Raw genomic sequence first — 113,875 nt, forward strand, 5'->3', positions numbered from 1 at the left:
TTTACCATGGTCAACGTGGCCAATCGTGCCGATGTTGACGTGCGGTTTTGTACGCTCAAACTTTTCCTTTGCCATGATGGCCTCCTTAATTTGCGGGTGCCGGGCTAAAGCCCGGCCTACGGGTATTTGGTATGCCGGGCCTTAGCCCGGCGCACCGTCTTATGCGTATTTCGCCTGAATCTCGTCCGAGATGTTCTGCGGAACCGGATCGTAGTGGTCGAACTGCATGGTGAACTGGGCACGGCCCGACGACATCGAACGCAGGGTGTTGATGTAGCCGAACATGTTCGCCAGCGGAACGAACGCGTCGATCGCGATTGCGTTGCCGCGCGGTTCCTGACCAGACACCTGGCCACGACGCGAGGTCAGGTCGCCGATGATACCGCCGGTGTATTCTTCCGGGGTGATCACTTCGACCTTCATGATCGGTTCCAGCAGTTTCGCGCCAGCTTTGCGCATGCCTTCACGCATACACATACGGGCCGCGATTTCGAACGCCAGAACGCTCGAGTCAACGTCGTGGAACTTACCGTCCAGCAGAGCAACCTTGAAGTCGATCACGGGGAAGCCAGCCAGCGGGCCGCTATCCATGACCGAGTTGATGCCTTTTTCAACGCCCGGAATGTATTCCTTCGGAACGGCACCACCAACAATGCGGGACTCGAACGAATAACCTTCGCCTGGCTCGGTCGGCTGGATCTCCAGCTTGACCTCACCGAACTGACCCGAACCACCCGACTGTTTCTTGTGGGTGTAGGTGTGTTCGACCGGCATCGAGATGGTTTCGCGATAGGCCACCTGAGGTGCACCAATGTTCGCTTCAACCTTGAACTCGCGCTTCAGACGGTCAACCAGGATGTCCAGGTGAAGTTCGCCCATGCCCTTCATGATGGTCTGACCCGATTCCAGATCAGTTTCCACACGGAAGGACGGGTCTTCGGCGGCCAGACGGGCCAGACCCTGAGACATCTTCTCCTGGTCGCCCTTGGTTTTGGGCTCGACCGCGATTTCGATCACCGGATCGGGGAAGGTCATGGTTTCCAGAACCACCGGCTCTTTCGCATCGCACAGGGTGTCACCGGTGGTGGTGTCTTTCAGACCCGCCAGCGCGATGATGTCGCCTGCAAACGCTTCTTCGATCTCTTCCCGGTTGTTCGAGTGCATCATCATCATACGACCGATGCGCTCTTTCTTACCTTTGGTCGAGTTCAGGATCGAGTCACCCTTGTTCATGGTGCCCGAGTAGATCCGGGTGAAGGTCAGCGAGCCAACGAAGGGGTCGTTCATGATTTTGAACGCCAGACCCGAGAACGCCATGTCGTCGTCTGCACGACGCGCGATGTTACGCTCTTCGTTTTCGTCGCCGGGGGCGAAGCCCATGTAATCAACAACGTCCAGCGGGCTGGGCAGATAGTCGATCACAGCGTTCAGCAGCGGCTGAACACCTTTGTTTTTGAACGCCGAACCACCCAGAACCGGAACAAACGCGATGTCCAGGGTCCCTTTACGCAGCAGGGCGCGCAGGGTCTCAACATCGGGCTCATTGCCTTCCAGGTATTCCATCATCGCGTCGTCGTCCATTTCGACGGCCGCTTCGATCATCTTGCCGCGCCATTCGTCAGCCATGTCTTTCAGGCTGTCGCGGATCGGAGCTTTGATCCAGCTTGCGCCCAGATCTTCGCCCTGCCACAGCCACTCTTCCATGGTGACCAGGTCGATCAGGCCTTCCAGCTCGGACTCGGCGCCGATCGGAATACCAACCGGAACAGCGCGTGCGCCGGTGCGGTCTTCGATCATGCGAACGCAGTTGAAGAAGTCTGCGCCGATCTTGTCCATTTTGTTGACGAAAACCATACGCGGAACCTTGTAGCGGTCAGCCTGACGCCACACGGTTTCGGTCTGGGGCTCAACACCGGCGTTTGCGTCCAGAACGCAAACGGCACCGTCGAGAACCGCCAACGAGCGTTCAACTTCGATAGTGAAGTCAACGTGGCCGGGGGTGTCGATGATGTTCAGGCGGTGCTTGGGGGTATCGGCGGTTTTACCGTCTTCGGTGCGCTCCCAGAAAGTGGTAGTCGCAGCCGAAGTGATGGTGATGCCGCGTTCCTGCTCCTGCTCCATCCAGTCCATGGTGGCTGCACCATCGTGCACCTCACCGATGTTGTGGGATTTACCAGTGTAATACAGGATACGCTCCGAGCAGGTGGTCTTACCTGCGTCGATGTGCGCCATGATACCGAAGTTACGGTATAGTTCGAGCGGATATTCGCGTGCCATTTTTGATAAGCCTCTGGATTACCAACGGTAGTGGCTGAAGGCTTTGTTCGCCTCGGCCATCTTGTGGGTGTCTTCGCGCTTCTTCACGGCGGTACCGCGGGACTGTACAGCGTCCAGCAGCTCGCCGGCGAGGCGTTCTTCCATGGTGTTTTCGTTGCGGCCGCGCGCAGCGGTGATCAGCCAACGGATGGCCAGTGCTTCGCGGCGTTCGGGGCGGACTTCGACCGGAACCTGATAGGTTGCACCACCAACCCGGCGCGAGCGAACCTCGACCGACGGTTTGATGTTGTCGAGCGCTTCGTGGAACACTTCGACCGGTGCGCGCTTTACCTTGTTCTCAACGCGGTCAAACGCGTTGTAAACGATGCGCTCTGCGACCGACTTCTTGCCGTCGATCATCAGGTTGTTCATGAATTTGGTCAGAACCTTGTCGCCAAATTTGGCGTCAGGCAGGACTTCGCGTTTTTCGGCGGCGTGACGACGTGACATATCAGCCTCTCCTTCTTACTTGGGACGCTTCGCGCCGTATTTCGAACGACGTTGCTTACGATCTTTGACGCCCTGAGTATCCAGAACACCGCGAAGGATGTGGTAACGCACACCGGGAAGGTCTTTTACACGGCCGCCACGGATCAGAACAACCGAGTGTTCCTGCAGGTTGTGGCTTTCACCGGGGATGTACGAGATGACCTCGAACCCGTTGGTCAGGCGCACCTTGGCAACCTTACGCATAGCCGAGTTCGGCTTTTTCGGTGTGGTGGTATACACACGTGTGCAGACGCCGCGTTTCTGCGGGCACTGCTCCAGGTGCATGGACTTCGAGCGTTTTACTTTGGGCTGCCGCGGTTTGCGGATCAGCTGTTGAATAGTTGGCATTCCGGTTTCTTCCCCGTTTTGCAACACACATGACATGCACGCGCATTGCGTGCGGTTAAATTCGCTGCACTCATGCGTCCACAAGCGCAAAACCCGCGAGCGTTCCCATTCCGAGGTGAACGTCGCGGTTGGTTATCAGAGGGCGCGAACGGCAAAATTGTCCGGGCCTTGACCAGTTCATTACTGAAATCGGTTATGGGGCGGCCCCCGGTACCGAGATGACGCGCGTAATAGGGGGAGTCGGCCCAAGTGTCAACAGCACACCTGATCTGGTGCCCTACCGACGGCTTCGCCTTGGATTATCGTAGTTTGCCCAGCACTTCCAGCACATCAGGCGTTGCGGGTTTCGGGTCGTGTGGGCATAGTCCCCGGCAACGCCCCGCCTCATGGATGAAACATGCAAGTTATCGGTCTGTGCCGCTTTTCTTACCCTGCTTATGGCGGCTTTCAGATCGAACATGATACGATCGAAGAGCGCCGCGCCTATCTCTATAACCCCGCTCGCCTGGAAGAGCGGTTTCGCCTGTTCGAAACAACCACCCTGCCCTGTTTCAAAGAACAGACCGACGAGGATTTTCAACTGCTGGTCGTGATAGGTGATTGCCTGCCCAAGCCCGCCTTTGACCGGCTGCACGATCTGACGGCGGGCATGAAACAAATCAGGATCATCGCCCGAGAGCCCAAGCGACAGCGCCTCGTCATGAAAGAGGTTCTGAACGCCGCACGTGAAAACCCCGATGCGCCTTGTCTGCAATTCCGTCATGACGACGACGATGCAGTATCCGTTGATTTCGTCGAACGGCTGCGAATTGCCCTGCAGGACGGCAAAGGGCTGATCGAAAAAAATAAAACTGTCGCAATCGACTACAACAACGGATTTCTTGCACGGTTCGGTCCCAATGGGATTTTGGCAGCGCCGAAGTTTCAGCCTTTGCTCGGTGTGGGTTTGGGCATGTATGTGCGCGGCAGGTGTGACCTGACGATCATGAATTTCTCTCATTACCGGATGGGGAATTTCATGCCGGTGATCAGCTATCCTGATGCGCCAATGTGGGTACGCACACTGAACCAGTTCAACGACTCTCCCCACGCCCGCAAAAACAGCGCCGAGTTACTGCCCCTTACCCCGGAACAGGAAGGCGAGTTTATCGCGCGTTTCGCGATTGAACAGGACGCTGTCCGGCGCGTTCACGGAACAGCGTGAACAGACCCGCGCCAACGACAAGCACTGCGCCCAGCATTGTAATTGCGTCCGGCCAGTCACCGAACACCACCCAACCCAGCCCCAGTGCCCAGATCAGGCTGGAATAGCGGAAAGGTGCGACAAAACCCACATCCCCTTCGCGCATCACCATAACGCTGAACAGGTATCCCATCAGAACAAACACGGCGGCGGAGGCGACCAATATACCCGCGTCGGTCGGCACGGGCTGCCATCCCGTTACAAACGTGGCGACACTTGCAGCCAACGTAATCGTCACAGTCGTTGCGAGTGTCACAACAAGCGAAGGCACACGGCTGGACATACGTCGTGTGATCAAGTCCCGTGCAGTCACCGAAGCCACCGCAATCAGCGCATAAATTGAGAAAACACTAAAACCCTCGGGGCCGGGCCGCACGATCAACAACATGCCGACAAAGCCCATCCCGATCGCAGCGACCCGTCGCCAACCGATATATTCGCGGAAAAACAGCGCAGCCCCCAGCGTTACGGTCAACGGCAAGGCCTGCAGGACAGCCGTCACATTCGCCAGCGGCATATGCAAAAGCGCTGTCAAAAAGAAGAACGTGGCCGACAACTCGGCCAGACAGCGCGCGGCGACAAGCCATTTGTCTTGGCGCGGAAAATTCAGATGAAGCGCACCAAAATGGCGAACCAGCAGGAAAACAAGAACCGTCGCCAGAACACCCCGCATTGCCACCATCTGAAACAAAGGAATCTCGGCCCCTGCAACCTTTACCAAGGTATCGTTGATGGTAAACGCAGCCATGCTGCCCATCATCAACAGGGCGCCTTTCATGTTTGGGGTCATTGAAACAAAACTCGAGTATCGTCCCGCACATTCGCGCGGACGAAGTATGACAAGTCAATACTTGGCCTCGAACCACAAGATTGACATTTTTTCTAAGGTACTGAAATTAAAAAATTTTTTTTTTGATACTACTATTTTTGCCGAGATTATTTTCGAGAAAGACCCTCAAGGTTTCAGGCAATAACCGCATCGCCACCAATCCATAGCGTATCGGCAAAAGGTGCGTTTAATGTAGTCGCGCTCGACTTTCTGGTCTTAACCCTCAGCGCTTGGCACCCATCATCCGGCGAAGGCGACGGCCTTGCCCAAAAGAAAAGGCCCCGCGTTTTCGCAGGGCCTGTTCTTTGTTCTGAAGGTTCTCTTATTCGCGGCTTTCCGGGGTGTCGACCACCACGTCCAGCTCATCACCAACCATGTCGTCGTCAATGACCGGAGCGGCCAGGGCAGCGGCGGCTTCGGCCTCTTCCCGGCGGGCTTCGATCACCACGTTGTCACGCGATTGCGCAACCTGACGCACGGCCTGTGTCGCACCACCGGTACCGGCGGGGATCAGGCGGCCGACGATGACGTTCTCTTTTAGGCCAACCAGCTTGTCTTTCTTGCCTTGTACCGACGCTTCGGTCAGCACACGGGTGGTTTCCTGGAACGACGCCGCCGAGATGAACGAACGCGTCTGCAACGAGGCTTTGGTAATCCCCAGAAGGATCGGCTCGCCCTGTGCCGGACGACCACCGCGGGCGATGGTCTTTTCGTTGGCTGCGTCGAACTCTTGCTTGTCGACATGCTCGCCTTTCAGCAGGGTGGTGTCGCCTGAATCCAGGATCTCCCACTTCTGCAGCATCTGGCGCACGATGACCTCGATGTGCTTGTCGTTGATCTTCACGCCCTGCAGACGATAGACGTCCTGCACCTCGTCGATCATGTAATCCGCCAGCGCTTCGACACCCATGATGGACAGGATGTCATGCGGAGCCGGATTACCGTCCATCAGGTATTCACCCTTCTGGATGAAGTCCCCTTCGGCGACCGGGATGTGCTTGCCCTTGGGAACCATGTATTCGATGGTCTCCATGGACTCGTCAGCCGGTTCGATGCTGATGCGGCGCTTGTTCTTGTAGTCGCGACCAAAGCGCACGTAACCATCGGCTTCTGCGATGATCGCGTGATCTTTCGGACGGCGGGCTTCGAACAGTTCGGCCACACGCGGCAGACCACCGGTGATGTCCTTGGTCTTGGCACCTTCACGCGGGATACGCGCAACAACGTCACCGGCTTCGATGGTCTGACCATCTTCAACCGACAGGATCGCATCCACCGACATCGGATAGTGAACCGGATTGCCCGCATCGTTGCGGACCGGCTCGCCATCTTCACCGACCAGAATGATCTCAGGCTTCAGGTCGCTGCCTTTGGGGGCGGCGCGCCAGTCGATCACGATCTTCTGGGTCATGCCGGTTGCTTCGTCGGTCTCGTCACGGACAGCAAGGCCCGAAACAAGGTCAACGTATTTCGCAGTACCGGCTTTCTCGGCGATGATCGGCAGGGTGTAGGGATCCCACTCGAACAGCTTGTCGCCACGGGCAACGGTTGCGCCATCTTTGACGAACAGCTTGGAACCGTAGCCCAGCTTGAAGCTGGCACGCTCTTCGCCGTGTTCGTCGTTGATCACCAGCTTCATGTTCCGGCCCATGACCAGGCTTTCGCCTGCGGCATTGACCAGAATCTGCGGGTTCTCGAACGCGACAACGCCTTCCTGGTTGGCTTCCTGGAACGACTGCTGACCACCTTGCGCAACACCACCGATGTGGAAGGTCCGCATGGTCAGCTGTGTACCGGGTTCACCGATTGACTGCGCGGCGATGATGCCGACAGCTTCACCTGTGTTCACCATGGTCCCGCGTGCGAGGTCACGACCGTAGCAGGTTGCACAGACGCCTTCCTCGGACTCACAGGTCAGAGGCGAGCGGATGCGCATTGAGGCAACGCCGGCTTCATCAATGGTGTCAGCCATACGTTCGTCGATCAACTGACCGGCTGCGACGATTACCTCATCGGTGCCCGGACGCAGAACATCGTCAGCCGCCACACGGCCCAGCACACGTTCGGCCAACGAGGCGACAACCTCACCGTCGTTCACGGCGGCTTCGGCAGTGATCGCACGCTCGGTGCCACAGTCGATCTCACGAACGATACAGTCTTGCGCCACGTCCACCAGACGACGGGTCAGGTAACCCGAGTTCGCCGTCTTCAGAGCGGTATCCGACAGACCCTTACGGGCACCGTGGGTCGAGTTGAAGTACTCGAGAACGGTCAGACCTTCTTTAAAGTTCGAGATGATCGGCGTCTCGATGATGTCACCGTTCGGCTTGGCCATCAGGCCGCGCATACCGCCCAGCTGTTTCATCTGAGTGACCGAGCCACGCGCACCCGAGTGAGCCATCATGTAGACCGAGTTCGGTTCCTGTTCAGACCCGTCCTCTGCCCGATCCGAGGATGAGATCGTGCTCATCATCGCGTCGGTCACGCGGTCGTTACACTTCGACCAGGCATCGACGACTTTGTTGTACTTTTCGCCCTGAGTGATCAGGCCGTCCATGTACTGCTGTTCAAAGTCTTTCACCTGATCGCGGGTGTCATCGACAATGCCCCACTTGTCGCCCGGAATGACCATGTCGTCCTTACCGAACGAAATGCCCGCCTTGAAGGCTTCTTTGAAGCCCATCGACATGATCTGGTCACAGAAGATAACCGACTCTTTCTGACCGCAGTATCGGTAGACGGTGTCGATCACCTGCTGCACTTCTTTCTTCCGCAGCAGACGGTTGACCAGCTCGAACGGCGCTTTGTTGTTCATCGGCAGCAAGGCACCCAGACGCAGACGGCCCGGAGTGGTCTCGTAACGCTTCTGAACTTCGTTGCCTTCGTCGTCGATTTGCGTGATCCGCGCGGTGATCTTGGTGTGCAGATGCACCTCACCCGCGTCCAGCGCGTGCTGAACTTCTTCGATCGAACCAAAGACCTTGCCTTCACCCGGCATCCCTTCGCGTTCCAGGGTCACATAGTACAGACCCAGGATCATATCCTGCGACGGAACAATGATCGGTGCGCCGTTTGCAGGCGACAGAACGTTGTTCGTTGACATCATCAGAACACGGGCTTCCAACTGGGCCTCAAGGCTCAGAGGCACGTGAACCGCCATCTGGTCACCGTCAAAGTCGGCGTTAAAGGCCGAACAGACCAGCGGGTGCAGCTGGATGGCTTTGCCTTCGATCAGAACCGGTTCGAACGCCTGAATGCCAAGACGGTGCAGCGTAGGCGCACGGTTCAGCATGACAGGGTGTTCGCGGATCACCTCGTCGAGGATATCCCACACTTCGGGACGCTCTTTCTCGACCAGTTTCTTCGCCTGTTTCACGGTCGAAGACAGACCCTTAGCTTCAAGGCGCGAGTAGATGAACGGCTTGAACAGTTCCAACGCCATCTTCTTGGGCAGACCACATTGGTGCAGCTTGAGTTCCGGACCGGTCACAATGACCGAACGGCCCGAGAAGTCGACGCGCTTACCCAGAAGGTTCTGACGGAAGCGACCCTGTTTACCTTTCAGCATGTCCGACAGCGATTTCAGCGGACGCTTGTTGGCGCCGGTGATCACGCGGCCACGACGGCCGTTGTCGAACAGAGCGTCCACGGATTCCTGCAGCATCCGCTTTTCGTTGCGGACGATGATGTCAGGCGCGCGCAGCTCGATCAGACGCTTCAGACGGTTGTTCCGGTTGATGACGCGGCGATACAGATCGTTCAGATCCGAGGTCGCGAAACGGCCACCATCCAGCGGAACCAGCGGACGCAGTTCCGGTGGAATGACCGGGATCACGGTCATCACCATCCACTCCGGCCGGTTGCCCGACTCGAGGAAGGATTCGACAACTTTCAGACGCTTGATGATCTTCTTGGGCTTCAGTTCACCGGTGGCTTCGGCCAGATCAGCGCGCAGCTGCTCGGCTTCGGCTTCCAGATCGATCTGGGCCAGCATCTCACGGATGGCTTCGGCACCGATATTGGCGGTGAACGCGTCCATGCCATAGGCATCCTGCGCATCCATGTACTCTTCTTCGGTCAGCATCTGGCCGTAGGTCAGGTCGGTCAGACCGGGCTCGATGACGACGTAGTTTTCAAAGTACAGAACGCGTTCCAGATCGCGCAGCGTCATGTCCAGCATCAGACCGATGCGGGACGGCAGCGATTTCAGGAACCAGATATGCGCAACAGGCGCGGCCAGTTCGATGTGACCCATACGCTCGCGGCGGACTTTCTGCAGGGTGACTTCCACACCGCATTTCTCGCAGACAACGCCGCGATACTTCATCCGCTTATATTTGCCGCACAGACATTCGTAATCTTTGATCGGGCCAAAGATACGCGCGCAGAACAGACCGTCACGCTCGGGCTTGAACGTCCGGTAGTTGATGGTTTCGGGTTTCTTGATCTCGCCATAGGACCAAGACAGAATCCGCTCGGGCGACGCCAGCGAGACCTTGATCTCGTCAAAGACCTTCGGGGGCGTCAGCGGGTTGAACGGGTTGTTGGTGATTTCCTGGTTCATTTGTTACCTCAAATCTTGCGGAAGGGGGGACGGGAGAAAGGGCAGCGCCCTCACTCCTCAACCTCCGCATCCAGGAGTTCCATATTCAGGCCGAGGCCACGGACTTCTTTAACCAGAACGTTGAACGATTCCGGTACGCCCGCTTCAAAGTTATCCTCGCCCTTGACGATCGACTCATAGACCTTGGTCCGGCCGGCGACGTCATCCGATTTCACCGTCAGCATCTCCTGCAGGGTGTAGGCGGCGCCGTAAGCTTCCAGAGCCCAGACTTCCATCTCACCAAAGCGCTGACCACCGAACTGCGCCTTACCACCCAGCGGCTGCTGGGTCACCAGGCTGTACGGCCCGGTCGAACGCGCGTGGATTTTGTCGTCCACCAGGTGGTGCAGTTTCAGCAGGTACTTGATGCCCACGGTCACCGGACGTGCGAATTGCTCACCGGTACGACCGTCGAACAGAACCGACTGACCGCTTTCCGAGAAACCTGCACGCACAAGCGCGTCGTTGACGTCCGCCTCTTTGGCACCGTCGAAGACCGGGGTTGCGATCGGAACACCGCGGGTCACGTTGCCCGCAGCCTCGATCAGGCCATCCTCGTCCAGACCGGTGATGCCTTCTTCGTAGACATTCTCGCCATAGGCCAGCTTCATCGCTTCGCGCACCGGGGTCAGGTCGCCGGACCGGCGGTACTCACCCAGTGCGTCGTCGATGTTCAGACCCAGACCGCGTGCGGCCCAACCCATGTGGGTTTCAAGGATCTGACCAACGTTCATACGCGAAGGCACACCCAGCGGGTTCAGACAGAAGTCAACCGGCGTACCATCGGCCAGGAACGGCATGTCTTCCATCGGAACAACCTTGGAGATCACACCTTTGTTCCCGTGACGACCGGCCATCTTGTCGCCCGGCTGCAGCTTGCGCTTCACGGCGATGAAGACTTTGACCATCTTCATCACACCCGGCGGCAGGTCATCGCCACGGCGAACCTTCTCGACTTTGTCCTCGAAACGGGCGTCCAGAGCACGCTTTTGCACTTCGTACTGCTCGTTCAGAGCTTCTACGATCTGTGCGTCCTGCTCGCCCTCCAGCGCCAGCTGCCACCACTGACCACGGGTCAGGGTTTCCAGCAGTTCCTCGGTGATCACCGACCCTGCCTTGACACCTTTCGGGCCTTTCACAGCGGTTTTACCCAGGATCAGACCTTGCAGACGCGCATAGATGTTGCGGTCCAGGATCGCCAGCTCGTCGTCCCGGTCACGGGCCAGACGTTCGACTTCCTCACGCTCGATCTGCAGCGCACGCTCGTCTTTCTCGACGCCGTGACGGTTGAAAACGCGGACCTCAACGACCGTACCGTAATCGCCCGGCTTCACGCGCAGCGAGGTGTCGCGCACGTCAGATGCTTTCTCACCAAAGATGGCGCGCAGCAGCTTTTCTTCCGGGGTCATCGGGCTTTCGCCCTTCGGAGTGATCTTGCCGACCAGAATATCGCCCGGCTCAACATCCGCGCCGATGTAAACGATGCCCGCCTCGTCGAGGTTGCGCAGCGCTTCTTCACCGACGTTCGGGATGTCGCGGGTGATCTCTTCCGGACCCAGCTTGGTGTCACGGGCGGCGACTTCAAATTCCTCGATATGAACCGAGGTAAAGACGTCGTCACGCGCGATACGTTCCGAGATCAGGATCGAGTCTTCGTAGTTGTAACCGTTCCACGGCATGAACGCGACGACCACGTTCTTACCAAGGGCCAGTTCACCCATATCGGTCGACGGACCATCGGCAATGACCTCGCCCTTCTGGACGGTGTCACCCACCTTGATCAGCGGACGCTGGTTGATGCAGGTGTTCTGGTTCGAACGCTGGAATTTGCGCAGACGGTAGATGTCTACGCCAGCGTCGCCCAGTTCCAGATCCTCAGTCGCGCGGATAACGATACGCTGGGCATCGACCTGGTCGATGATACCGGCGCGTTTCGCCTGAATCGCAGCGCCTGAGTCGATCGCAACCTTTTCCTCGATACCGGTACCGACTAGCGGCGCCTCGGCCCGCAGCAGCGGAACCGCCTGACGTTGCATGTTCGAGCCCATCAGAGCGCGGTTGGCGTCGTCATTTTCAAGGAACGGGATCAGCGATGCAGCGACCGAGACCAGCTGTTTCGGGCTAACGTCGATCAGGTCCACATTCTCGCGCGGGGCGAGGGTGTAGTCACCGGCCTGACGGGTCGAAACCAGATCGTTGATGAACTTGCCATCGGCATCCAGCGTCGCGTTCGCCTGCGCCACGGTGTGACGCATTTCTTCGGTCGCGGACATGTAGTGCACCTCATCGGTCACCTCGGCGTCTTTGACGACGCGGTAGGGTGTTTCGATGAAGCCATACTTGTTCACGCGGGCAAAGGTGGCCAGCGAGTTGATCAGACCGATGTTCGGACCTTCGGGCGTTTCAATCGGGCACATCCGGCCATAGTGGGTCGGGTGTACGTCGCGCACCTCAAAGCCCGCACGCTCACGTGTCAGACCACCGGGGCCAAGCGCCGAGAGGCGGCGTTTGTGGGTGACTTCCGACAGCGGGTTGGTCTGGTCCATGAACTGCGACAGCTGCGACGAGCCGAAGAATTCGCGGACGGCAGCCGCAGCCGGTTTCGCGTTGATCAAGTCTTGCGGCATGACGGTGTCAATCTCGACCGACGACATACGCTCTTTGATCGCGCGCTCCATGCGCAGCAGGCCAACGCGGTACTGGTTTTCCATCAGTTCGCCGACCGAACGCACACGACGGTTGCCGAGGTGGTCGATATCGTCCACGTCGCCCTTGCCGTCACGCAGTTCCACCAGAGCCTTGATGCAGGCCACGATGTCTTCGCGGCGCAGGGTGCGCAGGGTGTCCGGCGCGTCCAAAGCCAGGCGCATGTTCATCTTCACGCGACCAACAGCCGACAGGTCATAACGCTCGCTGTCGAAGAACAGGGTGTCGAACAGGGCCGAGGCCGCTTCGACGGTGGGCGGCTCACCCGGACGCATGACGCGGTAGATATCCATCAGCGCGCTTTCACGGTTCAGGTTCTTGTCCTGAGCCATGGTGTTGCGCATGTAGGGGCCGACGTTGACGTTGTCGATGTCCAGAACCGGAATATCGGTGATGCCCGCGTCGATCAGTTCTTTGACAGAACCACCAATCAGATCGCCGTCCTTGTCATATTCAAGGGTCAGCTCATCACCGGCCTCGACATAAATCGCGCCGTTTTCTTCGTTGATGATGTCCTTGGCGACAAACTTGCCGACGATGTGGTCAAACGGAACCAACAGGTTGGTGACAGTGCCTTCGTCGATCAGTTTCTTGACCGCACGCGGGGTGACTTTCTTGCCCGCTTCGGCAATCACTTCACCGGATTTCGCGTCGATCAGATCATATGTCGGACGGGTGCCGCGCACGCGCTCGGGGAAGAACGGTGTGACCCATCCCTTCTTCTTGTCCAGCTTGTAGGACACGGTCTCGTAATACGCGTCCATGATGGCTTCCTGATCCAAACCCAGCGCATAAAGCAGGGTGGTCACAGGCAGTTTGCGGCGGCGGTCGATGCGGGCGAACACGATGTCTTTGGCGTCGAACTCAAAGTCCAGCCAGCTGCCGCGATACGGGATGATGCGGCAGGCAAACAACAGTTTACCGGACGAGTGGGTCTTGCCCTTATCGTGGTCAAAGAACACACCGGGCGAACGGTGCATCTGGCTGACGATCACACGCTCGGTGCCGTTCACGATGAACGTGCCGTTCGGCGTCATCAGGGGCATGTCGCCCATGAACACGTCCTGTTCCTTGATGTCTTTGACCGATTTCGCGCCGGTGTCCTCATCGACATCAAACACGATCAGACGCAGAGTCACCTTCAGCGGTGCGCTGTAGGTCATGTCGCGCTGCATGCACTCTTCGACGTCATATTTGGGTTTTTCCAGATCGTATTTCACGAACTCCAGAACGGAGGTTTCGTTGAAATCCTTGATCGGGAAAACCGACTGGAACACGCCTTTGATGCCTTCGCCGTCAGTAGGCTGTTCTGCATCGCCGGAGCGCAGGAAAAGATCATAAGAAGATTTCTGGACCTCAATGAGGTTCGGCATTTCCAAAACTTCACGGATTTTGCCGTAATATTTACGAAGACGTTTCTGGCCAAGGAACGTTTGAGCCATGTCAGATGTCACCTTTCGATGTTCTCAGCGGGCAAAGACACCGTCGGGCCCCGGCATCTTGCACATTCGAGACGACACGTCCGGATCAATTCATGGCCACCGTCCCGAAGGCAGCCTCCCGATCCAAGAACCGCGTCTTAGAAAACGCCCCAAAGTTGAGGCCCTTTCTAAGACAGGTTCGGCTGGACCCGGATTTCTCCGGACCCAGCCAAATTTCCGACGCATCAGCGATGCGCCATTGGACTGACTTAGGCCAGTTCGACCTCGGCGCCAGCTGCTTCCAGCTTGCCTTTGATCTCTTCGGCTTCTGCTTTGTCCACGCCTTCTTTGATCTTGCCGCCAGCTTCGACCAGCTCTTTGGCTTCTTTCAGGCCCAGACCGGTGATGCCGCGAACTTCTTTGATCACGTTGATTTTCGAAGCGCCGGCGTTCTTCAGAACGACGTCGAATTCGGTTTTTTCCTCAGCAGCTGCACCGCCGGCGTCGCCAGCTGCACCTGCGACCATTACGGCGCCGCCAGCTGCGGGCTCGATGCCGTACTCGTCTTTGAGGATGGTTTTCAGTTCTTGTGCTTCCAGCAGGGTCAGACCCACGATGCTTTCTGCCAGTGCTTTCAGATCAGCCATTGTATTAGCTCTTTCCGTTTTACAGTGTGTGTTCCAACGTCAGGGTATTCACCCCACGCAGATCATTCAGTGCCAACCGCTTACGCAGCTTCCGCCTTCTCTTCGATGGTGGAAAGGATGCTTGCGATGTTGCTTGCAGGTGCGCCAATTGCACCGGCGATGTTCGAAGCAGGCGCGCCAAGCATACCAGCGATCGTAGCAATAAGCTCTTCACGCGACGGCATTTTCGACACGGCTGTAACACCAGCCCGGTCCAGAGCGTTCTCGCCCATTGCACCGCCAAGAATTTCGAACTTTTGGTTCTCTTTGGCGAAGTCCTCGGCCACCTTGGCTGCTGCCACGGGGTCTTCGGAATAGGTCAGAACGGTCATACCCGTCAGCAGGTCACCAATGCTTTCACATGGCTTTCCGTCGAGGGCGATTTTGGCAAGCCTGTTCTTGGCAACACGCACGGCACCACCCGCGTCACGAGCACGTGCGCGAAGGTCCTGCATCTCGGCAACTGTCAGACCGGCGTAATGGGCTACCACTACGACGCCAGAGCTTTCGAAGATTTGGCCGAGTTCCTCGACCACTTTCTCTTTCTGGGCTCTATCCACAGTTCTCTCCAAGTTTGGGGCGATCACTCACCCCGGCTCATATTTGCCGCGGCATACGCCCCGGCGTTCAGGTCCGTTGTTACGGGATTGGCCAAAACTCGCCCGAGGATCGCGACCCTCAGAATTCTTTGGTCTTACCCGTCTCAGGCAGGAGATTAAGGGGCCGAATGGCACCACCCACCGTCTTGGACGAAACGAAATAAAGCGCACGACGAATCGCACGCTTTACTCCGCAAGTCTTATTAGGGCAGTTGGTTGGGGTTTCCAAGGGGTAAATTGCGAATTTGGCCACGCCATTTTGCACCCCAGTTCGAACCCACCAGAACCTACCCAACTGTGCGGATTTCATAGGGTTTTCCGCCAACCGGCCTCAAAACGGAATTCTTGCCGTTGACACGCAAATCCCGCTGCGTTCCAGTCCGATGAAAGGTACATCACCAAGGACATGGCCCGTTGGCTACTTCTCTTCCGCTCTCGGATCAAGAACATGACCGGGTCACCGCATTTATTTACGAGTTTTCCAATACGGTCCTGCACACTCCAGTGACACAGTATGACTGTATCTACCGGTCGCACGCCTTCGCAGAGTCTCGGGCCGTTCTGGTTCTGCGCTCGACAGCGGGATCCTTCGCCCTCAAGGTCGACACCGAGTCTCCGGCGACCGGTCGGCTGAAAGACGAATTCGAGTTATTGGTTGACCTGTCCCGATACTTTGAACGCACAGATACGTCCCGTGTCGTGCAGCCTGTCTACCTATCGCCCGGAGGGGCCTTTCTGGTCACCGAATTCATCGACCGGCCCACAGCCGTTGATCTGATTTATAACAGCAAGGACGATAACCAAGTGGCGCAGGTCTATCGTCGCGCGGGGTCCTGGCTCAGTGATTTTCACAGCCGCCTGGCGCCCGTCAACTATGGGTTCCGCCCGAAATGGATGATTGACAGCATTTGCGAACTTGCGGCAACGGTCCCGGATGACATCGCGCAGAAAAGCCGGAAAATGATTGATACCATGGTGACCGAAGGCGAACGCCTTAAGGGGATCGAAGACCTGAGGGTCTTTTCACATGGTGATTTTCACGGGCAGAACCTGATTATCGGACAAGGCAAAACTTACGGTCTGGACTTTACTGAGGTATGCGAAAAACTGGCCGTCTACGATATCGTCGACTTTCTCAAGGCTGATATCTTTCGGGATGGTCCAGCCAGCGAGGTGGACCAAAGCGGTATTCTGCGGCGAAACAAGCAAATGTTCCTGCGCCGCTACCGCCTGCCGATTGACACCGATATCCTCGATTTCTGCATTCGTGGCCGATTACTCAAAGACTGGCTGGACTATTGGCGCACTGATTTTGCCTGTAGCGCGTTCGAGGAGTTTAGGCGCACGCGTCTGGAAATGCGATTGGATATCGCCTTTGACACCGCAAACTAGACTGTGGAACGCAAAAGCCCGAACAGTTTGCACTGCCCGGGCTCAATACTTTTTTGCTTCGCGTTAAGGCTTATTCGCCCGCAGCAGCCGCCACATCCAGAGTCACACCCGGGCCCATGGTCGAGCTCAGCGCGATTTTCTTCATGTAGGTTCCTTTGGCGCCCGACGGCTTGGCCTTGGCAACAGCCGAGACAAAGGCACGGACGTTTTCAACCAGCTTGGCTTCGTCGAACGACGCTTTGCCAACGCCGGCGTGCACAACGCCGCCTTTTTCCGCCTTGAACTGAACTTCACCACCCTTGGCTGCTTCGACGGCCGCTTTCACGTCCATGGTCACAGTGCCAACCTTGGGGTTCGGCATCAGGTTGCGGGGGCCCAGAACTTTACCCAGACGGCCAACGATCGGCATCATGTCCGGGGTGGCAATGCAGCGATCGAATTCGATGGTGCCGCCCTGAATGGTTTCCATCAGGTCTTCTGCGCCAACGATATCCGCGCCTGCTTCTTTCGCTTCGTCCGCCTTGGGGCCACGAGCGAAAACAGCAACGCGCATCGCTTTGCCGGTGCCGTTGGGCAGGCCGACAACGCCACGAACCATCTGGTCTGCGTGACGGGTGTCAACGCCGAGGTTCAGAGCGATTTCGATGGTCTCGTCGAATTTCGAGGTCGCGTTGCCTTTTACCAGAGCAACAGCTTCTTCGATCGACAGGTTTTCCTTGCCAGCGACAGCTTCGCGCGCAGCGCGGGTACGTTTACCAAGTTTTGCCATCTTACTTCACCTCGATGCCCATAGAGCGGGCCGAGCCCAGGATGATCTGCATTGCGCCTTCGACGTCGTTGGCGTTCAGATCTTTCATTTTGGCTTCGGCGATTTCGCGAACCTGCTTGGTGGTCACGGTTGCCACGGTCTCACGACCTGGGTTTTCCGCGCCACGGGGGCGGTTACGCTTGCCAACCGGCTTCAGGCCAGCTGCTTTTTTCAGGTAATAAGACGCGGGCGGCGTCTTGATGTCCATGGTGAAGGACTTGTCCTGATAATAGGTGATCACGGTCGGGCAAGGGGCACCTTGCTCCATGTCTGCGGTCTTGGCGTTGAACGCCTTGCAGAATTCCATGATGTTGATGCCGCGCTGACCCAGCGCCGGACCAACTGGCGGCGACGGGTTCGCCTGACCTGCAGGAACCTGCAGTTTCATTGTACCAGCAAGCTTCTTGGCCATTTGGTTTCCTTTCAACTAAGGCAAGACGCGTCCTGCCCGGATTATGTTGCGTGGTCCGATCCGGGATCGCGATCCCAGCAACCTCCCACGAGAGAATCTCGCCCGAAGACGATAGAGGCGGCGTTTACAGCGGAATGTGGGGGTTGGCAAGGGGTGACAACCCAACGCGAAAAGAGCTTTCGCCCTAGATAAGCTAAACCCGATCACAGCTCGTGCGACTGCTCCGATCTGCCAAAGATTATGCAACCTTGCCAGACGCATTCAAAAATTGCGAACCTTGTATGGGGCGAATCTTTGCGTTGTTTCGGCGAAATCGTTGAGGGAGGACTTTTTATGACGCTTTCCAGACTTATTGCACCCGCAATTGTGCTGGGCGCTGGGCTTGTTGCAGCCACTGCGATGACTGCCGTTGCGCAGAACACAGAACCTTCGGAATGGTCCAGAACTGAACCTTACCCGAACCAGACCGTCTATTATCCCGGAACGGAAACTTTGGGCCCTGACGAAATGCGCGTTATCGCGTGTGGAACCGGAATGCCCCAGCCACGCCTCAAGCAGGCTGCGGCGTGTTTTCTCGTTGAGCTGGGCAACGGTGAAAAGTTCATCTTTGACATGGGCGAAGGCTCGTATGAGCGTATCATGGCGCTTGGGATACCGTTGGATCAACTAGACAAAGTGTTTCTGGGCCATTTGCACCTGGATCACGCAGGTGATTTTCCAGCCTTCTACTTTACCGGCCCTGTAAACAACCGCCTGACGCCAGTTCGCCTTTGGGGACCTGAGGGGATCAAACCCGAATGGGGAACGAAATCTTGGGCCGACCACATGATGAAGATGTGGGCTTGGGAAGAAGCAACCAGGGGCGCGGCGGTTGATCCCCGTGGATTGCAATTAGAGGTAAATGAATTCGACTGGAAAGCTGTAAACAACGTCATCTTTGACGAAAACGGCGTTCAAGTACGGACACTGCCCGCGATTCATGGTGAACAATCGGTTAGCTTCCTTTTGGAATGGAATGGCCTCAGATTTGCGTTTTCGTCCGACACGCTGCCAACACGCTGGTGGAGAGAACATGCCGCCGGTGTCGATCTTGCCATCCACGAGTGTTTCACCCCACCAGAATTCATGATCGAAAAATACGGCTTTGAACCATCGGAAGCCATTTTTGTCGGCTCTCAGGGGCACACCGCCGCGCAAGCGTTCGGTAAGATCATGTCGGAAACCGAACCTCGGCTGGCCGTTTGCTATCACTTCCAAAACGATCACGACATTGCCTTGGCCGTCTATTCGGCAATTCGGGAAACCTATGATGGCCCCTTGGATTTGGCTGCCGACTTTATGACGTGGAATGTGACAAAGGATAGCATTCGAACACGCCAAGGTGTGCCCAACGAAGAGTCTTTCCCTGCCCCCGTCCAGATGGCAAAGCAACCACCTGACTCTGCGGCAGAGTTCCCGTTCTCTGAATTTGATCTGGAAAGCATCGACCTCGGCGCCGCCGAGGCGACAAATGACATGATCAAAGCTTTCAACGAACGCACAGGAAACGACGAAGTCGGCGCGTATACCAGCCTTCCCTTCGAAAACTAATCGGATGAGCGGGCCTGTTTGGGGCCCGCCTTAGCTTTGCTTGCATTTCGACACCAAGACCTAAGAGAATACGAAAACACCGCACCGTCTGAGACGGCGCGGTGTTAATATACTCGCAAAGCGCTAATTTAGGCCTGCTTGGTCACCTGCGTGAAGTCCAGCTCGACCGGGGTCTCGCGACCAAAGATCGAAACCGAAACTTTCAGCTTCTGGTTCTCGTCGTCCACGCCTTCGACCATGCCATCGAAATCCTCGAACGGGCCGTCGTTGACTTTGACCTTTTCGCCGACCTCGAAGCTGATCATCAGTTTCGGCGCTTCCTCGCCTTCCTGAACGCGGTTGAGGATCTGGTTCACTTCGGCGTCGCGCATCGGCATCGGGCGGCCTTGCGGGCCCAGAAAGCCGGTAACGCGGTTGATCGAGTTCACAAGGTGATAGCCCTGATCCGACATCTCCATATGCACCAGTACATAACCGGGCATAAAGCGGCGTTCAGTCGTGACTTTCTTGCCCCGGCGCACTTCGATCACCTCTTCGGTGGGCACCAGTACTTCGTCGATGTCGTCCTCAAGGCCCTGTTCAGCCACCGACGTGCGGATCTGCTCTGCGATCTTCTTTTCGAAATTCGAAAGAACGCTGACCGAGTACCACCGTTTCGCCATGAACCTGTCGTCCTTGTTTACTTTCGGCGCATCCAGTCAATCAGACGCAGCCGTCATTGAATTTCCATCACGTGACCCGGAATAAAAAGCGGCGCGCAGCCCGAATCGCCGCACGCCCATTCCGAATAGTCCCGCGTCACTACTCTGACATCGCGCGCGGTGCAAGGGGCAAGCCGCGTTTCCGCGCGCCTGAACCGGTTTACCCGAAGGCGCCCAAGATCAGTTGCAGACCGCCGCGAATACCCAGATCGACCAGCGCAAAGAACACGGCGGTCAGGGCCGCCATGATAAACACCATGACCGTGGTCAGCAGAACCTCACGGCGCGTCGGCCAGACGACCTTTGCAACCTCGGCGCGGACTTGCTGAATAAACTGGATCGGGTTTGTGGTGGCCATTTGGCTTGGATCTCTCTGCTAGCGGATGGGCCGGACATAACCGGGCATTGCGGCAATTTCAAGGGCTGTCAGGGCTTGGGCTTGTCGTCCCATTCATCGTTGAGGATACGGCGGGCGTCGCCTTCGGGATCGTCATACTGGTTTGATCGCACCGTGTAGACAAATGCCACCAGCCCAACCCCCCCCAGAAACAGGGAAATCGGTATCAGATAGGCCAGAACTTCCATCGCTTTATCTTACCCGTAGCGCATTCAAAGATACAGTGATCGACGAGGTCGACATCGCCAGCGCCGCAATAAGGGGCGTGGCCAGGCCGGCCACTGCCAGCGGCACCGCGATAATATTATAGACGGTGGCAATGCGAAAGTTTTCGCGAATCCGTTTCGTCGCCTTGACCGCCGTATCACATGCGTCAGAGATCGGCGACAGGTCATTGCCCAGCAGCACGATGTCCGAGGCCACCCGCGCCGCATCCAAAGCCGAGGCCGGGGAAATCGACACATGCGCCGCCGCGAGTGCTGCCGTGTCGTTCAGCCCGTCACCCACCATCAGCACGTGGTGACCCTGATCGCGCAGCGCCTCGACATGCTTGGCCTTGTCCTGCGGCAGAGCCTGCGCGATCCAGTTCTGGATGCCCAGCTTATCCGCCAGCGCCTGAACCGCGCCCTGCGTATCGCCCGAAATCAGGATGACCTCTTTACCCGCGTCGCGGAACGCTTGCACCGCCTCGGCCGCGCCGGTTCGCAGGCTGTCCGAGAACAGGAAGGCCTCAGGTGCCTGCCCTTCAACAGAGAGCCACGCGGCGGTCTGGTCGCCCTCTTCCGCGCCGGTCCACGCAGCCCGCCCAAGGCGGACACGCTGGCCTTGGTAAGTGCCTTCGGTGCCGAATCCCGGAACCTCGGTGATGTCGTCCAGCGTGGCGGGTTTGATCCCGGCCTCGCGCGCGGCCTGTGTCAAAGCAACTGACAAAGGGTGCGAGGATGCCTCGGCCAGCGCCAGCGCAATCTCAAGATCAGCGCGGGAATGATCGCCCAGATTGATCAGCTCGGGCGTACCTGAAGTCAGCGTACCAGTCTTGTCGAAAACGACCGTATCGACCTCGGCCAAACGTTCCAGCGCGGTGGCGTGTTTGATCAGCATCCCCTTGCGGAATAATCTCCCCGAGGCCGCAGTGGTCACCGCTGGCACGGCCAGACCCAGCGCGCAAGGGCAGGTGATGATCAGCACGGCGGCGGCGATATTCAGCGCTGTTCGCACGTCGCCGGAATAGATATACCACCCCAGAAAGCTGAGCGCCGACAGGATATGCACCCCCGGCGCATAAAGCTTGGCGGCCTTGTCGGCCAGCGAGGTATAGCGCGAGCGCCCCGATTCCGCGATGGCCACCAGATCGGCCATACGATGCAACGAGGTGTCCTCACCCACCGCCGTCGCGCGGATGGTCAGGGGGCCGGTCAGGTTCACCTCACCGGCGCTGACTGTCACGCCCGCCTCGGCGAACACTGGCAGGGTTTCTCCGGTCAGCAAGGACCGATCGAGTTCGGACTGGCCCGAGACAATCTCTCCGTCCACCGGCATCCGTCCACCGGGGCGGACAAGGATCAGATCGCCGACGTTCAGCGTGGCAACAGCAACCTCTTCCTCGGCCCCATCCACCAAGCGGATAGCCCGGGGGACTTCGAGCGCGGTCAGCTCTTCTGCCGCAGATCGGGCAGCAGCACGCGTGCGATAGTCCAGATATCGACCAGCCAGCAGAAAGAAGGTCAGCGTAAGGGCGGCGTCGAAATAGGCATGCTTGCCGCTGAGCGCGGTTTCCCAAAGCGACGTAACCAGCGCTAACAGGATAGCCAGCACGATCGGCACATCCATGTTCAGGCGGCGAACCCGCAATGCCGACCACGCGTTCGAAAAGAAGGGCTGCGCCGCGAAGCCAATCGCAGGCAGCGCGATCGCAGCCGAAATCCAATGGAACATGTCCCGCGTCGCGTCTGTGGCACCAGCCCAGACCGAAACCGACAAGAGCATTACGTTCATCGAGGCAAATCCGGCCACCGCTAGACGCATCAACAGGTCGCGCCCCGCCTTGTCGGACTGCGTGGCGGATAGGGCACCGGGATCAAGCTCATGCGCCTCATAGCCCACGCGTTCCAATACCGAAATCAGGTCAGCAGCGCGCAATTCTGGCGCGGCTTTGATCATGGCTCGTTTCAGGGTCAGGTTGACCCGCGCGTCTTCCACGCCGGGATGGGCGTTAAGCTCGCGCTCGACCGTGGCGATACAGGCCGAGCAATGGATGCCCGGCAGTGACAGCGCAATCTGCACATCTTCTGGGATTGGGCGCGCGGGCTCCGCCGGGCTTGCAATGCACCCCGGGCAGGCTGCCGTACCAGATGTAAGCTGCGCCGTCATTCCCTATCCCTTTACATACAGCGGCACGCGCTGAGCGAACTCTGCCCCGCTGTGATCCTTTGCGATCAAACGGATATTCCAGTTTCCCTTGCCCAGTGACGCGGGCGTGGCGTAAGCGGTACCATCAAAAGTGAAATCCGGCGTGAAATCTTCTTTGACATGCGTGGCTCGTCCAACGACAGCCTGCAACTCGGCCACTTCGACAGGGGTGCCAGTCTGGTCTGTAATATGCAGAATCAACAGCCCCCCGGATAATTCAGCACGGATATCCCATCCCAGAGCTTGATGTTCCTGCAGGCGATCGTTGAACTCTTGGCTGGCGACGTAAGAGTTCTTGACCTCGAGCCCCGGAAAAGTTTTCACCGCGCTGTAGGCCAGCACAAGGTTTGCCGCGATGATCACACCAAATGCGGCCACGAATACAGCCAGTGCATGTTTGCCAGTGAATTTGCGTTCGGCCATGTTCACTTCCCTTGCCCGTTAAAGGTGGTGTCCTTGTAGGCACGCTCTCCGCTTTGCAGGTCTTCGACCCAGATGCGCACCGGGGTAACGTCAGTTGACGCTGGGCCGGTGCCACCGGAGGCCACGATATAGACGCGCGTCAATTGTGCCGTATCCGCAGCGACAATGACAGTGTCGCCGTCATTGCCTTCGATCTGAACCTCCAGGGCCTGATCCCCCGCAAGCGACAGCTTGAACGGCCGCTCCTCGCCATGTTTGTTGCGCAGGCGCACGTCATAGGTGTTGCGGATCGTGCCATCGGACAGGGTCACGAAGGTCGGGTTCCGAACGGGCGCTACCGTCAGATCAATATCGGGCCGGATAAACAGCGCAAACAACAACGCAAGGCCAACCGCCGCCCACATCCCTGTATACATGATCGTCCGGGGACGCAGAATGTGCTTCCAGACGTTCCGAGGTGGCTCACCCGCACGCTCGCGCGTTTCATCGCTCAGCGCCATATAGTCGATCAGACCGCGCGGTTTGCCGATCTTGGCCATCATGTCGTCGCAGGCGTCGATGCACAGCGCGCAGGTGATGCATTCAAGTTGTTGCCCGTCGCGGATGTCGATCCCGACGGGGCAGACATTCACGCAGGCCATACAGTCGATGCAATCCCCCAACTCGGAATCCGCAGTACGCTTGCCTTTGCCGCGCGGCTCACCCCGCCATTCGCGGTAGCCAACAACCAGAGTATCCTCGTCCATCATCGCCGCCTGAATACGTGGCCAGGGGCAGGCATAGATACAAATCTGTTCGCGCGCGAACCCACCGAACAGGAAAGTCGTGCCGGTCAGGATCAACATCGTGGTATAGGCCACGGGGTGGGCATTGCCCGTCACCAGATCACGCAAAAGCGTCGGCGCGTCGGCAAAATAGAACACCCACGCCCCACCGGTGGCCAGACCGATCAGCAACCAGACGGTCCACTTCGTCACGCGCAACCGCGCCTTGCGGAAGTCCAGCTTTTCCTGCCGATGCAGGCGCAAGCGCGCGTTTCGGTCGCCCTCAATCCAGCGTTCAACCAGAATATACAGGTCCGTCCACACGGTCTGAGGGCAGGCGTAACCACACCAGACACGACCCAACGCCGAGGTGAACAGGAACAACCCCAACCCGGCCATGATCAATAGACCTGCGACAAAGTAAAACTCGTGCGGCCAAATCTCGATCCAGAAGAAATAGAAACGACGATTCGCCAAGTCCAGCAGCACCGCCTGATCCGGCAGGCTGGGCCCGCGGTCCCATCTGATCCAAGGCGTCACGTAATAAATGCCCAGCGTGACAGCCATAATGATCCATTTCAGGTTACGAAATGGCCCGGATACGCGCCGGGGAAAGATAGGCTCCCTTGCGGCGTAAAGGCTGGGGGCGGGGTCGGAATCGCTCACGGGATGGCTCCAGATGTAGCTATGTTTTTCGCGTCTTGTTCCAGATCACAAAGGTAGTCTCTTTGACATGGGTCAAAAGAGCATCGTACAGACACCTTTTGTCACAGCGCCCCGGACTGCGACCGAAGCCAACGGACAAAGATCTTGGTAGCAGGGCGAAGTGGAAAATCACCCGTTACAATATGATACCCGCTATTCTCCGGCTCGCAAAACAGTTCGACGAGCTGCCCCGACGCAATGTCGGCTTCGACAAAATGCCGCGCCGTGACGGTTACGCCCTGCCCAGCGCGCAACGCGTCCAGCAAGAGGTTTCCAGGCAAGGCGATCCGACCCGCGCGTGGACCGTGTTCAACGCCATGCCGCGCCAGCCATGTTGTGGCTTCGGTCGTCCCCAGCTCTTCCAGCCACGGGAGCTGGCTCAATTCCTGCGGCGTCCAATCAGAACGACCGCCCAAAAGGGACCGCGCCGCGACGATCACGATGGGGCTGCTCAACAACAGGTCCGAGGCAATACCAGACCAATCACCGCCGCCGTAGCGGATCGCAACATCCACACCTCCGGGGCTTGGGGTGACCAGTTTCGGGGTCGGGTCCAAAGCCAAGGGAATATCTGGGAATTCTGCTTGAAAGGCAGGCAAGCGCGGCATCAGCCAGGACGCTGCGAACGAGGGGGTCAGAGAGACGTGGACGGGGCGGTCCTGATCCGATTGCATCAGGGCTGCGACCGCGGCCCCGATTGTGCCAAATCCCAAATGAGTTGCGCGCGCCAGCTTTTCCCCCTCGGGTGTCAGGATCATGGATTTCCCCGACCGGTCCAGCAGCGAGACACCGAGGTGCTTTTCCAAAACCCGCAATTGCTGACTGATGGCTGCGTGACTGACGTTCAGCGCCGCGCCTGCCTGAACAATATTTTCAGCCTCGGCAAAAGCGGAAAATGCCCGAAGCGAGGCCAGAGGTGGCATTTTCATCCAATCCATTTGTAAGCCTTACTTACACAAGAGAATTGGAATTGAGTCGCATTTTTCAGTCAGAAGTTCAATCTTTTCTGCATTCTCAGTTTAAAAAAAAGAGAGGCAAAATGCTCTCAATCCTTGCAAAAAGCTTCATGATCGCCACTCACACCAGAGATCGCGATGAACGTACCGACAAGCCCCGCCTGGGGTCACGGCCAAAACACTGGCCAGCACATGATCATTGGAAAAGAAAAGGCCCAGCGCACAAAAAGGTGCATCTGGACCTCATCATTCGGGATTAGTAATCTGTGAAATTAGCACCGGCTGTTCAGGAAACGCGCGAACAGATGGAACAGCCGGTGCCTCAACCTTCGGGCGGCGAACCGTCCGAAGGTATTCTTCAAACCTTACTGACCACCACCCAACTGGTGGACATAGGCAGTCACAGCGCGGATTTGCGCCTCGGTCAGGCGGTTTTCCCAAGCGGGCATCACGCCGAAGCGGCTGTAAGTGACTGTCTGGGTCAGAGCTTCTTCGCTGCCACCATAGAGCCAGATCGCATCGGTCAGGTTCGGCGCGCCCTGGAACACGTCGCCCGTGCCGTCTTCGCCGTGACAAGCAGCACAGTTGTCTTCGAAAACAACCTTGCCCGCTTGCGCTGCGGCGTCATCGGTCTGCGCGTTGGTCAGGGACATGACGTACTGAACCACCTGCGTGATCTCTTCTTTCTCAAGAAGCTCTCCAAAGGCAGGCATCTCGGAATAGCGCGCGTCGTCGCTTTCTTCGTTCCGAATACCGTGGGCAATGGTGAACTCGATATCTTCGAGCGTTCCGCCCCACAGCCACGCATCATCGAGCAGGTTCGGGAAGCCGGGTGCACCCTGCGCGCCCGAGCCGTGACACTGCGCACACCAAGTACGGAACACCGCGCCGCCCGAGTTTACCGCGAATTGCTGAAGCTCCGGGTCTTTCGAGATGTCCTCAAGCGAGGTTTCCACCAGCTTGGCGTTCCAAGGTGCGTTGGCCTCCTGGAAGGCAACCATCTCTTCCTGCACCAGTTCACGAGACGACCAGCCAAGAACACCAGCGGTCGCTGATTGAACCAAGGGCCACGCCGGATACATGATCGTGTAGATCACGCCCCAGATAATCGTGACGTAGAAGGTCCACAGCCACCAGCGGGGCATCGGGTTGTCAAACTCTTCGATACCGTCCCAGCTGTGACCTGTGGTGTTCGGATCACCCGGCAGTTTTTCAGATGTCTTGCTCATGGCCGCGCCTCCTTGGGTGTGGCGGGTTTATCGTCGCCCTGCAGGGGCGCTGGTGCGTCTGCATGCCGGAAGGGGATATTAGCGGTGTCCTTGTATTCCTTGCTGGCACCGGGGCGGAAAACCCAGATCACGATGCCAACGAAGAATGCGAACAACAGCAACAACATCCAGCTATCCGCGAACTGCCTGAGGAGTGTATATTCTTCCATCACACCCTCCTTTAGCGGCTTGGGTCCGGGGTGAAGGTCGAGAAGTCGACCAGCGTTCCCAGCATCTGAAGATAAGCCACCATCGCGTCCGCTTCGGTCAGCTCGGGCTGACCGTCGAAGTTGCGCACGCTGACCTTGTCGCCATAGCGCTCCAGCAGCCCGTCATAGTCGCTGTCGGGATCAGCCTGCGCACGGAAGTCGGCCTCGGCATTGGCCAGCATTTCTTCGGTGTAGGGCGTGCCGACAAGGGCGTTCGCCTTCATGATGTCACCGATATACTTGCCGTCCAGTTTGCGATGCTCGAGGAAACCGTATTTCGGCATCACCGATTCCGGCACAACCGACTGCGGATCACGCAGGTGGTCCACATGCCACTGGTCCGAGTAACGGCCACCCACACGGGCCAGATCAGGCCCGGTGCGTTTCGACCCCCACTGGAACGGGTGGTCATACATCGACTCGGCCGCCAGCGAATAGTGCCCGTACCGTTCGACCTCGTCCCGCATGGGGCGGATCATCTGGCTGTGGCAGACATAGCATCCTTCGCGGATGTAAATTTCACGCCCTGCCATTTCGAGCGGGGTGTAGGGGCGCATCCCCTCCACCTTCTCGATGGTGTTCTCCAGATAGAACAGCGGGGTGATCTGCACGATGCCACCGATGGTCACGACCAGAAAGCTGAACACCAGCAGGAGGGTCGCGTTGGTCTCGAGGATCTTATGTTTGTCGAGAATTGCCATTGCTCCGGCCCTCCTTATTCAGCCGGGACCGCGACGGACAGGCTGGCCTCTTTGGCCGGCGCTTTCCGCACAGTCATCCACAGGTTGTAGCACATGATCACGGCACCAGCGACGAACATCACGCCACCCAAGGCACGCACCACATACATCGGGAACTTGGCAGCCACGGTGTCAGCGAACGAGTTCACAAGGAAGCCGTTGGCATCCACTTCGCGCCACATCAGGCCCTCCATGATACCGGTGACCCACATCGACGCGGCATAGAGAACGATGCCGATCGTAGCGAGCCAGAAGTGCCAGCTAACCATCTGCAGCGAGTACAAACGTTCACGCTTCCACAGGACAGGCACCAGGTAATACAGGGCGCCAAAGGTGATCATACCGTTCCAACCTAGCGCACCCGAGTGCACGTGGCCAATGGTCCAGTCGGTGTAGTGGCTGAGCGAGTTCACCGCACGGATCGACATCATCGGGCCTTCAAAGGTGGACATGCCATAGAAACCAACCGAGATGACCATCATGCGAATGATCGGGTCAGTGCGCAGTTTGTCCCATGCGCCCGACAGGGTCATCAGACCGTTGATCATACCACCCCACGAAGGCATCCACAGCACGACCGAGAACACCATACCCAGCGTCGAAGCCCAGTCAGGCAGCGCGGTATAGTGCAGGTGGTGCGGACCGGCCCAGATATACAGGAAGATCAGGGCCCAGAAGTGGATGATCGACAGCTTGTACGAGAATACCGGACGTTCCGCCTGTTTCGGGATGAAGTAATACATCATGCCCAGGAAACCCGCAGTCAGGAAGAAGCCCACGGCGTTGTGGCCGTACCACCACTGGATCATGGCGTCTTGCACGCCCGACCAGACGATGACGGATTTAGATCCCCAGATGCTGACTGGGATGGTCAGGTTGTTGACCACATGCAGCATCGCAACGGTGACGATAAAGGCCAGATAGAACCAGTTGGCCACATAGATATGCGGCTCTTTCCGTTTGATGACCGTGCCCAGGAAAACGGCCAGATACGCGACCCAGACGATGGTCAACCACAGGTCGACATACCATTCGGGTTCGGCGTATTCCTTGGATTGCGTGCCACCCAGAACATAGCCGGTCGCCGCCAGCACGATGAACAGCTGATAACCCCAGAACACGAACCACGCCAGATTGCCGCCCCATAGACGCGCGGCGCTGGTGCGCTGCACCACGTAGAACGAGGTTGCGATCAAAGCGTTGCCGCCAAAGGCAAAAATCACTGCAGATGTATGCAGTGGACGCAACCGGCCAAAATTCAGATAGCCCTGCGCCCATTCAAAGTTCAGCGCGGGAAAGGCCAATTGAAAGGCGATGAATGTTCCGGCGATGAAACCGATCACGCCCCAGAAGGCGGTCGCGATAACGCCATAGCGGATCACGCCGTCCATATATTCGGCCGAGTGGTCCACGAGGATATCTGGCTCATCGGTGTTTCTAAGCGTCCAGATGAACAATCCGCCGGCGATCAGCATCACCAGAATTGCATGCACCTGATACGCCAAATCGCGTGCATAATTGGTCCCGATCGCGGCAAAAACCACGATCAGACCAAGCACGATCAGCTTGATGTAATTTGACATATTGCGTCCCTTTGCCATGCTCTGCGCGATTCTCTTATATCGCAGAACCTTTTTGACTGGCTGTTCTTTTGTCGGACAGCCGCTTTAACTGCTTTGATCTGTGTCAAGACAGGACACTGAATACTATGACAATCCTAAAGAAACGACTGGGCTGGAAAGTCGCAGCTTACATCGGTTCGAAGGTCAGAGGTCAAAAATGGCTTACAAATCTCTTCTCACTGTGATGACAGATTCCACGCAATCGGATGCGGCCCTTGCGCAGATGGCAGCACTTGCATTGGCGCAGGATGCCCATGCCGAAGCGCTGTGTCTGGGCGTGGATCGTAGTCAGACAGGGTATTACTATGCAGGCGCAAATGCGTTGATCCTGCAAGAAACACTAAGCCGTGCCAACGCCGAAGCAGAAGAAGTGCTGGAATATGCCAACGCGTTTCTAGGGAAATCCGGTGTTCGGTGGTCTGCTGAAAGTGGCGTGGCCCAGATTGCCGATATTGGACGTCATGTCGCCCATCGCGCGCGGTTTTCGGATCTGGTTGTTCTGCCCCAGCCCTACGGCGAAGATCGGGGCGCAGAATGCGAACCCATAGTCGAAGCCGCGATGTTCGAGGGACACGCGCCCGTGCTTATCACCCCGGAGAACGCAAAACCGTTCGAACGACCGGGGACGATTCTGATCGGTTGGAACGAAAGCGTTGAGGCCATGCGCGCCATACGCCGCGCCCTGCCCTTCCTGCAACAGGCCGAACTTGTGCGGATCGTCGTGATCGACCCGCCCCGCCACGGGCCGGACCGGTCCGATCCGGGGGGGATGCTGTCGCAAATGCTGGCGCGGCACGGCGTAAAGTGCGAAATCGACGTTCTCAGCAAAACGATGACACGCGTGTCAGACATCCTGAATCGCCACGCCTCGGACACCGAAGCCGACATGATTGTCATGGGCGCTTACGGGCATTCGAGATTCCGCGAGGCCATTCTGGGCGGCGCCACTCGGAACATGCTGGAACAATCCCCGGTTCCCGTATTTCTGGCGCATTAAAGCCGGTAAGTTAATAAAACCGCCCCTAAGAAAAGGCGGTTTATTACCCTCGTCTGACAAGGCCGATCAGGAACAGCAGAATGACTGCGCCGATCGTGGCAAAGAATATCGACGAGACCAGGCCGCCCCCGACCGAAAAGCCAAGCGCCGGAAAAACCGTTCCCGCCAGAAATGCGCCAACGACTCCGACAATAATGTTTCCAAACAGACCGAAGCCCCGGCCTTCCATGATCTTGCCGGAAAGCCAACCGGCAATGGCACCAATGAAGATCATGGCGAGAAGGCTACTGAATTCCATGGTTTGCTCCTGAACTGACTGCACTCAGGCCACTAAACCACGACTACTGCGTCAGGTCACGTCAGACCAGAAAACCACCGTCTGAATCGTCGCCAGCTTCTTCCATCAGACGCCCCATGTCGGGGATGGTCACGTGACGCTTGCCCTCAAGGGTAATGACGCCGTCCCGTTTCAGCGCCGAAATCTGGCGGCTGACCGTCTCCAAAGTCAAACCAAGGTAGTCTGCCATCGCCTCGCGGGTCAGAGGCAAATCAAAGACGATAGGTCCGGCGTTCCCCTCGTGGCTGATCGAAGCATCCCGACGGGCGATGATAGACAACAGACTGGCAATCTTTTCACGGGCGGTTTTACGCCCCAGCACCAACATCCATTCACGTGCCGCATCCAGCTCATCCAGCGTCATCTGCAAGAGGCGATGGGCGATATGCGGGGTTTCGTTCATCATCTCTTCAAAGGGCTTCTTGCGAAAGCAGCACATCACCAGATCAGTCGTGGCCTGCACATCGTAAGGCGCCGATTCGCGACCGGGACGCCCCACAAAATCGCTGGGCAGCAATAGACCGACCATCTGAGTACGACCGTCTTCCATCGTTTGGGTCAAAGACGCGATGCCCGACACGACCGAACCCACGAAATTCATCTGATCCCCGGACCACAGGATTGTCTGACCGGCCTCAAAACTGCGGTAATACTTAATGCCTTCAAGCTTTTCCAACTCATTGGCATCGCAATGCGCGCACACTGCCCGATGTCGAATGGGGCAGTCGGCACAATTGGTATGGTCGATCTTGAACATCGGTGTCATGCGGGTTTCCACTTGATCTCTATCAAGGTTTATTTGCGAGCCGTCCTCTAACGGTATCGCCATGATTGTTAAACCACAACTGGCACAGCTTGGACTATTTGACGCGAAAGTACCGCGTTACACAAGCTATCCAACCGCCCCCCACTTCAACAATGACGTCGGGGAAAATCGTTATGGCGACTGGATTTCCAAGATTAAACCCGGCAGCGCCATCTCTTTGTACATCCATGTTCCGTTCTGTCGCAGGCTTTGCTGGTTCTGTGCCTGCCGCACGCAAGGAACCCAGACCGACAATCCCGTCATTGCCTATGTGGACGTGCTGAAGGCCGAGCTGGATCTACTGGCCGCACGCCTGCCCCAAGGGGTGACACTGTCGCGCCTGCATTGGGGCGGCGGTACGCCCACCTTGCTCAACCCGGAACTGATGAGAAGTCTCGCGGCTCATATTCTGGATGTGGTTCCCTTGGGCGCTGACGCTGAATTCTCGGTCGAGATCGACCCTAACGAAATTGACGAAGATCGGCTGGATGCATTGGCCGAGGCGGGTATGAACCGGGCTTCGATCGGTGTTCAGGACTTCGACGATGAAATCCAGAAAACCATTGGCCGGATTCAAAGCTATGACACCACGCGCAACGCGGTCGAAATGATCCGCGCCCGTGGGATTTCCAGCTTGAATGCAGACATCCTGTATGGCTTGCCGCATCAGACGAAAACACGAATGACCGAAAGCGTGCAGAAGCTTCTGTCTCTTAACCCGGACCGGGTGGCGCTCTATGGATACGCCCATGTGCCGTGGATGGCCAAACGACAGCAGTTGATCCCGTCGGATGCTCTGCCCACACCGGAACAGCGGCTGGATCTTTTCGACACGGCTCGCCGCCTTTTCATGTGGGACAACTACGTCGAGATTGGGATAGACCACTTCGCCACGCAGGATGACGGCCTGACCCATGCCTTGAAAGCAGGGCGGCTCAAGCGAAATTTCCAGGGATATACCGACGATCAGGCCGAAGTGTTGATCGGAGTCGGGGCCAGTTCGATCTCACGCTTTCCACAAGGCTATGCCCAGAACGCACCCGCGACGTCGGCCCACACAAAAGCAATCCGCGAAGGGCGTTTCTCGACGTCCCGCGGGCATATGTTCAAGGGGCAGGATGTTCTGCGCGCACGTTTGATCGAGGCATTGATGTGCGACTTTCAGATCAATTCGGCGGAGATCCTGCGCGATCACGAAATCACGGCCACTGAACTGAATCAGATGTTCCAAACGGCCAATGCCGCGTTCGACAACCTGTTGCGCGTCACCGACGAAGGGCTGTTTATTCCGCCCGAGGCCCGCGCCCTGACCCGGATGATAGCCCGCAGTTTCGACGCCTATGACCTGAGCAAAGCAGGGCACAGCTCGGCGATCTGATGTCTTGCATTTGGGCAGGCTCTGCGGCCTGTCACCGTGACATTCGTGCAGGGGCTTGACGCAGGTATCCGATTTTCTCCACACTTGGGGTGTGCGATCCGCACCCTGAGGCAGGTGAATTCGCAGACAGTTCTTGCCGACGCATCCGCGTGGGACGTTTCTTTTCGTGCAGGTATTACTGCAACCTGAAAGAGGGACAGCACTCATGCGCGTTTTCACCGTCCTCGGCCCCAGTCAATCGGGCAAGACAACCCTGGTCGAGGCCATCAGCCGCCTCGACGGTCGACCCACCACATTCGACGTATCCGGAACCGTGCATCTGCACGGTTTTTCTTATTTGGGCGAACAATGGTGCGCCGTTGACGTGGATGGCGGCGGGGATAACCTGGGCTATGTAGGCCCGGCCATGGCCATTTCCGACGCGGCAGTTGTGGTTGTGCCTCCGGACCCGGACGCCGCCGTTCTGTGCGCCCCTTATCTGAGGTTGGTGGAAGAGGCCGGGATTCCCTGCTTCCTATTCATCAACCGGATGGACAGCCCAAACGGGCGCATTCGGGACATCATCGCGGCACTACAGACCTATTGCGTTCATCACATCGCGTTGCGGCAGGTCCCCATCCGTGACGGAGAAACCATCGTCGGTGCGGTCGACCTGATATCGGAACGGGCCTGGAAATACCAGGAAGGGAAACCTTCCAATCTGATTGAACTTCCGCAATCTGTGGAAGACCGTGAACAAGAGGCCCGAACCGAGCTTTTGGAAACTCTGTCCGACTTTGATGACAAACTGCTCGAACAACTTATCGAAGACAAACAGCCCCCCAGCGCCGAGATTTATGACCTTGCCGCGCAGGTGTTGCAGAACCATCAACTTATCCCCGCCTGCCTGGGGTCCGCCAGCCATGGAAACGGCCTGACACGCCTGATGAAAGCCCTGCGGCACGAAGCGCCCGAGTTTGACATCGCAGCCGGACGCGACGAAGCCGCCGAAAACGCGCGTGCGATCGCCGGGTTTGCCGATGTGAAAAAACATATCGGCAAGATCATTGTCCTGCGCGGACTGGGCGACGGCGTAAAGGCCCATGAGTCATTGGGAGGTGAGACCGTTGGCAATCTGACGGGACTGGATGCCAAAACCCAGATCGACAAGCTGGGCGCCGGTCAAATCGGATTGGCGGTCAAATCTGACCACCTGAACCCCGGCAATCTTTATGACAGCAAAGAGGCCACGCCTCTGCCCGAGTGGGCCTTATCCCATCCAGCGGCTCACCGTCAGGTGGTCTCACCCGCGCATGAACGCGACGATGTGCGATTGTCCAATGCCCTGACCCGGCTGGTCGAGATTGACCCGGGCCTACACATGGAACAGGACGAACTTAGCGGTCATTCAGTTCTGGGATCTCAGGGTCCGCAGCATATGCGCCGCGTCAGCGCGAAACTGGCCGAAGATTTCGGGATCGAGATCGTCGGCGATCCGGTTGAAACCGCGTATCGGGAAACCATTCGCACACCGATTGAACATCGCCATCGCCATCGCAAACAGTCCGGCGGGGCCGGGCAATTCGCCGATGTCGTGATCTCGGTTGCGCCCATGCCACGCGGATCGGGGTTCCAGTTCGAAGAGGTGGTCAAAGGCGGCGCAGTGCCGCGCAACTATATCCCCTCGGTCGAACATGGGGCCAAAGACGCGCTTGAACAGGGCCCCGAGGGGTTCCCGGTTGTCGATGTGAAAATCACGCTGAGCGACGGCAAGCATCACAACGTAGACAGCTCGGATTATGCCTTCCGCACCGCTGGAAAAAACGCTGTGCGGGAAGCGCTCCCACAAGCCAAGCCCGTGGTGCTGCAGCCGATCCTGAATGCCGAGATTCACCTGCCTTCGGATTTCGTGGGCGATCTTGTTCCCACGATCAGCTCGCTTCAGGGTCAGGTTCTGGGCTTTGAGGGCAATCCCAACGCCTCAGGATGGGAGATTTTCAACGCACAGCTTCCGGCAGTTGCCGAGGATGAACTACATCGCAGTCTGGCCAGCGCCACACGCGGCACCGGCTGGGTTAAGCTGAGCTTTGATCACTATGAAGAATTGCGCGGCCCGGTGCCAAAACCGGTGGCTAAGGAAAAAGCCAGCGCCTGAGCAAATTGTAGGGCGGGCTTCAGCCCGCCGCTGCGATCAATTCACGGGTGTAATCTGTCTGGGCGTTCTCGAACAAATCCTCGGCCGTGCCCATTTCAACCACATCACCGTTTCGCATGACGATGACGTTATGGGACATGGCGCGCACGACCTTCAGATCGTGGCTGATGAACAGGTATGCCAAACCGTACTTCTTCTGCAGGTCACGCAGCAGATCGACGATTTGAACTTGCACTGTCATGTCCAGCGCACTGGTCGGTTCATCCAGAACCAGCAGCTTGGGCCGCAACACCATCGCACGCGCGATGGCTATTCGCTGACGCTGACCGCCTGAAAACTCGTGTGGGTACCGGTCCATCGCAGCCGGATCCAGCCCAACTTCGGTCATCACCTCAGTCACCAGTTCACGCGGGGCGCGGTGCGGGTCGACTTTGTGAATCGCCAGACCTTCGGCGATGATCTGCTGGCACGTCATACGCGGGCTCAGGCTGCCGAACGGGTCCTGAAACACGATCTGCATGTCCTTGCGCAGGCGACGCAGTTCTCGCGTGGACCAACGCCGGACATCCTGATCGCGGAAGGTGATGCCACCCTCGGACGCAATCAAGCGCATGATCGCCAAAGCCAACGTTGTCTTGCCCGAACCACTTTCGCCCACAATTCCCAACGTCTCACCCGCACGCACGCTAAGCGTGGCGTCATTGACCGCTTTGACGTGTCCCACCGTCCGCTTCAGGAACCCACGCTGGATTGGAAACCAGACCTTAAGGTGATCTGTCCGCGCGACTTCTTCTGCGTCTGCAGCCACCGCTTGCGGGTGACCGGACGGCTCGGCCGCCAGCAGCTTGCGGGTATAAGGGTGTTGTGGGTTGTCGAATATCGCGAATGTCGGGCCGGTTTCGACAATCTCACCATCCTTCATAACGCATACCCGGTCCGCAATCCGGCGTACAATGCCAAGGTCATGGGTAATGAACAACATTCCCATGTTTTCGGATTTCTGCAGCTCGGCCAGCAGTTCTAGGATCTGCGCCTGAATGGTGACGTCCAGCGCCGTTGTCGGTTCATCCGCGATCAGAATGTCGGGTTTGTTGGCCAGCGCCATCGCGATCATCACGCGCTGCCGCTGTCCGCCCGACAACTGGTGTGGATAGCTGTCCAGCCGATCCTGCGGGTCGCGAATACCAACCTTTGTCAGCAGCTCGACAATTCGGTCCCGCGCCGCATCACCGGTCAAACCCTGATGCAAGGCCAGAGACTCAGCCATCTGCTTCTGGATCGTATGCAGCGGGTTGAGCGAGGTCATCGGCTCTTGGAAGATGAAGCTGATGTCGTTGCCGCGCACATCCATCAGCCTGTCCTCGGAAGCGCCGATCATCTCATTCCCGTCATACCGAACCGAGCCTTCGACGATCGCACTATCGCCCAGCAGAGACACTGTCGACAAGGCCGTAACAGATTTACCCGAGCCAGACTCACCCACCAGAGCCACCGTTTCACCACGGTCCACGGTGAACGATACCCCTTTCACCGCCGCGCTGACCTGCCCGTCCTGTTTGAACGAGACCTTGAGGTTGTTCACATCCAAAAGGCTCATGAGAAGGTCTTTCTGGGATCAAACGCATCGCGCACGCCTTCGAAAATGAAGACCAGCAGCGACAGCATGATGGCAAAGGTGAAAAAGGCGGTGAAGGCCAGCCACGGTGCCTGCAGGTTCTGTTTCGCCTGCAAGGTCAGTTCACCCAGCGAGGGGGCCGATGATGGCAGGCCAAAGCCAAGGAAATCCAATGAGGCCAGGCCGCCAATGGTTCCCGTGACGATAAACGGCATGAAGGTCAGGGTCGCAACCATCGCATTTGGCAGCATGTGCCGGAACATGATGGTCATGTTGCCCACACCCAGCGCCCGCGCCGCACGCACATATTCAAGGTTGCGCGCCCGCAGGAATTCGGCCCGAACAACCCCAACCAGCCCTGTCCAGCTAAACAGGATCATCAACGCGACCAGCAACCAGAAACTTCGGCCCAGAATGGCAAACATGATGATGATCACATAAAGCGAGGGGGTCGCGGACCATATCTCGATGATCCGCTGGAAGATCAGGTCCAGCCAACCGCCAAAGAAACCCTGAATTGCTCCGGCAAATATCCCGATCAGGCTGGCAACGCCGGTCACCATCAAAGTGAACAGGATTGACAGCCGGAACCCGTAAATCACGCGGGCCAGAACATCACGCTTGGTGTCGTCCGTCCCTAACAGGTTCTGGCCATTTGGCGGTAGCGGTGCGGCACCCGGCCGATCAACGCTGGTGTTGAAGGAATACGGGATCAGGGGCCAGATGGCCCAGCCACGCTCGAACCCTTCGGCTTGGAACGTACCGGCGTCGATCTGCTCGATAATGCCCTCGGGGTCGTCAAAACACTGCTCTAACCCGCCACTGTCGATCAGGCAGCGCACCTCGGGATCGCGATAGATCGCTTCGGTCTGGAAATCGCCCCCAAATTCGGTTTCGGCATAGAAGTTGAAAACGGGCGTGTAAAACTCGCCCCGGTATTTCACGAGGATCGGTTTGTCATTGGCGATGAATTCGGCAAACAGCGACAGGCCGAACAGGATCGAAAAAATGATCAGCGACCAGAATGCGCGGCCATTACGCCGAAAATTGCGCCAGCGACGTTGGTTCAGCGGAGAAAGCGCCATCTACCCCTCCCGCTTTTCAAAGTCGATGCGCGGGTCGACCAGCACGTACATCAAATCACTGATGATGCCGACAACCAGGCCCATCAGGCCAAAGATAAACAGCGTGCCAAAGATCACCGGATAATCGCGTGCAACAGCAGCCTCAAACCCCAAACGACCCAGCCCGTCCAGCGAGAAGATCGTTTCGATAATGATCGACCCGCCAAAGAACACGCCGATGAACACAGCAGGGAACCCGGCGATCACGATCAGCATGGCGTTGCGAAACACGTGACCGTATAGCACCTTGCCCTCGCTCAAACCTTTGGCGCGGGCTGTCATCACATACTGTTTCTTGATCTCGTCCAGGAACGAGTTCTTGGTCAGCAGCGTCAGGGTGGCAAAAGCCGAAATGGTCAGCGCGATAATCGGCAAGGCGATGTGCCAGAAATAGTCCGCAATTTTTCCCATCAGGCTAAGGCTGTCCCAATTGTCCGATGTCAGCCCCCGCAGCGGGAAAATCTGCCAGTATGATCCACCGGCAAACAGCACCAGCAACAGGATTGCGAACAGGAAGCCGGGAATAGCATAAGCCACGATGATCGTGCCGCTTGTCCAGGTGTCAAAGGTCGAACCATCCTTGATCGCTTTGCGAATGCCCAGCGGGATCGACACCAGATAGGCAATCAGCGTCGACCACAGACCCAGCGAGATCGAGACAGGCATTTTTTCGAGGACCAGATCAATAACGCTGATCGACCGGAAATAGCTCTCGCCAAAGTCCAGTGTCAGGTAGTTGCCCATCATGGACAGGAACCGTTCCAGCGGGGGCTTGTCGAACCCGAACTCTTTTTCCAGCTCAGCAATGAATTCCGGCGGCAATCCCCGGGCGCCGACGTATTTGTCGTCAAACGAACCTCCGGCGGGTTCGGCAGCGGCACCGGCATCTCCGGCACCGGCGAAGCCTGCAAAGACGTCGCCTTGGCCTTCGATCTGCGCGATGATTTGTTCGATCGGTCCACCCGGTACAAACTGAACCAGTGTGAAGTTGACGATCATAATGCCCAGAAGCGTGGGAATAACCAGCAACAGGCGTCTTAGTATATAGGCGCCCATGTTACCGCAGCGCGCCCTTCGCCTTTAATGCAGCCTCTTTCTCGGGGTTGACCCACCAAAGATCGAGATAGCCAAGCGTAAATGGTGGCAGGTTTTCGGGGTATTCATACATGTCGTAATAGGCCGTCCAGTAGTCCGCCACATATCCATCGGGGATGATGAAGAACTCATACCGCAACACACGATCCAGCGCCATAAGCGCGGCGTCCTGTTCCGCCTGATTTGTGGTGTCAAAAGAGGCTTCGATCACAGCATCTACCAGCGGGCTGGCAAGTCCGGCGGGGTTGAACAGGCTGAACGCTGCCTCTTCCGAACCATACATCTGACTCAGACCACCACCGGTCGACAGGAATGATCCATAACGGTTGGAATACACCATATCGTAATCCCGCTCGCGCCTGCGCAAGGTGAACTGCGACGGGTCCACCTTTTCCGCCGAAGCGTCCACGCCGATCGATTGCAGGTTCTGCACAAAGGTTTCGATCATTGTCGCGGTCGACGTTGGAATACTGGACGCGTAGGGGATGTTTACCTTCAGGGTTTCACCTGCCGCGTTGCGGCGCAGATTGCCCTCGCCCACAGGCCAGCCCGCCTCATCCAGCAATTTCGACGCCTTGCGCAGGTTGCGACGGTCGTTCAACCGCGCCGGGTTGGATTCATGCGTCAACAGGGCCGGCTCGCTCAGAACATCTGCGGGGACCACATCACCCAGCGTCTGCAGAAACGCCAGTTCAGCGCCTTCCGGCGCGCCGGTTGCTTCTAGGTGCGTGCCCTGAACAAATGAGTTCCGAGGAGTATTCAACCCGAACATCAGCGATTCATTGGCCCATTCGAAATTGAACGCCAGTGCCAGAGCCTTGCGCACGTTCTTATCTGCGAATTGGGGCTTGCCGAGGTTGAAGACAAAGCCCGATGGTGTCGGTGGGCTGCCATCGGTGATCTCATCCCGCACGACCGAGCCTGCGCTCAGTTTTGGAAAGTCGTAGCTGGAGGCCCAGAGTTTTGGGTCACTTTCGATACGCATCGTATACTCACCCGCCTTGAACCCTTCGAAGGCGGCGGTCTGGTCGGCGAAATACTCGACCCGTATGGTGCCATAATTGTTGCGGCCCACATTGATCGGCAGATCTTTCGCCCAATAATCGTCCCGAAGCTTGTAAACGATGCGGCGATTGATGTCGTAGCTGTCAAGTTTGTACGGCCCCGAGCCCACCGCAACCTCAAGCCGGGGTTCATCCAGACGCCTGCTCTCATCCGCTTCGAACCACGCTTTCGAGAAAACTGGCGTTGATCCGACGGTTTCAATCAACCCCCGTCTTGTCACGTCGGGGCTGAAGGTGAACTTGACTGTGTGGTCATCCAGCGCCTCGGCACCGGTAACCATCCGCCCAACCGCCTGCGCGTAGGATGGCAGACCCTGTTCGATAAACAGGCGATGGCTATAGACCACGTCTTCGGCCGTGACCGGGGTTCCGTCCCAAAACGTCGCCTCGGGGCGCATGTGGAAAATCACATAGTTGCGACCTTCGTCATATTCCATGCTTTCCGCAAGCAATCCGTAATACTGCCCGACGCTGTCCGAAGTGCTGTCGATCAGCGAGTCGTATTGCAGCGTCGTCAGCGCCCCGGCCCGGCCTTTGCGCGAATACGGGTTCAGGGAATCGAATGTACCTGATCCAGCCAGCGACAACTCTCCACCCTTTGGGGCATCGGGGTTCACATAGTTCAGGTGTGGATAGTCAGCGGGATAGTCGAGGTTTCCAAAGTAGGAATAGCCGTGGCTGCGGGTGACGTTTTCCTCAGCGGCAACAGCTTTGTCAGCAACCCCAAGCATGAGCGCCGCGGCAATTCCCATAAAGGCTGCCCAAGGCCGAACAGTCGTTACGCGCGGTGCGGGCAGCAGGGGTTTCATATGCTCATCCTCTGGTTCGTTGACTTATTTAACCTTGTAAGCGCCAGCTAAAAGACCAGCACTGTCATATGCAAGTTTAGAATGCGTGAACGCTTTGTGAAGTTCTTCTTAAACAAAAATAAAGCCGCTGCGGGAAGCAGCGGCTTTGAAAATCGGGAAAACCGAGTGTCGGATCAGTTGCCGATTGTCTGCAGATAAGCAATCAGATCGGCGCGCTCTTGCGGCTTTTTCAGGCCGGCAAAGCTCATGGAAGTGCCCGAGATATAGGCGCTTGGGCGTTCCAGGAAGGCATCCAGCGCTTCGGGTGTCCAGTTTCCGCCATGCGCCTGCATCGCAGCCGAATAGCCTGTGAACCCATTGGCCGAGGCAACCGGGCGGTCAACTACACCGTACAGATAAGGGCCAGTGCCGTTCGCGCCGTCTTCCAGCTTGTGACATGCGGTGCACTTGCGGAATACTCTGGCGCCTTTTTCGGGGTCAGCGGCGGCCAGCATATCTTCGAAAACCACCTCTTCGCCGTCAGCGCTTTCACCCGCGCTTTCGGTTTCGATGATATATGCGGCTGTCTCGCCATGCCCATCGGCGTGGTAAAGAGCTTCGGCACCCCATTTGGCCAGAAGCAGCACCAGAAAGGTGCCAAACAGGCCTGCGGCGGCCTTGGTAACTGTCATCGTGTCGAACATTGATCGCGAGTCCATTTCAGCTGTCTGCGGGGTGTCTAAGGCTTCCCCTAGCAAGAGGCAAGGTATAGACACCGCGACTAAACGCCCAATTCAAGAACTTGTTGCACGGAATCGACCAAATGACCAAACGTATCGCATTTCAGGGAGAACCCGGCGCCTATAGTCACGAGGCCTGCCGCAATGCCCGCCCCGACATGGAGGCCCTGCCCTGCCGCACATTCGAGGATGTGATCGAATCGGTCCGATCGGGCGATGCTGATCTGGCGATGCTGCCGGTGGAAAACACGACCTATGGCCGCGTCGCCGATATTCACCGTCTGTTGCCCCATAGCGGCCTGAACATCATCGACGAAGCATTTGTCCGGGTCCACATCAATCTACTGACCGTTCCGGGCGCCAAGCTTGAGGATATTACCGAGGCACACTCTCATCTGGTTTTGCTGCCGCAATGTGCAGAGTTCCTGAAAAAGCACGGAATCAAAGGCCGTGTAAGCCCGGACAATGCCCGCGCCGCCCGCGAAGTTTCAGAGCAGGGCGATCTGCATTCGGCGGCGCTGGCCAGTGAGCTGGCTGGAGAAATTTACGGCCTGAACGTCATGGCCCGCCACATTGAAGATCGCGACAACAACACCACCCGGTTTCTAGTCATGTCGCGTCAGGCGGATATGTCCCGGCGCGGCAAACACGGCATGATCACCAGCTTTGTCTTTCAGGTGCGCAATATTCCTGCGGCGCTGTACAAAGCGATGGGCGGATTCGCGACCAATGGCATCAACATGACCAAGCTGGAAAGTTACATGGTGGATGGATCATTCACCGCCACGCAATTCTACGCGGACATCGTCGGGCACCCGGAAGACCGGAATGTCAAACTGGCGATGGAAGAGTTGGAACACTTTACCACCAATGTCGAGATTTTGGGCGTCTACCCGGCTGCCCAGCCGCGCGGCTAACAACATTTTCCAGCGGCGCCTGCCAAATTCGGTCAGAGGCCATGCTGATGTCGTTCTTCCATCTCTCTGGCGAATTCACTTAGCCGCGACTGGAACCGACGCCGGAACCGGTTTTGACCCAGCCGGAGGGATTGCAGGAAAAGTCGGGCAGGCAGCGACTTGGCCGCGAGAGACATATCCACTTCCAGCCGCGTGCGACGCTGCGACAAGGCCATGAACTCGATGGTCGTCGTACCGTTCAGTCCTTTTCCGGTCGCTTCGAACCGCATCTGTGATGGCGGATCGCATTCGGCCATCACGATCTCGACCTGCCGTGGTTTACCACGCAGCCTGAATTCCGTTGCCCAGGTTGTTCCGGGGATCACGCCCATATGGCCGGTCAGACGCCGCACTTCGATTCCCCGGCGCATCGCCATTCGTTCAAAACGCTCAAAATCAGTGACCATCTCGAACACGGCATTGATCGGGGCTTGTATATCTTCACGCGCAGTGAATTGCATTTCAGTTCGCGGCTCTCTTTGCTTGTCAGCCCAGTATTTTGTCAGTCCAGCGTGTCCGCAAGCCAGTTTTGCAAAAGGAAATGTGCAATGGCACCTTTGCGCGCAGGCAGAAGGTTTGGGTGTTCGCCCGCGAAGGCCTGCATCATCTCTGACTTGCTGACCCAAATCGCGTCTTCAATCTCAACCGGATCAATTTTGATCTCTTTGGACAGCGCCTCACCCGCGCAGCCAAACATCAGCGACGCGGGAAAGGGCCAAGGCTGGCTGGACAGGTAAGAGACCCGGCCAACAGGCACGCCCGCCTCTTCCATGACCTCGCGCCTGACGGCGGCTTCCAGTGTCTCACCCGGTTCGACAAACCCGGCAAGCAGCGAATACATCCCCTCGGGCCAGCCCGGCGATCGACCGACCAGAACCGATTCGCCGTGGGTGATCAGCATGATGACAACCGGATCTGTGCGTGGAAAGTGGTGCCCACCGCAACTGGGACAGCTACGCTGCCATCCGGCCTCCGTCATTTCGCTTGCCGCACCGCACCGGGCACAGAACCGATGCGTTTCGTGCCAGCCGATCACAGCCTTGGCCGAGGCCGCCAATTCTGCGTCGCGCGGCGACAGACGGGTCATAATGCGGCGCAGTTCGGCAAAGACGAACCCAATGGGCAGACCGGGATGCTGCTGCTCGGACCTGTCAAAGAAACCGCCGACCTGCGAGATATCCAAATCATCGGCGGCCCAGTTCGAAATATCGACGGCAAACACGGGCGCACCGTCGGGCAAGCCCAAAAATATCGGCTCATCCGTGATACCGCCGGGTCCGTTGTTCACCAGTTGATGCGTCATTGGGATGAAACCCAGCCGGTCCAGCGCCTCCCCCTGAACCAACAGCTTGCCACGCCACAGCAAAATGCACCGTGCCTCGGGGTTCGCGCGCGCCAGCGCGATCTCATCCGCGTCTGCGCGAATATGCGCCGCACGATCCAGGCCAGAGCCACCAAACGTCACATGTTCCGCGTTTTTCATTGCAGTTCCTTCGGATTTTCCGCACAGGGCTGCCATGGCAGCCACGACGTTGCAATGGCTTTTCAGTTTCTTACGAAAAAGTTCCTGTGCCGCTGAAATGCCTTAGCCTGACCTTGAAATTTCCACCTGATACGCTTTTTGTTGAAATTGATTAATAAAAAACTGCCAAAAGTAGAGTAGTGAAACCTCCCTCTTCCTTAACGACAGCGCAGATCCGGATATTGGCGACAACCGATCTGCACATGAATTTGACCGGATTCGATTATTATGCGGACACTCCTGACCCTTCGATCGGCCTGAGCAGAACCGCAAGTCTGATCAAAGCGGCCCGTACACAGGCCCAGTCTCAAAAACACCTTGTCTTGCTGTTCGACAATGGCGACGCCCTTCAAGGCGCGCCCATTGGTGAATGGGCTGTGGCGCAGACCGACAGCCCCCACATCCTGATGCAAGCCTTTGGTAACCTTGGTTATGACGCCGTTGGATTGGGAAACCATGACTTTGGGTTCGGGCTTGAGGTACTTGACCGCATAGTCGCCCAAGCCACCTGCCCGGTCATTTGCAGCAATGCCACCAGAGCCGACCGCCCGGCAAGCTGGCAGGCGCATACGATTCTTGACCGTAACATCAAAGTGCAGGGGCAAGATCTGGCTTTGAAAATTGGTGTGTTCTCTGTCCTCCCACCGCAGACAGCCAAATGGGAAGCGCATCGCCTAAAAGGTGCCGTTTCGGTTGAGGACATCCTGACATGCGCCCATCGAAAAACGCGGGAATTGCGATCCGGGGGATGCGATCTGATTGTGGCACTTGCCCATACAGGGCTTGGCGCCGCTGAACCCGCACCCAACCTTGAGAATGCGGTTATCCCTTTGTCAGCGGTGCCCGGAATTGATGCGATCATTGCCGGGCATTCCCACCTGACCCTGCCCGGCTCTGCTCATAAGAATCTGAAGCATGTCGACCCACAACGCGGTCTTGTTCACGGAAAACCGGTTGTGATGCCGGGCGCGGCCGGTTCACATCTGGGCATCATTGACCTGACGCTGCACCAAAAAGACACAGGCGGGTGGTCGATTGGGAGCCAGCATGTGGAACTGCAATCTGTTTCACCAGAAACGCCCGCGGCCCCGACGGAAGAGGACGCCGACCTGAAGCGTCTGTTCGCACAGGGACATAAAGAGACGCGGTTGCACTCGGCTAAGCCTGTTGGCGAAACGCGTCAACATTTGCACAGTTATTTCAGCTTCTGTGCGCCGGACAGGGGGCTTGCGCTGGTCGCGGCAGCGCAAGCCGCCGCATTGCGCCCCTTCCTTAAAGGAACAGCACACGAGGGCCTACCGGTTCTGTCAGCCGTATCGCCCTCGAAATTCGGAGGTCGCGCAGGCCCACGATCCTTTACGGACGTTCCGGCGGGTCAAATCCAGCTTCGCCACGTTAATGACCTGAACATCTTTCCAAACGAAATGCAGGCCGTCGTGGTTTCGGGCGCGCAGATTAGAGACTGGCTAGAGATGTCGGCTGGCGTGCTCAATCAAATGCACGCAGCTCAACAAATCGACCTGCGGAATTCCGCGCGCGCAGGTTACAATTTTGATATCCTGCACGGTCTCAGCTACCAGATCGACCTTGGCATGCCCGCGCGGTTCGACGCGGGCGGTAATTTGACGAATTCATTGCATCACCGCGTCAAGAATATTCGCCTTACCGGGCACCTTATCGACGATCAGCAATCCTTTGTGGTTGCCCTCAACAATTACCGGGCCAGCGGAGGCGGGTATTTCCCCTTCGTAGACACCGCAACGCAGATTCCGCTACCAGTTTTGTCGATCCAATGCATTGTTCGGGATTATGTCGCGGGCCGTCTTCCTGCGGATCCGTTGGCGGATGCGCCGTGTCCATTCACACTCAGACCCCTGTCCGGGGCATTTGCGATTCTCAGAACCAGCCCCAATGCGCAGCACCATTTAGCTGAATTGCACGCGTATAATCCGTCAGTCATTGGGCGCGATGACGATGGTTTTTTACTAATCCGGCTTACGCTGTGACGGGTTGTCATCCGCAAACGAAATGCATATATCCACCCCTGAGAGGTTGGCGCGGGCGAGCGCCTCGCCAACCTGGTCAGGTCCGGAAGGAAGCAGCCACAACGAGCCCCGCTTGGGTCGATGTCCAACCTCTCACTTCCCCCCACATTCTTAAGGCTACTCCGCGATCCGGCATGAACAAGCCCGCGGCCAGATCGGAAAGACAACCCTGCGTCCAAAGCGGTGACAAAGCCCGCTTGACTCGGACCGATTTCACCGGATAGCGATGACTTGATGGTTCTCGACCCGGCTTACCGGGAAGGGATGAAAAGGGAACACGGTGCGGTCCTGCCCCGGCGATGCCGAAACGGACCAATGCCGCGACTGCCCCCGCAACTGTAAGCGGTGAGCGATGCCGAGACACCACTGGCCCAACGGCTGGGAAGGTTGGCAAAGCGATGACCCGCAAGTCAGGAGACCTGCCATCTGACTGAAACCGAAACTCGGGCGGGGTGTCCGGGCAGGTCAAAGCCGCACAAAGCGACCTGACCCACGCCCCCCGTCCATCGCGCGGAGGGCGCACAATGATCTGGAAGACAAAAACGCACGAGTTTTCTGCAACGATTTGTCAGAAAACCGGCAAACCCTGTCCGGCCTTGGCAAGAATGGCCCGCGCTATGGCGGACGCGATGGCGACAGCGCAACCTGTGACAACCAAAGAGTTCGAGGTCGAAGGCAGTGGAGAGCTTTCGCATTGCGCGGAAGGGTGCACAGCGCGGTTTCGTGCCCATTCAGATCTGATCAGGGTTTATTGTGGAACGCCCCCGGATATTCCGACGACAAAGCTGGACGAGTACGCCGACATGATGTTCGGGACCAGCCTGTCGGCCATGCCAACCGGAACGCTGTCCGATATGCCCTGCGCAATGCTCGAGGTTACAACCTTGGGATTGCGCCCTGCGGTCGGCGACCCACAGCCAGCCATGGCGTGACGTCAAAGCCCGGTTGATGCCGGTGCCATGGCCCAAGCCATTTGCGCGTCAGTTTCAACGGCGCACGGCCGGACCGCGCGCAACCGGCGCAGCGCCTTATCCGGGGCTTCACCGCCTTCGACCAGCAAGCGCAACACAATCATGCCAGACCGCCCGCACCCACCCCGGCAATGAACCAAGACCCGGCCACCCGCGGACAGGACGCGGTGTGCATCGGTGCTGGCATTTGGCCAATCAGACCTTACGTTCGATGACGGAGCACCAAAATCCTGCACCGGAAGATGAACCCAAGTGACGGCGCGGTTCTGCAGGTCCCGTCCGAGATGGCGTGCTCCCACGGCCTCCAACTCATTGGAAGTGGTCATCGAAATGACCATTGCTGGCCGCCATTGCATGATCCGCTCAAGATCCCCGGCATAGTCGCCGTGCCGACCTGGAATTTGCGCCAAGCCCAACAGACCGGACCGAACCGGCATGGAGTAAACTTCAAACCTGTCCAAGGTGCGTACTCTGCCCGAAGGAAATGGCTGGGCAAGCCGTTACACGCCCACCCGAACCTGTATCCAATGCGCCGCAGTAATCCAAATCGAATTTCGTCACTCCCTGCGGTGGACGTGAGCGGCAGGGGTCATTACGCTGCGAAACTGATACGAATCCGACAGAGCAGACATGACCGAAACACCAAGCCCCGCCTATCAGGTGCTCGCCCGCAAATACCGTCCTGAAACTTTTGCCGACCTCGTGGGCCAGGACGCCATGGTGCGCACCCTGAAAAACGCATTCGAGGCCGACCGAATAGCGCAGGCCTTTGTCATGACCGGCATTCGCGGCACGGGCAAAACCACCACCGCACGGATCATTGCCAAGGGCATGAACTGTATCGGACCAGACGGTGAAGGCAAAGCGACAATCGAACCCTGCGGCCAGTGCGAACACTGCGTGGCCATCATGGAAGGCCGCCATGTCGACGTGATGGAGATGGACGCCGCGAGCCGCACCGGTGTGAACGACATTCGCGAGATCATCGAAAGTGTCCGCTATCGCGCCGCCAGTGCGCGCTACAAGATTTATATTATCGACGAAGTTCACATGCTGTCGAACAGCGCGTTCAACGCGTTGCTCAAAACCCTTGAAGAACCCCCTGAGCATGTGAAGTTCATCTTTGCCACAACCGAAATCCGCAAGGTTCCGGTGACGGTCCTGTCGCGGTGTCAACGCTTCGACCTGCGCCGGATCGAACCCGAGGACATGATCGGCTTGTTGAAAAAGATCGCCTCTGCTGAGAACGCTCAGATTGCCGAGGACGCTCTGGCACTAATAACCCGCGCGGCGGAAGGCTCGGCCCGGGATGCGACCTCGCTGCTGGATCAGGCCATTTCCCACGGTGCCGGGGAAACCAGCGCGGATCAGGTACGGGCCATGCTGGGATTGGCTGATCACGGGCGTGTGCTCGACCTGATGGACATGATCTTGCGCGGCGATACCGCCGGAGCGTTGACGGAACTGGGCGGTCAATATGCCGAAGGTGCCGACCCGCTGGCCGTACTGCGCGATCTGGCCGAGATCACGCATTGGGTCTCGGTGGTCAAGATTACACCTGACGCAGCCGAAGATCCGACAGTCTCACCTGACGAACGCGCCCGGGGCGTCCAGATGGCCGAGGCCCTTCCGATGCGCATTCTGACCCGGATGTGGCAGATGCTGCTGAAAGCACTCGAAGAGGTTTCGGCCGCGCCCAATGCCATGATGTCCGCAGAAATGGCTATCATCCGGCTGACCCATGTCGCTGATCTGCCCACCCCTGAAGAGCTGCTCAGACGTCTTCAAGATGCCCCGCCTCCTGCCCCGAACGGTGGGCCCGGCGGTGGAGTGCCCGCGCCGACACAGGGCACCGTTCAGGCACATGCGCCAGTTGCACAGTCTTACGCGGCACCAGCGGGTAGTGGCGCGGGCGCATCCAGCGCGGCCTTGGCGCGGGACACACAGACCGCCCTGGCCCGGTATCCGACATTCGAACACGTGGTTGAACTGATCCGCACAAACCGGGACGTGAAACTGCTGGTCGAGGTTGAAAACGGCGTGCGTCTGGTTTCGTACCAGCCGGGACGGATCGAGTTCACTCCGGCCGACAACGCTCCGACGGATTTGGCGCAACGACTGGGGTCAGCGTTGCAACGCTGGACTGGAAATCGTTGGGCGGTATCGGTCGTATCGGACGGCGACACAGCGACAATCGCCGAAGTCAGGGACGCGGCAGACCTCGCCCTGCGCGCTGAGGCCGAGCAGCATCCGCTGGTTCAGGCGGTGTTGGAATACTTTCCCAAGGCCCGGATCAAAAGGATCGAAACGCCCGAGGAACGCGCCGCAAAAGTCGAAACCGAAGCCTTGCCCGAAGTCGAAGACGAATGGGACCCGTTCGAAGAGGACTGAACCCTTCGCGAATAACACCCGGAATACTCCCGCGCCCGCCACGGGCCATCGGCTGACGCCGACAACCCTGAGCGGATTTGGGCCCGGCAGCGCGGGCAAGGCCCGCGCTGCCGGGCCCAACGGGAGGAAAGGTCTTGCCAAAGACCTTGACGACAGGCGGGAGCCCCACGGCCCTTGTGCCGCGCGGGTGCCGCCCGTATTTAGGCTTCAAACGAACTTACAGGAGAAACACGATGCTCAAAGGACTCGGCGGTCTGGGCGACATGGCCAAGATGATGAAATCCGCACAGGATTTGCAGACCAAGATGACCGACATGCAGGAAGAACTGAACACCATCATGGTTGTCGGCGAATCTGGAGCCGGGCTGGTCAAGGCCACCGCCACTGCAAAAGGAGAGCTGAAAGGTCTGGACATCGACCCGTCGATCTTTAACGGCGACGATAAGGAAGTGGTCGAGGACCTGATCCTTGCCGCCATCAAGGACGCGCAGACCAAAGCCGCAGAGCGGTCGCAGGAAGAAATGGCAAAGCTCACCGAAAGCATGGGCCTGCCCGCAGACATCAAGCTGCCCTTCTGATAGACACTCCTGACGAAACACAGGCTGGGCGCGCATGCCCAGCCCATTTGCAGGAGCGCGCGCAGTGAGTTCGAACAGCGACATCGACAACCTGATCGACCTGTTGGCCAAGCTGCCGGGTCTGGGTCCGCGCTCGGCCCGCCGCGCGGTGCTGCACCTGATCCGCAAACGCGCCCTGCTGCTGACGCCCCTGTCAGACGCCATGCAGCAAGTCGCCATCACCGCCCGCGAGTGCCTGAACTGTGGCAACGTCGGCACCACCGATATCTGCGATATCTGCGACAGCGAAGCCCGCGCGACTGGTGAGCTTTGCGTGGTCGAAGACGTCGCCGACCTTTGGGCGATGGAGCGCGCGGGCGTATTCAAAGGCCGCTATCACGTGCTGGGCGGCACATTGTCGGCGCTGGATGGCGTCGGCCCGGACGAGCTGCGTATTCCGCGCCTCAAGGACCGGGTGGTCGCCGAAGGAGTTACCGAGGTCATCCTCGCCCTGAACGCCACCGTCGATGGCCAGACCACAGCGCATTACATCGCCGATCAGCTAGAGGGGCAGGTCCGCCTGACCTCGCTGGCGCAGGGCGTGCCGATTGGCGGAGAACTGGATTATCTGGATGACGGGACGATTACAGCGGCGCTGCGGGCGCGGAAGGAAATTTAGTCCTTTTTTGTGTGCCTGGATTATGTTGCGTGCACAGAGATTGGAGCGTTAATGAAGGCAATCTATGGGGCAGTTGCCACACTATTTTTTGCAGCTCAATGCGTAACCGGGACGGCAAATGCCGAAGACGGTGTTAAACGGAAACTAATTGTTGTCTCTGACTGGGAAGAAGACCAGCGAGATGAATTCTACAAAATAGTTTCGCGAAAAAACCCGCGTATTGATCCTAACGCGAGGCCTGATCGGTTCGTTGAGGCGGACGTAGCCGTTGTTTTCTTGGACGAATGGAAAGACGTGGATCAACTTGTTGAAGGGCCTCTCGGACCTATCTGGCAAAAAGTCCGTAACTCCCCTCCAAATACCACGCACTTTAGGCTGATTTTTGAAAAAAGGACTGGCGGAACAACAGAGTTCATACTGTTTTCTCGCGAGGGTCCCGATGACAAGACACTTATCTGCTATGCCGATACTGTTGTTGGCATACTCGACGACAACTCCGGCGAGTCGTTTCCGTATAGCTGCAAGTAAGGCAAATAGACACAAATGAGCCTTGCTGTTTAAAAAAACTGCCAAAAAACGAGTCTGTTCCTTGCCCAAACTGGATATCTAGGGCTTTCTTCCAAATTAGATCTATCAGGATGAAATCAGTGACCCGCCTTCTCGCCCTCACCCTCGCCGCCTTCACCGCAACCGCCGCTTGGTCGCAAGACCTCGTCGACAAGGGCTTTGCCGAGGGATGGAACATCATGATGGACCCTGCGCTTGGCAACGGGTGCTTAATCCAGACGGTGTATGAGGACCTCTCGGTGGTTCGGATCGGTTACGACGCGCTGAACAATCGAGGGTATTTTACGGTTTTCAACAAGGCGTGGGGCGACATCGAACAGGGCCAAAGCTATCCCATCCGGTTCGAACTGGATGGCAAAAGTTTTGATGCCATGGCCACGGGGTTCAAATTGGACCGCGTGCCGGGTGCGACCGTGTTTTTCACCGACCGGAACTTTGTGAATGCGATCGCTCAGAACCGCACGATGACCGTTTACAATCCGGCAGGGGAAACTGTCATGGCCATAGACCTGAAGGGCACGGCCAAGGCGCTGGAATACGCGCGCGACTGTCAGAACAAGAAACTCTAGCGAATCGGATCGAACAGGGCGTCCTTGGCTGCACAATCGCGGATCACGTCCTGACCGCAGGGAACGGGTTCAAGATCGCGCGACAGGCACAAACGGACTTCTTCGATGTAGCCTTGTTTGCAGGTGATGGTGATCATGTCTGGTTTTAGCCCCGGATTAGCTTTCAAAAACGCTTCCTCAACCACCGAGGCCGGCAGTTTGACGGCCTCATCCAGCTTGCGAAAGACCTCGGGCCGCGCGACTTTTTGGTAAGCTTGGCGCGACAGGGCGAAATAGTCAGGCGCGGACAGGCTCGAACAGGTTCCGTGTTTCTTCCACTGGTGCCACGCCAAACTGGACGTGCCCTGAATATCCGCCATTTCCCACGTCATGCGGCGCGAGGGTGGAGCCTTTGGGCTTTGGCAATAGGACGGCCAGCCCTGATGAAATTGTGGCCACAACCCGTGCAGGATCCAACCATGATCGTGGCGCGCGTCGCACTGATCCGAGCCACGTGCGTCCCCTTCGCGCGCGCACCAATTGGGCGACCAACTGAGGGACAGAACATAATAGTCGAAATCCCCTGCCTTTTCGCCCTCGGCCAGCGCCGCTGCCGCACTCAGAACCCATATTATCAGCCCCAGAATCCCTTGGCGCATTCGCCTCTTCCCTTCTTGACCTTGCGCGACTATATACGGGCCAAGTTCCCCGACAACGGAAACCTGCCCCAAGACCACGGGGCCGCCGAATTCCGGCGACGGGACAGATGTATTTAAAGGAGACGGGCTGATGGCAAAACCGCTTATGGCCAAGGCAACAGCCGTATGGCTGGTGGACAACACCACGATCAGCTTCAAGCAGATCGCGGATTTCGTAGGTATGCACGAGCTTGAAGTGCAGGGCATCGCCGACGGCGACGTGGCTGCTGGCGTCAAAGGGTTCGACCCCATTGCCAACAACCAACTGACCCAGGACGAGATCGACGCCGCGCAGAACAATCCGCTGCACAAACTGAAGCTCAAGTTCAACGCTGCTGCGGCAGGCGAGGAAAAGCGTCGTGGCCCGCGTTACACCCCGCTGTCCAAGCGTCAGGACCGTCCGAACTCGATCCTGTGGCTGGTCAAGTTCCACCCCGAACTGAGCGACGGCCAGATCGCCAAGCTGGTCGGCACCACCAAGCCAACCATCCAGTCGATCCGCGAGCGCACCCACTGGAACATCGCCAACATGCAGCCGATCGACCCGGTTGCCCTGGGCCTGTGCAAACAGTCCGAGCTGGATGCGATTGTTCAGAAGGCAGCCGCCAAAAAAGCGGCTGAGGGTGGCGTCATGAGCGATGATGAGCGCCGCAAGCTGGTTTCGACCGAGCAGTCGCTGGAAATGGACGCCGCACCAAAAATCCCGACCGCCATCGAGGGCCTCGAGACATTCTCGCTGTCTGACGAGCCGGTCGAAGAAAAAGACGACGAACCGGTCATCGACGCGGATAGCTTCTTCAACCTGCCCAAAGGCGGGGCCGAGGATGAAGACGAAGAAGATCTGCGCCCCTAATCTACAGACAGCCCCTGCGTGAACAGGCCGGGGCTTTTTTGACGGTACCCCCATGCTGAATGTCTTGTCTGCCGTATTTGGTCCACACCGTGCCGTGTCGATCTATGCTTTTATGAAGACCAAGGGTCTGGCTGTGCTCGGAGGTGTCGGAGTCGTTGCCGTTGCAGCGGCCCTCTTGCTTCTCAACGATGACGGGCGCCACGAACACGAAGCATTCATGACGGTTCCAGTCCTGTCTGCCACACCGATCAACGGAGATCTCAAGAATGGGGTCATCGCCTCGGTACGGTTGCCGGACGGATCTGCAACGTCGATCTCATCGACAGAATCACCGATTTCCCAGACCGTTGGCGACAGCGCCTGCATAGAAAAACGCGTGTATGTCGAAAGTGGTGAACCGCGATACCGCTTCAAGCTGCCACACTACTGCGAAGCAAGCTGATCACGCTAAACCGCCCGGTGAAAACACCGGGCGGTTTTTTCTTTTACGCGTCTGGGGTTCAGCTTGGGACCCAAATCGCACTAGACCATCTGAAAGATGATCCCTGCGATAATGGCGCCGGTTATGCCCAGCCCCAGATAGGTCGCAAACACCTTCGGTTTGACCAGCGACCAGACGGCTGCCATGGCCGGGATCGAACTGACTGCGCCTGCGACCATGAAGGACATAGCTGCACCGACGCTCATCCCTTGTTCAGTCAGACCGGCCAAAAGCGGCGGTGCTACGTAGGAGTTCAGGTAGGCCGGCATTCCAACCAGGGCTGCGATGACGATGGGTACTACGCCCTCACCACCAACCACGCGGGCAATTAGATCGGCAGGCACATAGCTGACCAGCAACGCCTCGAGCACATATGCGAGGGCCAACCATTTCAGCAGGAACAGACCGTTGTGAACAAACTCGGTGCGAAAGCGCTGACGACGCTCGGGCTGTTGCCAGAACCGCCAGACGGGTTTGTCGTCCTGCTTTGGGCTGCTTCCACAGCATCCGGCCGGTTTGTATTCTCGTAGCGGCTGCGCGAATGCGCCGCTGCGCATCAGACCACGCACGACAAAACCACCGAACAAACCCAAGGCAACGGCAGCTACGGCTTTGCCGATCGCGAAAGGCCAGCCCAAAGCACCTGCGGTGATCAGCAATGTGGGCGGGTCGATCAAAGGTGAACTGAGCCAGAACGCCATCACCGCCGACAAGGGCGCGCCCAGCGCCAGCAGACCGGCGATGAAGGGGATCACCTCGCAGGAACAAAACGGTGCCAACCCGCCAAACAGAGCGGCGAGGAAAATCATCCGTGTCTCGCGCCCTTCAAAGGCGCGCGCAACCATGACCTCGGCCCCTGTCGCCTTGAGGTAAGACAGAAGCAGGACGGCAAACAGGATATATTGCCCAGTATGGGCAAGGGCCTTGCCTGCGAAAGTGACAACCTCTGCCCAGTTTCCGGGGTCTAGAACCGCCACGGCAATCAAGATCGCAACGATCACAGCCCAAGGCGTTTTAATCACGTCCAGCGCGGCTTTTCCCGAAATCTTCGGGTTCTGTGTCAGTTCAGCCATCGTTCGCGGCCTTTCCTATTTCATCCGCGCAGCACTCAGACAGGATGAACTGCGCGAGGTTTCTCAACTCGTCATAGCTGGCGCGGTTGATCGTGGTGCGCCCGATCTTTTCCTGTTGCACCACGCCTCCGGCTGCCAGAAACCGCAGGTGATGGGCCAGCGTAGACGGCGCGATACCCGTGCGTTCCTGTATTTCCCCAACGGTCAGCCCAGCTTCACCTGCACGGACCAGAGTTTTCAGAACCTTCAACCGGGCCTCGGACCCCATGGCCGAAAATCCTGCAGCAGCGGTTTCCCACATTTTGCGCACTCCATTAAACTAGATTTCTAGTTATTTAGGTGAGTTGATTTCTGGTGTCAATGAAAATGGTCAAAAACCGGTAAGTCCAGATTGCTCATCCCATAAGTCCACCCTATAAAACCCTATGAGTATTTCGGTCGACACTTTCTTTCTGGAACTCAACGGTCAGGGCACGCTGCAGGCACAGATCCAGCAGATGATTGCCGAGGGTATCCTGTCGGGCCGTTTCCACGTAGGTGAGAAGCTTCCCTCATCCCGCAAACTGGCCGCACATCTGGGGGTCAGCCGGATCACGGTAACGCTGGCCTATACGGAATTGCTGGCCAATGACTACCTCACTTCCAAAGGACGGTCAGGGTATTATGTGTCGGAAAATGCGCCGGTGCCGCCGAAATACACGCCCACCCCGCGCGGGAATGAAACGGTCGATTGGAATACGGCGCTGGCCAGGCGTTTTTCAGACGGGGATACCCTGACCAAGCCCGCAGATTGGCGCGATTACCGCTATCCGTTCATCTATGGTCAGGCCGACCGGTCGCTGTTTGACCATGCCAACTGGCGACTTTGCGCGGTTAGGGCGCTGGGGCACAAAGACTTCGATTCCCTGACCGGGGATTACGTGGATCAGGACGACCCCCTGCTTGTCGAATTCATCGCCCGCCACACCCTGCCCCGCCGCGGCATCGCGGCCCGACCCGAAGAGATTCTGATTACCATGGGCGCGCAGAACGCGCTTTGGCTGGCCTCGCGCATTCTGTTGAACCGCAACCGGACGGCAGTGATCGAAGACCCGTGCTACTATGCCCTTCGCGACCTGCTGAACCATTCCGATTGCAAAGTGGCCCCGGTCGCCGTGGACCGCGACGGCTTGCCACCCGAGGCCTTACCCGACCAGACCGATGTGATTTTTACCACCCCCAGCCACCAAAGCCCGACCACCGCGACCATGCCGGTGGACCGGCGCACCGCTCTGCTGGCCCGTGCCCGCGAATTGGATGCGATGGTGGTCGAGGATGACTATGAATTCGAAATGGCCTTTCTGGGTGCGCCCTCGCCCGCGCTCAAGTCGATGGACCGGGACGGGCGGGTGATCTATGTGGGCAGCTTCTCTAAATCGCTCTTTCCCGGTTTGCGCCTTGGCTACATGGTCGGGTCCGAGCCTTTTATCCGCGAGGCCCGCGCCCTGCGGTCACTGGTTTTGCGCCACCCGCCAGGACATATCCAGCGCACGGCCGCCTATTTCCTGTCGCTTGGCCACTATGACGCGCAGATCAGGCGGATGTCCAAGGCGCTAGCCCAACGGCGCGCGGCGCTGGATCAGGCCGTCGAACAGCATGGTCTGACTGTCGCCGGGCGCGGCGTTCTGGGCGGGTCATCAATCTGGATGTCGGCATCGGATCATGTGGACACGACCCGGCTGGCTAAGGCGCTGCAAGGCCAAAGCGTCCACATCGAACCCGGCGCGCCCTTCTTTTCCGAACCCAACCGGCCCCGAAATTTCTACCGTCTGGGATATTCCTCAATCGCGCCGGATCGCATCGCGCCGGGCATAAAACGCATCGCCGAGGCAATCCGCGACTACTAGCGGAATACTGGACCTATTCCGCTGGGCATTCTGGCCCTAACGTCGCCCTGCCCCATCCGTCAAAACCATATCTAAAGGCAGGGCGAAAGACCCGGCCATTCCACATATGCGCGGAGATCATTCAGATGAAAATGACCACGGAAGAGGCCTTTGTTAAGGTTCTGCAAATGCACGGAATCGAACATGCGTTCGGGATTATCGGCTCGGCCATGATGCCGATCTCGGACCTGTTCCCCAAGGCAGGGATCATGTTCTGGGACTGCGCGCATGAGGGCAGCGCCGGCATGATGGCCGACGGCTATACCCGCGCCACCGGCAAGATGTCGATGATGATCGCGCAGAACGGCCCCGGCATCACCAACTTTGTCACTGCCGTCAAAACCGCCTATTGGAACCACACCCCGCTGCTGCTGATCACTCCGCAAGCTGCCAATAAAACCATCGGTCAGGGTGGTTTTCAGGAAGTCGAGCAGATGAAACTGTTTGAGGACATGGTCGCCTATCAGGAAGAGGTCCGCGACCCGTCCCGTGTGTGCGAGGTTCTGAACCGAGTGATCATGCAGGCCAAACGCGCCAGCGCGCCCGCACAGCTGAACATCCCGCGCGATATGTGGACTCAGGTCATCGACGTCGACCTGCCCGCGATTGTGGAATTCGAGCGCCCCTCGGGCGGTGAAAGCGCCGTGGCCCAGGCGGCTGATTTGCTGTCGAATGCCCAAAACCCGGTGATCCTGAATGGCGCAGGCGTGGTCCTGTCCGAAGGCGGGATCGAGGCGTCTAAAGATCTGGCCGAGCGTCTGGATGCGCCGGTATGTGTCGGCTATCAACACAACGATGCCTTCCCCGGTTCGCACCCGCTTTTTGCCGGGCCGCTGGGCTATAACGGTTCAAAAGCAGGGATGGAGCTGATCAGCGAGGCTGATGTGGTTTTGTGCCTCGGCACCCGCCTGAACCCGTTCTCGACCCTGCCCGGCTATGGCATGGAATACTGGCCGACGAACGCCAAGATCATTCAGGTCGACATCAACCCCGACCGGATCGGCCTGACCAAGACGGTTTCGGTGGGCATCATCGGTGACGCGGCCAAGGTGGCCAAGGGCATTCTAGCACAGCTAAGCGATACCGCAGGCGATGCAGGGCGGATTGAGCGCAAGTCGCGCATCGCCCAGAAAAAATCCGCATGGGCGCAGCAACTCTCCAGCATGGATCACGAAGATGACGATCCGGGCACCACATGGAACCAGCGCGCCCGCGCCGCCAAGCCTGACTGGATGAGCCCCCGCATGGCGTGGCGCGCGATCCAGTCCGCCCTACCGAAAGAGGCGATCATCTCGTCCGATATCGGCAACAACTGCGCCATCGGCAACGCCTACCCGTCCTTCGAGGATGGTCGCAAATATCTGGCGCCTGGCCTGTTCGGCCCGTGCGGCTATGGCCTGCCGTCGGTTGTGGGGGCCAAGATCGGCAACCCAGACGTGCCCGTTGTCGGGTTCTCGGGCGACGGTGCCTTTGGTATCGCGGTCAACGAACTGACCGCCATCGGCCGCGAGGAATGGCCCGCCATCACCCAGATCGTCTTCCGCAACTATCAGTGGGGGGCCGAAAAGCGAAACTCGACCCTGTGGTTTGACGACAATTTCGTTGGCACCGAGCTGGACACCAAAGTGTCTTACGCCGGAATTGCACAAGCTTGCGGCCTGAAAGGCGTCGTGGCGCGCACGATGGACGAGCTGACAGCCGCCCTGAGTCAAGCCGTCGAAGACCAGAAAAACGGCATCACCACCCTGATCGAAGCCATGATCAATCAGGAACTAGGCGAACCCTTCCGCCGCGACGCGATGAAAAAGCCGGTGGCAGTTGCGGGCGTCAGCGCCGATGACATGACCCCACAGGCCGGGGCGTAACCCGCGTGAAGCCTCTGCGCGCCATTCTCGGGACGGCAAGCGCGTCGGACAAAATCATCGCCCTGTCCGAAGGCGACGATCCCCGCGTTGTCGAAGGCGCGGTGAAAGCCGTGAAAGAGAATGTCGCGCGGATTATCCTGATCGGAGACAAGGCCGAGGTTTCGGCCTTGCTCGATGCCCATGATGGGTTTGATCCAGACCGGATCGACATCCACGATCCGGCCGCGTCCGACCTGACGCCAGGGCTTGCGCAGGCGCTTTACGAACGGCGCAAGCACAAGGGCATGACGTTGGAAGACGCACGCCAGCAAATCACCAACCGTCTGACCTATGCCGCAATGCTGGTGCAACAGGACATCGCCGACGGCACGGTCGGCGGCGCGGTCGAGACAACGTCTGACACTGTACGCGCCGCGTTACAGATCATCGGCACCGCACCCGAGGCCGCGATGGTCTCCAGCTTTTTCCTGATGCTGTTCTGTCAGGACCATCACGAGGTCAAAGGCGCCCGAATCTTTGCCGATTGCGGGCTGATCGTGGACCCCGACGCAGAAGAAATGGCCGAGATCGCCCGCGCATCGGCTGACTCCTACACGACCCTGACCGGCGAAGTCGCGCGGGTGGCTATGCTGTCCTTTTCCACCTCGGGCAGCGCAGAACACCCTAAGGTTTCGAAAGTGGTCGAAGCGACGCAGATAGCCCGCGCCAAAGACCCAACCCTGCTGATCGACGGAGAGCTACAGTTCGACGCCGCCTTCGTGCCTGAAATCGCCGCCGCCAAGGCCACGGATTCACCGCTCAAGGGTGAAGCAAATGTCTTTGTCTTCCCCAGCCTGAACGCGGGCAATCTGGGTTATAAAATTGCGCAGCGAATCGGCGGGGTCGAGGCGATCGGCCCCGTGTTGCAAGGATTGGCGAAACCCGCCAACGACCTGTCACGCGGCTGTTCATCCGAAGACATCCTGCACATGATCGCCGTCACCGCCGTTCAGGCGCAACACAACGATTCCGGGACGTAAGTCGTCCTCACAAGAAAAAACGAAAACATTATTCCGATTTACCTCATTTTATGAGAAAGGTCGGATCGCAGTCTTTAAGGGGGGCGCTTTTGAACCAGCCAGTGATCGACACTTCGCCCAAGGTCTCAGACGAGGTCCGCAAGACCACCTGCTACATGTGCGCCTGCCGCTGCGGCATCAACGTCCACATGAAGGACGGCAAGGTTGCCTATATCGAGGGCAACCGCGACCACCCCGTGAACAAGGGCGTTCTTTGCGCAAAAGGCAGCGCCGGGATCATGCAGGTCAACGCGCCCTCGCGCCTTCGTAAACCGCTGCGCCGGGTCGGCCCGCGTGGCTCGGGCGAGTTCCGCGAAATAGAGTGGGACGAGGCGATCAGCACCGCTGTCGGCTGGTTGAACGAACTGCACGAAACCGCCCCACAGAAACTGGCCTTCTTCACGGGTCGCGACCAAAGCCAGAGCTTTACCAGCTTCTGGGCGCAGCATTTCGGCACGCCAAACTATGCGGCGCATGGCGGGTTCTGCTCGGTCAACATGGCGGCGGGTGGGATCTACACCATGGGCGGCGCGTTCTGGGAATTCGGCCAGCCCGACTGGGAGCATACCAAGCTATTTTTGCTTTTCGGTGTGGCAGAAGATCACGACAGCAACCCAATCAAGATGGGGATCGGCAAGATCAAGGTGCGCGGTGCGCGGGTGATCGGGGTGAACCCGATCCGCTCGGGTTATAACGCCGTGGCCGATGACTGGGTCGGGATCACGCCCGGCACCGACGGTCTGTTCATCCTGTCCCTGATCCATGTGCTGATGAAGGCGGGTAAGATCGACCTCGACTACCTTGCCCGCTACACCAACGCGCCGGTTCTGGTGAATGCCGCCGAGGGGCCCGAAAAGGGCCTGTTCCTGCGCGACGCCGACGGTAAACCGCTGGTGGTCGACCGCGTGACAGGCGAACCAACCGCCTTTGACAAACCCGGCGTCCGCCCGGACCTGTCGGCCACCTACGACAAGGACGGCGTCACCCACCGCCCGGTCTTTCACCTGATGGCCGAGAAATACCTCTCGGACGATCACGCCCCGGAAAACGTGGCCGAGCGCTGCGGCATCCCCGCCAAACGCATCCGTGCCATCGCGGCTGAGATCGCGCGTGTCGCCTTTGACGAAGCGATCGAATTGGACCAAGAATGGACCGACTTCCGCGGTGAGACACACTCCAAAATGACAGGCCGACCGGTTAGCTTCCACGCAATGCGCGGGATCTCAGCCCATGCCAACGGTTTCCAGACCTGCCGCGCGCTGCATGTGCTGCAAATTCTGCTCGGCACGATCGAGGTCCCCGGCGGTTTCCGCTTCAAACCGCCCTATCCCAAACCGGTCGAGGCGCACCCCACCCCACACGGCGACCGCCGCCCGGGTCGCCCGCTGGAAGGCCCTCACCTTGGCTTCCCGCGCGGCCCCGAAGACCTGCTGCTGGATGAAAACGGAAATGCCCAGCGGATCGACAAGGCGTTCACATGGGAAAACCCAATGTCGGCGCATGGGCTGATGCATATGGTGATCTCGAACGCCGCCGCCGGTGATCCATACAAGATCGACACGCTGTTCATGTATATGGCGAACATGTCGTGGAACTCCTCCATGAACACCAAAGGTGTGATGGAGATGCTGTCGGCCAAGACCGAAGACGGCAAATACGTCATCCCAAAGATCATCTACTCGGACGCCTATTCCTCGGAGATGGTCGCCTATGCCGACCTGATCCTGCCCGACACCACCTATCTGGAGCGACACGACTGCATCTCGCTGCTGGACCGCCCGATTTGCGAGGCTGATGCTGCCGCCGACGCGATCCGCTGGCCCGTGGTCGCACCTGACCGCGACGTACGCGGGTTCCAGTCGGTGCTCATAGAACTGGCCAACCGCATGAGCCTGCCGGGCTTCACCAACGAAGACGGGACGCCCAAATGGAAGGACTATGCCGATTACATCGTCACCCACCAACGCAAACCGGGCATCGGTCCTTTGGCCGGTTTCCGGGGTGAGAATGGTGACAAGGAAGGCCGCGGCGCGGTCAACCCTGACCAGCTAAACCGTTATATAGAAAACGGCGGTTTCTACGTGGCCCACATCCCCGAAGGCGCGGACTACTACAAACCGTGGAACACCGCCTATCAGGATTGGGCCGTTGGCATGGGCCTCTATGACAGCCCGCAACCCTACTTGTTCCAGCTCTATTCCGAGCCGATGCGCAAGTTCCAACTGGCGGCCGAAGGTCACGGAGACAAGCAACCCCCAGACCACCTGCGCCAGCGCCTCAAAGACACGATGGACCCGCTGCCCATCTGGTACGAAACCGACCAGCAGGGCAACGAAGGCTTCACCGTCAACGCCCTAACCCAACGCCCCATGGCGATGTATCACAGCTGGGGCACCCAAAACGCATGGCTCCGCCAATTGCACGGCCGCAACCCGCTTTACGTGCCCACAAAGCTGATGCGCGAACACGGGCTTCAAGACGGTGACTGGGCCAAAGTCAGTTCACCGCATGGCGAAATCACAGTTCCGGTCATGGAAATGGCTGCACTGAACGAAAATACCGTGTGGACATGGAACGCCATTGGTAAGCGCAAAGGCGCGTGGGCTCTGCAACAGGACGCCCCCGAAGCCACCAAAGGCTTCCTGCTGAACCACCTGATCCACGAACTCCTCCCACCCAAAGGCGATGGAATGCGCTGGGCCAATTCCGACCCGGTTACCGGACAGGCCGCGTGGTTCGACCTGAAGGTCAAAATCGAAAAGGCCGCGCCGCCTGAGGATGCGGAAAGCCAACCGGAATTTAGCCCGATCAAGTCGCCTGTGGGGACCGGGCCCAAAGACCTCGCTTGGAAGGTTGGCAAATGACCCGATCCGCTCTTCATCTGGCACAAAATATCCCGGGGTCTGGGGCAGAGCCCCAGCTCGCCGTCACCCCAAACGCAGAGGCAAGGCAATCATGACCCAGCTCCCGCAATCCACCGAGCGCAAAATGGGGCTGGTGATCGATCTCGACACCTGTGTCGGGTGCCATGCCTGCGTAATATCGTGCAAAGGTTGGAACACGGAAAACTATGGCGCTCCCCTTTCGGATCAGGATGCCTATGGCAGCAATCCCTCAGGCACGTTCCTGAACCGAGTTCATTCCTACGAAGTGCAACCCGATCAAGGCCCGGCCCAACTGATCCACTTTCCAAAGTCCTGCCTGCATTGCGAGGACGCCCCATGCGTCACCGTTTGCCCAACCGGGGCCAGTTACAAACGGGTCGAGGATGGCATCGTGCTGGTCAATGAAAGCGACTGCATCGGATGCGGGCTCTGCGCATGGTCCTGCCCTTACGGCGCGCGTGAGATGGATATGGCGGAAGGTGTAATGAAGAAATGCACATTGTGCGTTGACCGTATCTACAATGAAAACCTGCCCGAAGTGGACAGAGTCCCATCCTGCGTTCGCACCTGCCCCGCAGGGGCACGGCATTTCGGTGATCTGGGAGACCCCGAAAGCGATGTCAGTAAATTGGTGGCCGAGCGTGAAGGAATGGACCTGATGCCCGAGATGGGCACAAAGCCCGTGAACAAATACCTGCCACCGCGCCCCAAGGACCAGGTGGAAGACCAGATTGATATTCTCGCGCCCCTGCTGGCCCCTGTGGCCGAAGAACCCAAGGGCTTCATAGGTTGGCTCGACAAAGCTCTGGAGAAGCTCTGATGCATCCAGCGCCTTCCGTCATTATCTTCACTACCCTATCCGGCCTGGGTTTCGGTCTTCTCTTCTTTTTGGGTCTGGGGATGCCGGACGTCACTGGCTGGGTTGCGTTCGTCTTCTTTGTTATCGCCTATGGCCTGTCTGTTGGCGGGCTTATGGCGTCGACTTTTCACCTTGGGCACCCTGAACGCGCCTGGAAGGCCTTCACACAATGGAGGTCCAGTTGGCTTAGTCGTGAAGGTTGGTGCGCTGTCATCGCGCTGACCGTCATGGGCCTTTACGCGATTGGAGCGGTCTTTCTGGGACAAAAGTGGAGCGTGCTTGGGGTCATCGGGTCAGTGTTTTCGCTGGCAACTGTTTTCACGACGTCCATGATCTATACACAGCTCAAGACTATCCCTCGCTGGAACATGAAGCTGACGCCGGCTCTGTTTCTGAGTTTCGGTCTGGCTGGCGGGGCTCTGCTTGCAGGTCAAACCCGGCTTGCTGTACCTTTGTTGCTTATCGCCGCGACCATTCAAGCCCTTTATTGGTGGCAGGGCGACAAAGCGTTCGCCAAATCTGGAACCAACTTGGGCACCGCAACGGGTCTGGGCTCGCGTGGGGAGGTCCGGGCGTTTGAACCTCCGCATACCGGGACGAACTATCTGCTGCGCGAGTTCGTGCATGTCGTGGGACGCAAACATGCCGAGAAGCTGCGGATCATTTCGTTTCTGTTGGCTTTCTTCGTACCAGTCGTTCTGCTGTTTCTGCCGTTCAACCACTTTTTTGCGCTAATCGCGGTGGTCTCGCATCTGGCGGGTGTCGCCGTGTCACGCTGGTTGTTTTTCGCGCAGGCCGAGCACGTGGTCGGATTGTATTACGGAAAGAGATAAGGAAGGGGGCCAGCCCCCTTCTTGGTCTTACAGACCAATTCATCCCCCGGGATATTTTTAGCCAGATGAAGGACGGATCCCGCCAAGGGTCAGCCGGGCTATAGGAGACCGGCGTGGACCATTGCCGCAACAATCGCGGATTTGGTACCGTCTTCCAGTTCAGTCAGAGGCGAACGGACTTCGGTGCTGCAAAGGCCGAGTTTACTGAGGGCGTATTTTGCGCCCACAAGACCCGGTTCAATAAAGATCGCCTCGTGCAAAGGCATCAGCCGGTCCTGATATTCAAGCGCCTTGGCGTAGTCACCCTGAAGCGTCGCTTGCTGGAACTCGGCGCAGAGTTTCGGCGCCACGTTTGCGGTTACCGAGATACAGCCCACGCCCCCTTGCGCATTGAAGCCCAGTGCAGTTGCGTCTTCGCCCGACAATTGACAGAAATCTGCGCCGCAGGTGGCGCGCTGCTGGCTGACACGCGCCAGATCGCCGGTGGCGTCCTTAACGCCCACAATGCGCGGCAGTTCCGCCAACTCTCCCATCGTTTCAGGCGTCATGTCGACGACCGAGCGGCCCGGGATATTGTAGATGATGATCGGAATATCTGCGCAATCGTGCAGCGCCCGGAAATGTGCGATCAGTCCTTTTTGCGTCGGCTTGTTGTAATATGGGGTTACGACCAGCGCGGCGTCAGCGCCAACCTTCTGAGCGAATCGCACAAAACGGATAGCTTCGACCGTATTGTTCGATCCCGCACCCGCGATCACTGGTACGCGCCCGGCCGACGCCTTCACAACCTCTGCGACGACGGTTTCGTGTTCATCATGGCTGAGTGTTGGGCTTTCGCCGGTGGTGCCAACGGGAACCAGACCGGTTGACCCTTCCTGAATCTGCCATTCGACCAACCGTTTGAGCATAACCAGGTCCAACTCGCCGTTTGTGAACGGGGTGACCAGGGCTGGCATCGAGCCTTTGAACATGACACGCTCCTCAGAGTGCAGTTGGCAATTATTGTGCTGCCGGCGATCACAATCTGAGTGATGTGAGTTGATCCCGGCGGCGCAAGGTTTATCCTGAATGGCTCTATCCTTGGTTGGTTAGGAAATGCAAGGCATGACACGCGTTCTGACGCTATTGATGGCAATGATTCTGGGATCATTCGGGCAGGCGTATGCCGACGCAGCAAGCGATCTGCGCGCCGCGCTGGATGAAATGCGCAAAGGTGACTGGAATGCCGCTTTGCGTGAGGCAGGCGCGCGGGGATCGGTATCACGCGACATAATCGTCTGGCATTGGCTGCGCGAAGGTTTTGGCAGCTCAGGTGACGTACTGGTCTTTTTGGACCGTCGCCCGGATTGGCCTGGCCTGACATGGCTGCGCCGCAAAAGCGAACCGGCGTTTACCGGGGCAGATCCTGACCGTGTTTTGAAGTTCTATACCGATGTACCGCCGCAAACGGCAGAGGGCGCATTGAACTATGCGGTGGCGCTCAAGGCCAAGGGGCGCCCGGGCGACGCCGAGGCTGATATTGTTGCGGCGTGGCGGACCATGCCGATGGGTAAAGGCCTGCAGAAGGATTACCTTGAAAACTTCGGGAAGCTCCTCAAGCCCCACCATGAGGCCCGGCTGGATCGGATGCTATGGGACAACCACCTTGTCAGCGCTGGGCAGATGCTGCCTTTGGTCGGGTCTGATCATCGTAAGCTGGCCGAAGCCCGGATCGCGCTGCAAAAGCGCCTGCCCGGTGTGGATGGTAAAGTTGCCGCCGTGCCCAAATCGTTGGCAGAGGCGCCGGGGCTGGCGTTTGACCGGTTTGTCTGGCGGGACAAAAAGGAACTGGACGACAGCGCCATTGACCTGATGCTGGCGCGGTCCACCGGCCCCGAGGCTTTGGGCGAGCCGGACAAATGGGCAGAAGGCCGACGTCGTCTGGCGCGGCTGGAGATGCGCGGCGGCGATATCAATCGCGCCTATGACATCGCAGCCAACCACCATATGACGCCAGAAATGGGCTATGGGTATGCCGATCTTGAATGGCTGTCGGGGTTCCTCGCCCTGCGCAAACTGAACGACCCGGCAACAGCCGTGCGTCATTTCCAGAATTTCTCGGACGCCGTTCAGTCGCCTATCTCGAAAGGTCGGGCCGGATACTGGCTTGGGCGGGCTTATGCGGCACAAGGCAATGCGGACAAGGCCTACGAAGCCTATGCGATGGGAGCGGACCATCAGACTTCGTTCTACGGATTACTGGCGGCTGAGCAGATTGGTCGCCCGTTCGATGGTGAATTGGCAAACCCCAGACGCGCGCCGCATTGGAAACAGGCCGAATTCGCCGAGTCCAGCGTGCTGGAGGCGGGATTGTTGCTGCTGCAGGCTGGCGAAGCAAACCTGTCGGAACGGTTCCTGACACATCTGGTGGAAGACCTGGATTCGGTTGAGGCAACCCAGTTGGGTGATCTGGTTATCGAATTGAAAGAGCCTCATCTGGCCGTAATGATTGCCAAGCGCGCTGCCAAAACCGGTGTTGTCCTGCCTGCTGCCTATTATCCGGTGCATCCGGTGGCCGATCTGGGCCTGCCGATGGCCAAGGAGATGACGTTGGCCATTGCCCGCCGCGAAAGTGAGTTCGACCCCATTGTCGTCAGCGGCGCAGGTGCCCGAGGTTTGATGCAAGTTATGCCTGCGACCGCGCAACTGGTCGCCAAGAACATGGGCATTCTCAGCGGTCATAAAACGGGCAAGCTGACCTCTGACTGGAAATACAATGCCAAGCTGGGGGCGAATTACCTGTCTGGGCTGGCCGCGGATTTCAACGGCAATGTCGTGATGATGGCCGCCGGATATAATGCCGGGCCGCGCAGGCCGATCTCTTGGATGGGTCGGTATGGTGACCCGCGCGCCGGTGATATTGACGTTGTCGACTGGATTGAGACGATCCCGTTCAGCGAGACCCGCAACTATGTGATGCGCGTCGCCGAAAGCCTTCCGGTCTATCGCGCCCGTCTGGGTCAACCGGCCCTGCCGATTCCGTTTTCGCAAGAGCTGATTGGTTCAACTTTGGCGGCGTTCGCGCCATAGGGTGAACAGGCCAGCGGCGATGACCAGCCCGGCGCCGATGACAACCGCGGGCCGCAGGGTTTCGCCAAAAACCGAGATTCCCAGAATCGCGCTCCACATCAGGTGGAAATAGGCAAAGGGCTGAACGGCGCTGGCTTCGGCCATTTCATAGCATTTGATCAGCAGCCAATGTCCCAGCACCCCACTGAGACACAGCAACCCCATCCAAAACCAATCGCGGCTTTCCATCGGTTCCCAGAACCACATGCCGACCGCAGTCATGGCGACCGCTCCGGCGATACCGGTCCAGAAAAAGCTGGTTGCGGTGCTGTCCTGCCTGGCGACGTAGCGGGTCAGCAACCCATAGACCGCAAACATCAAAGCCGAGATCAGAGGGATCACAGCCAGCGGATTGAACACGCCCATACCGGGTTGGAGGATAATCAGCACGCCCATGCAGCCGACGCCAATTGCCGTCCATCGCCGCCAGCCCACCTTTTCCCCTAATATCGGACCGCTAAGCGCCGCTATCAGAAGCGGATAGCAGATGAACACGGCCTGACTTTCGATCAGGCCCAGAACGGTAAAAGCATAAACGGCCACGCAAATCTCGCCGGCAAGCAGGACACCGCGCAATATCTGCCATCCCAGTTGACTGGTCCGCGCCGTCACTCCGATGCCACCCGGGGCGCGAAGGGCCAGTGCCAGAACAAACGCAGCAAAGAACCAATACCGGATCATAACGACCATGTAGGTGTTGTAGGTTCCGGCAAGGTGACGGGACATGCCGTCCTGCAACGCGAACACAACGGTCGCCGCGATCATCAAGGCGATCCCTGCGCGTGTGTTGTTCTGTTGCGTCATGATTTGACCGCTCGCGTCATATGGCGTTTGCGGCCATATCCGGGGACGCGGGTGACTGAAAAACCCGCCTCCTCCAATCCGCGGCGAACAAAACCAGCAGCTGTGTACGTCGCGGCAGTACCGCCGGGGGCCGTATGGTCGGCCACATGCTGCATCAACTCAGCCCCCCACAGCTCTGGGTTCTTGGCCGGAGAGAACCCATCCAGAAACCACGCATCCGCGGACGTGTTCCATTTGGGCAGCGTCTCGCGCGCGTCCCCTTCGATAACCTCAAGCTGCAGCGTACCCAGATCACACGACCCTCCGCGCCAATGCTGCAGAAAACGCGTGCTCCAGGGGGTGATTTCCGGAAAAGCCGCCAATGCGCGGGACATATCCGCAGGGTCCATTGGGTAGGCTTCGAAACTGGTAAAGCTCAATGGTGTCGTTTTCCCGGACTTCTCCCACTCTGACCACGCGGTCAGCATGTTCAGGCCGGTGCCAAACCCAAGTTCAGCAATACGAAATCCCGGCGCGAAGCGCGCGGGCAGGTCGTTGCCGTCAAGAAAGACATGACGCGTCTCAGCCAGCCCGTTTTGCAACGAGTAATACGGGTCGTCGAACCGGTCTGAAACGGGTATTTGATCATCGGTCCAAGTCAGTTCGGCACGCTGGTCTGCCATCGGGGAATCCTGTAGCTAAGCGGCGCGACACTGAACAAGGAAAAGGGGTTTGGCAATGGTCGATGTGACGGTACGCGGCGCGGGTATCTTTGGCCTGTCCATCGCCTGGACCTGTGCCCGAAGCGGTGCAAAAGTTCAAGTCGTTGATCCTTTTGGCGCGGGCGCGGGATCAAGTGGCGGATTGGTCGGTGCCCTTGCCCCCCATGTCCCCGAGAACTGGAACGCGAAGAAAGCCTTTCAGTTCGACAGCCTAATCATGGCCGAACCATTTTGGAAAGGCGTTGAGGAAATCGGCGGGGTTTCAGCGGGTTACGCAAGGCTGGGGCGGCTTCAACCTGTACCTGACGCCAGAACCTTGGAACTGGCTCACGCCCGCGCGGACACGGCGGCTGAACTATGGCAGGGCAAGGCCGAATGGCGTGTCGTTGAAACCGAACAACTGGGATCGTGGTGCCCGCCCAGTCCAACTGGATATGTAATCCACGACACGCTCAGCGCCCGGATGCACCCACGGCGCGCATGTGCCGCGCTTGTATCAGCGCTGGCCGTCATGGGTGTTGATGTCGTGGCTGAGGCACCGGACAGGGGGCAAGTCGTTCACGCCACCGGGTTGGCTGGACTTCAGGAACTCAACGACGCATTCGGGAAAGTTGTCGGCAATGGCGTCAAAGGACAGGCCGCATTGTTGCGGTTCGACGCCGGAGAGGTTCCCCAGCTATTTGCCGATACAGTCCATATTGTCCCGCATGCGGATGGCACGCTGGCCATCGGCTCAACCTCCGAGCGGGAGTATGACGATCCGGCCAGCACAGATGCCGCGCTTGAGGACGTGCTGGAGCGTGCCACGCGCGCAGTCCCTGTTCTGCACGGGGCCGAGGTGATCGAACGCTGGGCCGGGGTTCGTCCCCGCAGCAAAAGCCGGGCCCCTATGCTGGGCGCGCATCCTTTGCATCAGGGGCAGTTCATCGCCAATGGCGGGTTCAAGATCGGCTTTGGAATGGCCCCGAAGGTGGCCGCAGTCATGGCCGATCTGATACTGGACGACCGCGATACGATCCCAGACGATTTCCGGCCCCAAGCGTCACTGTGACCGCGCGGCGGCATCGGCAATCATGCATTGCCGCCCGTCGGGGCCGCGCACCCACATGCTCTGACCGTCCCGGCACAGGGTCGCAGTTTCGGTATGCATCAACGGCGAAGTCGCGCGGAACGAAAACTGTGCAAGCGGACCCATCACATCCTCGGCAAACAACATCAGCAACTGGGCCAGTAGCGGCCCATGCACGACCAGACCATCATACCCTTCGACCTGACGCGCATAGTCCAGGTCATAATGGATGCGGTGACCGTTGAATGTCAGCGCCGAGTATCGAAACAACAACGTAGAATCGAAAGACACCTCACGCCGAGCGGTCTCGTCGGTCCGGGCCACCGGCGGCATGGGGCGCGGTTCATTGTCAGATGGATCGTTGCGGTAAACGAGGTCCTGCCACTCGGTCAGGCAATGCGTTTCATCCTGCCATATCTCGTGGCGCAGCGTGACAAAGGCCAGCGGCCCGGTTCGCCCCGTTTTAGGCAGAAGACTTTCCCGAACCGAGCGACGTTCGGCTGCCTGACCCGCAACAAGGGGCGCATGAAACTCCAGCCGACCGCCTGCCCACATCCGTCGGGGCAAACCCAAATCGGGGATCAGGCCACCCCCAACCTTTGGATGACCGTCCCGGCCAAGGCCGTCCGGTGGCTGCGGTGTCCAGAAATAAAGATGGTGGAAAAAGGCAGGCAAGGGTGTGCCTGCCCTAATGGTCCCGCCCTGCCCCAACGCGATCTGAAGCGCGGCGGCGCGGGCCGGGTCCAGAACATCCGTCTGTGTTTCTACCGTCATGGCAAAACACTAGATAGCGGAACAGGCACCGACAAGCGACCTGTGGTTATTGGAAACCAGCCTCGGCGCGCAGCTTCTGCATCAAAGTTTGCAGAGCGCTTTCGTATCTTTCGCTGGTCAGTTTTCCCTGCTCATCGAATTCACTGGAACTGCTGGCCAGATGAATTTCCGGTCCCTGCAAAATACGTGGCTGGAACGGCACCATATAGCCGCGCAGCACCATTTGGGCCCGCTCTCCGCCTGCGCGACCCGCGGCGGCGGACATCACCGCAACGGGTTTGTCGGCCCATGGCTTGCCCTTGGTTCGGCTTACCCAATCCAACGCGTTCTTCAACACTCCGGATGGACCCTTGTTGTATTCAGGGGTCGAGATGATCACGGCATGCGCCTGTGCGATCTGGTCCGCCAGCAATTGAACCGGCTCGGGGATACCCTCGCCGTCCTCCAGATCACCGTCATAAAGCGGCAGGTTCAGGTCTGCCTCGACATATGTCCCGGGGTCAAACAGCCGCGCGGCTTCGCGCAGCAGCTTACGGTTGGTTGCGCTCTGGCGCAGCGACCCGGACAGGCCAAGCAGGATTGGTTCAGACATGGTAGGGCTCCGTGATGGTGTCTTTCACTAATTAGCGCGACACCTCTGCGCGCCATAGCCCCCATGACGCGCAGTCAATGTGCAAAAAAGCCAGAGCACCTAATGATGCCCTGTCAAATTCAGGTGCGCCCGTTTGGAATGATCTCGATATCGACCCGTCGATTAAGGGCCTTACCTTCAGGCGTCAGGTTCGAGGCCGCCGGGCGGTTCTCACCCAGTCCAATCGTGCTGATCCTTGCACTGTTGACACCATTGGCCTGCAAAATATCGGCGACAGAGCGCGCCCGACGTTCTGACAGGGCCTGATTGTACGACGCCTCACCGTCACTGTCCGTATGGCCAATAACCTGCACGGTCGAGTTGGGGTAATTCACCAGGTTTTGCCCCACCCGGACCAAATCGGACCGCAGCGCCGGGCGCACGGTCGAGCTGTCGGTGTCAAAGGTGATGTCGTTCGGCACGGTGACAATCAGCCGGTCCCCGGCATTGGTTACGGTAATCCCCTGATTGGCCAATTGCTGGCGCAGTTCTGCGGCCTGCTGGTCCAGTTGGTTACCGATCAGGCCGCCGCCTGCCGCACCAATCGCACCACCAGCCAACGCACCAAGAAGCGGATCAGAGCCGTTCGCGATCGCTCCAACACCCGCACCGACCAATCCACCCAGAATCGCACCCTGTTTTGTGTTTTGGTTTGGGTCGGCCGGCAAATTCAGCGTGCCGGGGTCCGTACACGCGCCCAATAACATTGCCGAGCACAGCCCGGCGGAAACAACAAACTTGGAAATGGTCATGAAATCACCTTCTGCTCTGGTACCCGTTTGCCGGGACCATCTTGTTCAGCGCAGTATATCGCGCCGACGCCGAGCAGGCTCAAGCAACAATCCGGTGATATCGGCAGTTACCCGCCAGTCATTGTTGTGTGACAGCGTCCCAGCGATTTTGCTCTTGCCATATCGCGCGAAGCGGCGCCCCCTGACCGCAAAAGTGATCATCGATCAGATCACAGGACCAGATGCGGTCGGTCCGAAAATGTCGAAACCCGTTTCTTAACTCGCACCATGCAGCAAGCATCGTGCACTCGATATGATAGATCAGCGCAACCGGGCGCACGGTCCGTTCCGTCCGGGTGCCGGCAGAATTGACATAGGTAATACGAATCTTGCGCTCGGACCGTATCGCCTCACGGTAGTTCACGACCTGAACGCATCCCTTTTCGGGGTCATCTGCGGGCGCGCCCCACGGGGCCACTTGCAGCCAATCCGCAGGCGCGCGCAGGGCGTCGATTTTGCGACACACCCGATCGGCGGCCTGTTGCAGCGTGCTGTCGCCAGTGCGCGCCAGCATGGACAGACCAACCCACAATGCTTCGACCTCTTCCGCGTCAAAGTTCAGGGGCGGCAGATCATAACCACGGCGCATCAGATACCCGATGCCCGCCTCACCTTCGATCGGGGTGCGCTGCGCCTGCAACGCGGCAATATCACGATACACAGTCCGAACCGAAACCTCGAGCTTTTCGGCAAGCATCTCGGCGGTGACGGGCGCGTTTGAGGCGCGCAGAATTTGGATGATCTCAAACAAACGGGTCGAACGGCGCATGGAAATCTCCGGCTGAACTGCTGACACTCTAACACAGCCCCCTGACAAGGGGGTGTCAGCAGTCCTCGGCAAGGCTGGACCAACACGAAAAAGGATGCCTTCCATGCCAAGCCGAGACAATCATGTTCTAATGACCCTCAAACTGGGTCAATGGGCCGAGAAGCACAACCTGCGCGCCTTTGAAATCGAACGCGAAATCGCAGCTAACCGTCAGCGCTGTACCCCCAGACGCCGCGCAAGGCGGTTTTCTCTGGGCAATCTCAAGCTGCTCTGGACCAACGCAGTCTGACGTCAGAATTCGGGTGCGGCGCGGAATTTCATAGAAACGCCGCCCTCGGGGTTTTTCAGGCGCAATTCTTCGGAATGCAGCATAAGGCGCGGATAGTCGCGCGCTGCACCGTCCGCATAAAACGGGTCACCCAAAATCGGGTGACCCAAAGCCTGCATGTGGACCCGCAACTGATGGGACCGCCCGGTTTTCGGAAACAGGCGCACACGGGACGTGTCGCCTTCGTGTTTGACGACCCGCCAATCCGTGACAGCAGGTTTACCAGTCTCATGACACACCATCTGACGCGGTCGATTGGGCCAATCCACAATCAGCGGCAGATCAATGGTGCCGGTTTTGGGTTCAACCTGACCAATAACACGCGCGACATAGGTTTTTCGCGTCTGGCGCTTCTCGAATTGCATGCTCAGATGCCGTTGGGCATGCTGGGTCTGCGCAAACACCATCACCCCTGATGTATCCCGATCCAGCCGATGCACCAGCAAGGCTTGCGCAAAGGCTGCCTGCACCCGTGTCAGCAGGCAATCGGCAAGATGCTCTCCGCGCCCCGGAACCGACAACAGGCCCGATGGTTTATTCACCACGATCAGTTGTGCATCTTCATGCAGCACGTCCAGAGGTGTTTGAGGTGGATCGTAGGGTTCGCTCATGCGCGTCTGCCTACCGCAGCCTGCTGCCTCCCGCAACGTCGTCCTTGCTTGCGCCGCATAGTTCCGCAACTCTGCCCCTAAAAGCGGAGGAAAATTCATGCATCCCACAATCGAGCGCATGCAAGAGGTTGTTGCCAAAGGTGACGAATCCCAGATTCTCGAACTGCTGGCCGAGGATGTGCGGTTTTCACCCCCAACCTATTTCAGCACATGGACAGGGCGCGCCCCGGTCGCGGCGGTACTGGGCCATGTGGGGCAGGTGTTCACTGATTTTCACTATCGGCGGGTGATGGGCGACGGCAAGGATTGGGCGTTGGAATTTCAGTGCAAGGTTGGCGATCTGGATGCGGTCGGCGTCGATCTGATCACGTTGGATGACGATGGTCTGATACAGGAGTTCGAAGTCGTCATGCGCCCCTACAAAACAATCGGTGCCCTGCGCGAGGCGATGATGGCCCGCGTCATGACCGATCCGCGTTTTCTGGAATACAAAAACGCACTTAGCTGATGATGCCAGTAGCCCCAGACCAGTTGTTGCGGGTGCCGCTGCTGCCAGTTCTGGCCGCACAGGGCCTGTCTGTCCGACGGAACGCGCAACTTTTGCCCGAACCCATAGGCCCCCGCAGCGGTCGAAATGGTCGAGGCCCCCGCCTGCGCCTTTTAATCGCCGGGGACAGCTCAGCCGCTGGTGTCGGCGCTGGCACGCAGACACAGGCACTTTCAGGGCATCTGGCAAAGGAACTGTCCCGGCACTACACAGTCGAATGGCAGCTTGAAGCCATGACCGGCCACACCACGCAAGATACACTTAACCGCCTGCAGGTTTTGGACGGTCAATTTGATATGGCAGTCACAGCGCTCGGAGTGAATGATGTCACGCGTGGCGTCACACGAAAGAAGTTCGCTGACCGACAAACGCTTTTGATGAACCTTCTTGTCCAGCAGTTTGGCGTTCGTCGAATTGTCGCGACGGGCGTTCCCCAAATGGCCCGGTTTCCGGCGCTGCCGCAGCCATTGGCTTGGGTTCTGGGCCAGCAGGCCGCCCGGTTGGATCAGGCTTTGCAAGAGGTCACCGCCGGGTTTTCTCAGGCGCGCCATCTGACACTGAACTTGCCTGACGATCCCGCCTTGGCCGCGCCGGATGGCTATCATCCCAGCCCAAAAACTTATGCAATCTGGGCGTCCGAAGCCGCAGCACTCCTGCGTCAGGCCTGAGCGCGCATCTGCCGGATCATCGGAATCGAATACACAACCAACGCAGCCCAGATCAGCGGAAACGCAATCATGCGCCCCCTGTCGATCTGCTCGCCAAAGAAAGTGATCGCGGTGATGAAGATCATGGTCGGTGCTATGTACTGCAATATGCCCATCGTCGACAGGCGCACCAGCTTTGCCCCGTTTGCGTAAACCAGCAGTGGGACGGCCGTCACTACACCGGCAGCGGCCAACAACAGAGTATCCGAACCCGTTGCCCCAAAATGCCCAGCCCCTTCGGCACCAAGCCACGTCACGTAAACCAAAGCTGGAAACAAGAGGATCAGAACCTCAAGCAAGAACCCCTGATTTGGGCCGATAGGCCAAGATCGCTTGAAGAATGCGTAGAACCCCCAACTGACCATCAGGCCCAAGGCCGCCCAAGGCAACCTGCCAGCCTGAAGAACTAAGACCAGTACGCCGATCGCAGCAAGCCCAACGGCAATCAATTGCGTTTTGTTAAGTGGTTCCCGCAGCAGAACCGCGCCCAAAGTTATGCTGAACAGCGGATTGATATAATACCCAAGCGCGGCATCCAGCGCGTTTCCGCTGGCAATGGCCCAGATGTAAATCGCCCAGTTCAAGGAAATCAGCGCAGCGGTCAAACAGGCCATGCCCAACATTTTGGGGTTTTGCAACGCTGCTTTCAGGTCCCCGGTCCGCCCAAGCGCGATCAGCAACGCGCCGGCCACAGGCACGGACCAAATGACCCGATGCGCCACGATCTCAACAGGGCCAATATGCGCCAATGCCTTCATGTAGAGCGGCAGAAACCCCCACAAAACATAGGCCGTAACCGCCAGAGCCAACCCCTTGGGCGTGTCTGCATTATTCGGCGGTACAGCGGCGTCTGCCATAATGAGTCTCCGATTGAGCTTGAAACTCTGTAAGGCAAATGCAGATCCGAAGAAAACCGCGAAATCTGTGACGACCCTCATCAGGAAAACTGATACGTCGCGCCCGATGCAACGGCTCAAGATGCGAGGCTCTGCCTCGCGCTCCGGGATATTTTTTGCCAGATGAAGAGTGGATACCCTGCTTCATCTGGCCCCAAATATCCCGGGGGAGTCGCGGCTTGCCGCGGCGGGGGCAGAGCCCCCTTTTACCGCGCATCAGACTTTCACGCGTTCCGATTTTGGGTCATACATCGGTTTCAGCGATGCTTCTGCTGTGACTTTCACCCCGCAGACGTCGATCTCATAGCTTGAGGCCAACACATCGGCAGCCTTTTCACCTTCGCAGGGCACATAGCCCAGACCGATGGCACCACCCAGCGTGTGTCCATAGTTGCCCGAACTCAGATAACCCACATATTCGCCGTCCCGCAGGATGGGTTCGTTGTGGAACAGCAGCGGTTCGGGGTCAGTGAGTTTGAACTGAACCAATCGGCTTTGTGGTCCGGTTTCCTTTCGTGCGATCACTGCCTCGCGCCCGATGAAGTCGCAGCCCTTGTCGGTTTTCACGGCAAAACCCAGCCCGGCATCGACTACGTGATCTTCACATGTGATGTCATGGCCGAAATGGCGAAAGCCTTTCTCGATCCGGCACGAGTCCATCATATGCATCCCACATAGTTTCAGACCCATTTCCTGCCCGGCCGCGTGCAGGGTTTCGAACACATGGCCCGCCATATCGGACGAGACGTAAATCTCCCACCCCAGTTCACCCACATAGGTGACGCGATGCGCGCGGGCGAGGCCCATGCCGATCTCGATCTCTTGCGCGGCGCCGAATGGGTTTGTCGCGTTCGAGAAGTCGGCGGGCGAAACCTTTTGCAGCAGCGCGCGCGCGTTGGGACCCATGACGGCCAGCACACCTTCGCCTGCGGTGACATCCGTGATGACCACGTTGAACGCACCCGCGTGGCGCTGCATCCAGGTTTGATCGGCCAGACGGGTGGCGGCAGGTGTGACGACCAGATAGGCGGTCTCGGACAGGCGGGTGACGGTCACGTCTGCCTCGATCCCGCCTGTGCGGTTCAGGAACTGAGTGTAGACGATCTTGCCATTGGGCACCGCGTAGTCGCCGCCGCCGACATAGTTCATGAACGCCTCGGCATCGGGACCTTCAACGCGGATTTTGCCGAAGGAGGACATGTCATACATCCCCACATTCTCGCGCACCGCGCGGTGTTCGGCGGCGGAATTCTCGAACCAGTTCTGGCGTTTCCAACTGTATTGGTATTCGCGTTCCTGACCTGCGTTCGCGAACCAGTTGGCACGCTCCCACCCAGCCAGTTCACCCATCACAGCACCCTGTTCCAACAGGTGATGGTGGAAGGGCGTGCGCCGCACGCCGCGCGCGGTGGCCTTTTGGCGATAGGGGTAGTGGTCGGCATAAAGCAGGCCCAGCGTTTCCTTGGAGCGTTCAAACAGATATTGTTTGTTGCCCTGAAACGGCTGCATCCGGCCAATATCCACGTCGCCCAGATCGAACGGTTTCTCACCGCTATCCATCCACTCGGCCAGCGCCATACCCGCGCCCCCGGCGGATTGGATACCGATCGAGTTGAACCCGGCGGCGACCCAAAAATTATCCATCTCGGGCGCAAGTCCCAGATGATAGGCATCATCGGGCGTGAAAGATTCCGGCCCGTTGAAGAAGGTATGAATCCCAGCATCCGCCAGCATCGGCATCCGGTTTACTGCCGCCTCTAAGATCGGTTCAAAGTGGTCGAAATCCTCGGGCAGTTGGTCAAACTCGAAACTGTCGGGGATGCCCTCCATCGCCCATGGTTTCGCGTTGGGTTCAAACGCGCCCAGCAGAATTTTGCCCGCGTCTTCCTTGTAATAGGCGCATTCATCCGGCACGCGCAGAACCGGCAGTTGGGTCAGGCCGTCGATGCCTTCGGTGACGATGTAGAAATGCTCACACGCGTGAAGCGGTACGTTCACGCCCGCCATGCGGCCGACCTGATGCCCCCACATGCCTGCGCAGTTCACCACCATATCGCATTCGATATGGCCTTGCGTCATGCCATCATCGCTGACCCATTCCACAGAATTGACCCGCCGGCCCTGCCGGGAAATGCCGGCAACTCTTACCCGTTCCTGAACAATCGCCCCGCGTTGACGCGCACCCTTGGCCAGTGCCAACGCAATATTGGCGGGATCGGCCTGGCCATCGGTTGGCAACCAAACACCCCCGGTCACACCATCAAGATTGATATGCCCGTAGCGCTGTTTCACCTCGGTCGGAGACAGCTCTTCGACCGGGACGCCAAAGGCACGCGCCATTGCGGCGTTCCTGTAAAGCTCTTCCAGACGTTCGTCGGTGAGCGCGACCGAGACCGATCCGACTTGACGCATCCCCGTGGCTACGCCGGTTTCTTCTTCGAGCCCCAGATACAGCTCGGCCGAATAGCGCGCCAGTTTTGTCATGTTCGACGTTGCGCGCAACTGGCCGATCAGGCCTGCCGCGTGCCATGTTGTGCCGCTGGTCAGTTGCTTGCGTTCCAGTAGGACAACATCACTCCAGCCCTTCTTGGTCAGGTGATACGCGACCGAACATCCGATGACGCCGCCGCCTATGATGACCACACGGGCCTTGTTGGGAAGATCAACCATCCTAAAATCTCCGCACTGTCAGATTTGGGCCAAGTTGGCATGGAAGATCGACAATAAATGCGCCAAAAGCGTCACAATATCGGTAATTTTCACCGATGTGCCACACGCTTTTCGCGACGCAGGACAAAAGGCGTTACGCCGAAAAAGCTCTTGTAGACAGAAGAAAATCCGTTCGGAAACCCACAAGCCAGGCCGATTTCACGCACGCTCATGGTGGTGTTGAGCAGCAGGTTATTGGCCTTGGCCAGCCGCATTTCGCGGTAGAACCCGTTCGGGGTGGTGCCGAAGAAAGTCTTGAACTTGCGCTCCAGAGAACGGTTGGACAGGTGCAGTTCTTCGACGATCTGATGGATCGGCAACGGGTCTTCGATGTTTGCCTGCATCAGCTTGATGCACTGGTCCAGCTTGGCATCTCCGGTTGCTGTCAAACGCGTGCCGGAAAACGGCTGCATCGAGGAAAAATCGCGGATGTTCTCGTGCAACATGATATCGGCCACGGTCATCTTGGCGGGCCCCGAGATATGGCGGCCAATCACCGACAGCGCCACATCCGTCGTCGCCTCCATTCCCGCACACGTCACTACAGCGCCTTGCTGGGTGGCGATGGACAGCTTGGCCTCGAACCGGGCACCGCGTTCGCGCAGGAACGAAGCGTTCTCCCAATGGGTCGCCATATCCTCAGTGCCATGTTCGTCGATGTAACGACTGGCAGCTTCGGCCAGCAAAAACACCTGCGCACCGCGATAGGTATAGTCGGACACCACGCGGCCCAACGACAGATCAGGGTGATCGGGATCGGTATTGCCAATGACAAACAGGTAATCCGCCTTGGGCTGGGCACTGACGGCCTCGGTCTGAATCATCGCATCGCTGCTGGAATGGATCGGGCCGCCCTTCAGGGACTTATACGCATAGGTAAAAGGCGGATGTGGGCAGACGCGGTTGGCCAGACGCAGCACCTCGACCAGCGACGCCAGTTCCAGCAGCACATAGCCGGGGGCGACGAGGATATCGAAATGCTGCTGTGCCGCCATCGCCCTAGACGATCCTATGTCGGGCGGCGTGCAGCGCGTGGGCCAATGCCTCGATATGATCGGGGCCGACCTCGCAGCAGCCGCCGACAATGGTTGCCCCGTGCTCGACCCAGGACATTGCGAAATCGGCATAGGCTTCGGGGGTCAGGTCATGACGTTCTTCCAGCGCATCAACGGTGGGGGCGTCCTCCAGAAATTCTTGCGTGATGCCGGTGAAGCCATTGGCATAGGCCCCATAAGGGCGGCCCATCGTTTCAAGGATCGTCAGCGCGGGCATCACCGATTCCGGGCGGGTGCAGTTGATCAGCACCGCTTGCGGCTTAAAGCGATCCACCAGCGGCGCGACCTGCGCCAGATGCTCGCCCGAGCGCAGGCGGGTGCCGTCAGTGTCCATCACTGACAGCGCCAGCCAGACGGGTTTAGTCGCACTTTCCGTGCCGCGCAGCGCGCCTTCGGCCTCTTGCAGCGAGGACACGGTTTCGTGCAGGAACAGGTCCACCCGATCGTTCATCAGACCGACCAACTCGGTATATTTCAGCGCGGCCTCTTCCACATCGGGTTTCAGATCGGGCCGGTATGAGGCCAGCAGAGGCCCCAGCGCCCCGGCGATCCGCCCACGCGACGCATGCCGCGCGCATTCAGCCTGCGTCAGCGCCGTGTCGATCAGGGCGGACAGTTGATCTTCGATCCCTTCGCGTACCAGACGCGAGCGGTGGATGGCGTAAGTGTTCGTCGTCGCCACGGTCGCGCCACGTCGGAAGTAGTCCGCATGGACCTGCCCCACCAATTCGGGCTGATCCATCATCACCCGTGTCGACCACAAAGGTGTGGGCTTTTCGCCGCCACGCTTGACCAGCTCCTGCCCGATCGAGCCGTCCAACAGAGTGATATCCGCCATGTCCTTACCTTTCCTCAGGGAATGAGAACCAGTTTTCCCGCAAACGCCTTGGACTGAAAGTCCGCTTGCGCTTTGGCAATGTCTCTTAGCGGATAGGTTTTCGAGATCAATGGTTTTACCCGACCGGCGTTCATCAGTTCGACCAATCGGCCGAAAACCTCGAAGGCCTGATGGGTGCAGCCGTGGATAGTGATGTCGCGCAGGTAGATATCGCGAAGATCGGCTTGAACAATGGGTCCGGCGATCGCGCCTGAGACGGCATACTGCCCGCCGGGCTTCAGCGACAAGATCAGGTCGGGCCATGCGGGGCCGCCGACCACGTCGATTGCCACGTCGAACATGTCTTTTGGCAAAGGCGCGCCCCGGTCAAACGTATCAATCGCGCCCTGATCCTTGACCACCTCAGCCTTGGAAGGGCTGGTAACACCCCACACGGTCGCTCCACGCAGTTGGGCCAGTTGTACGGCGGCCAAGCCGACCCCGCCCGAGGCCCCTGTGATCAGCACCTTATGCCCGGCGGTTACGTCTGCGCGGGTCAGCAGGTTTTCCGCCGTGCCAAAAGCACAGGGAATGGCCGCGATCTCGGCATCTGACAGGGGAGAGGCCGAGACGTCGTACAGATCAGACGCCTCGACCAGACAATATTGCGCGAAGGCCCCGTCAATCTCGGACCCCAAAGCGATGAAGCCAGTCGGGTTGCCGGGGCGTGGGCGCGGTAGGTTGATCGGGCAGGTTACACGCTGGCCGAGTTGAAACCCCGTGCCCGGCGCGGCCTGTTCAACTATGCCGCAAAGATCACCGCCTTGAATGCGTGGGAAGTGCAGAGCGCCGCCCCAGCCGCCTGCGTCGACCTCCTGATCGACCGCATCTGTCGCACCGGTCACATCCGAGGAATACCAACCGACGCGCGTGTTGATATCTGTGTTGTTCACTCCGGCAGCAGCAACCCGGACCAGCACCTGACCGGGTCCGGGTTGTGGCACCGGTATATCCGCGCGCCATTCCAGCGCCTCTGGCCCACCGTGGCGGGTCAGATAGACGCCTTGCATAACGTTTGGCACAGCCATCAGGCCCGCAGCCGTTCGTTGGCCGGATCCCAGAGCGGTTGGTCCGCTTGTACCACCGCGGGGTATTTCCGGCCGTAGATTTCAACCTCCAGCGCGGTGCCCGGATTTGCCAGTTCCGACTTGATCATGCCCAGCGCGATGGATTTGCCCACGCGATAGCCCCAAGCGCCCGAGGTCGTCTCACCCACGATCTGATCGCCTTGCCAGATGCAGGACATGTAAGGCGCGTCGCAATCTCCGGCCTCGACCGTCAGGGTCACGAACGACTTTTTCACGCCCTGCTGCTTTTCGTTCAGAATCGCCGCCTTGCCGGGGAAGTCCTGCGGTTTGTCCAACTTGACGAAGCGCTCCAACCCGCCTTCCAGCAGCGAATAATCGGTCGACAGATCGCCCTTCCATGCGCGATAGCCTTTCTCGATCCGCAGCGAGTTCAGGGCGTACATGCCGAACGGCTTGGCCCCGGCTTCAAGGACAGCTTCATAAATCGCTGGCATATCCGCGTTTTCGGCGTGGATTTCCCATCCCAGCTCTCCGGCGAAGGACACTCGCAGAAGGGCAACCCAGCCGCCTTTGATCTCGCTTTCCTGAAAGCTGAGCCACGGCAGGGTCAGGTCGGCATCGCATAATTTGCCCAGAACCTCGCGCGATTTGGGGCCGGTGACGATCAGCGTGTCCATACGCGTGGTCCAGTCTTCCAGCGTGAATGCGGCATTTGCGGGCATGTGGCGTTCCAGCCATTCGCGGTCATGCCATTGCGCGGTGGCGGCTGTGACCAGCACAAACAAGTCCTCCGCTTCGCGGGTTACGGACATTTCAGTCAGAATGCGGCCGCGATCGTCCGAGAAATAGACCAGCCCAACGCGGCCGATCTTGGGCAGTGATCCGGTCACAAGCCCGCGCAACCATTCGTCTGCCCCCGGCCCCTGAATTTTGAACCGCGAGAAGCCCGGCAGGTCCAGCACGCCGCAATGGTCACGCACAGCCTCGCATTCTTCCTTGATACGGCTCTCCCACGGACCCGAGCGCCCCCATGTATGCGTCGCTTCTAGCGAGGTGTCGTCGCCCGGTTTGGCGAACCAGTTGGCGCGTTCCCAGCCGTTATAGGCGCCCATCACGCCGCCCAACTCCTTGATCTTGGCATGGACCGGAGACAGTTTCTTATCGCGCGCCGCAGGCCATTCGTGATGGGGGAAGTGCATGGCGTATTCGTTGCCGTAGACCTCCATACCTTTCTGGTTGCAGTAGTCCTGATCGGTGTAGTCGGTGTAGCGGCGCGGATCGACGGCCCACATATCCCATTCGGTCGCGCCATCGACGATCCATTCGGCCAGCACTTTGCCAGCCCCACCGCCCTGCGCGATGCCAAAGGTAAAGCTGTGTGCCTCAAACGCGTTTGTCACGCCCGGCATCGGGCCGATAAGCGGCAGACCATCGGGCGCATAAGGGATCGGGCCGTTGATCACGCGCCCAACACCCGAGGTCGCCATCAGCGGCACCCGCTCCATCGCGTCGGTAACGATGTCCTCGATCCGGTCCAGGTCGTCGTTCCAAAGCTGAAAACTGAAATCCTCGGGCATCGGATCGTCTTCGGTCATCCAATGGCCCTTGCAGTTCGGCTCATAGGGGCCAAGGTTGAAGCCGTTCTTTTCCTGCCGCAGGTAGTACGAGATATCCACGTCGCGCAGCAGCGGCAGCTTGCCGCCGTTTTCCTTGGTCCATGCCTCGATCTCAGGGACTTCGTCGGTCAGCAGGTACTGGTGGCTCATGACCATGGCAGGCACCATTCGGCCGCCATAGGGTTTGAACATCTCACCCACACGCTGCGCGTAGTATCCGGCTGCGTTGACCACATAGTCACAGGCAATATCGCCCTTGTCGGTGTGAACGGTCCACGTGCCGTCATCGTGCTGTGTTACATCGGTGGCCGGACAGAAGCGCACGATCTTTGCCCCCAGATCCCGCGCCCCCTTGGCCAGCGCCTGCGTCAGCTGCGCCGGGTCGATGTCGCCATCGGTCGGGTCATACAGCACGCCCTCAAGGTCATGGGTTTCAAGGAACGGATAGCGCTCTTTCGCCTGCTCCGGGGTCCACATCTCCATCGGGATGCCCTGATAGAGGCCCATCGACATGGCGCGCTCAAACTCCTGCATGCGCTCTTTGCTATGCGCCAGACGGATCGACCCCGAGACGTGGTAGTTCATTGGATAGTCGACCTCATCGGCCAGACGCGCATACAGCTCGGTCGAATAGCGCTGCATGTTCATGATCGCCCACGAGGTCGAAAAGGTCGGCACATTGCCCGCCGCGTGCCATGTAGACCCGGCCGTCAGCTCGTTCTTTTCCAGCAGAACGCAGTCGGTCCAGCCCTTCTTGGCCAGATGATACAGGGACGAGCAGCCCACGACGCCACCACCGATGATGACCACACGGGCCTTGGTTGGAAAATCACTCATGTATCTTGATCCTCTGTTAGTGTGCCCGCTGGGGCAGGTCGTCTGAGATGTCGTAATAGTCGCCCTTGTCCGCGACAAAGATGTGCTGAGCGAGCCTCAAGCCGGTCGGTTCATCCAATGACCCCGCCGAAACCGCAATCGTGTCCTCGTCATTGTGCTGCCAGAACAGGAACGAGCCACAGGCGCTGCAAAAGCCGCGCCTGGCAATGTCCGAGGCGCGATACCAATTCAGGGTCTCGCTGGAGGTAAAGGTTAGGTTGTCCTGATGCGTCTCGCACGAGGCCCACAAATGCCCCGATTGCCTGCGGCATTGGCCGCAATGGCAGGCATTGGGTGCGGCGAGGTCTCCGTCAATGGTGAAGGCAACCTTGCCGCAAAGGCAGGATCCTTTGTGCATGTCTTTACCCCTTTGTTGTGGGCGCCGTGCTGGTGCCCAGCAACACGCCGTAGATGATGAAACAGGTCGCCATCACGCGGCGCACCCAGATGTTGAACACAGCGCCCAGCGCTGCTTTGCCCATCAGCGCGCCCAGCAAGGTGAACCCGGTATAGCTGAGCGTTGTAATGATCAGAGCGGTCGGTATGATCACCCCCATCTGCTGCCAGACCGGCACGTCGGGTTGCACGAATTGCGAAAACGCCGCCAGATATCCGGCCACGCTTTTGGGGTTGATCGTGGCCACCGCCAGCGCGTGCAGATAGATATGGCGCGCGGGTCGCTCGGACGCGGGCGCGGGTTTGCTGGCGTTGCTCCAGCCGCGAACACCCATCCAGATCAGGAACCCGGCACCGATCAGCTTGGCGATGAAGAACCCGGTGGGCGAGGCCGCGATCAGCGCAGTGATGCCCAGCGCCGACAGGATCAGGAAGGCGCTGGCCTGTGTCAGGATCGCCAGCACGCCCAACATCGCCTTGGGGAAGGGCAAGCTCATCCCGTTCGAGATACAGTTCACCGCATTCGGTCCCGGAGTGGTGACGAACACCACCCAGAACAGGGCGAATATGGTCCAAGCCTCGAAGCTCATCAGTAAACCGGAGGCGCAATGACCCAGATGGCCACGGCGGGCTCATCATAAGGGTTGGCCCATTGATAGGGCTCATGTTTGATGCGGAAACTATCGCCCGGCCCGACCGAGAACTGCCGTCCTCCGATCGTCAGGTCCAAACGGCCGGACACCATATAGCCGACCTCTTGCGTGGGACGATCAGCGGGGGTCTGCATTTGTGATCGGGGTTCGAACGTGGAATGCACCATTTCGAAATCATCGGTCAGATCAGGTGACAGCAATTCCTCGATCAAACCCTCCTCGCCCGATCCCATAGGACGGCGTGAACCAGCGCGCACAATATACCCCTGTTCGTCCGCTGGTGCGGCTGAATGTGCGAACAACATCGACATCGGCACACCAAGACACTCGGCGATCTGGCGCAAGTCTGAGATTGACGGCTCGGACTTGTCCCTTTCGACCTGGCTGAGCCATCCAACCGAACGCTCCAGACGCGCCGCGATCTCGGTCAGGGTCAGACCCCGCGCTTTGCGCAATGCCCGGATATCCGCGCCAAGAGTCGACCTGTTAGGGGCTTGGCTGTTCACGTGGTGCTCCGGTTGTTCGTGAAAATTTTAGTGGCTTTTTCACGATGACCTGAGTCGGTGAAATTTCCAAGCATTTTTTCACTTGGGTGTCTGACGGGGATTGTTTATTCGTCGGATATGTGGATTGCAGTTGCGTATTTTTGGGTCATTAACCTGCTGACCCTGCTGGCATTTGGATGGGACAAACTGCGCGCCAAACGTCGCAAAACCCGCGTGCCCGAGGCCAAACTGCTATGGCTCGCCGTGATCGGCGGGGCACCGGGCGCGGTTTTGGGACGCTGGATTTTCCAACACAAGACCCGCAAGCGACGGTTTTCAATGTACCTCTATCTGGTGCTCGGTCTGCAAGGTGTTGTTCTGTACCTTCTGGCCACCCGCTTCCCGCCCTGACAGACGCGGACTTCCAATCAAAAATTATCCGCAGCCAAAGAGGAAACTGTCTGCTACAGTGACGTAGTTACTGAATTCCTGAAAAAATCTTATATTGGCAAAGGGTTGGAAGAGACATGGAAAATGGCATCGGGTTTTTCGACATAGTGTGGTCGATCTTCTGGCTATTCCTGATGGTAGCCTGGTTCTGGGTAATGATTTCGGTGGTGGCCGATGTGTTCCGCTCAAAAGACCTGAGCGGTTTCGGCAAGGCCGCATGGATCGCGTTTGTTATCCTTGTTCCCTGGCTTGGGGTTCTGTCCTATCTGATCGCACGAGGCGAAAAGATGCATGAACACAATGTCGAGGCGATGAACAAGATCGAAGAAGCACAGAAGGATTACATCCGATCCGTCGCGACGGTATCCACCGCGGACGAGTTGGAGCGTCTTGCCGCCTTAAAGGAAAAGGGCGTTCTGACAGACGAAGAATTCGCAGCCCAAAAAGCCAAGATCCTCAGCGCGTGACGCATAAAGCTCCGGCCAGTGCCGCACTTGCCGGAGTTAACTCGCGAAAACGGCAGTCAGAATTGCATCAAGCGCGTCTGCGTCCTGCTGCGTGAATGCGTCCGGTTGATCGCTGTCGATGTCAAACACGGCAATGATGTCGCCTGACGCGTTTCGCACCGGCAAGACCAGTTCCGACCGCGTGGTCGATGCACAGGCGATATGGCCGGGAAAAGCATCCACGTCGGGCACAAGCTGCACCTCGCCCATTCGCGCAGCAGCGCCACAGACACCCCGCTCGAACGGGATAACCAGGCATCCGTGACCGCCCTGATACGGGCCGATCTTCAACACATCCGGTTCTGTCACGCGGTAAAACCCGGTCCAGTCGAACCGATCGTCGGAATGATGCACCTCGCACGCGACGGTTGCCATAAGTGCGACCGCGTCAGTTTCCCCTTCGGTCAGGGCTGAGATGGTTTTCGCTAGCAGGTCGTAATCAACAGTCATCTTGAATGGCCCGGCATAGGTCGTCTTGCCTCGCCACCTATGCCGAAACCGCCCATGGGTCAAACACGTTCGATCGCGATCGCGGTGCCTTCTCCGCCACCGATGCAGATCGCCGCGACACCCCGTTTCAGGTTACGCTTTTCCAACGCATTCAAAAGCGTCACCATAATGCGCGCGCCCGAAGCGCCGATCGGGTGCCCCAATGCGCAGGCCCCGCCATTTACGTTTACCTTGTCACGTGGCAAGCCCATTTCATGCATGAATGCCATCGGCACAACAGCAAAGGCTTCGTTCACCTCCCACAGGTCGACATCATCCTTGGACCATCCGATCCTGGACAGCAATCTCTGGGCGGCGGGGACAGGTGCAGTTGTGAACAACCCTGGCGCCTGAGCATGGCTGGCATGGCCCAGAATTCGCGCACGTACGGTAAGCCCCTGATCATTGGCCGCATCCTCGGACGCAAGCACAAGCGCAGCCGCCCCATCCGAGATCGAGGATGAGTTGGCTGCCGTCACGGTCCCATCTTTGCGGAATGCAGGTTTCAGTGTGGGTATCTTCTCGGGTCGGGCAGATTGCGGCTGTTCGTCTGCGGCGTGCTGCACCTCACCCTTGCGGGTCGGGACAACGACCGGAGTGATCTCGTCCGAAAACGCCCCGCTTTCCTGTGCGGCCAGAGCATTGGACAGGGACTGCAGCGCATATTCATCCTGCGCCTCGCGGGTGAACTGGTAGGCTTCCGCACAATCCTCGGCAAAGGTGCCCATCAGCCGACCCTTGTCGTAGGCATCCTCCAATCCATCAAGGAACATGTGGTCCACGACCTGACCATGCCCGATCCGGGCCCCGCCGCGCATCTTCGGCAGCAGATAAGGGGCGTTGGTCATACTCTCCATCCCCCCCGCGACCATTGTGTCCGCGTGCCCCAGCGCGATCTGGTCGAACGCCATCATCGCGGCCTTCATGCCAGAGCCGCACATCTTGTTCAGCGTTGTGGCGGGGACGTCTTCATCCAGACCCGCCGCAAACCCGGCCTGCCGCGCCGGTGCCTGCCCCTGACCAGCGGGCAGAACGCAACCCATCAGAACTTCGTCTACCGTTTCGGTTCCGGCCCCTTGCAACGCCGCGCGAATTGCAGCCCCGCCCAGATCGGCCGCTGGCACACCGTCAAACACACCTTGAAATCCGCCCATAGGTGTCCGGGCCGCGCCAGCAATAACAACATGTTTCATCGGGGTGCTCCTCTTGTTTTCCGGATTGATGGATACCGAATGGTAAGAATTGCCGTCTAGCGTATTTCTACGATTGAATTTCAGTTTAAAGGATCATCGCGCATGAGCCTGACCAGCGAAACAACAGGCGGCACACAGGTCATCACGGTTCACTCAGACCGGATAGATGCAGCTATGGCCATCCAGTTCAAGGAAGACATGAGAAACGAAGCCCAAAGTGGCAACGCACGGGTCATTCTGAATCTGACTCACGTAGAGTTCATTGATTCCAGCGGTCTTGGCGCTATCGTCGCTGCGATGAAACAGCTCGGCAATGGTCGCAGGCTGGACTTGGCCGGCCTGCATCCCTTTGTCGAAAAGGTATTTCGGCTGACGCGCATGGATACGGTATTCAAGCTGTTTGCGTCGCTGGACGACGCGCTGTCCGCCCCCACAGACTAACCAGCCGCTCAACGGAATTGGCACAACACTAATGAGTAACTGTAACTGCCTGGATTTGAGCTTTGCCGCGACTGAAGCAGAAGCCAGCCTTGGCATCGCCAGGCTGAGCTTGTGCCTCGAAGAAAAAGGCCTGCCCGGTCACAGGGCCGGTGACGTGAAAATCGCGCTGGCAGAGGCCATCAACAACGTGGTCGAACATGCGTATGCCGGGATAACCCCAGCCAGAGTGCAAGTGCATTGCCGCTTTCACCAGAACTGGCTCGATATCCTGATTTCCGACACCGGCATGCCTCTGCCCGGGTTTTGTATTCCCGAAGGCATACCCGCAGCATTGGGCGAAACGATTGATGAATTGCCCGAGGGTGGGTTTGGCTGGTTTCTGATCCATGAACTGACCAGCGACATTCGGTATGAGCGCAAAGAGGGCTGCAACAGGCTGTCGCTTCGGTTCGATTTTCCAGACTCCGGCTGACCCAAAATCGCCACAATCAAACCATGGTCACGCCGCAAACAAAGGGCATAGTGATTCCCGTAGCTCAGATAGCTTCCCTCGGCGTCCAGTGTCACAGCCCCCACCCAGTGAACGGCGCCGAGGAACTTCCCATTGATTTGACTGGACAATACGTGCCTGCGCGATACCTTCGGCGCGTTCAATCAGGGAAACAAAGCTATGCGGGATTTTCACACTCCGGGCAGATCCGAAGTTCTGGCGACAGAAGGCATGTGTGCCACATCGCACCCTTTGGCAGCCCAAGTCGCGGTGAACATTCTGCAAAAAGGCGGCAACGCAATGGATGCGGCGATCGCCGGAGCCGTCCTTCTGGGCATTTGCGAACCGCAGATGACCGGGCTGGGCGGCGATTGCTTTGTGCTTTTCAACCGAGCCGGAGAAAATGAAATCCGCGCGCTGAATGGTTCGGGGCGGGCACCTTCGGCGGCGGACCCCCAGAAACTGCGCGATGCCGGTCTGACGACTGTGCCGCTGAATACAACGGACTCAGTCACCATACCCGGCGCGGTGGACGCGATGTGCCATCTCTCCGAAACGGAAGGTAAACTGGGCCTCGACGCGATCCTTCAGCCAGCGATTCACTACGCCGACATCGGTGTGCCGGTGGCACCAAGGGTCGCGTTCGACTGGCAAACTGGCGAGGCAACGCTGCAGGGTCCCGCGCGCGGTCATTACCTGATCGACGGTAAGGTGCCGAAGGTCGGGCAGGTCTTCCGCTCACCCGGTCAAGCCGAAGTTCTGCGTCAGATCGCCAAGCGGGGGCGCGACGCCTTCTATTCTGGCGACATCGCACATGATATGGTCGATGCACTGACGCAAATGGGCGGCGCGCACTCGATTGCTGATTTTCAGACAACCCAATGCACCGAATCCAAGCCCGTAGTTGGCAATTATCAGGGTGTTGACATTGTCGAACACCCACCAAACGGACAGGGCGCGACCGCGATCCTGCTTTTGAACATTCTGAAAAGCTTCGATCTGACCAACATGGATCCCTTCGGGACCGAGCGCATACATATCGAGGCCGAAGCCTCGAAACTGGCCTATGACGCGCGCAACCGGTTCATTGCAGACCCTGATCACACTGCGCGGGCCGAGTTATTCTGCGATCAGGCCTTGGCCGACAGACTGGCAGCCCTGATTGACCCCAAACGCGCGATGCAAGCGGCACCCCCCCTGACAGAGGCAATCCACAAAGACACCGTTTACATTACGGTCGTTGACCGCGACCGGATGGCCGTTTCCTTGATCTATTCGATCTTCCACAGCTTTGGCTCGGGCATCGCGTCCGAGAAATACGGGATACTGCTACAAAATCGAGGGGCAGGATTCACGCTTGAACCCGGACATCCCAATGAAATGGGCCCCGGCAAACGCCCGATGCACACGATCATTCCCGGAATGCTCTGCGAAAATGGGCGCGTCACCATGCCATTCGGCGTTATGGGCGGTGCTTTTCAACCAACCGGGCACGCCCGGCTTTTGTCCAACCTCACGGATCACGGGCTAGGACTGCAGCAGAGTATTGACGCCCCGCGCGCCTTTGCAGATGCAGGCGTTCTTAAGCTAGAGCGCGGAATTCCGCCCAAGGTCGCTCAACAGTTGGTCGACATGGGTCACAATGTCCAAACACCAGAAACACCACTTGGCGGAGCCCAGGCAATCAGGATCCGTAAAGACGGCGTTTTGGAAGGCGGAAGCGATCCCAGGAAAGACGGTTGTGCACTGGGGTATTGACCCAAACGCAGGACGCAGACCCGATCAGTTCAAATGAAAGTGCAGCGGGTACGCCCCGTTTTCGAACGGGCCGAACATGTCGGGGATATCAGGATGTTCCACAGGTTCGCCCGACTGGTCGGCAATCAGGTTTTGTTCAGAAACATAAGCAACATAGAAGGATTGATCATTCTCTGCCAACAAATGATAGAACGGCTGATCCTTGATCGGACGGCTGTCTTCCGGAATGGCCTGATACCATTCTTCGGTATTGGAAAACTCTGGATCCACGTCGAAAATCACCCCCCGAAAGGGATGTTTTTTGTGGCGGACCACCTGGCCCAAACGGTACTTGGCGTTTGTCTTAAGCATTTTCACAGCCCCCAAGGGTCTTACTACCTCTTTCCGCGCGAGAATGCCAATCATTGATCTGAAATTTAGGGAAACAGTCTGTGAACCTCTTACTGACAGTCTTTGAAATCGTAGCCCCTGTCTTTCTTTTGGCGGGTATCGGCTTTGTCTGGGTCAAACTGGGGTTTGAATACAGGCTGCAGTTTGTAACCCGCCTTGCGGTTACCCTTGCGGTGCCCAGCCTTATCTTTGTTGCGCTGATGCAGACAGAGATCCCGGCCGGTGAACTGACGCGCTTTACCGTGGCGGCCATTGCGGGTCACATTGTGCTGGCTGTTGCCTTCGAGGTATTCGTGCGGCTTGGCGGGTTGGATCGCCGGACATATCTGGCACCGCTGATCTTTGGGAACACCGGAAATCTTGGATTGCCCTTGTGCCTGTTTGCCTTCGGTCAGGCGGGCTTGGGGTTTGCGGTCGTGTTTCTGGCCGTTACCGCGTTGTTTTCGTTCACTTACGGCATCTATCTGGTCGCGGGCAAAGGCGCGTTTGGCAAAGTTGCCCGTGAGCCGATGGTATGGGCCACATTGCTCGGTGCGCTGTTCCTGTGGCGCGGATGGGAGACCCCGGTCTTTCTGACCAATACACTGGACTTGCTGGGGCAAATGGCGATTCCCATGATGTTGATCACCGTGGGTGTCGCCATCGCGCGCCTGACCACCCGCAAGTTGGGTCAGGCTGTCTGGCTATCACTGCTCAAACTCGCTGTTTGCTTTGTTTTAGGGTGGGGGATCGCGGTGGCGTTTGACCTTGATGCCGTCGCATTTGGGGTGCTGCTTGTGCAAATGTGCACGCCGGTTGCGGTGACTTCATACCTGCTGGCCGAACGGTTTGACGCAGATTCAGACGCCGTCGCCGGGCTGGTCATGGTCTCAACCGTTCTGTCTGTTGCCGCTTTGCCTATAATTCTAGCTATTGTTCTATAGCGATTGTGATTTCCTCGGAGCGCAATCTGCGCTAGAATAAAGAAAAAAGGCACGAGGCACATGAGCAGAATTCTTATCGTACTCTTCGGGGTGCTGCTTTTGGCATCCTGTGGGGGCGGGTCAAAGCAACCGCCCAGCAAGCTAAATGACGCGTGCAGCATTGCGCGCGAACGGCCGGATTATATCAAAGCGTTCAAAAGCACCGAACGCAAATGGGGCGTCCCGGTTCACGTCCAGATGGCGACTATCTATCAGGAAAGCCGCTATCGCCATGACGCAAGAACACCACATCAATACGTGTTGGGCGTCATTCCCATGGGCCGCCAAAGCAGCGCCTATGGGTTCAGTCAGGCATTGGACGGAACCTGGGATGAATACCAGAAAGAGACCGGCAAACGCCGCGCCAAGCGCGACCGCATCCGGGACGCTTCGGATTTCATCGGCTGGTACATGAACAAAAGCTATGAACGGAACGGCATTCACCCCAGCGACACGCGAAACCAGTATCTCGCCTATCACGAAGGTCACACTGGATACGCGCGCGGCAGCCATTACAGCAAGACTTGGCTGTTGAACGTCGCAAATGATGTGGACGCACGCGCCAAGCTGTATCAGGCACAGTTGGCCGGCTGCCGGTACTAACAGAATTTAGCGGGTCAGCGATTGCCTGACCCGCTTCGCGCGCGGTTGGAAAACAGGCTTTGATCCAACCTGTTATCCGTATCCAATTGGCCCAGCAGAACAGTAGTCTGGCTACCGGCATTGTCGTGGATGACCCATTTGCGCAGCTCGATCGGATCGCCAGTGAACATCAGCTCAATCCGGCCCGACTCGGGGTTTTTCGGGTCCTGAGCGGTAACAACCGTGGCTGTTCCGTCAAACTCATGCCCGACGACCATATTGGCCTGCCCCAGATTGACGTTACGCGCCAGTACCAGCGACAACGGCGTGCGCTTCAGCGGGTATTGCTCGGGCGGTTGGTTGGATTTCGGGTCGAATATCTGAACCGTTCCTGCACGCGCCAGAACAACCGCGCTGTTTGGTGGATCATATTCGAACCGCATCTTGCCCGGCCGTTCCATCCACAGCTTACCAGTGCTCAATGAGCCATCATCATTGACCTGAGTGAACGTGGTCTCAACGGTTTTCAGACCGTTGAGATAGTTGGATATCTGCGACAAAGGCAGTTTTTCAGCGGCCCACGCAGCCGGCGCAACCAGCGTCAGGGCCAGGGCAAAAGCAATCTGTTTCATGATCTACCAGATATGCGTTTCGCCACTGTTATTAAATATCCAAATCCAATTTCAGGGGTGCCTAAGACAGCAGACGCGCTGAAACCCATAATTTCAGCGCGTCACTCGATTTCGATACGGCGGTATTCCGCAAAGGCTCTTATTGCTCGGGCACAAGGATTTCGCGTTTTCCGACATGGTTTGCCGAGGAAACAACGCCTTCATCCTCCATTTGCTCAACCAGTCGCGCGGCTTTGTTGTATCCGATGGCGAGTTTTCGCTGGATGTACGAGGTCGAGCATTTGCGATCCTTGATCACGATCGCCACGGCCTGATCGTACAAAGCGTTCTCACCGTTCGTATTGCCACCAGTGTTCAGGCCCAGCACGGCGTCAATATTGTCGGCTTTTTCCTCAGCCGGGCCATCCACGACGCCGCTCATGTAATCTGGCGGGCCGAACTGTTTCAGGTGGCTGACGATTTCTTCGACCTCTTCATCCGAGACAAACGGACCATGGCAGCGCGTGATCTTGGCGCCGCCCGCCATATAGAGCATGTCGCCCTGCCCCAGCAGTTGTTCGGCGCCCATCTCGCCCAGAATGGTGCGGCTGTCGACCTTGGACGTCACCTGGAACGAAATCCGGGTGGGGAAGTTCGCCTTGATCGTACCGGTAATCACATCGACCGAAGGACGCTGCGTGGCCATGATCAGGTGAATGCCCGAAGCCCGCGCCATCTGAGCCAGACGTTGAATGCAGGCTTCGATCTCTTTACCTGCAACCATCATCAGGTCGGCCATCTCGTCGACAATTACGACGATATAGGGCATCGCTTCGGGCGCGAATTCTTCGGTCTCAAACACCGGTTCGCCCGTCTCATCATCGAATCCGGTCTGGACCGTGCGGCTGAACATTTCACCCTTGGCCAGCGCGTCTTTCACACGGCCGTTGTAGCCTGCGATGTTGCGCACGCCCATTTTGGACATTTTGCGATAACGATCCTCCATCTCACCCACGACCCATTTCAGGGCGACCACCGCCTTTTTAGGGTCGGTCACAACAGGGGACAGCAGATGCGGGATGCCGTCATAAACAGACAGTTCCAGCATCTTGGGGTCGATCATGATCAGGCGGCATTCATCCGGCGTCAGCTTATAAAGCAGCGACAGGATCATCGTGTTGATCGCCACCGACTTACCGGACCCTGTGGTGCCCGCGATCAGCAGGTGAGGCATTTTCGCAAGGTTCGCCACAACGGATTCACCGCCGATATCCTTACCCAAAGCCAAAGGCAGCGCGTGGTTGCCATCGCCAAAGTCACGGCTGGCGAGGATTTCGCGCAGCACCACCATTTCGCGATTTTCGTTGGGCAGTTCGATCCCGATGACCGAGCGGCCCGGCAACGTCGACACCCGTGCCGACAGCGCCGACATCGACCGCGCGATATCGTCCGCCAACCCAATCACCCGGCTGGCTTTCAGGCCCGGGGCGGGCTCAAGCTCGTACATGGTGACAACGGGGCCGGGGCGGACGCTGACGATCTCACCCTTCACACCGTAGTCGTCCAGCACGTTTTCCAGCATCCTCGCGTTTTCTTCCAGCGCCTCATCGCTCAGGTGGTGGCGCTGAATGCTGGAGGGGTTCGACAGCAGCCCCAAAGGCGGCAGTTCGAAATCCGAATGCCTTTCTTCAAAGGACAGCGTTGGCTGTGCCTCGGCCTGCGCACGGCGCGACGGTTGCGGTGCGCGGCGCACGGGCTGTGCAACCACCGGTTTGCGGGGTTCGGCAACCGGGATTTTTACAGCCGGGCGCTGTTGCGGAGCGTGTTCTGCCACATCTTCAAACACGGCCCCCTCTTCGTAATCCGCGCCGAGCGTCTCCTCTTGCAAGACAGACTCTTGCCAATCGTCTGTCAAAGGTGCCGACATCATCGGTTCCACCGGCAGACCCGCCGACGTCATCGGCGGTTCAGGCGGCAAGTCACCCGCGCCACCCGCATTCAGGATAAGCGGATCGGGGCCCCGGCCTCGCCCTTTGGTCAGCGGCAGGTTCGGATCCGGCTCAGGCGTCATCTCGCCGGTTGCGACTTTGCGGTTGCGCACGGCGGCGGAAATTTTTGACCGAATGCGGTCTTCACCCGGCATCTCATCAAACCCAGCAACAGGCTCACGATCCAGCAGTTCAGGCTCGGGCATCGGTTCTGGACGGCGGATCAAGGAAGGCATCCGCGCAAGAAGGCCTGTTTTCACAGGCTCGGGCGACTCTAGCGGGGGTTCGTCGAATACGGGGTCGGCATAGGCCAGTTCATCTTCAAAAACAGCTTCGGCGGCTTCTGCCCTTGCCGATTTACGGTCGTCCCATTGCGCGCGGCGATCACGGGCGGCCTGCGCTGTCGCTGCGGCGCCCCGGCCCAGCAGGTTCATCAACCCATCGTATGACATGACCAGACCCAACAGGAATGCACGGAAGCCTTTGCGCACATCATCCTTGGTGAACCCCAGAACAAACACGCCAAGCGACAACATTCCGACCGCCATAGCCAAAGACATAACCTTGACCATGAAATGCGACGAGATCGGCAACAGCGTCAGCAAAGCGCCCATAACCGTGTCGCCAAACAGACCACCCAGCCCAAAGCTGTGCGTGGTACGCCACGCCTCGCCCGGGACAAGCGTTGCCGCGTAAACGGACACAATCGCTATCCAGATCGGAGCAAAGATCAGCCGGGCAATCGCACGTTCTTCGCCAAAATGACCTGCAAATCGTACGCCCCATCCGATCAGAACCAGCGCAATGCTCCAACTGCCCCAGCCGACAATCATGAACAGGGGCGCGGCAATCGACGCACCGATCCGGCCCATCCAGTTCTGCACCGGCGCATCGGTCGACACCATCCAGTTGGGATCGTCCGGTGTGTAAGACCAGATCATCGCGGCTGCGGCCAGGCCCAGCAGGATCAAGGCAATGCCGATCAACTCTTTACTGCGCCGCTCAATGGCGGCTTGCGTCGTACTGTCCAGCAAAGGATCGCGATTGCGCGCGTTATATGATGCCATTTTGCCCTCGTACCTCACGAATAGATGCAGTCGCGGAGCTTGATCAGCCCTTGCTGCAACTCTGTTTTTGGGGCCACCAAAGCAGCCCGGATAAATTGTTCGCCCGGGTTTTGCCCCGGATCGCCTTGAGAAAGATATGCGCCCGGCAATACCCGGACCCCGGTTTCCAGCCACAGCTTCAATGCGGTTTCTTCGCCATTATTGACCGGCAACCAAAGGAAAAACCCGGCCTGCGGCGCCATATACCCCTGAATGCCCGCGAAAACCTGATCCGCAATGTCGTATTTTTCCTGATAGAGCGCGCGGTTTTCGGCCACATGCGCTTCATCCGCCCACAGCTGTGCCGCAGCCGCCTGCAAAGGCAGCGGCAGGGGTGCGCCCGCATAGTTGCGCAGCTGTTTGACCCGTTTGATCGTTTCTGGGCCACCTGCGATCAGACCGGAACGCAGCCCGGCGACGTTTGACCGTTTGGACAGCGAATTGAACAGGGTGATCCGCTCAGGATCAGCGCCCAGTTCCTGCGCGACGGTCAAAACACCGGTCGGGGCCTCATCGCGGTAGATCTCGGAATAGCATTCATCCGCGAAGATGCGGAAATCATATTTTTCGGCCAGCCGGATCAGTTCGGCCCAGTAGTCGCGCGACGCCACCGCGCCCTGCGGGTTGGCCGGGGAACAGATATAGGCCGCAACCGTACGGTTGAGAACATCCTCGGGCAGACCTGCATAGTCTGGCAGATGGTCGGTTGCAGCGGTGGCAGGCACAAATACCGGCTCGGCCCCGATCGAGATCGAGGCGACCATATAGACCTGATAAAAGGGGTTGGGGCACAGGATGGCCGGTTTCTGCCCGTTCTTTTCCTCGGGGCACAATGCCATTGCCGCGTTGTACAGCCCTTCGCGCGTGCCGTTCAGGGCCATGACATTGGCTTCTGGGTCCATCGTCACACCATAGCGGCGTTTGATCCAATCGGTGATTGCGCCACGCAGCTCGGCAGAGCCCTCATTTGGGGGGTAGCCCTGAAATCCGGCCGCGTTTTCCATGATTACATCTGTCACCCATGCGGGAAAATCATGCATGGGCGCGCCGATGGTCATGTGAATGACATCACCGCCCGGCTGGTGATGATCCAACAGGGTGCGCAGACGCGGGAAAGCATATTCCGGTAGGTTCGAGAACCGCTCGGGAAAATTCATAACTACTGCCTCAATACCGGGATCGTTTTCGCCCCGTTTTTTGGCAGATTACAGGTCGGATTCCGCTTCGTCCAGACAAAGCGGCGCCGAATCAGGGGATTGTGGCATTCACGCCAGAGCGGTTTCGACCGCCGCACCCACCCGCAAAAGCGCTTCTTCCGATCCCGGATACCCCATCATCATCAACCCGCACCCCGCCGTTCCCGTCGGAACGGTCAGCGCGGCCAATCCCATCAGATTGCCGATCCGGGTGTTGCGCAATGCCAGCAGGTTCTCGGTGACATAGTAGTCATGATCCGTCATCAGCCGCTCAAGATTTGGGGGAAAGATCGGCGCGGTTGGGGCCAGAACTGCGTCAAAACCGGCCGTCGCCGCATCCCATGCGGTCCGGCAGGCTTTCAACCGGGACCAGGCCGCAATGTAATCCGGCCCTGACACGTTCTTGCCCGCGCGGAACCGCTCCAGAATCTCTGGGTACATTGCATCGGGGTTGGCCTCGATCACGTCGCGCCACAGACCATATGCTTCGGTCGTATAGAGGACACCGGACAGGCTCATGGCGTCGTTCAGTTCGGGCACCTCCAGCGGGACAATCTCGGCTCCGGCCTCTCGCAAACGGTCCAGTGCAGATTCGTAAGCCGCGCCCGGGCCATCCCGCAGATCATCCTTGGCCACGTTCTGCAAATCGGCGAAACGGCGGCCCTGCAGCGTTGCACCCCGCAGGTCAGCGGGCGTGCCGCCTTCCAGCAGCGCCAGCAGATGGGCGGCGTCCTCGACAGAACGCGCCAATGGGCCAATCGTATCAAACCGCAAACACAAGGGCACAGTCCCCTCAAGCGTCACGCGCCCTGCAGTGGTCTTCAACCCGACAAGATTGTTCCAAGCCGAAGGAATACGGACCGACCCACCAGTGTCCGACCCAATACCGCCCGCAGCCAGCCCCCACGCGACAGATGCCGCAGCACCCGAGGATGACCCGCCCGGCACCGCGTCCACATCGTCGATACAGGGCGGCGTCCCGGTGATCGGGTTCAGACCCAGCCCGGAAAAGGCCAGTTCGCTCATATGGGTCTTTCCCAGACAAACCGCCCCCATTGCCGTTGCATTTCTGACAACAACCGCATCCCGGTCAGGGACGCGCCCTTTCAAAAGGGCTGATCCGGCCTCGGTCTCTGTACCAGCGGTATCAAACAAGTCTTTCCAACTGATTGGCACACCATCTAGCAGGGACCGGCGCAAGCCCAGTTTGACCCGCACGCGCGCAGCTTCGGCCTCGGCGCGGGCGCGTGTTTCGGTAACGCGGGCATAAATGCGGTCCCGGTGGGGGTGCGCGGTGATGGCGGACAGGTAGGTTTCGGTCAATTCAACAGGGTCGATCTGGCCCATTCCAATGCCTCGGCCCAGATCACACGCGGTCATGGTCAACCAATCCTGCATTCCTACCCCCTTGGAAAAAGTCGCTTTGGGCGACGGTAGCGACAGGACCGCATATGGACAATCCCGAAAGGGCGCGCATATTGCACGGCATGGAACACAAGCCCGATATCCTGATCGTTGGTGGCGGTCTGAACGGCCCCGCATTGGCACTAGCATTGGCTCAGACGGGGCATACCGTCACGATCATCGACGCCTTGGCCGAGAAAGTTCGGAAAAACGCCGCCTTCGACGGGCGTGCCTATGCGCTTGCGCTGGCCTCTCAGCGCTTGCTGCAAACGATTGGTGTGTGGGACCGGGTCGCCGACCACGCCCAGCCGATGCTTGAGATCAAGGTCACGGACGGGCACGCAGGGACCGGGCCATCACCCTTCTTCATGCATTTCGATCACGCCGAGATCGAAGAAGGCCCAATGGGATACATGGTCGAGGATCGCCATCTGCGCCGCGCCTTTTTGGATGCGATGGACGCGGACAGCAACATCACGCAGATCAGTGGCCGAACAGTCATTGCACAGGATCACGACGCAACGGACGTCACCCTAACTCTGGATGACGGCTCGACCCTGACAGGCGGCCTGCTTGTAGGGTGCGATGGTCGCCGCAGCGGTACGGCTGCACGTGCAGGCATCAAGCGCAGCGGATGGGATTACGGCCAGACTGCTCTGGTCTGCGCCATCGAACATGACCTGCCCCATCACGGTGTCGCGCATCAGTTCTTCATGCCGCCCGGTCCGCTTGCGATCCTGCCATTGACCGGCAACCGCAGTTCAATTGTCTGGAGCGAACGGACCGACGCCGCAAAACGCATCAATGCCCTGCCCGAAGCGGATTATATGCAGATCCTGCGGCCCCGCTTTGGTGATTTCCTTGGTGATATCAAACTGGCTGGGGACCGGTTCACTTATCCTTTGAACCTCACGATCGCGAACGCCTTCATTGGTGAACGAATGGCCCTTGTCGGAGATGCAGCACACGGTATGCACCCGATTGCCGGTCAGGGGCTTAATGCCGGGTTACGTGACGTGGGTGCGCTGGCCGAGGTGCTGACCCTGGCCGGACGGCGCGGCGAGGATATCGGATCGGTTCTGGTGCTGGAGCGCTATCAGGAATGGCGGCGCTTTGACACGGCGTCGCTGGCCATGGCGACGGATGTGTTCAACAAGCTGTTTTCAAATGACAACCCCCTGTTGCGCGTTGGGCGCGACATCGGGATGGGGATTGTCGGGTCGCTTCCGGCCCTGCGGCGGGGCTTCGTGCGCGAGGCCGCCGGACTGACCGGGGACCTGCCAAAACTGCTTCAAGGGCGCGCGATTTAATCCAGTTGCCGCGCCTCGTCGACCAGCATCACCGGAATGCCGTTGCGGATCGGAAATGCCAGCCCCGCAGCCTTTGAAACCAGTTCCTGCTTTTCCGCATCATAGTGCAGGGTTGTCTGCGTCTGCGGGCAAATCATCGCCTCAAGCATACGACGGTCAAAGGCGTGTTCAGGCGTGGTCATTGCAGCTTTTCCTCGCTCGATCCGCCGCGCATGGCGAATTCGATCAGTGTTACCAAAGTTTCGCGACGGGTACGCAGACAGGGCGCTTCTAGCAAGGCCTGTTTTTCCTCGGGCTCAAAGTCCAGCAGCATGGAAAGCGAGTTGACCAGCAGTTCATCATCCGCGTCCTTCAACGAATCCCAGTCGGTCGATAGCTGCCGGGACGAAAAAAACCGCTCCAGCAACGTCAGAAAGTTTGTGCGGTTGAACCCGTCATCCTGTTCGGCCCGGCCAAGGTCGCGGTCAAACCCATCCCAGGACACCTGACAGCGGCGGTAAGGGGTAAAGGCGTCCAGCTCGGACTTGACGCGAAAGCGCGAAATCCCGGTCAGCGTAATCAGGTAACGGCCATCTTCGGTTTCCGAAAACTGTGTCACCCTCCCCGCGCAGCCGATCTGATGCAGCTTGTCATCGTCGCTTTGGCAGGGATTTGGCTGCACCATTCCGATCAAACGCTCGGGCGTTTTCAGGGCGTCGTCCAACATCTGCAGATAGCGCGGCTCGAAAATGTGCAGCGGCAGGCGCGAGCGGGGCAACAGCAGCGCCCCAGGCAAAGGAAAGACGGAAACCGTTTCCGGCAGATCAGCGGGATGCATCATGTACCCCAGTGTAGCTCTGATCAGAGATTAGGCAAATATCATCGAGCTGAGTTTGCGCCGCCCGTTCAGAACAATCGGGTCGTTTGGCTTGAGCGCATCGAAGATCGTGAACAACTGCGCCTTGGCTGCGCCGTCGTTCCATTCGCGATCCCGTCGGAACAGTTCAAGCAACTGGCTTACGGCCTCTTCCACGTCACCATTGGCGTGCAAGGCCTGCGCCAAGTCGAACCGGGCCTGGTGGTTGTCCGCGTCAGCCTGAACTGCCGCAGTCAGTTCGGCCACGGGACCCGCATCTGCGGCTTGTTTGGCCAATTCCAGTTGCGCATGCGCGGCCTCCACTTCGGCAGAGGTGGAAATTTCGGCAGGGGCACCGTTCAAAATGGCCTCGGCCTGTTCCAGATCGCCGGCTGCGATATGGGCGCGCACCAGACCACCATACGCCGCCGCATGGTTCGGATCTTCGCCCAGAATGGCGGCAAAGGTCTGCGCCGCGTCCGCAGCTGCGCCTTCGGACAGCATTTCTTCGGCCGCTTGAACAGCGTCATCCAATTGCCCGCCCGGGCTTTCGCCCCCTGCCGCTTCGATAACACGATCGACAAATGCCTTGATCTCCGACCCCGGCAATGCGCCTTGAAACCCGTCAACCGGCTGACCCTTGAAAAAGGCATAGACGGTCGGAATAGACTGGATACGCATTTGCGAGGCGATCATCTGCGCCTCGTCCACGTTGATCTTGACCATTTTCACCGCGCCCTTGGCGGTGGTCACAGCGTCTTCCAGCAGAGGTCCCAGAGTTTTGCACGGCCCGCACCATGGCGCCCAGAAATCCACGATGATCGGAATTTCCTGCGAAGCCTCTACGACGTCGGCCATAAACGTGGCCTCGGACCCGTCCTTGATCAGATCCGCTGTATCGGGGCTGGCTGCGCTGTTCAGAAGGTCCATGACACTCACTCTTTCGTTCGAACTTGCGCCCTATATGCAACCGCATAGGGCAGAAACCAAGGGTTGAATTGCAGAATTAAAGGTCGAAAGTGGCAAAGACCGGAGCGTGGTCGCTGGGCTTTTCCCATCCGCGTGCATCGCGCAGGACGCGGCTAGAATGCCCCGCGTTCGAGATATCGGGCGTAGCCCAGACGTGATCCAGCCGCCGCCCCTTATCGGCCGCATCCCAATCGCGCGCACGGTAAGACCACCAGCTGTAAAGCTGCCCCTCGGGGATATCCTGGCGTGTGACATCGACCCATCCGCCTGCATCCTGCGTCTCGGCCAGCGCTTCGACCTCGATCGGGGTGTGCGAAACGACCTTAAGCAGTTGCTTGTGCGACCACACATCGTCTTCGCGCGGGGCGATGTTCAGGTCGCCAACCAGAATCGATTTCTCGGGCTTTTCTGCGCGGAACCAGTCGCGCATGTCGGCGAGATAATCGAGCTTCTGTCCGAATTTCTCGTTCACCTCGCGGTCGGGCACATCGCCACCTGCAGGGACATAGAAGTTCTGGATGGTCACGCCGTTTTCCAGCCGTGCCGCGATGTGGCGGGCATGGCCAAGACCAGCGAAATCCTTGTCGCCCACTTCCTCCATTGGGATACGCGACAGGATCGCAACGCCATTATAGCCCTTCTGCCCACGCGCAACCATGTGGGTATAGCCCAGTTCAGCAAAACCTTCAGTCGGAATTTTCTCGACCGGCGATTTACACTCCTGCAGGCACAGCACATCGGGGGCTTCGTCGCGCAGCAATTTCAGCACGATAGGCTCGCGCAGACGGACCGAGTTGATGTTCCAGGTGGCAAGGGTAAAGGGCATAGGGGAATCCTCTGTCGCGGGTTGGGCGGAGGTTAGCGTGCGTTGGGATTGGGCGCCATGGGGAAAGAGACTGCAAGTCTATTCTGCGGACAATACAGTCGCTCATAGATGGCGCAATACTTGGGCTTTCAGCACGATCGGTATCCATTTGTTCAAATCTTTTGGTTGTTCCGCAGCTCTCTAATGTCGCTTTGGTCGATAGGAAGTCTCGGTTAAGAATTTAAATCGCAAGCAACATAGCGCGGAGGTACATTGAATGCCCAAAGGCATCTCGAAGCGGTTTATCTTAGGCGGTTTGGGTGCCGTGGTTGCGCTTATTGCCGTAGCTTTCACGTGGTTTTTTCTTTACGGACCAGGTGTTTGGACCGATAACATATCCAATCGCGACCTCTCTGACACGACCGTAGATGCTGGCCTGCCAAGAGAGGCGAACGGTCAATCCGCTGAACTCCTTTCGGCCTTTCACGGGCTCGATGCATTGCCTCGCGTCTCGAATGTGATTTGCAGAGGTTCAGAGGGTAATACCGGAATGCCTGTGATCTTCTCGACTGAGATAGACATTTCGACGATGCAGGCGGGGGATTTTCGGGTCACGACCCAATCAGGAGCAATTGGGACAATGCACTGCGCGTCAGTCCTGCCAGCCACAGACCCTGGTGAGTTGCGCACGGTTCTTTTGATAGGACAATTGGGACCCGCAGACAGCGACCCGCCTGTCAGAGTTGACATCATCGGCCATTTGCATTCGATCGATGGGACCATAGACTTTCGGGGAGCCAGTGCGCCGGTGATACCCCTCGAAGACGGTCCATCAATAACCCTGGCTGAAGTCGTGGACGACTGGACACAAGTTGGTACGCTGGGGCCTCGCCGTGTCAGAGGCAGTCTTTGTCCGACAAAAGGAATCGTGCAGGCAGTCCGTGTCACGTGGGAGGGCGGCGTGACATTGGAAGACGGCACCGAACCGGGCGAGGCAGAGCGCGACCTTTACACGATCACCGTCACCGCAGCCGACGGTACCCGGCGCGACATAAATCCAGCTGCGCTGGCCAACTTAGGTGACGGAGACAACAATCACGTGCTCTGCATGGACACGAGCGACATGCCAGTCTCGGTGTCTTTTCCCGCAAGCGTTCTGACTGACCCGAATGGCGATCTGAACCCGGCGACAAGGGCTGACGTTTCAACGCTGCGATGACCACTAGTAGACCGCGATTTGGGCTTTGTGGCCTGCAGCTTTGGGGTTCATAAAAGCGAATACTGGATATGACTCGTATGATCATTTCTGCCGGCAGGAGGAAGAAACCGCTTTGGGCTCAAGGCAGACACCCATCCCCAACACTCCACGAAAAAAGCCGGGCCAAAGGCCCGGCAGTCCAACAGGGAGGTACATGTCATTACCCGGACATGCACGGGTTGGGAGTAACCTAAATATATCTCCAGAGTATCACTTTGATCTGCATCATTCCATCAAAGTTACGACACAAGACGATATCCGCCCGACTCTGTGACCAAAAGGCGCGCGTTTGAGGGGTCGGGCTCGATCTTCTGGCGCAGGCGGTAGATGTGGGTTTCCAGCGTATGCGTTGTGACACCGGCATTGTATCCCCAGACCTCGTGCAGCAGCACATCACGCGCGACCACACCGTCGGCCGAGCGGTAGAGGAACTTGAGAATATTCGTCTCTTTCTCGGTCAGCCTGATTTTCCGGTCTTCTTCAGTGATCAGCATCTTCATCGCAGGCTTGAAGGTATAGGGCCCCAGAACAAAGACCGCGTCTTCGGACTGTTCGTGCTGGCGCAGTTGGGCACGGATACGGGCCAGAAGGACCGGGAATTTGAACGGCTTAGGGACATAGTCGTTGGCACCGGCATCAAGGCCCAGAATGGTGTCTGCGTCGCTATCGTGCCCCGTCAGCATCAGGATCGGGCTTTTGACACCCTGCTTGCGCATCAGGCGGCACAGTTCACGACCATCGGTATCCGGAAGGCCGACATCCAGAATAACCAGATCGTAGATCGCTTCGCGGGCGCGCTCCATGGCGGACTGCCCGTCGGACGCTTCGAACACGTCAAAGTCTTCGGTCATCACAAGTTGCTCACTCAGAGCTTCGCGAAGATCTTCGTCGTCGTCCACCAGCAGGATTTTCTTAAGCTGTGCCATATCTGGTCCTCCTAAGCCTTTTCCACCACTTGCGCGTCAAAGATGCAATCAACAAGGTTTGCTGCAATCGTCTCACGCCCTCGTGTCTGATGATGAGGAAATGTTTCACATTTCCGTCCGATCAGGCTACAGGAAGAGCAAATCGTTACAGGGTAACATAAATGAGTCTCATCCCGGATATCTCGGAACTGCTGGCACGCGCGCGTGCGGACCTGCGTATGGGTGTGCCTGTCATCCTGACAGATGACAGCGGCTTCAGCGTTCTTGCAATCGCGTCTGAAACACTAAGCGCCCAACGGCTTGCGGATTTGCGCGGGCTGGGCGGTGAACCGGTCGTCGCCATTACCGTGCGCCGGGCAGAAACGCTCAGGGCGCGAGCCTATGATGGGGACTTGGCACGGGTGATTATTCCAGCCGATGCGGATATCGGTTGGGTTCAAGCGGTCGCCGACCCGTCCGATGATCTGAACGCTCCGATGAAAGGCCCCCTGATGACACAACGTCAGGGCAGCTCCAGCCTGCATCGTATCGCCATTGCCCTGACCAAATCCGCGCGGTTGCTTCCCGCAGCCGTAGTTGTTCCCATTGATGACGGGCGCGCCTTTGCCAGCGCACATGGCCTCACCTGCATTGATCACACCCGGGCAGCACCGCATCTGGCAGACCGCAGCATCCTAAACGAAGTGGTAGCCGCGCGCCTGCCCATGGAGGTGTCCGAGGCCGGGCGGCTTCATGTCTTTCGCCCCGAAGATGGCGGCGAGGAACATTATGCTATCGAAATCGGACGCCCCGACCGCAGCAAACCCGTTTTGGCCCGTTTACACTCGGCCTGTTTTACGGGCGATCTCATGGGGAGCCTGAAATGCGATTGCGGCCCGCAGCTTCGCGGTGCCCTGGCCCAGATGGGAACGGAAGGGGCCGGGGTGCTGTTGTATCTGAACCAAGAAGGGCGCGGTATCGGGCTAGCCAACAAGATGCGTGCCTATTTCCTTCAAGATCAGGGCTTCGACACGGTCGAGGCCAACCATCGGCTGGGATTCGAGGATGACGAACGGGATTTTCGTTTGGGTTCCGATATCCTGAAATCTCTGGGGTTCAGTGCTGTCCGATTGCTGACCAACAATCCGGCCAAGATCGCAATGATGGAAAAAACGGGAATCGCCGTCACGGAACGCGTTCCGTTGAAGGTCGGGGAAACGGCCCATAATCGCGGGTATCTGGCGACCAAGGCGGAAAAATCGGGTCATCTGCTTTGACCCCTTCTGATCTTGTGCTCACACCGCGCGGCGTCCGGTTTGCCGGGCGTATGTTTCCCTGTTCGATCGGCAAGGGTGGGCTGAGCAACACCAAGTGTGAGGGCGACGGCGCAACCCCGACCGGAGTTCACCGTATCGTGGGTATGCTTTTCCGGCCCGACCGGATCACGGCGCCGACCCCTTGGGCCATCCCGATTGGGCCGTGGGACCTGTGGTCGGATGACAGCGGGGATGAGCGCTATAACCAGTTTGTCAACGCGCCCTACCCGTTCAGCCATGAAAAGCTGCGTCGGGCGGATCCCTTATACGATCTGGTTCTGCTTACCGATTGGAATTGGCCAAATGCTGTTCCGGGAAAAGGTTCGGCAATTTTTCTGCATCAGTGGAGAAGACCGGGCTATCCCACCGAAGGCTGCGTTGCGTTTCGAAGGAAACACCTTCATTGGATCGCCGGAAGGATAACACCCGATACGCGGCTGATTATTCCTGCGGTTTGACACGCTCGCCAAAGATCGCTGATCCGACACGCACATGGGTTGCGCCCAATGCGATGGCCTTTTCAAAATCACCACTCATTCCCATGGACAGCCCCGTTAGCCCGTTCCGGTCTGCGATTTTGGCAAGCAGCGCAAAATGCAGCGCGGGTTCTTCCTCGACCGGAGGGATACACATCAACCCGGCCAATGGCAGGTCCAGATCACGGCATTCGGCGATGAATGCATCTGCCTCGGCAGGCATGACACCGGCCTTCTGATCCTCTTCCCCGGTATTCACTTGTATGAACAGGTCGGGACAGGCTCCGATCTCTTGCGCCAGACGCGCCAGCGTTCTGGCGAGCTTGGGACGATCGACCGAATGTATGGTGCTGAACAACTCCATGGCCTGACGCGCCTTGTTCGTCTGGAGCGGTCCGATCAGATGCAGATCAATATCAGAATAGTCCCGCATGAAGTCAGGCCATTTGCCCATGGCCTCTTGCACCCTGTTTTCACCGAAACAGCGGTGCCCCTCATCCAGAACACCGCGAACGCGTTCGTTCGGCTGAACCTTGGACACTGCAATCAGCTTAACAGACCCGTTTAGTCGCCCGGCAGCGGTTTCAGCTTTTTGGATACGAGTGGCGATATCATGCAGCGACATGGGGATCCTCAATTGGTTTGAGGCAGCAAAACACCATGTCAGCCCAAAAGAAAAGGGCAGGTCCGAAGACCTGCCCTTAAACCTTGCGGTTCAGATCAACTTAGAAGTTGAACTGAGCACCGAAGTCAGCACGGATGGTGCTGTCTGCGCTACCGACTTTGGTGTCGCCGATACCACCGCGCAGCGATGCACCGCCACCCAGGTCGTAGATTGCGCCGATACCATACTGACGGGTGTCACCGTCAGCCGAACCGTCACCGTAAGCGGCGGTCAGGGTCAGAGCCGAACCAACGTTGTAAGCTGCCGACAGACCGTAGAAGGTGTCGTCGGTTGCTTCACCAGCCGAGTTCACAGGTGTGTCGCCTTCGTCACCAACAAACAGGGTGCCCGAGAAGTCGCCCCATTCACCACCCAGGGTGAAGACCAGCAGGTCAGGGTCATCGCCGAACGAACCCGCGTCGGTCTGACCATAGGCCAGAGCTGCGGTGATGTTGTTGAAGGTGTAGGTCGCGCTGATGTCCCAGCGGTCTGCATCTTCAGGAACGCCGCCCAGAGCAACGGTTGCCTGGTCATACGATGCGCCGAATGCGAAGTCGCCAACTGCGTACTGGAAGAACACGGCGTTCGAACCCGAACCGGTCGACGAGTAACCCAGGAAGCTGTAGTCAACGCCCGAGTACTGGCCGATGAAGTTTTCCAGGCCCGGCTCGTTACCGTAGTAGTTTGCCAAGTTGTCGAATGCACCTGCAACGTTGCCCGCGTCAACACGCAGACCACCGTAGATGACCGAGAAGCGTGCGCCGTTCAGGCCGGCTGCGTTTGCTTCACCGTTGCCGGCGTTTTCGTCAGCCTGCAGACGAACACGAGCCGAGAACTCAACGCCGCCATCGGTTTCAACGACGCCGTCGATGTTCAGACGGAAGCGCGAGATCAGGATGGTGTTGTCGGTGTCGACAGTGGTGGTACCAGCACCGGTGATTGCACCGCTTGCGGTGGTGGTGAAGTTCGCAACCGAACCGGTGCGGTCTTCTTGGTATCCAATACCAAAGCGGCCGTAACCGCTAAAGCGTACGTCGGCCGCTGCAACACTTGCGGTTGCGATCAGAGCGGTCGATGCGAAGAGAACTTTTTTCATCTTGTTTCCCTCGGTTTCAAAGTTTTTCTACTCGACACATGCCTCAGCACATGTCTCAGCACGGGAACCGTTTCGCTCTTTTTGCCCCCTTCGCGCAAGCACGGCATAATTGGACGGCCTGCATTGGCAACAGATTGGTGCAAGGATGCCACAGTCCGTTTTGAGCCTTAAAGCATCGGCAATACCGCTTATTTGTTACAATAAGAGGGTTGTTGCCGCACTGGACCTTGTCTAGGAGTATCACTGAACGAACGAGACCAAGTGAAACAGGACCAGTCGACGATGCGCCTGCAGACGATTATCGGTTTGATCATAGTGGCTGCCGCAGTGTCGGCCTGCGGACAGAATCGAGGGGCCGCGCCGAACCCTGATCTGCTTAATACAGACAGCGGCCGATCAAGCGAACGCGAACTGAACGATCCCAACCGTTCGACCATCTGGGATGTCTTCGACACCAGAAACGCAGAGCAGGTTACAAATGTGAACCGCTATCTGTGGGCGGCGTCGCTGGATGTATTGAATTTCCTGCCCGTGCAAGAGGTCGACCCATTTACTGGCATAATTGTAACGGGTTACGGGACACCTCCGGGTGGCGGACGCTCGTATCGGGCGACGGTTCATATCAGCGACCCGGCTCTGGCGGCGCGCTCTTTGTCGGTGGCATTGCAGTCCAGCGGCGGCGCACCGGTCAGCGCCGCAACTACACGCGCGGTCGAGGATGCCATCCTGTCCCGCGCCCGTCAGTTGCGCATTGCGGACAACAAGCTCTAGCAACCCGCCGAAAACCACAATATTACCACGCCGGGTTCATTCCCGGCGTTTTCATTCATGAAGGACCGCACGATGTCGCGCTACTCGGCCAACGAAATCGAAGCTAAATGGCAAGAGGCCTGGGACAAGGCCGGGATCTTCACCGCCAACCACAAGGCGGATAAGCCGAAATATTACGTGCTTGAGATGTTCCCCTACCCGTCTGGCCGAATCCATATGGGCCATGTGCGTAATTACACGATGGGCGACGTGATCGCGCGGCACAAACTGGCAACCGGCCACAACGTGCTGCACCCGATGGGCTGGGACGCGTTTGGGATGCCTGCGGAAAACGCGGCGATGGCTATTGGCGGCCACCCCAAAGACTGGACCTATGGCAATATCGCCGACATGCGCGGGCAGATGAAGCCGCTGGGCCTGTCGATCGACTGGTCGCGCGAATTCGCCACCTGTGACCCGGAATATTACGGCCAGCAGCAGGCGCTGTTCCTCGATATGCTCGAGGCTGGCCTGGTTTACCGCAAGAACGCCGTGGTGAACTGGGATCCGGTCGATATGACCGTTCTGGCCAATGAACAGGTCGAAAACGGCCGCGGCTGGCGCTCGGGTGCTCTGGTCGAGCGCCGTGAACTGACGCAATGGTTCTTCAAAATTTCCGACTATTCCGAGGGATTGCTGGACGCGTTGGATACGCTGGACAACTGGCCTGCCAAAGTCCGCCTGATGCAGGAAAACTGGATCGGCAAGTCGCGCGGCCTTCAGTTCGGCTTTGAACGCACTGATGGCGGCGAGCCGATCACCGTCTACACGACCCGCCCTGATACGCTGATGGGGGCGTCTTTCGTCGGTATCTCACCCGACCACCCGATCGCCAAACAGCTTGAGGCGGAAAACCCAGAAGTTGCTGAATTTGTTGCGGAATGCCGCAAGGGTGGCACCACGGAAGAGGCCATCGAAACCGCCGAAAAGCTGGGCTATGACACCGGCATCAAGGTCAAGCATCCGCTGGACCCGAATTGGGAACTGCCGGTTTGGATCGCCAATTTCATCCTGATGGATTATGGCACCGGCGCGATCTTTGCCTGCCCGGCGCATGACCAACGCGACCTTGATTTCTGCCGTAAGTACGGCCTGCCTGTGATCGATACATTCTTTGCGCTGGACGATGACACCCCGGTCGACAAGGTGGCCTTCGTACCGCCGAAAACCGAAAAAGTCCGCTGGGTGAATCACTTCGCCGGTCTGACCGAGGCGACAGGCGACGAAGCCATCAACACCACCGTCGATTTCGCCGAAAAGGTCGGTTGGGGCGAAGGTGTAACCAAATACCGCCTGCGCGATTGGGGCCTCAGCCGCCAGCGCTATTGGGGCTGCCCGATTCCCGTTGTGCATTGCGACACATGCGGCGTGGTGCCCGAGAAGAAAGAGAATCTGCCGGTTCGCCTGCCCGACGATGTGACTTTCGACAAACCCGGCAACCCGCTGGACCGTCACCCGACCTGGCGCGACTGTGTTTGCCCGTCCTGTGGCGCGCCTGCTAAGCGCGAGACCGACACGATGGATACCTTCGTCGATTCGTCATGGTATTTCGCCCGGTTCACCGCTCCGCGCGCCGAAACGCCCACCGATCTGGCCGAAGCCGAATACTGGATGAATGTCGACCAGTATATCGGTGGTATCGAGCACGCGATTCTGCACCTGCTTTATTCCCGCTTCTTTGCGCGGGCGATGCAAATCACCGGCCACCTGCCGAAAAAAGCCATCGAACCATTTGATGCGCTGTTCACCCAAGGCATGGTGACGCATGAGATCTACCAGACTCGCAACGCCAATGGCCGCCCGGTCTATCACCTGCCCGAGGACGTGACCGACGGCAAACTGGCCGACGGCACCGAGGTTGAGATCATCCCCTCGGCCAAGATGTCGAAATCCAAGAAGAACGTGGTGGATCCGGTCAGCATCATCTCGGCTTTTGGTGCAGATACCGCGCGCTGGTTCGTTTTGTCCGATTCGCCGCCGGAGCGTGACGTTGAGTGGACAGCATCAGGGGCCGAGGCCGCGTTCAAGCACCTCAGCCGCGTGCATCGTATCGCTTCCGAAATCGCCGAATCTGACGCTCCGGCCAATGCCGAGGATGAAACCCTGCTGCGCGAAATGCACAAGGCCATCCACGATGTATCAGGCGGGGTCGAATCCTTCGGCTTCAACGCGTCCATCGCCAAGCTTTATGCCTTTACCAACACGTTGGCCAAGTCCAAGGCAGGCTCTGACGCCAAGCGTCAGGCCGCCAAGACGCTGGCGCAGTTGATGTCCCCTATGACACCGCACCTGTCCGAAGAGCTCTGGCAATTGCTGGGCGGCGAGGGCTTGGTGGCGACCGCCCCGTGGCCTGTCGCGGATGAGGCGATGCTGGTTGATGATACCGTCACCCTGCCGATCCAGATCAACGGCAAACGCCGCGCGGAAATCAGCGTTCCTAAGGATATGGACAAAGCCGAGGTTGAAAAAATCGCGCTCAGCACCGAAGCTGTGCAAAAGGCGCTGGATGGCAATGCGCCGAAGAAGGTGATTGTTGTCCCAGGCCGGATCGTGAATGTCGTTGTTTGACCGCAGAACCCTGTTAATGCTGCCGCTGGCGCTAGCCGCCTGCGGTTTTGAACCCGTTTACGCCCCCGGCGGATCAGGCGATGCCCTGAACGGAAAGGTCCAGGTTTCCGCCCCAAATGATGTTGAAAGCTATTTGCTGGTTCAAAATCTGGAACAACGGCTGGGTCGCAGTTCCGGCTCAGTCAAAGACTACCAACTGGATGTAAATCTGGTCACCCAGACGCGGCGCGCGGCCATCCGGACCACCAACGAAACCGACCGTTATACGATTGAGGGCCGTGCCAGATTTGCCCTTAAGTCGAATCAAACAGGTCAGGTTATGACATCTGGAACGGTTTCGGACTTTGTCGGGTATTCGGCAGCGGGTTCGACAGTGTCGACCCTTGCGGATGAGCGCGACGCCACTGACCGGTTGATGGTCATTCTCTCTGATCAGATTGTCAGCCGCCTTTACGCGGCGCCGGGCCTGACACAATGAAACTCAGCCCGCGCGAGGCCGAGGGCTATTTCGCTAAACCGGACGCGGACAAGACCGGTCTGCTGATCTACGGGGCCGACGCCATGCGCGTGGCGCTAAAGCGCCAGCAGGTTCTTGCGGCGCTGTTGGGCCCCAATGCCGAAGAAGAGATGCGCCTGACCCGTCTGCCAGGGGCCGACTTGCGCGCGGACCCCGCCGCGCTTTTAGATGCGGTAAAGGCAGTTGGCTTCTTTCCCGGACCGCGCGCTGTTCTGGTCGAAGACGCAACAGATGCAGCAGCGCCAGCGATTCTGGCGGCGCTGGAGGATTGGCGTCCCGGTGATGCGCAGGTGGTCGTCACCGCAGGGCAGCTCAAAGTCAGTTCAAAAATGCGCAAGGCGTTCGAGGCCCATCCCGCGGCCTTTGCGACCGGAATTTACGATGATCCGCCCTCGCGCAACGAGATTGAGCGGGTCCTGACGCAGGCCGGTTTGAAGAATATCCCTCGGGATTCTATGTCGGCCCTGACCGAGTTGGCTACCGGCATCAGCCCCGGCGATTTCTCTCAAACCATTGAAAAGCTGTCGCTTTACAAGTCCGGCGACGCAACTGAACTGACGATCGAAGATATCGAAGCTTGCGCCCCGCGCTCGACCGAGACCGCATTGGATGATGTTCTCAACGTCGTTGCCGAGGGTCGCGCCGGAGAGATTGGTCCGCTGATCCGAAGGTTGCAATCGCAGGGCACCGATGCGGTCGCGTTGTGTATCGGGGCCACTCGGCATTTCCGCACGTTATATGCATGTGCCTCAGATCCTGGTGGTGCGGCGCAGGGGATCGGCAAGATGCGCCCGCCAATCTATGGAAAGCGCCGGGATCGAATTGTACGACAAGCGCAAGGTTGGGGTGCCGCGAAATTGCAGACGGCCC

The 113,875-nt window shown here is 58.4% G+C and carries 107 protein-coding genes, 1 other RNA gene and 1 riboswitch (1 of these 109 cut by a window edge); of the genes, 43 read left to right on the forward strand and 65 right to left on the reverse strand.

Annotated features, from left to right (window positions below; all coding sequences use genetic code 11):
• Positions 1-159: 159 nt before the first annotated feature.
• The 3 genes from fusA to rpsL are packed head-to-tail and all read right to left on the reverse strand — an operon-like array spanning position 160 to position 3,153.
• Complete coding sequence (fusA, locus tag RUESEDTHA_RS14555; protein ID WP_171124295.1) at positions 160-2,277, reverse strand: elongation factor G; 2,118 nt, start codon at positions 2,275-2,277, stop codon at positions 160-162.
• An 18-nt stretch (positions 2,278-2,295) separates the two neighbouring features.
• Positions 2,296-2,766, reverse strand: coding sequence for a 30S ribosomal protein S7 (gene rpsG / locus RUESEDTHA_RS14560; RefSeq protein WP_010441203.1), 471 nt, complete (start codon positions 2,764-2,766; stop codon positions 2,296-2,298).
• 15 nt (positions 2,767-2,781) lie between these two features.
• A complete protein-coding gene (rpsL, locus tag RUESEDTHA_RS14565) occupies positions 2,782-3,153 on the reverse strand; it encodes a 30S ribosomal protein S12 (protein WP_005621086.1) in 372 nt (123 codons plus the stop codon).
• 397 nt (positions 3,154-3,550) lie between these two features.
• Between rpsL and RUESEDTHA_RS14570 the strand changes: the two genes are divergently transcribed.
• Entirely contained in the window at positions 3,551-4,357 is an 807-nt protein-coding gene (locus tag RUESEDTHA_RS14570) for a putative rhamnosyl transferase (protein WP_180887508.1), read from the forward strand.
• On the opposite strand, the gene RUESEDTHA_RS14575 is transcribed toward RUESEDTHA_RS14570, so the two are convergent.
• From RUESEDTHA_RS14575 to rplJ, 5 genes are all read right to left on the reverse strand, one after another.
• On the reverse strand, positions 4,299-5,186 hold the full coding sequence (locus tag RUESEDTHA_RS14575; RefSeq protein ID WP_180887509.1) for a DMT family transporter: 888 nt from the start codon (positions 5,184-5,186) through the stop codon (positions 4,299-4,301). The two genes, RUESEDTHA_RS14570 and RUESEDTHA_RS14575, sit on opposite strands and share 59 nt — an antisense overlap.
• 361 nt (positions 5,187-5,547) lie before the next feature.
• Entirely contained in the window at positions 5,548-9,789 is a 4,242-nt protein-coding gene (gene rpoC / locus RUESEDTHA_RS14580) for a DNA-directed RNA polymerase subunit beta' (protein WP_180887510.1), read from the reverse strand.
• 50 nt (positions 9,790-9,839) lie between these two features.
• Positions 9,840-13,976, reverse strand: a complete 4,137-nt coding sequence (gene rpoB / locus RUESEDTHA_RS14585; protein WP_180887511.1) for a DNA-directed RNA polymerase subunit beta — start codon at positions 13,974-13,976, stop codon at positions 9,840-9,842.
• Between the two features lie 248 nt (positions 13,977-14,224).
• Entirely contained in the window at positions 14,225-14,602 is a 378-nt protein-coding gene (gene rplL / locus RUESEDTHA_RS14590) for a 50S ribosomal protein L7/L12 (RefSeq protein ID WP_170485701.1), read from the reverse strand.
• A gap of 80 nt (positions 14,603-14,682) precedes the next feature.
• The gene (gene rplJ / locus RUESEDTHA_RS14595) at positions 14,683-15,201 is read right to left on the reverse strand and encodes a 50S ribosomal protein L10 (protein ID WP_170355300.1); all 519 of its coding nucleotides are present in this window, start codon (positions 15,199-15,201) and stop codon (positions 14,683-14,685) included.
• Positions 15,202-15,654: 453 nt separating this feature from the next.
• Here rplJ and RUESEDTHA_RS14600 point away from each other — a divergent pair, with 453 nt between their 5' ends.
• The gene (locus RUESEDTHA_RS14600; RefSeq protein ID WP_180887512.1) at positions 15,655-16,632 is read left to right on the forward strand and encodes a phosphotransferase; all 978 of its coding nucleotides are present in this window, start codon (positions 15,655-15,657) and stop codon (positions 16,630-16,632) included.
• 70 nt (positions 16,633-16,702) lie between these two features.
• Here the strand turns inward: RUESEDTHA_RS14600 and rplA are convergent, their stop codons facing one another.
• Both rplA and rplK read right to left on the reverse strand, forming a co-directional pair.
• A complete protein-coding gene (rplA, locus tag RUESEDTHA_RS14605; RefSeq protein ID WP_171124308.1) occupies positions 16,703-17,401 on the reverse strand; it encodes a 50S ribosomal protein L1 in 699 nt (232 codons plus the stop codon).
• A gap of 1 nt (position 17,402) precedes the next feature.
• Positions 17,403-17,852 (reverse strand): 50S ribosomal protein L11, encoded by a 450-nt coding sequence (gene rplK / locus RUESEDTHA_RS14610; RefSeq protein WP_113791694.1) that lies wholly within the window; start codon positions 17,850-17,852, stop codon positions 17,403-17,405.
• 333 nt (positions 17,853-18,185) lie between these two features.
• On the opposite strand from rplK, the gene gntH reads away from it, so the two are divergent.
• Entirely contained in the window at positions 18,186-19,442 is a 1,257-nt protein-coding gene (gene gntH / locus RUESEDTHA_RS14615; RefSeq protein WP_180887513.1) for a guanitoxin biosynthesis MBL fold metallo-hydrolase GntH, read from the forward strand.
• A 128-nt stretch (positions 19,443-19,570) separates the two neighbouring features.
• On the opposite strand, the gene nusG is transcribed toward gntH, so the two are convergent.
• The 11 genes from nusG to ccoN all read right to left on the reverse strand — a co-directional run bounded on the left by nusG (position 19,571) and on the right by ccoN (position 29,597).
• A complete protein-coding gene (nusG, locus tag RUESEDTHA_RS14620) occupies positions 19,571-20,104 on the reverse strand; it encodes a transcription termination/antitermination protein NusG (protein WP_171124312.1) in 534 nt (177 codons plus the stop codon).
• 199 nt (positions 20,105-20,303) lie between these two features.
• Positions 20,304-20,501: a preprotein translocase subunit SecE gene (secE, locus tag RUESEDTHA_RS14625; RefSeq protein ID WP_171124314.1), complete on the reverse strand. Its 198-nt coding sequence runs from the start codon at positions 20,499-20,501 to the stop codon at positions 20,304-20,306.
• Between the two features lie 68 nt (positions 20,502-20,569).
• Positions 20,570-20,728 carry a cbb3-type cytochrome oxidase assembly protein CcoS gene (gene ccoS, locus RUESEDTHA_RS14630; RefSeq protein ID WP_171124316.1) on the reverse strand — a complete coding sequence of 53 codons (159 nt, stop codon included), beginning with the start codon at positions 20,726-20,728 and terminating at the stop codon, positions 20,570-20,572.
• Between the two features lie 4 nt (positions 20,729-20,732).
• Complete coding sequence (locus tag RUESEDTHA_RS14635) at positions 20,733-22,910, reverse strand: heavy metal translocating P-type ATPase (RefSeq protein ID WP_180887514.1); 2,178 nt, start codon at positions 22,908-22,910, stop codon at positions 20,733-20,735.
• A 3-nt stretch (positions 22,911-22,913) separates the two neighbouring features.
• Complete coding sequence (locus RUESEDTHA_RS14640) at positions 22,914-23,372, reverse strand: FixH family protein (RefSeq protein WP_180887515.1); 459 nt, start codon at positions 23,370-23,372, stop codon at positions 22,914-22,916.
• 2 nt (positions 23,373-23,374) lie between these two features.
• Positions 23,375-24,802 (reverse strand): cytochrome c oxidase accessory protein CcoG, encoded by a 1,428-nt coding sequence (gene ccoG / locus RUESEDTHA_RS14645; protein WP_180887516.1) that lies wholly within the window; start codon positions 24,800-24,802, stop codon positions 23,375-23,377.
• A 101-nt stretch (positions 24,803-24,903) separates the two neighbouring features.
• Positions 24,904-25,779: a LysR family transcriptional regulator gene (locus RUESEDTHA_RS14650; RefSeq protein ID WP_180887517.1), complete on the reverse strand. Its 876-nt coding sequence runs from the start codon at positions 25,777-25,779 to the stop codon at positions 24,904-24,906.
• Between the two features lie 383 nt (positions 25,780-26,162).
• Positions 26,163-27,026 carry a cytochrome-c oxidase, cbb3-type subunit III gene (gene ccoP, locus RUESEDTHA_RS14655; protein ID WP_180887518.1) on the reverse strand — a complete coding sequence of 288 codons (864 nt, stop codon included), beginning with the start codon at positions 27,024-27,026 and terminating at the stop codon, positions 26,163-26,165.
• Positions 27,023-27,235 (reverse strand): cbb3-type cytochrome c oxidase subunit 3, encoded by a 213-nt coding sequence (locus RUESEDTHA_RS14660; protein WP_171124326.1) that lies wholly within the window; start codon positions 27,233-27,235, stop codon positions 27,023-27,025. The genes ccoP and RUESEDTHA_RS14660 overlap by 4 nt, the downstream gene beginning before the upstream one ends.
• A gap of 11 nt (positions 27,236-27,246) precedes the next feature.
• Positions 27,247-27,975, reverse strand: coding sequence for a cytochrome-c oxidase, cbb3-type subunit II (gene ccoO / locus RUESEDTHA_RS14665; protein WP_171124328.1), 729 nt, complete (start codon positions 27,973-27,975; stop codon positions 27,247-27,249).
• A 14-nt stretch (positions 27,976-27,989) separates the two neighbouring features.
• Positions 27,990-29,597 (reverse strand): cytochrome-c oxidase, cbb3-type subunit I, encoded by a 1,608-nt coding sequence (gene ccoN, locus RUESEDTHA_RS14670; RefSeq protein ID WP_171124330.1) that lies wholly within the window; start codon positions 29,595-29,597, stop codon positions 27,990-27,992.
• Between the two features lie 196 nt (positions 29,598-29,793).
• Here ccoN and RUESEDTHA_RS14675 point away from each other — a divergent pair, with 196 nt between their 5' ends.
• Positions 29,794-30,633, forward strand: a complete 840-nt coding sequence (locus tag RUESEDTHA_RS14675) for a universal stress protein (protein ID WP_180887519.1) — start codon at positions 29,794-29,796, stop codon at positions 30,631-30,633.
• 43 nt (positions 30,634-30,676) lie between these two features.
• Here RUESEDTHA_RS14675 and RUESEDTHA_RS14680 read toward each other — a convergent pair whose 3' ends face one another.
• Both RUESEDTHA_RS14680 and fnrL read right to left on the reverse strand, forming a co-directional pair.
• Complete coding sequence (locus RUESEDTHA_RS14680; RefSeq protein WP_180887520.1) at positions 30,677-30,931, reverse strand: GlsB/YeaQ/YmgE family stress response membrane protein; 255 nt, start codon at positions 30,929-30,931, stop codon at positions 30,677-30,679.
• A 61-nt stretch (positions 30,932-30,992) separates the two neighbouring features.
• A complete protein-coding gene (gene fnrL / locus RUESEDTHA_RS14685) occupies positions 30,993-31,736 on the reverse strand; it encodes a transcriptional regulator FnrL (protein ID WP_171126306.1) in 744 nt (247 codons plus the stop codon).
• Between the two features lie 61 nt (positions 31,737-31,797).
• On the opposite strand from fnrL, the gene hemN reads away from it, so the two are divergent.
• Both hemN and RUESEDTHA_RS14695 read left to right on the forward strand, forming a co-directional pair.
• Entirely contained in the window at positions 31,798-33,153 is a 1,356-nt protein-coding gene (gene hemN, locus RUESEDTHA_RS14690; RefSeq protein WP_180887521.1) for an oxygen-independent coproporphyrinogen III oxidase, read from the forward strand.
• Positions 33,154-33,358: 205 nt separating this feature from the next.
• Positions 33,359-35,287 carry an elongation factor G gene (locus tag RUESEDTHA_RS14695; protein ID WP_180887522.1) on the forward strand — a complete coding sequence of 643 codons (1,929 nt, stop codon included), beginning with the start codon at positions 33,359-33,361 and terminating at the stop codon, positions 35,285-35,287.
• Positions 35,288-35,306: 19 nt separating this feature from the next.
• Here the strand turns inward: RUESEDTHA_RS14695 and RUESEDTHA_RS14700 are convergent, their stop codons facing one another.
• From RUESEDTHA_RS14700 to RUESEDTHA_RS14720, 5 genes are all read right to left on the reverse strand, one after another.
• Entirely contained in the window at positions 35,307-36,884 is a 1,578-nt protein-coding gene (locus RUESEDTHA_RS14700; protein WP_180887523.1) for an ABC transporter ATP-binding protein, read from the reverse strand.
• Positions 36,881-37,987, reverse strand: coding sequence for an ABC transporter permease (locus RUESEDTHA_RS14705; protein ID WP_170386007.1), 1,107 nt, complete (start codon positions 37,985-37,987; stop codon positions 36,881-36,883). Before RUESEDTHA_RS14705 ends, RUESEDTHA_RS14700 begins: the two co-directional genes overlap by 4 nt.
• Positions 37,988-39,082, reverse strand: coding sequence for a microcin C ABC transporter permease YejB (locus tag RUESEDTHA_RS14710; protein ID WP_180887524.1), 1,095 nt, complete (start codon positions 39,080-39,082; stop codon positions 37,988-37,990).
• Between the two features lies 1 nt (position 39,083).
• Positions 39,084-40,994, reverse strand: coding sequence for an extracellular solute-binding protein (locus RUESEDTHA_RS14715; protein WP_180887525.1), 1,911 nt, complete (start codon positions 40,992-40,994; stop codon positions 39,084-39,086).
• Positions 40,995-41,167: 173 nt separating this feature from the next.
• A complete protein-coding gene (locus tag RUESEDTHA_RS14720; protein ID WP_171126447.1) occupies positions 41,168-41,677 on the reverse strand; it encodes a cytochrome c family protein in 510 nt (169 codons plus the stop codon).
• 119 nt (positions 41,678-41,796) lie between these two features.
• On the opposite strand from RUESEDTHA_RS14720, the gene RUESEDTHA_RS14725 reads away from it, so the two are divergent.
• Positions 41,797-42,630 carry a prephenate dehydratase gene (locus tag RUESEDTHA_RS14725; protein WP_180887526.1) on the forward strand — a complete coding sequence of 278 codons (834 nt, stop codon included), beginning with the start codon at positions 41,797-41,799 and terminating at the stop codon, positions 42,628-42,630.
• 32 nt (positions 42,631-42,662) lie between these two features.
• Here the strand turns inward: RUESEDTHA_RS14725 and RUESEDTHA_RS14730 are convergent, their stop codons facing one another.
• Positions 42,663-43,130 carry an SRPBCC family protein gene (locus RUESEDTHA_RS14730; RefSeq protein ID WP_180887527.1) on the reverse strand — a complete coding sequence of 156 codons (468 nt, stop codon included), beginning with the start codon at positions 43,128-43,130 and terminating at the stop codon, positions 42,663-42,665.
• A gap of 41 nt (positions 43,131-43,171) precedes the next feature.
• Positions 43,172-44,152, reverse strand: a complete 981-nt coding sequence (gene nudC, locus RUESEDTHA_RS14735) for an NAD(+) diphosphatase (protein WP_180887528.1) — start codon at positions 44,150-44,152, stop codon at positions 43,172-43,174.
• A gap of 179 nt (positions 44,153-44,331) precedes the next feature.
• Between nudC and RUESEDTHA_RS14740 the strand changes: the two genes are divergently transcribed.
• The 3 genes from RUESEDTHA_RS14740 to RUESEDTHA_RS14750 all read left to right on the forward strand — a co-directional run bounded on the left by RUESEDTHA_RS14740 (position 44,332) and on the right by RUESEDTHA_RS14750 (position 47,168).
• Positions 44,332-46,197, forward strand: coding sequence for a bifunctional 2',3'-cyclic-nucleotide 2'-phosphodiesterase/3'-nucleotidase (locus RUESEDTHA_RS14740; protein WP_255431751.1), 1,866 nt, complete (start codon positions 44,332-44,334; stop codon positions 46,195-46,197).
• Positions 46,198-46,236: 39 nt separating this feature from the next.
• Positions 46,237-46,335, forward strand: an RNA gene (gene ffs, locus RUESEDTHA_RS14745) — signal recognition particle sRNA small type.
• A 119-nt stretch (positions 46,336-46,454) separates the two neighbouring features.
• Positions 46,455-46,678: riboswitch (cobalamin riboswitch) on the forward strand.
• A gap of 82 nt (positions 46,679-46,760) precedes the next feature.
• Positions 46,761-47,168, forward strand: a complete 408-nt coding sequence (locus RUESEDTHA_RS14750) for a hypothetical protein (RefSeq protein WP_180887530.1) — start codon at positions 46,761-46,763, stop codon at positions 47,166-47,168.
• A gap of 2 nt (positions 47,169-47,170) precedes the next feature.
• Here the strand turns inward: RUESEDTHA_RS14750 and RUESEDTHA_RS14755 are convergent, their stop codons facing one another.
• Complete coding sequence (locus tag RUESEDTHA_RS14755; protein ID WP_255431752.1) at positions 47,171-47,668, reverse strand: dual specificity protein phosphatase family protein; 498 nt, start codon at positions 47,666-47,668, stop codon at positions 47,171-47,173.
• A gap of 169 nt (positions 47,669-47,837) precedes the next feature.
• Between RUESEDTHA_RS14755 and RUESEDTHA_RS14760 the strand changes: the two genes are divergently transcribed.
• The 5 genes from RUESEDTHA_RS14760 to RUESEDTHA_RS14780 all read left to right on the forward strand — a co-directional run bounded on the left by RUESEDTHA_RS14760 (position 47,838) and on the right by RUESEDTHA_RS14780 (position 51,970).
• Positions 47,838-49,598, forward strand: coding sequence for a DNA polymerase III subunit gamma/tau (locus RUESEDTHA_RS14760; RefSeq protein WP_180887531.1), 1,761 nt, complete (start codon positions 47,838-47,840; stop codon positions 49,596-49,598).
• A gap of 233 nt (positions 49,599-49,831) precedes the next feature.
• Positions 49,832-50,176, forward strand: coding sequence for a YbaB/EbfC family nucleoid-associated protein (locus tag RUESEDTHA_RS14765; RefSeq protein ID WP_170386032.1), 345 nt, complete (start codon positions 49,832-49,834; stop codon positions 50,174-50,176).
• 64 nt (positions 50,177-50,240) lie between these two features.
• Positions 50,241-50,834, forward strand: coding sequence for a recombination mediator RecR (gene recR, locus RUESEDTHA_RS14770; protein WP_180887532.1), 594 nt, complete (start codon positions 50,241-50,243; stop codon positions 50,832-50,834).
• Between the two features lie 51 nt (positions 50,835-50,885).
• Entirely contained in the window at positions 50,886-51,362 is a 477-nt protein-coding gene (locus RUESEDTHA_RS14775; RefSeq protein WP_180887533.1) for a hypothetical protein, read from the forward strand.
• A 110-nt stretch (positions 51,363-51,472) separates the two neighbouring features.
• Entirely contained in the window at positions 51,473-51,970 is a 498-nt protein-coding gene (locus tag RUESEDTHA_RS14780; protein WP_255431753.1) for a hypothetical protein, read from the forward strand.
• Here the strand turns inward: RUESEDTHA_RS14780 and RUESEDTHA_RS14785 are convergent.
• Positions 51,967-52,608 (reverse strand): ribonuclease T2, encoded by a 642-nt coding sequence (locus tag RUESEDTHA_RS14785; protein ID WP_180887535.1) that lies wholly within the window; start codon positions 52,606-52,608, stop codon positions 51,967-51,969. The genes RUESEDTHA_RS14780 and RUESEDTHA_RS14785 overlap by 4 nt on opposite strands.
• Before the next feature lie 130 nt (positions 52,609-52,738).
• Here RUESEDTHA_RS14785 and RUESEDTHA_RS14790 point away from each other — a divergent pair, with 130 nt between their 5' ends.
• Both RUESEDTHA_RS14790 and RUESEDTHA_RS14795 read left to right on the forward strand, forming a co-directional pair.
• Positions 52,739-53,500: a DUF1013 domain-containing protein gene (locus RUESEDTHA_RS14790; RefSeq protein ID WP_180887536.1), complete on the forward strand. Its 762-nt coding sequence runs from the start codon at positions 52,739-52,741 to the stop codon at positions 53,498-53,500.
• A gap of 52 nt (positions 53,501-53,552) precedes the next feature.
• The gene (locus tag RUESEDTHA_RS14795; RefSeq protein ID WP_180887537.1) at positions 53,553-53,942 is read left to right on the forward strand and encodes a hypothetical protein; all 390 of its coding nucleotides are present in this window, start codon (positions 53,553-53,555) and stop codon (positions 53,940-53,942) included.
• Between the two features lie 80 nt (positions 53,943-54,022).
• Here RUESEDTHA_RS14795 and RUESEDTHA_RS14800 read toward each other — a convergent pair whose 3' ends face one another.
• Positions 54,023-55,054: a permease gene (locus RUESEDTHA_RS14800; RefSeq protein WP_180887538.1), complete on the reverse strand. Its 1,032-nt coding sequence runs from the start codon at positions 55,052-55,054 to the stop codon at positions 54,023-54,025.
• The gene (locus tag RUESEDTHA_RS14805) at positions 55,047-55,355 is read right to left on the reverse strand and encodes a helix-turn-helix transcriptional regulator (RefSeq protein ID WP_180887539.1); all 309 of its coding nucleotides are present in this window, start codon (positions 55,353-55,355) and stop codon (positions 55,047-55,049) included. Before RUESEDTHA_RS14805 ends, RUESEDTHA_RS14800 begins: the two co-directional genes overlap by 8 nt.
• Positions 55,356-55,479: 124 nt before the next feature.
• On the opposite strand from RUESEDTHA_RS14805, the gene RUESEDTHA_RS14810 reads away from it, so the two are divergent.
• The 6 genes from RUESEDTHA_RS14810 to RUESEDTHA_RS14835 all read left to right on the forward strand — a co-directional run bounded on the left by RUESEDTHA_RS14810 (position 55,480) and on the right by RUESEDTHA_RS14835 (position 64,479).
• Entirely contained in the window at positions 55,480-56,940 is a 1,461-nt protein-coding gene (locus RUESEDTHA_RS14810; protein ID WP_180887540.1) for a PLP-dependent aminotransferase family protein, read from the forward strand.
• A 125-nt stretch (positions 56,941-57,065) separates the two neighbouring features.
• Positions 57,066-58,844: a sulfoacetaldehyde acetyltransferase gene (gene xsc, locus RUESEDTHA_RS14815; protein WP_180887541.1), complete on the forward strand. Its 1,779-nt coding sequence runs from the start codon at positions 57,066-57,068 to the stop codon at positions 58,842-58,844.
• A gap of 5 nt (positions 58,845-58,849) precedes the next feature.
• The gene (gene pta / locus RUESEDTHA_RS14820; protein WP_180887542.1) at positions 58,850-59,863 is read left to right on the forward strand and encodes a phosphate acetyltransferase; all 1,014 of its coding nucleotides are present in this window, start codon (positions 58,850-58,852) and stop codon (positions 59,861-59,863) included.
• Between the two features lie 50 nt (positions 59,864-59,913).
• The gene (locus tag RUESEDTHA_RS14825) at positions 59,914-62,766 is read left to right on the forward strand and encodes a molybdopterin oxidoreductase family protein (protein WP_180887543.1); all 2,853 of its coding nucleotides are present in this window, start codon (positions 59,914-59,916) and stop codon (positions 62,764-62,766) included.
• Positions 62,767-62,857: 91 nt separating this feature from the next.
• Entirely contained in the window at positions 62,858-63,607 is a 750-nt protein-coding gene (locus RUESEDTHA_RS14830; protein ID WP_180887544.1) for a 4Fe-4S dicluster domain-containing protein, read from the forward strand.
• Complete coding sequence (locus tag RUESEDTHA_RS14835; protein ID WP_180887545.1) at positions 63,607-64,479, forward strand: DmsC/YnfH family molybdoenzyme membrane anchor subunit; 873 nt, start codon at positions 63,607-63,609, stop codon at positions 64,477-64,479. The genes RUESEDTHA_RS14830 and RUESEDTHA_RS14835 overlap by 1 nt, the downstream gene beginning before the upstream one ends.
• A gap of 98 nt (positions 64,480-64,577) precedes the next feature.
• On the opposite strand, the gene dapA is transcribed toward RUESEDTHA_RS14835, so the two are convergent.
• Positions 64,578-65,450: a 4-hydroxy-tetrahydrodipicolinate synthase gene (gene dapA / locus RUESEDTHA_RS14840; RefSeq protein ID WP_180887546.1), complete on the reverse strand. Its 873-nt coding sequence runs from the start codon at positions 65,448-65,450 to the stop codon at positions 64,578-64,580.
• A gap of 133 nt (positions 65,451-65,583) precedes the next feature.
• Between dapA and RUESEDTHA_RS14845 the strand changes: the two genes are divergently transcribed.
• A complete protein-coding gene (locus tag RUESEDTHA_RS14845; protein ID WP_180887547.1) occupies positions 65,584-67,548 on the forward strand; it encodes a lytic transglycosylase domain-containing protein in 1,965 nt (654 codons plus the stop codon).
• Here RUESEDTHA_RS14845 and RUESEDTHA_RS14850 read toward each other — a convergent pair.
• The gene (locus RUESEDTHA_RS14850) at positions 67,522-68,391 is read right to left on the reverse strand and encodes a DMT family transporter (RefSeq protein WP_180887548.1); all 870 of its coding nucleotides are present in this window, start codon (positions 68,389-68,391) and stop codon (positions 67,522-67,524) included. The two genes, RUESEDTHA_RS14845 and RUESEDTHA_RS14850, sit on opposite strands and share 27 nt — an antisense overlap.
• Positions 68,388-69,053 (reverse strand): tRNA (5-methylaminomethyl-2-thiouridine)(34)-methyltransferase MnmD, encoded by a 666-nt coding sequence (gene mnmD, locus RUESEDTHA_RS14855; RefSeq protein ID WP_180887549.1) that lies wholly within the window; start codon positions 69,051-69,053, stop codon positions 68,388-68,390. Before mnmD ends, RUESEDTHA_RS14850 begins: the two co-directional genes overlap by 4 nt.
• Before the next feature lie 55 nt (positions 69,054-69,108).
• On the opposite strand from mnmD, the gene RUESEDTHA_RS14860 reads away from it, so the two are divergent.
• Entirely contained in the window at positions 69,109-70,143 is a 1,035-nt protein-coding gene (locus tag RUESEDTHA_RS14860) for an FAD-binding oxidoreductase (RefSeq protein ID WP_180887550.1), read from the forward strand.
• Here RUESEDTHA_RS14860 and RUESEDTHA_RS14865 read toward each other — a convergent pair.
• The 4 genes from RUESEDTHA_RS14865 to RUESEDTHA_RS14880 form a co-directional block, all read right to left on the reverse strand.
• The gene (locus tag RUESEDTHA_RS14865) at positions 70,135-70,935 is read right to left on the reverse strand and encodes an acyl dehydratase (RefSeq protein WP_180887551.1); all 801 of its coding nucleotides are present in this window, start codon (positions 70,933-70,935) and stop codon (positions 70,135-70,137) included. The genes RUESEDTHA_RS14860 and RUESEDTHA_RS14865 overlap by 9 nt on opposite strands.
• A 46-nt stretch (positions 70,936-70,981) precedes the next feature.
• Positions 70,982-71,527: an NADPH-dependent FMN reductase gene (locus RUESEDTHA_RS14870; protein ID WP_171126334.1), complete on the reverse strand. Its 546-nt coding sequence runs from the start codon at positions 71,525-71,527 to the stop codon at positions 70,982-70,984.
• A gap of 119 nt (positions 71,528-71,646) precedes the next feature.
• Positions 71,647-72,318, reverse strand: a complete 672-nt coding sequence (locus tag RUESEDTHA_RS14875) for an OmpA family protein (protein ID WP_180887552.1) — start codon at positions 72,316-72,318, stop codon at positions 71,647-71,649.
• A gap of 118 nt (positions 72,319-72,436) precedes the next feature.
• On the reverse strand, positions 72,437-73,126 hold the full coding sequence (locus tag RUESEDTHA_RS14880) for a YafY family protein (protein WP_180887553.1): 690 nt from the start codon (positions 73,124-73,126) through the stop codon (positions 72,437-72,439).
• A gap of 103 nt (positions 73,127-73,229) precedes the next feature.
• Here RUESEDTHA_RS14880 and RUESEDTHA_RS14885 point away from each other — a divergent pair, with 103 nt between their 5' ends.
• A complete protein-coding gene (locus RUESEDTHA_RS14885; RefSeq protein WP_180887554.1) occupies positions 73,230-73,415 on the forward strand; it encodes a hypothetical protein in 186 nt (61 codons plus the stop codon).
• A gap of 2 nt (positions 73,416-73,417) precedes the next feature.
• Here the strand turns inward: RUESEDTHA_RS14885 and RUESEDTHA_RS14890 are convergent, their stop codons facing one another.
• Entirely contained in the window at positions 73,418-74,065 is a 648-nt protein-coding gene (locus RUESEDTHA_RS14890; protein WP_180887555.1) for an RluA family pseudouridine synthase, read from the reverse strand.
• Between the two features lie 97 nt (positions 74,066-74,162).
• Between RUESEDTHA_RS14890 and RUESEDTHA_RS14895 the strand changes: the two genes are divergently transcribed.
• Both RUESEDTHA_RS14895 and RUESEDTHA_RS14900 read left to right on the forward strand, forming a co-directional pair.
• On the forward strand, positions 74,163-74,573 hold the full coding sequence (locus RUESEDTHA_RS14895) for a nuclear transport factor 2 family protein (RefSeq protein ID WP_171124409.1): 411 nt from the start codon (positions 74,163-74,165) through the stop codon (positions 74,571-74,573).
• Positions 74,573-75,280, forward strand: coding sequence for an SGNH/GDSL hydrolase family protein (locus RUESEDTHA_RS14900; protein ID WP_255431754.1), 708 nt, complete (start codon positions 74,573-74,575; stop codon positions 75,278-75,280). Before RUESEDTHA_RS14895 ends, RUESEDTHA_RS14900 begins: the two co-directional genes overlap by 1 nt.
• Here the strand turns inward: RUESEDTHA_RS14900 and rarD are convergent.
• The 9 genes from rarD to RUESEDTHA_RS14945 form a co-directional block, all read right to left on the reverse strand.
• Entirely contained in the window at positions 75,271-76,176 is a 906-nt protein-coding gene (gene rarD, locus RUESEDTHA_RS14905; RefSeq protein WP_180887556.1) for an EamA family transporter RarD, read from the reverse strand. The genes RUESEDTHA_RS14900 and rarD overlap by 10 nt on opposite strands.
• 255 nt (positions 76,177-76,431) lie before the next feature.
• The gene (locus tag RUESEDTHA_RS14910; RefSeq protein WP_180887557.1) at positions 76,432-78,885 is read right to left on the reverse strand and encodes an FAD-dependent oxidoreductase; all 2,454 of its coding nucleotides are present in this window, start codon (positions 78,883-78,885) and stop codon (positions 76,432-76,434) included.
• A gap of 89 nt (positions 78,886-78,974) precedes the next feature.
• The gene (locus RUESEDTHA_RS14915; RefSeq protein WP_180887558.1) at positions 78,975-79,919 is read right to left on the reverse strand and encodes a GlxA family transcriptional regulator; all 945 of its coding nucleotides are present in this window, start codon (positions 79,917-79,919) and stop codon (positions 78,975-78,977) included.
• 4 nt (positions 79,920-79,923) lie between these two features.
• Complete coding sequence (locus RUESEDTHA_RS14920) at positions 79,924-80,817, reverse strand: homocysteine S-methyltransferase family protein (protein WP_180887559.1); 894 nt, start codon at positions 80,815-80,817, stop codon at positions 79,924-79,926.
• 14 nt (positions 80,818-80,831) lie between these two features.
• Complete coding sequence (locus RUESEDTHA_RS14925) at positions 80,832-81,884, reverse strand: zinc-binding dehydrogenase (RefSeq protein ID WP_180887560.1); 1,053 nt, start codon at positions 81,882-81,884, stop codon at positions 80,832-80,834.
• Positions 81,884-84,337 carry an FAD-dependent oxidoreductase gene (locus tag RUESEDTHA_RS14930; RefSeq protein WP_180887561.1) on the reverse strand — a complete coding sequence of 818 codons (2,454 nt, stop codon included), beginning with the start codon at positions 84,335-84,337 and terminating at the stop codon, positions 81,884-81,886. Before RUESEDTHA_RS14930 ends, RUESEDTHA_RS14925 begins: the two co-directional genes overlap by 1 nt.
• A 16-nt stretch (positions 84,338-84,353) precedes the next feature.
• The gene (locus RUESEDTHA_RS14935; RefSeq protein WP_180887562.1) at positions 84,354-84,734 is read right to left on the reverse strand and encodes a GFA family protein; all 381 of its coding nucleotides are present in this window, start codon (positions 84,732-84,734) and stop codon (positions 84,354-84,356) included.
• Positions 84,735-84,738: 4 nt separating this feature from the next.
• Positions 84,739-85,362, reverse strand: coding sequence for a LysE family translocator (locus RUESEDTHA_RS14940; RefSeq protein ID WP_180887563.1), 624 nt, complete (start codon positions 85,360-85,362; stop codon positions 84,739-84,741).
• The gene (locus RUESEDTHA_RS14945; protein WP_180887564.1) at positions 85,362-85,931 is read right to left on the reverse strand and encodes a helix-turn-helix domain-containing protein; all 570 of its coding nucleotides are present in this window, start codon (positions 85,929-85,931) and stop codon (positions 85,362-85,364) included. The genes RUESEDTHA_RS14940 and RUESEDTHA_RS14945 overlap by 1 nt, the downstream gene beginning before the upstream one ends.
• Before the next feature lie 57 nt (positions 85,932-85,988).
• Here RUESEDTHA_RS14945 and RUESEDTHA_RS14950 point away from each other — a divergent pair, with 57 nt between their 5' ends.
• A complete protein-coding gene (locus tag RUESEDTHA_RS14950; RefSeq protein WP_255431755.1) occupies positions 85,989-86,321 on the forward strand; it encodes a DUF1294 domain-containing protein in 333 nt (110 codons plus the stop codon).
• 116 nt (positions 86,322-86,437) lie between these two features.
• Positions 86,438-86,827: an SHOCT domain-containing protein gene (locus RUESEDTHA_RS14955; protein ID WP_171124683.1), complete on the forward strand. Its 390-nt coding sequence runs from the start codon at positions 86,438-86,440 to the stop codon at positions 86,825-86,827.
• Between the two features lie 36 nt (positions 86,828-86,863).
• On the opposite strand, the gene RUESEDTHA_RS14960 is transcribed toward RUESEDTHA_RS14955, so the two are convergent.
• Both RUESEDTHA_RS14960 and RUESEDTHA_RS14965 read right to left on the reverse strand, forming a co-directional pair.
• A complete protein-coding gene (locus RUESEDTHA_RS14960; protein WP_180887565.1) occupies positions 86,864-87,316 on the reverse strand; it encodes a GAF domain-containing protein in 453 nt (150 codons plus the stop codon).
• A gap of 59 nt (positions 87,317-87,375) precedes the next feature.
• Complete coding sequence (locus RUESEDTHA_RS14965; protein WP_180887566.1) at positions 87,376-88,548, reverse strand: acetyl-CoA C-acyltransferase; 1,173 nt, start codon at positions 88,546-88,548, stop codon at positions 87,376-87,378.
• A gap of 102 nt (positions 88,549-88,650) precedes the next feature.
• On the opposite strand from RUESEDTHA_RS14965, the gene RUESEDTHA_RS14970 reads away from it, so the two are divergent.
• The 3 genes from RUESEDTHA_RS14970 to ggt all read left to right on the forward strand — a co-directional run bounded on the left by RUESEDTHA_RS14970 (position 88,651) and on the right by ggt (position 91,237).
• On the forward strand, positions 88,651-88,989 hold the full coding sequence (locus RUESEDTHA_RS14970) for an STAS domain-containing protein (protein WP_180887567.1): 339 nt from the start codon (positions 88,651-88,653) through the stop codon (positions 88,987-88,989).
• Positions 88,990-89,020: 31 nt separating this feature from the next.
• The gene (locus RUESEDTHA_RS14975) at positions 89,021-89,461 is read left to right on the forward strand and encodes an ATP-binding protein (protein WP_180887568.1); all 441 of its coding nucleotides are present in this window, start codon (positions 89,021-89,023) and stop codon (positions 89,459-89,461) included.
• Between the two features lie 198 nt (positions 89,462-89,659).
• Positions 89,660-91,237 carry a gamma-glutamyltransferase gene (gene ggt, locus RUESEDTHA_RS14980; protein WP_180887569.1) on the forward strand — a complete coding sequence of 526 codons (1,578 nt, stop codon included), beginning with the start codon at positions 89,660-89,662 and terminating at the stop codon, positions 91,235-91,237.
• A gap of 24 nt (positions 91,238-91,261) precedes the next feature.
• On the opposite strand, the gene hspQ is transcribed toward ggt, so the two are convergent.
• Positions 91,262-91,588: a heat shock protein HspQ gene (gene hspQ, locus RUESEDTHA_RS14985; RefSeq protein ID WP_171124435.1), complete on the reverse strand. Its 327-nt coding sequence runs from the start codon at positions 91,586-91,588 to the stop codon at positions 91,262-91,264.
• An 80-nt stretch (positions 91,589-91,668) separates the two neighbouring features.
• Here hspQ and RUESEDTHA_RS14990 point away from each other — a divergent pair, with 80 nt between their 5' ends.
• Positions 91,669-92,550, forward strand: a complete 882-nt coding sequence (locus RUESEDTHA_RS14990; RefSeq protein WP_180887570.1) for an AEC family transporter — start codon at positions 91,669-91,671, stop codon at positions 92,548-92,550.
• Positions 92,551-92,610: 60 nt separating this feature from the next.
• On the forward strand, positions 92,611-93,192 hold the full coding sequence (locus RUESEDTHA_RS14995; RefSeq protein ID WP_171124439.1) for a lytic transglycosylase: 582 nt from the start codon (positions 92,611-92,613) through the stop codon (positions 93,190-93,192).
• 14 nt (positions 93,193-93,206) lie between these two features.
• Here RUESEDTHA_RS14995 and RUESEDTHA_RS15000 read toward each other — a convergent pair whose 3' ends face one another.
• From RUESEDTHA_RS15000 to RUESEDTHA_RS15015, 4 genes are all read right to left on the reverse strand, one after another.
• The gene (locus RUESEDTHA_RS15000) at positions 93,207-93,803 is read right to left on the reverse strand and encodes an outer membrane lipoprotein carrier protein LolA (RefSeq protein ID WP_180887571.1); all 597 of its coding nucleotides are present in this window, start codon (positions 93,801-93,803) and stop codon (positions 93,207-93,209) included.
• A 139-nt stretch (positions 93,804-93,942) separates the two neighbouring features.
• Positions 93,943-96,837: a DNA translocase FtsK gene (locus RUESEDTHA_RS15005; protein ID WP_180887572.1), complete on the reverse strand. Its 2,895-nt coding sequence runs from the start codon at positions 96,835-96,837 to the stop codon at positions 93,943-93,945.
• A gap of 14 nt (positions 96,838-96,851) precedes the next feature.
• Positions 96,852-98,033 (reverse strand): aminotransferase class I/II-fold pyridoxal phosphate-dependent enzyme, encoded by a 1,182-nt coding sequence (locus RUESEDTHA_RS15010; RefSeq protein WP_180887573.1) that lies wholly within the window; start codon positions 98,031-98,033, stop codon positions 96,852-96,854.
• Between the two features lie 108 nt (positions 98,034-98,141).
• A complete protein-coding gene (locus RUESEDTHA_RS15015) occupies positions 98,142-99,470 on the reverse strand; it encodes an amidase (protein WP_180887574.1) in 1,329 nt (442 codons plus the stop codon).
• Between the two features lie 53 nt (positions 99,471-99,523).
• On the opposite strand from RUESEDTHA_RS15015, the gene RUESEDTHA_RS15020 reads away from it, so the two are divergent.
• The gene (locus RUESEDTHA_RS15020) at positions 99,524-100,786 is read left to right on the forward strand and encodes an FAD-dependent monooxygenase (RefSeq protein ID WP_255431757.1); all 1,263 of its coding nucleotides are present in this window, start codon (positions 99,524-99,526) and stop codon (positions 100,784-100,786) included.
• Here the strand turns inward: RUESEDTHA_RS15020 and RUESEDTHA_RS15025 are convergent.
• The 4 genes from RUESEDTHA_RS15025 to RUESEDTHA_RS15040 form a co-directional block, all read right to left on the reverse strand.
• Positions 100,783-100,968, reverse strand: coding sequence for a Trm112 family protein (locus RUESEDTHA_RS15025; protein WP_180887575.1), 186 nt, complete (start codon positions 100,966-100,968; stop codon positions 100,783-100,785). The genes RUESEDTHA_RS15020 and RUESEDTHA_RS15025 overlap by 4 nt on opposite strands.
• Positions 100,965-101,606 (reverse strand): LON peptidase substrate-binding domain-containing protein, encoded by a 642-nt coding sequence (locus RUESEDTHA_RS15030; RefSeq protein WP_180887576.1) that lies wholly within the window; start codon positions 101,604-101,606, stop codon positions 100,965-100,967. Before RUESEDTHA_RS15030 ends, RUESEDTHA_RS15025 begins: the two co-directional genes overlap by 4 nt.
• 27 nt (positions 101,607-101,633) lie before the next feature.
• A complete protein-coding gene (locus RUESEDTHA_RS15035; RefSeq protein WP_180887577.1) occupies positions 101,634-102,551 on the reverse strand; it encodes a co-chaperone YbbN in 918 nt (305 codons plus the stop codon).
• A gap of 76 nt (positions 102,552-102,627) precedes the next feature.
• Positions 102,628-103,416: an exodeoxyribonuclease III gene (locus tag RUESEDTHA_RS15040; RefSeq protein WP_180887578.1), complete on the reverse strand. Its 789-nt coding sequence runs from the start codon at positions 103,414-103,416 to the stop codon at positions 102,628-102,630.
• Between the two features lie 256 nt (positions 103,417-103,672).
• Here RUESEDTHA_RS15040 and RUESEDTHA_RS15045 point away from each other — a divergent pair, with 256 nt between their 5' ends.
• Entirely contained in the window at positions 103,673-104,614 is a 942-nt protein-coding gene (locus tag RUESEDTHA_RS15045) for a hypothetical protein (RefSeq protein WP_180887579.1), read from the forward strand.
• Positions 104,615-104,892: 278 nt separating this feature from the next.
• On the opposite strand, the gene RUESEDTHA_RS15050 is transcribed toward RUESEDTHA_RS15045, so the two are convergent.
• Positions 104,893-105,579, reverse strand: coding sequence for a response regulator transcription factor (locus RUESEDTHA_RS15050; protein WP_180887580.1), 687 nt, complete (start codon positions 105,577-105,579; stop codon positions 104,893-104,895).
• Between the two features lie 161 nt (positions 105,580-105,740).
• Here RUESEDTHA_RS15050 and ribA point away from each other — a divergent pair, with 161 nt between their 5' ends.
• Both ribA and RUESEDTHA_RS15060 read left to right on the forward strand, forming a co-directional pair.
• Positions 105,741-106,835: a GTP cyclohydrolase II gene (gene ribA / locus RUESEDTHA_RS15055; protein ID WP_171124457.1), complete on the forward strand. Its 1,095-nt coding sequence runs from the start codon at positions 105,741-105,743 to the stop codon at positions 106,833-106,835.
• Complete coding sequence (locus tag RUESEDTHA_RS15060) at positions 106,832-107,332, forward strand: L,D-transpeptidase (RefSeq protein WP_180887581.1); 501 nt, start codon at positions 106,832-106,834, stop codon at positions 107,330-107,332. Before ribA ends, RUESEDTHA_RS15060 begins: the two co-directional genes overlap by 4 nt.
• Here the strand turns inward: RUESEDTHA_RS15060 and RUESEDTHA_RS15065 are convergent.
• Complete coding sequence (locus tag RUESEDTHA_RS15065) at positions 107,316-107,975, reverse strand: YggS family pyridoxal phosphate-dependent enzyme (RefSeq protein WP_180887582.1); 660 nt, start codon at positions 107,973-107,975, stop codon at positions 107,316-107,318. The two genes, RUESEDTHA_RS15060 and RUESEDTHA_RS15065, sit on opposite strands and share 17 nt — an antisense overlap.
• 100 nt (positions 107,976-108,075) lie before the next feature.
• On the reverse strand, positions 108,076-109,110 hold the full coding sequence (locus RUESEDTHA_RS15070; protein WP_180887583.1) for a porin: 1,035 nt from the start codon (positions 109,108-109,110) through the stop codon (positions 108,076-108,078).
• A 282-nt stretch (positions 109,111-109,392) separates the two neighbouring features.
• Here RUESEDTHA_RS15070 and RUESEDTHA_RS15075 point away from each other — a divergent pair, with 282 nt between their 5' ends.
• The 4 genes from RUESEDTHA_RS15075 to holA form a co-directional block, all read left to right on the forward strand.
• Positions 109,393-109,881 (forward strand): DUF3576 domain-containing protein, encoded by a 489-nt coding sequence (locus RUESEDTHA_RS15075; RefSeq protein ID WP_171124687.1) that lies wholly within the window; start codon positions 109,393-109,395, stop codon positions 109,879-109,881.
• A gap of 72 nt (positions 109,882-109,953) precedes the next feature.
• Complete coding sequence (gene leuS / locus RUESEDTHA_RS15080; protein ID WP_180887584.1) at positions 109,954-112,488, forward strand: leucine--tRNA ligase; 2,535 nt, start codon at positions 109,954-109,956, stop codon at positions 112,486-112,488.
• Entirely contained in the window at positions 112,475-112,966 is a 492-nt protein-coding gene (gene lptE, locus RUESEDTHA_RS15085) for an LPS assembly lipoprotein LptE (RefSeq protein ID WP_180887585.1), read from the forward strand. The genes leuS and lptE overlap by 14 nt, the downstream gene beginning before the upstream one ends.
• Positions 112,963-113,875 carry the 5' portion of a DNA polymerase III subunit delta gene (gene holA, locus RUESEDTHA_RS15090; protein WP_180887586.1) on the forward strand. 116 nt of this gene lie beyond the right edge of the window, so 913 of the gene's 1,029 nt are visible here — the first part of the coding sequence; the start codon lies at positions 112,963-112,965; its stop codon lies beyond the right edge, outside the window. Before lptE ends, holA begins: the two co-directional genes overlap by 4 nt.

It is taken from the genome of Ruegeria sp. THAF57 (assembly GCF_903914075.1).
Taxonomy (GTDB): Bacteria; Pseudomonadota; Alphaproteobacteria; order Rhodobacterales; family Rhodobacteraceae; genus Ruegeria.

Excerpts from the sequence above, each read along its gene's own strand:
- fusA (WP_171124295.1), bottom strand. The coding sequence starts at position 2,277 with ATGGCACGCGAATATCCGCTCGAACTATACCGTAACTTCGGTATCATG.
- rpsG (WP_010441203.1), bottom strand. The coding sequence starts at position 2,766 with ATGTCACGTCGTCACGCCGCCGAAAAACGCGAAGTCCTGCCTGACGCC.
- rpsL (WP_005621086.1), bottom strand. The coding sequence starts at position 3,153 with ATGCCAACTATTCAACAGCTGATCCGCAAACCGCGGCAGCCCAAAGTA.
- RUESEDTHA_RS14570 (WP_180887508.1), top strand. The coding sequence starts at position 3,551 with ATGCAAGTTATCGGTCTGTGCCGCTTTTCTTACCCTGCTTATGGCGGC.
- RUESEDTHA_RS14575 (WP_180887509.1), bottom strand. The coding sequence starts at position 5,186 with ATGACCCCAAACATGAAAGGCGCCCTGTTGATGATGGGCAGCATGGCT.
- rpoC (WP_180887510.1), bottom strand. The coding sequence starts at position 9,789 with ATGAACCAGGAAATCACCAACAACCCGTTCAACCCGCTGACGCCCCCG.
- rpoB (WP_180887511.1), bottom strand. The coding sequence starts at position 13,976 with ATGGCTCAAACGTTCCTTGGCCAGAAACGTCTTCGTAAATATTACGGC.
- rplL (WP_170485701.1), bottom strand. The coding sequence starts at position 14,602 with ATGGCTGATCTGAAAGCACTGGCAGAAAGCATCGTGGGTCTGACCCTG.
- rplA (WP_171124308.1), bottom strand. The coding sequence starts at position 17,401 with ATGGCAAAACTTGGTAAACGTACCCGCGCTGCGCGCGAAGCTGTCGCT.
- rplK (WP_113791694.1), bottom strand. The coding sequence starts at position 17,852 with ATGGCCAAGAAGCTTGCTGGTACAATGAAACTGCAGGTTCCTGCAGGT.
- gntH (WP_180887513.1), top strand. The coding sequence starts at position 18,186 with ATGACGCTTTCCAGACTTATTGCACCCGCAATTGTGCTGGGCGCTGGG.
- nusG (WP_171124312.1), bottom strand. The coding sequence starts at position 20,104 with ATGGCGAAACGGTGGTACTCGGTCAGCGTTCTTTCGAATTTCGAAAAG.
- secE (WP_171124314.1), bottom strand. The coding sequence starts at position 20,501 with ATGGCCACCACAAACCCGATCCAGTTTATTCAGCAAGTCCGCGCCGAG.
- ccoS (WP_171124316.1), bottom strand. The coding sequence starts at position 20,728 with ATGGAAGTTCTGGCCTATCTGATACCGATTTCCCTGTTTCTGGGGGGG.
- RUESEDTHA_RS14635 (WP_180887514.1), bottom strand. The coding sequence starts at position 22,910 with ATGACGGCGCAGCTTACATCTGGTACGGCAGCCTGCCCGGGGTGCATT.
- RUESEDTHA_RS14640 (WP_180887515.1), bottom strand. The coding sequence starts at position 23,372 with ATGGCCGAACGCAAATTCACTGGCAAACATGCACTGGCTGTATTCGTG.
- RUESEDTHA_RS14650 (WP_180887517.1), bottom strand. The coding sequence starts at position 25,779 with ATGGATTGGATGAAAATGCCACCTCTGGCCTCGCTTCGGGCATTTTCC.
- ccoP (WP_180887518.1), bottom strand. The coding sequence starts at position 27,026 with ATGAGCAAGACATCTGAAAAACTGCCGGGTGATCCGAACACCACAGGT.
- RUESEDTHA_RS14660 (WP_171124326.1), bottom strand. The coding sequence starts at position 27,235 with ATGGAAGAATATACACTCCTCAGGCAGTTCGCGGATAGCTGGATGTTG.
- ccoO (WP_171124328.1), bottom strand. The coding sequence starts at position 27,975 with ATGGCAATTCTCGACAAACATAAGATCCTCGAGACCAACGCGACCCTC.
- ccoN (WP_171124330.1), bottom strand. The coding sequence starts at position 29,597 with ATGTCAAATTACATCAAGCTGATCGTGCTTGGTCTGATCGTGGTTTTT.
- RUESEDTHA_RS14675 (WP_180887519.1), top strand. The coding sequence starts at position 29,794 with ATGGCTTACAAATCTCTTCTCACTGTGATGACAGATTCCACGCAATCG.
- RUESEDTHA_RS14680 (WP_180887520.1), bottom strand. The coding sequence starts at position 30,931 with ATGGAATTCAGTAGCCTTCTCGCCATGATCTTCATTGGTGCCATTGCC.
- fnrL (WP_171126306.1), bottom strand. The coding sequence starts at position 31,736 with ATGACACCGATGTTCAAGATCGACCATACCAATTGTGCCGACTGCCCC.
- hemN (WP_180887521.1), top strand. The coding sequence starts at position 31,798 with ATGATTGTTAAACCACAACTGGCACAGCTTGGACTATTTGACGCGAAA.
- RUESEDTHA_RS14695 (WP_180887522.1), top strand. The coding sequence starts at position 33,359 with ATGCGCGTTTTCACCGTCCTCGGCCCCAGTCAATCGGGCAAGACAACC.
- RUESEDTHA_RS14700 (WP_180887523.1), bottom strand. The coding sequence starts at position 36,884 with ATGAGCCTTTTGGATGTGAACAACCTCAAGGTCTCGTTCAAACAGGAC.
- RUESEDTHA_RS14705 (WP_170386007.1), bottom strand. The coding sequence starts at position 37,987 with ATGGCGCTTTCTCCGCTGAACCAACGTCGCTGGCGCAATTTTCGGCGT.
- RUESEDTHA_RS14710 (WP_180887524.1), bottom strand. The coding sequence starts at position 39,082 with ATGGGCGCCTATATACTAAGACGCCTGTTGCTGGTTATTCCCACGCTT.
- RUESEDTHA_RS14715 (WP_180887525.1), bottom strand. The coding sequence starts at position 40,994 with ATGAAACCCCTGCTGCCCGCACCGCGCGTAACGACTGTTCGGCCTTGG.
- RUESEDTHA_RS14720 (WP_171126447.1), bottom strand. The coding sequence starts at position 41,677 with ATGTTCGACACGATGACAGTTACCAAGGCCGCCGCAGGCCTGTTTGGC.
- RUESEDTHA_RS14725 (WP_180887526.1), top strand. The coding sequence starts at position 41,797 with ATGACCAAACGTATCGCATTTCAGGGAGAACCCGGCGCCTATAGTCAC.
- RUESEDTHA_RS14730 (WP_180887527.1), bottom strand. The coding sequence starts at position 43,130 with ATGCAATTCACTGCGCGTGAAGATATACAAGCCCCGATCAATGCCGTG.
- nudC (WP_180887528.1), bottom strand. The coding sequence starts at position 44,152 with ATGAAAAACGCGGAACATGTGACGTTTGGTGGCTCTGGCCTGGATCGT.
- RUESEDTHA_RS14750 (WP_180887530.1), top strand. The coding sequence starts at position 46,761 with ATGATCTGGAAGACAAAAACGCACGAGTTTTCTGCAACGATTTGTCAG.
- RUESEDTHA_RS14760 (WP_180887531.1), top strand. The coding sequence starts at position 47,838 with ATGACCGAAACACCAAGCCCCGCCTATCAGGTGCTCGCCCGCAAATAC.
- RUESEDTHA_RS14765 (WP_170386032.1), top strand. The coding sequence starts at position 49,832 with ATGCTCAAAGGACTCGGCGGTCTGGGCGACATGGCCAAGATGATGAAA.
- RUESEDTHA_RS14775 (WP_180887533.1), top strand. The coding sequence starts at position 50,886 with ATGAAGGCAATCTATGGGGCAGTTGCCACACTATTTTTTGCAGCTCAA.
- RUESEDTHA_RS14780 (WP_255431753.1), top strand. The coding sequence starts at position 51,473 with ATGAAATCAGTGACCCGCCTTCTCGCCCTCACCCTCGCCGCCTTCACC.
- RUESEDTHA_RS14785 (WP_180887535.1), bottom strand. The coding sequence starts at position 52,608 with ATGCGCCAAGGGATTCTGGGGCTGATAATATGGGTTCTGAGTGCGGCA.
- RUESEDTHA_RS14790 (WP_180887536.1), top strand. The coding sequence starts at position 52,739 with ATGGCAAAACCGCTTATGGCCAAGGCAACAGCCGTATGGCTGGTGGAC.
- RUESEDTHA_RS14795 (WP_180887537.1), top strand. The coding sequence starts at position 53,553 with ATGCTGAATGTCTTGTCTGCCGTATTTGGTCCACACCGTGCCGTGTCG.
- RUESEDTHA_RS14800 (WP_180887538.1), bottom strand. The coding sequence starts at position 55,054 with ATGGCTGAACTGACACAGAACCCGAAGATTTCGGGAAAAGCCGCGCTG.
- RUESEDTHA_RS14805 (WP_180887539.1), bottom strand. The coding sequence starts at position 55,355 with ATGTGGGAAACCGCTGCTGCAGGATTTTCGGCCATGGGGTCCGAGGCC.
- RUESEDTHA_RS14810 (WP_180887540.1), top strand. The coding sequence starts at position 55,480 with ATGAGTATTTCGGTCGACACTTTCTTTCTGGAACTCAACGGTCAGGGC.
- xsc (WP_180887541.1), top strand. The coding sequence starts at position 57,066 with ATGAAAATGACCACGGAAGAGGCCTTTGTTAAGGTTCTGCAAATGCAC.
- RUESEDTHA_RS14825 (WP_180887543.1), top strand. The coding sequence starts at position 59,914 with ATGAGAAAGGTCGGATCGCAGTCTTTAAGGGGGGCGCTTTTGAACCAG.
- RUESEDTHA_RS14830 (WP_180887544.1), top strand. The coding sequence starts at position 62,858 with ATGACCCAGCTCCCGCAATCCACCGAGCGCAAAATGGGGCTGGTGATC.
- RUESEDTHA_RS14835 (WP_180887545.1), top strand. The coding sequence starts at position 63,607 with ATGCATCCAGCGCCTTCCGTCATTATCTTCACTACCCTATCCGGCCTG.
- dapA (WP_180887546.1), bottom strand. The coding sequence starts at position 65,450 with ATGTTCAAAGGCTCGATGCCAGCCCTGGTCACCCCGTTCACAAACGGC.
- RUESEDTHA_RS14845 (WP_180887547.1), top strand. The coding sequence starts at position 65,584 with ATGACACGCGTTCTGACGCTATTGATGGCAATGATTCTGGGATCATTC.
- RUESEDTHA_RS14850 (WP_180887548.1), bottom strand. The coding sequence starts at position 68,391 with ATGACGCAACAGAACAACACACGCGCAGGGATCGCCTTGATGATCGCG.
- mnmD (WP_180887549.1), bottom strand. The coding sequence starts at position 69,053 with ATGGCAGACCAGCGTGCCGAACTGACTTGGACCGATGATCAAATACCC.
- RUESEDTHA_RS14860 (WP_180887550.1), top strand. The coding sequence starts at position 69,109 with ATGGTCGATGTGACGGTACGCGGCGCGGGTATCTTTGGCCTGTCCATC.
- RUESEDTHA_RS14865 (WP_180887551.1), bottom strand. The coding sequence starts at position 70,935 with ATGACGGTAGAAACACAGACGGATGTTCTGGACCCGGCCCGCGCCGCC.
- RUESEDTHA_RS14870 (WP_171126334.1), bottom strand. The coding sequence starts at position 71,527 with ATGTCTGAACCAATCCTGCTTGGCCTGTCCGGGTCGCTGCGCCAGAGC.
- RUESEDTHA_RS14875 (WP_180887552.1), bottom strand. The coding sequence starts at position 72,318 with ATGACCATTTCCAAGTTTGTTGTTTCCGCCGGGCTGTGCTCGGCAATG.
- RUESEDTHA_RS14880 (WP_180887553.1), bottom strand. The coding sequence starts at position 73,126 with ATGCGCCGTTCGACCCGTTTGTTTGAGATCATCCAAATTCTGCGCGCC.
- RUESEDTHA_RS14885 (WP_180887554.1), top strand. The coding sequence starts at position 73,230 with ATGCCAAGCCGAGACAATCATGTTCTAATGACCCTCAAACTGGGTCAA.
- RUESEDTHA_RS14890 (WP_180887555.1), bottom strand. The coding sequence starts at position 74,065 with ATGAGCGAACCCTACGATCCACCTCAAACACCTCTGGACGTGCTGCAT.
- RUESEDTHA_RS14895 (WP_171124409.1), top strand. The coding sequence starts at position 74,163 with ATGCATCCCACAATCGAGCGCATGCAAGAGGTTGTTGCCAAAGGTGAC.
- RUESEDTHA_RS14900 (WP_255431754.1), top strand. The coding sequence starts at position 74,573 with ATGATGCCAGTAGCCCCAGACCAGTTGTTGCGGGTGCCGCTGCTGCCA.
- rarD (WP_180887556.1), bottom strand. The coding sequence starts at position 76,176 with ATGGCAGACGCCGCTGTACCGCCGAATAATGCAGACACGCCCAAGGGG.
- RUESEDTHA_RS14910 (WP_180887557.1), bottom strand. The coding sequence starts at position 78,885 with ATGGTTGATCTTCCCAACAAGGCCCGTGTGGTCATCATAGGCGGCGGC.
- RUESEDTHA_RS14915 (WP_180887558.1), bottom strand. The coding sequence starts at position 79,919 with ATGGCGGCACAGCAGCATTTCGATATCCTCGTCGCCCCCGGCTATGTG.
- RUESEDTHA_RS14920 (WP_180887559.1), bottom strand. The coding sequence starts at position 80,817 with ATGGCGGATATCACTCTGTTGGACGGCTCGATCGGGCAGGAGCTGGTC.
- RUESEDTHA_RS14925 (WP_180887560.1), bottom strand. The coding sequence starts at position 81,884 with ATGGCTGTGCCAAACGTTATGCAAGGCGTCTATCTGACCCGCCACGGT.
- RUESEDTHA_RS14930 (WP_180887561.1), bottom strand. The coding sequence starts at position 84,337 with ATGAGTGATTTTCCAACCAAGGCCCGTGTGGTCATCATCGGTGGTGGC.
- RUESEDTHA_RS14935 (WP_180887562.1), bottom strand. The coding sequence starts at position 84,734 with ATGCACAAAGGATCCTGCCTTTGCGGCAAGGTTGCCTTCACCATTGAC.
- RUESEDTHA_RS14940 (WP_180887563.1), bottom strand. The coding sequence starts at position 85,362 with ATGAGCTTCGAGGCTTGGACCATATTCGCCCTGTTCTGGGTGGTGTTC.
- RUESEDTHA_RS14955 (WP_171124683.1), top strand. The coding sequence starts at position 86,438 with ATGGAAAATGGCATCGGGTTTTTCGACATAGTGTGGTCGATCTTCTGG.
- RUESEDTHA_RS14960 (WP_180887565.1), bottom strand. The coding sequence starts at position 87,316 with ATGACTGTTGATTACGACCTGCTAGCGAAAACCATCTCAGCCCTGACC.
- RUESEDTHA_RS14965 (WP_180887566.1), bottom strand. The coding sequence starts at position 88,548 with ATGAAACATGTTGTTATTGCTGGCGCGGCCCGGACACCTATGGGCGGA.
- RUESEDTHA_RS14970 (WP_180887567.1), top strand. The coding sequence starts at position 88,651 with ATGAGCCTGACCAGCGAAACAACAGGCGGCACACAGGTCATCACGGTT.
- RUESEDTHA_RS14975 (WP_180887568.1), top strand. The coding sequence starts at position 89,021 with ATGAGTAACTGTAACTGCCTGGATTTGAGCTTTGCCGCGACTGAAGCA.
- ggt (WP_180887569.1), top strand. The coding sequence starts at position 89,660 with ATGCGGGATTTTCACACTCCGGGCAGATCCGAAGTTCTGGCGACAGAA.
- hspQ (WP_171124435.1), bottom strand. The coding sequence starts at position 91,588 with ATGCTTAAGACAAACGCCAAGTACCGTTTGGGCCAGGTGGTCCGCCAC.
- RUESEDTHA_RS14995 (WP_171124439.1), top strand. The coding sequence starts at position 92,611 with ATGAGCAGAATTCTTATCGTACTCTTCGGGGTGCTGCTTTTGGCATCC.
- RUESEDTHA_RS15000 (WP_180887571.1), bottom strand. The coding sequence starts at position 93,803 with ATGAAACAGATTGCTTTTGCCCTGGCCCTGACGCTGGTTGCGCCGGCT.
- RUESEDTHA_RS15005 (WP_180887572.1), bottom strand. The coding sequence starts at position 96,837 with ATGGCATCATATAACGCGCGCAATCGCGATCCTTTGCTGGACAGTACG.
- RUESEDTHA_RS15010 (WP_180887573.1), bottom strand. The coding sequence starts at position 98,033 with ATGAATTTTCCCGAGCGGTTCTCGAACCTACCGGAATATGCTTTCCCG.
- RUESEDTHA_RS15015 (WP_180887574.1), bottom strand. The coding sequence starts at position 99,470 with ATGCAGGATTGGTTGACCATGACCGCGTGTGATCTGGGCCGAGGCATT.
- RUESEDTHA_RS15020 (WP_255431757.1), top strand. The coding sequence starts at position 99,524 with ATGGACAATCCCGAAAGGGCGCGCATATTGCACGGCATGGAACACAAG.
- RUESEDTHA_RS15025 (WP_180887575.1), bottom strand. The coding sequence starts at position 100,968 with ATGACCACGCCTGAACACGCCTTTGACCGTCGTATGCTTGAGGCGATG.
- RUESEDTHA_RS15030 (WP_180887576.1), bottom strand. The coding sequence starts at position 101,606 with ATGATGCATCCCGCTGATCTGCCGGAAACGGTTTCCGTCTTTCCTTTG.
- RUESEDTHA_RS15035 (WP_180887577.1), bottom strand. The coding sequence starts at position 102,551 with ATGGACCTTCTGAACAGCGCAGCCAGCCCCGATACAGCGGATCTGATC.
- RUESEDTHA_RS15040 (WP_180887578.1), bottom strand. The coding sequence starts at position 103,416 with ATGCCCTTTACCCTTGCCACCTGGAACATCAACTCGGTCCGTCTGCGC.
- RUESEDTHA_RS15045 (WP_180887579.1), top strand. The coding sequence starts at position 103,673 with ATGCCCAAAGGCATCTCGAAGCGGTTTATCTTAGGCGGTTTGGGTGCC.
- RUESEDTHA_RS15050 (WP_180887580.1), bottom strand. The coding sequence starts at position 105,579 with ATGGCACAGCTTAAGAAAATCCTGCTGGTGGACGACGACGAAGATCTT.
- ribA (WP_171124457.1), top strand. The coding sequence starts at position 105,741 with ATGAGTCTCATCCCGGATATCTCGGAACTGCTGGCACGCGCGCGTGCG.
- RUESEDTHA_RS15065 (WP_180887582.1), bottom strand. The coding sequence starts at position 107,975 with ATGTCGCTGCATGATATCGCCACTCGTATCCAAAAAGCTGAAACCGCT.
- RUESEDTHA_RS15070 (WP_180887583.1), bottom strand. The coding sequence starts at position 109,110 with ATGAAAAAAGTTCTCTTCGCATCGACCGCTCTGATCGCAACCGCAAGT.
- RUESEDTHA_RS15075 (WP_171124687.1), top strand. The coding sequence starts at position 109,393 with ATGCGCCTGCAGACGATTATCGGTTTGATCATAGTGGCTGCCGCAGTG.
- leuS (WP_180887584.1), top strand. The coding sequence starts at position 109,954 with ATGTCGCGCTACTCGGCCAACGAAATCGAAGCTAAATGGCAAGAGGCC.
- lptE (WP_180887585.1), top strand. The coding sequence starts at position 112,475 with ATGTCGTTGTTTGACCGCAGAACCCTGTTAATGCTGCCGCTGGCGCTA.